The sequence below is a fragment of the Paraburkholderia hiiakae genome (genome assembly GCF_904848665.1).
GTDB classification, from domain to species: Bacteria; Pseudomonadota; Gammaproteobacteria; order Burkholderiales; family Burkholderiaceae; genus Paraburkholderia; species Paraburkholderia hiiakae.
Window position 1 is genome coordinate 57,480 of the sequence record NZ_CAJHCQ010000012.1, and the last position, 115,343, is coordinate 172,822.

Consider the following 115,343-nt stretch of genomic DNA (forward strand, 5'->3'; position numbering starts at 1 on the left):
GATCGTCGCGCCGTCTTCGATCAGCGAAGCGGCATGCTGCGCAATGCGCCGCTCGGTGTCGCCAATCTGCGTAGCCGGCGCTTCCAGCGGCGCGCGGTCGGTGTGGATCAGCGCGTCAAAATCTTCGGCTCGCAACGTACGCTCGCCATAGGTCCACGGCGCCGCCGCATTCACCTCCGCGATCACCACGCGCGCGCTGTCGATCAATGGCACGAGATACTCATGTGCAATCGAGAGGCTGTAGTGGCCCGCCTCGTCCGCGGGGGCGACTTGCAGCAGTAACACGTCGATGCGATTCGGACCGCTGGTCAGCACGCTGCGAAACTGCGAGTAGTGACACGGCAGGATATCGAGCACGCCCTCGCGTTCGAGCCGCCGGTTGGTACCCGATGCGCCATAGGCCACGAAGTCGACGCAATCGGCATACGCGGGGTCGAGCGTTTCGGACCACGAAGCGCCCACGAACACGCGAAATCGCCCGCCCATCTCCTTGCGCTGCGACATCAGCAGCGCGGTGAGCGTGCATGGCTCGGCGCCGCACTGGCCCCACGCAACCGTGTCGCCCGGGCGCACGTACTGCGCGAAATCGAGCTGCGCGGCGTCGACCTGGCGCGCTGCGCGGGGGCTGCGCCTCATCAGACGGGGTCCCAGCTAAAGACGTCGGCCGAAACGTCGAGCGTATGGAACGACTTGCGCAGTGCCGGCATGGCATGCTCGGCAATCGTTTCCGGCGTCCAGCCCTCGCCGCGATGGACAGAACGCACGGGACGGGGCTGACTCATCAGGAAGATTTCGTTGTTGCGGACGGCGAAAATCTGGCCCGTCACGTCGGCGGCCTGCTCACTTGCGAGGTAGACGGCGAGCGGCGCGATCTTCGCGGGCGTCATCTGCTTGATCTTGGCGACGCGCGCTTCCTGCTCCGGCGAATCGACCTTGATCGAGTTGATCATGCGGCTCCAGGCGAACGGCGCGATGCAGTTCGAACGGACACCGAACTTTTCCAGATCGAGCGCGATGGATTTCGAAAGGCCCGCAATGCCGAGCTTCGCCGCGCTGTAGTTGGCCTGCGCAAGATTGCCGATCAGCCCGGACGTGGATGTCATATGCACGAACGCGCCGCTGCGCTGCTCCTTGAAGTGATCGGCGGCGGCGCGCGAGACATAGTACGAGCCGTAGAGGTGAACCTTCAGCACGGCGTCCCACTCTTCTTCGCTCATCTTGTGGAAGAAGCGGTCGCGCAGGATGCCCGCGTTGTTCACCACGCAATCGATGCGGCCGAAAACATCCAGCGCGTTCTGCACGATGCGCCCGGCGCCTGCGGCGTCGGCCACGCTGTCGGTGTTCGCGGTGGCCTGCCCGTCGAAAGACTTGATCTCGTTCACCACGGCCTGCGCGGGGCCGTCGTTATGGCCCTCCCCGGTGAGCGAGGCGCCCACGTCGTTGACCACGACTTTCGCGCCGTGGCGCGCCATCATGAGCGCGATGTCGCGGCCAATGCCCCCGCCCGAACCCGTCACCACCACGACCTTACCGTCCAGCATTCGTTGTGTCGTCATCGTTTTCGCTCCTCCAGCCCGCTTTGCACCGGGCATTCATTCGATTTGAATCGTTATGCGGCAAGCTGTGCCGTTCGTGTTGCAGCTTGACGCATCGGATACGGCTACACAATTTGGATATGCCGAACGCCCGTTTCGGCCAGGATTAACCCGTACTATCGCTAATGGCGCGCATTGCGCTGCGGCGCAATAATGCTCAGAGTCTGTTCGTCCGCCACGTTTTGCGCATCCCTCAAACGAACGAGCAGACAGACGTAGGCAAGAAAACCAGCAGAAATTGGAGTCACGGCAAGTCAACCCATGCATTTCGATCTCGTCGACCTGAAGCTCTTCACCCACGTAGCCGAGGCGAGCAGCCTCACACGCGGCGCGGAACGCGCGCACCTGTCGCTGCCCGCGGCGAGCACGCGTATCAAGAATCTCGAAGAACAGGTGGGCGTGAAGCTCCTGAGCCGCACGAGCCAGGGGGTCACGCTAACGGGGCCCGGTGAGACGCTGCTCGCGCACGCGCGGCGCGTGCTCAAGCAACTCGAGCAACTCACGGGAGACCTGCAGGAGTACTCGCAGGGCGTGAAGGGTCATGTGCGCGTGTTTGCGAACACCACGGCCATGAGCGAGTTCCTGCCGGCCGTGCTGCGCACCTACCTTATCAACCATCCCGACGTGTACGTGGACATCCACGAGCGTCTTTCGCCCGACATCGTGCGCGCCGTGCAGGACGGTACGATCGATATCGGCATCGTGGCCGGCAATGTGCGCACCGAGGGCTTGCAGGTTCTGCCCTACCGGCGCGACCGGCTCGTGCTTGTCACGGCGCTCAGCCACCCGCTTTCGCAAGCGAGCGAAATGGCCTTTGCCGATACGCTCGACTACGACTTCATCGGGCCGCCGGATGAAAGCGCGATTTTCTCGTTCCTCAAGCGCGCTTCGTCGGATTTGCAGCGCACGATACGCTGGCGCATCCAGATCGGCAATTTCGAGGCCGCGTGCCGCATGATCGAGGCGAACATCGGCATTGGCGTGCTGCCCGAGGGCACGGCGCGCCGCCACGCGCAAACCATGTCGCTGAAGATCGTGCCGCTCACCGATGAATGGGCCGTGCGCAAACTGCAAATCTGCATCGCCGATCGCGACGCGCTGCCGCTTTTCGCGCGCAAGCTCGTCGATCTGCTGGTGGCGGACGGCATCGGCCGGCTCGAATAAACCCATGACGCGGCGCGCGTGCTGCGCGCCGCGCCTCACGCTTAGCGCCCGCCAGCCGCGCGAATCATGTTGCGCGCAATGACGATCTGCTGGATCTGGCTCGTGCCTTCGTAGATACGGAAAATGCGCACGTCGCGGTAGAAACGCTCGATTCCATAGTCGGACATATAGCCCGCGCCGCCGAAGATCTGCACCGCGCGGTCGGCCACACGCCCGCACATCTCGGATGCGAACAGCTTCGCACACGCGGCTTCCGTACTCACGTTCTGGCCTTCGTCGCGGCGGCGCGCCGCGTCGAGCACCATGCAGCGCGCCGCATAGAGTTCGGTCTGGCTATCCGCGAGCATGGCTTGCACGAGTTGGAACTCGGCGATCTTCTCGCCGAACTGCTCACGCTCCATCGCGTAGCGCAGCGCGTCGTCGAGCATGCGCTGCGCCACGCCCACGCAAATCGCCGCGATATGGATACGCCCCTTGTCGAGCACCTTCATCGCCGTCTTGAAGCCCACGCCTTCCTTGCCGCCGATGATGTTCTCCGCGGGCACCTTCACGTCCTCGAAGATGACGTCGCACGTATGCGCGCCGCGCTGCCCCATCTTCTTGTCACGCTTGCCGAAGCTGATGCCCGGCGTTTTCGCATCGACGATGAACGAGGTGATGCCGCCCGCGCGCGGCTCATCGGGGTTGGTGCGCGCCATCAGCGTGAACATGCCGGCCTGCGGCGCATTCGTGATGAAACGTTTGGTGCCGTTCACCACATAATGGTCGCCGCGCCGCTCGGCGCGCGTCTTGATGGAGGCGGCGTCCGAGCCCGCGCCCGGCTCCGTGAGCGCGAAGCTCGCGATGATCTCGCCGCTTGCAAGCTTCGGCAGCCACGTGGCCTTTTGTTCTTCGGTGCCGTCGATCACGATGCCCTGCGAGCCGATGCCCACCGTCGTGCCGATGATCGAGCGAAATGCGGGCGAGGTCTTGCCCAGCTCGAACATCACGAGCACCTCTTCTTCCATCGTGAGATCGAGCCCGCCGTACTGCTCCGGTATGGTCAGGCCAAAGAGGCCCATGGCCTTCATATCGTCGACGATGTCGGCCGCAATCTCATCCGTTTCGGCCACGCGCTCTTCGTTCGGCACGAGACGCTCGCGCACAAAGCGCGCGACGTTGTCGAGCAGAACGTTCATCGTTTCCTGGTCGCGAATCATGGTGTATGCCCTGCAATCGTTGATCGGGCGGCACAGCGCCGCCCGTGAGAAAGAAAAAATCGGGAATGCTCAGCGAGCGCGCACAGCGCGTTTGGCCATTTCGCGCAGCGGCTGCTTTTGCAGCTTGCCGCTCGCCGTAGTCGGGATCATGTCGATGGTCACGATTTCCGAGGGGCGCTTGTAGGCCGAGAGCCGCTCGCTCAGGTAGTGCGCGAGATCGGCTGCGTCGATCGTGGCACCCTCCTTCGCTTCCACGAAGGCCACGACTTCCTCGTTGCCTTCGGCGTCGCGCCGCCCCACTACCGCGCTTTGACGCACCGCTTCGTAGGTGTTGATGACCGACTCGACCTCGATGGGATAGACATTGAAGCCCGAGCGAATGATGAGATCCTTCGAGCGGCCCACGATGAAGAGCGCGCCGTCTGCGTCGAGCCGCCCGAGATCGCCGGTCTTGAGCCAGCCTTCTGCATCAAGCACTTCGGCGGTCAAGCCCGGCTCGCGATAGTAGCCATGCATGACGCCGGGACCTCGCACCCACAACTCACCCGCTTCGCCGCGCGGCACATCGTGGCCGTCGGGTCCGACCACGCGCAACTCGGCGCCCTCGACGATCTCGCCCGAGGACACGTCCTTGCGCGGACGGTCCATGCGCGTGATGAAGAGCGAGCCCGCGTACTCGGTCATGCCGTAGCCGTGATGCAGCGGCCTGCCGAAGAGCGTTTCGACCTGCTGCTTGAGCGTGGGATCGAGCGGACCGCCGCCCGTATAGAGGTAGCGCAGACGCGGCGCATGCACCGTGCCGCCGTGCTCACGCACATAGGCGACGATGCGCGTGAAGAGCGTCGGCACGCCCTGAAGAATGGAGATTTCGGATGCGCCGAGCGCCTTCACGACCTCTTCCGCCGAAAAGCGCGCCGCGAGATGCAGGCTCGCGCCCGCCTCGAAGGTGGCGAGCAGCAGCGTGGCGAGGCCGAAGATATGCGACATCGGCATGACCGCGTACGCGCAGTCCGCCTGCGTCATGTCGCGCGATGTGGCCGAGACGTGCGCGAAATGCAGCAAGCCGCGATGCGTGGCCATCACACCCTTGGGCTGGCCCGTCGTGCCCGACGTATAGATGAGCACCGCGACCTCGTGCGCGAGCGCTTCGGCCTCGCGGACGGCGTTGGGCTCGGGTGCGGCCATCATGAGCGGCCCGAGTCCGGCAGGTGCGATTTCGCGCGCGCGATAGCGCACGCCGTGACGCAGGGCGTCAGGCGAAGCGCCGTGCGTAAACAACATGAGACGCGGCCCGCAATGCGCGCGGATCGTCTCGACCTCGCGCTCCGAAAGCCGCGCGTTGACCACGGCCGGCCACGCGCCGATTTCCGAAAGCGCGAACAGCAGCGTCACCACGGCCGAGCAGTTTTCGGCCACGATCAGCACGCGGTCGCCCACGTCCACGCCCTGTTCGCGCAAAAACCGCTGCGCCTGCCCAACGTCGCTCCAGAGCTGCCCGAAGCTCGTCACCTTTGCTTCTTCGCGAATCGCCATGGCCTCGGGCGACACCTCCGCCCAGTGCCGCGCGATATCGCTGATCTTGCGCGCCGCTCGCCTCACCACTGTCACCTCCCGTCGTTGCTCTTTGACTGCGTACGGCGCGCCGTGGCACGCCGCATCGCGACAGGTATCAGTGTGGTTCAGGCGCGGCCTGCCAACAATTCGTTTTCGATAAAGCCGGCATTCGTCTGCCGAGAAGTCGGAGTTCACCCCGATGGCCGGGGCTTCGAGACGATTGTCGCCTCGGTCCGCGCGGGTGTTCGCCGGGCGCTTAGTCCTCGCAGGTTACGCGAGCGAGGCGCCTGCGCGCGGTAGCGGCGGCCCGATCCGCGCACAGCCCCGCGCTCGCAGTCCACGCGCCGTAGCCGCCATGCCCGTGCGGGCGCCTCGCGGGTGCCAGCGCGGCCAGACGCAGACGCTGCCGCCAATCACTCCACCTGCGCCGCCGCACGCTCGCCTCCCATCGTGCCCTTAGCGGCGCTATTCGCCCGATGAATCGCCACGATGCCCGCGAGCGAGACGCAGGCCGGCACGGCCGCCGCGAGAAAGAGCGACGAGGACGACCATTGCAGGTGCAGGAGCGCGCCGCCCAGCACCGGGCCGACGACCGAGCCGATACGGCCCACGCCGAGGCTCCAGCCAATGCCGGTCGAGCGCAGCGAGGTCGGATAGTAGGTCGCGGCGAGCGCGTTGAGCGCCGGCTGCCCGCCGATGATCGTAAAGCCCGTGACGAAGATCGCGACGAACATCGCGGCCGCGGAGAACATCACGGCCGGATTGCCGATCGCCGCCGTCGAGACGATGGCGATCAGGAACGTCGTGCCGAGTACGCGCGTAAAGCCCGCCATGTCGATGATGCGCCCGAGCAGCAGGGTGCCGATCACGCCGCCGCCCCACAGCGCGGTGCCTGCGAACACGGCGGTCTGGGTCGAATAGCCGGCGTCGCGGATCACGGTCGGCAACCAGTTCGAGAGGAAATACATGGCGAGCAGGTTCGCGAAGTTCACCACCCACAGCAGCACGGTCACCCGCGCGCGCCCTTGCCGGAACAGCTCGACGAACGGCACGCCGCGCGAGCGCGTTTCCGCGATCGTGAACTGCGCACCAGCCGGCAGTTGCAGGGCAGGCGCCACGCGCGACAGATTGCGGCGCACGCGCGCCTGGGTTTGCTCACCGCGGCCGCGAAACAGCAGGAACTGGATCGACTCCGGCAGCGCGAGCCACATCAGCACGCCGAGCACGAGCGGAATCGCACCGCCCACGAAGAACACGGCGCGCCAGCCGAACGCGGGAATCAGCGCCGCGGTGATGAGCCCGCCCACCACGCCGCCCAGCGTAAAGCCGCACGAGACGATCATCATGAGCGTGACGCGCATGCGGCGCGGGCTGTACTCGCCCGCGAGCGCCATCGCGTTCGGCATGATGCAGCCGAGGCCGAGCCCCGCGACGAAGCGCCAGGCCACCAGTTCAGAGATCGAATGCGCGAAGCCCGTGGCGACCATGCACGCGGAAAAGAACAGCGTCGCGCCGATCAGCACGGGGCGGCGGCCGATCTTGTCGGCAAGCGTGCTGAACGTGAGCGAGCCCACCAGCATGCCGAAGAGGCCCGCGCCGAACACCGGCGAGAGCGTTTCCTTCGCAATGCCCCACTCGCGGATCACCACCGGCGCCACATAACCCATTGCCTGGACATCGAAGCCGTCCATCACGAGGCATAGCGCGCACAGCGTGACCACGAGTAACTGATACGGCCCGAACCGGCTCTCGTCGATGATGCCGGTGACCTCCACCGCCTTGTTCATGTTGTGTCTCCAATCCTTGTTTTATCGTCTCGATCGCACTGCGGCGACTAGAGTTCGAGTATCAGCCGCCCGCTTTTCGCGCGCGAGCAGCAGGTCATCATGCGGGTTTGCGTCTCGCGTTCGGCGCGCGTGAGCACCACGTCGCGGTGATCGATCTCGCCCGCCAGCACGCGCACCTCGCACGAGCCGCACAAGCCTTCTTCGCAGTCGCTTTGCACGTCGATGTTCGCGCGGCGCAGCGCGTCCAGCACGGTCTGGTCCGCGCCCACGTTGAGCACCAGGCCCGAGTCTTTCAACTCGACTTCGAACGCCTGTTCCTGCGAGGGGTCGAGCTTGCCGCCGCTCGCGGCGAAATGCTCCACGCGCAACGCATCTTCGGGCCACGCTTCGCTGCAAACTTCGAGCGCTTCGAGCATGCGCGCGGGACCGCAGGCGTAAACGCGCGCGTGTTCGTCCACGTTTAGCGCGGCGAAATCGTTGCGCGTGCCTTCTTCCGATACGTGCATATGCAGACGTTCGCCGTGCAGTTGCGCGAGTTCATCGGCAAGCGCCATCGTCTTGCGCGAACGCCCGCTGTAGTGCAATTCGTAATCGATGCCCAGTTCGCGCGCGCGACGCGCCATGGCGCTCACCGGCGTGATGCCGATGCCGCCCGCAATGAAGATCGCGCGAGCGCCCTCCTCGTCGAGCCGGAAGTGATTACGGGGGCCGCGAATCTTCAGGCGCATGCCCGCGCGCAGCGTGTCGTGCATCCAGGCCGAACCGCCGCGGCTTGGCGTTTCGCGCAGCACGGCGATCTCGAACGCGCCCACGTCGGCGGGGTCCGAGCACAGCGAGTACTGGCGCGAGATGCCGGTGTCGCCGCATTCCACGTCGATATGCGCGCCCGGCGCCCAACCCGGCAGCGCGCCGCCGTCCGGCGCGACGAGTCGCAAACGGACGATGCCTTCGGCCACGGCGTCCACACGCTCGACCACCACGGGCCGCGAAAGCGCGTGCGCCGAGGGCTCGCCAATGCGCACCGGCACGTGCGCGCCGAGCAGCGCCGCATTCGTGCGCTCCGGGTTCTGCGCGGGGTCCCATTGCACCAATAGATGCTCAGGACCCCGGAACGACGTGTTGGGCACGTAGGTGAACGTCTGCTCGGCCAGGCGCATGTGCGGCAAGCGGCGCGTCAATTCTTCGAGGAAGATCTGCATCTCCATGCGCGCGAGATTCTTGCCCATGCACTGGTGCGATCCATAGCCGAACGTGACGTGATCGCTTGCGTTGTCGCGGCGAATGTCGAACAGGTCGGCGTCCGCAAAATGACGCTCGTCGTGATTCGCGGAAGACGTCACGATGAGCAGTTTCGAGCCCGCCGCAATGTCGATGCCGCCAATCTGCACGTCCTTCGTCGCGAGGCGCCGCCAGGCCGCCACCGAACCGTTATGGCGCAGGCACTCTTCCACCGCGTTCGGAATGAGGCTCGGGTCCTCGCAGATCTCGCGCCACGAATTCGGGTGCTGCAGCAGCAGCTTCATCGCGTTGGCCGTGGCGTTGGCCGTGGTCTCGTGCGCGGCCACGATGCCGGCCATCATCATCGAATGCAGATAGGAGTCCGTGACGACTTCCGGATGCGTCTTCTGCTTGCGAATGCCGTACTGCATCCAGCCCGGGCCATCCGGGTTCTGGCGCATCTTGTCGAGCACCTTGCCCGCGAACTGCCAGAAGTTGCCCACCGCGTGCGCGACTTCGACCTGCTCTTCGGGGCGCGGCCGGCCCCATGTATTGACCGTGTGCGCGATCGAGTACTTGCGCAGCAGGTCCATGTCCTCTTCAGGCACGCCCAGAAAATGCAGCGCGACGGTGAGCGGTACTTCCCAGAGCATCTCGTCGACAAGATCGGCGCGGCCTGCGTCGATGAAGCGGTCCACGTATTCGCGCGTGAGACGGCGCACCATCGGTTCGTGGTGCTTGAGATGGTCGGGCGTGAACGGCTCCATCAGCACGCGCCGGCGCGGCATGTGGGCAGGTTCGTCTTCGTTCACGAGCGTGCGGTTCATGGCGTAGCCGTACGACTCCAGTACCGCGTTCGCCTCCGGCCCCGTGGGCGTGATCTTTTCGAGCGCGATGGACGGCGAGAACGTGAGGTTGTCGCGGAAGATCGCCTTGATATCGGCGTAGCGCGTGACTACCCAGTAGCCAAGCTGCGGGCTGTAGAACACCGGCTCCTGCTCGCGCGCCCAGCGCACGTACTCGGGCGGGTCCTGCTGGTAGCCGTCGCTGAAGGGGTCGAATGCCGCGGCGTTGGCGCTGACCGGGCAGCGCGGCGCGGCGCCTCGCGCCTCGCCTGCTGCGTGGGGGAACGGGCAGCGGCCCGTTGACTGGGAAGGTGTCTCGCTCATGTGCGTCTCCTGCAACCTGCGTGCGTTACGTTTTGCGTAACTCTAGTACGCATTGCGTAATCACGAGATAGGGGTTAACGTGCAAGCGTGGCAGGCACTGTGCCGCGCCTACGCGCCCTAAAATCCCGCGTGAACCCAACCGATTCCCCCACGTCGCCGCCCAGCATGGAAAGCAGGAAAACCACTCCCCGCCGCCCCGCCGCCAAAGCCGCCGAGGCTGCCGAAGCCACGACGGCCCCTAAAGTCGCGGGCGAGACGAAAGCCGCCGCCGCGCCGCGCGAACGCCGCCAGCGCGTGCAGTCCGCGCAAACGGGCATGGCCGTGCTGAAGGGGCTAGCGCGCCTGGGCGGCCGTGCGAGCCTCTCGGGTCTCGCCGCCTGCGTGGGCGAAAGTCCCGCGAAGGTGCATCGCTATCTCGTGAGCCTGATCGAGGAAGGTCTGGTCGCGCAGGACACCGCGACCCAGCAGTATCTGCTCGGCGTCGAGGCGATGATGATTGGCGTGGCCGCCATGCGCCAGGCCGATCCGGTGCGCATTGCGGAGCCCGCGCTCGTGCGCCTGCGCGAGACGCTCGAAGTGACGTCGTTCGTCGCGGTGATGGGCAACAAGGGGCCCACGATCATCCGTTTCGAGGAGCCGGGACTGCCCGTGACGGTCAACGTGCGGGTGGGGTCGGTGATGTCGCTGCTATGGTCGTCCACTGGCCGTGTATTCCTCGGCCTGCTCGACGACACGCGCGTGCTCGCGCAAGCCGAGGAAGAACTCGCGCACGCCGACGCTTCGTTGCGCGCGCAACTGAGCGCGAGCGACCCGATCGGCACGCTGCGCCGCGACGTGCAGGCGGCGCGCTGCGCGAGCGTGCGCGATACGAATCTCAAGGGCATCAGCGCCGTTTCGGCACCGCTCTTCGATCACACCGGCAAGCTCTGCGGCGTGCTCACGGCGCTGGGCGCCACGGGCGGCTTCGACGCTACGCCCGAGGGCCCGAACGGGCGCGCCGTGCGCCGCGAGGCGCAGGCCGTGAGCGCCCTGCTCGGCTACGTGCCGCGCGGCGCCTAACGCTTCGTCAGCGTGGCCGGGGGCGGGGTGACCGGATTGGCGGGCGCCGGCAGATAGCCGTCGTTAAGCGTTTTCAGAAAGGCGATCACGTCGTCGATATCGCGTGCGTTCCATGCCGGGCGCTCGCCCGCTTTGCGCGTGAGCGGCTCGTCCACCGTATCGATGTTGGCGCGCAGTTCCGGCGGCAAGTCGTCGAACTTCACCACTTGGCCCCGCGCATCCTTCGCATACCACTTCGCCGGATTCGTGTCGCGCTCCACGTAAAAGCGCAGCGCGTCGCGCAGCGTATGGAAGCGCCCGTTGTGGAAGAACACCTGACGCGTGGCGACGTTGCGCAGCGTCGGCGTCTTGAAGAGCCCGCAGTACAGACGATTGTTCGCCACGTCCGTGCGAATCGGGCCGCACAAGCCTTCGTCGTAGTACTTCGGATCGCGGTTCGCGCGCAGTTCGGGGTTGCGCGGCACGCCGAGCGCCTCGAACTGGAAGTCGGTGAAGAGCGGATGCGCGCCGTTCGCGCCCGGCTGATCGATATGGCACGACGCACAGTTGCCGCTGTTCGGATCGTCGAACAACTTCTTGCCGCGCATTTCGTTTGCGGTGAGTTGCGCCCGGCCGTCGAGATACGCGTCGAACTTGCTCGTGTACGGACGGAAGCCCGGATCCTCGAGTTCGTAGCGCTCGACGGCGGCCATCGCCTGGCGCAGCGCCGTGTCCTTCGAGACGAAAATCGTCTCGCCGAACACCTGTTTGAAACGTGCCGCGTATGGCGCGCGCTCGAGCTTCGCGACCACTTCGCCCGCGTCGCGATTCGCCATTTCGTTCGCATTGAAAAGCGGGAACAGCGCCTGGTCGTGCAGCGAGTTGAAGCGCCCATCCCACGCGAAGCCGCCGGACGGCGGGCTATCCGCGTCCGTGAGCCGCTCGTAGATGCTCGCGGCCTGCACGTGCGTCCACACCGGCGTGCGGTTGAGCACGTAAGCGAGCGTGGGCACCGCGCGCGTGCCCTGCGAGCGCAGGTCGGGGCCGCCGAACTGAGCGGCGAGTCCGTTGGGCGGACCATAGGCATGCGCGGGACTATGGCAGCTCGCGCACGACATGCGCCCCGATGCCGAAAGCGCCGGGTCGTTGAAGATCAGCTTGCCGAGCGCCGCGACGTCGCTATAGGGAATGCTCGGGGCGCTCTGCTTTGTAGTGGCCACGGTAAGAGGCTGCGCCGCATCCGCCCCGGATACGGAAAACGCCGCCACCGCGGCAGCGGTGACGGCGAGCGCAGCGGTCACGGCGCGGCGCGCCGTGTGGCTTGCGAAAAGAACGGTCATCGGCTTAGAGATTCGTGAAGATGTCCTTGCCGAAGCTCTCGAGGCCAGACTGCCCCGCGTAGCCGAGATAGCCGAGCCCGAACATGTCCTCGATACTCTTGAGCATCGAATAGTGGTTGTACGGCACCGTCGAGACCGTGCCCGGCTTGATGAACTTCGAGATCATCACCGCGCCCGTGCGGTCGCCGCCGTAGCTTTGCTTGTTGAGCACGAGGTTGATGTTGCCCGTCAGGCCCGGCGCGTTGATGCCAAGCTTCGACAGATACGCTGCGGGCACCGTGCCCATTGCCGAGCTTTGCGGGAACGTGCCGAGGTTCGGGCCCTCCTGCTGGCCGCAGCAGGTATCGCCCGAGAATGTGAAGTCCACTTCGCTCGCGTTCGGCATCGTCACCTGCGCGTAGCTGCTTTCATCGAAGTTGATGATGAGCAGGCCGTCCTGCTGGAACGCGGGCGACGCCGTGATGATGGGCACCCACTTCTGCAGGAACGCGTCGGCCGAAACGAGGCCGCCCGTCGCGCCGTTCGCGCACGGCGAGTCGTGGCCGTCGTCGCAGGTGCTCGGCGTGATGAAGTTGAAGTTCGCGGTGGTCGACACCTTCTGCAGGTCGGTCGTGAGCTTGTCCAGGTTCACCACGTTGTTGCCGCAATCGATCGAGTCGATGATCGAATGGAAGTACATGAACGGGTTGTGGCGCGTGGCGTACGAGTCGCCGGCCGGGGTCGTCGCGTTCGGCGCTTCCTGGGTGTTCGTCAGGTCGGTGGTGCCGAGAGCCGGGTGGCCGCAGGTGGCCGATTCGCGCGCCGGGTCGTTGCCCATGTCGCCTTCATAACCCTTCCACGTGTAATGCGCCGCCGTGAGCTGGTCCGCAATCGTCTTCACGCTCGACGGATACACGCAGCCGGTGCCGATCGCCTGACCGTCCGAGGTCATGCCCGTGAGGTTGAAATCCTCATAGGTCGTGCAGTCGTTGTCGGTCTGGAGCGTGGGCGACTGGCCGCTGATCATCGAGATGTAGTTGTCGAGGCTCACGTGACCCGTGCCGTAGTACTGCTGCACGAGCGCGCCCTGCGCGGCGAGCGTCGTCGCGAGATACGGCGCCTTCGTGTTTGCGCCGAACGTCGTCGTGTAGTTCTCGTTTTCGAGCGTGATGATAAAGACGTGCTTGATTGCCTGCACGGTGCCGGCCGTCTGCGGTGCATGGGTCGACGAACCGCATGCGCTCACGAAGAGCGAAACGAACAGCGCAGCAAAGAGGGAAGCAATCGACGCGGAAAAGCGCGCGCCGATCTTGCCGGTTAAGCGAACAGCCATGGGAGGTCCTATGTGTGTCGAGTCGTTTTTGGTTTATTGCCGCTGTGGGGCTTGGGAGCGTTTGCGGCTTTCTGCACCCTGTCGATGCACAATGCCAGGGCGGCGCAAGCTTACGAATCCTTTGTGACGCTTACGTGAAAAAATGGGGGTTTTACGACCGGACGTTCGAAAATAGTTCCATGGAACCATGCTTGCGCACACAACGAACTGGTTCACGGGATGAGGCGCCGCTATCGCGAATCCCCGCCCGTCGCGGTGCAACCGGCTATCATGTGAATTCAAACGGTAGATGGAACGACTCAATCACATGGCTTCCCCACAGGAAAACGTCAGCATGGCGGTGTTCTGCGACTTCGAGAACGTCGCGCTCGGCGTGCGCGACGCGAAGATCGACCGCTTCGATATCCAGCCCGTGCTGGAGCGGCTCTTGCTCAAGGGCAGCATCGTCGTGAAAAAAGCCTATTGCGACTGGGAGCGCTACAAGGGCTTCAAGGCCGCGATGCACGAGGCGAGCTTCGAGCTGATCGAAATTCCGCACGTGCGCCAGTCTGGCAAGAACTCGGCCGATATCCGCCTCGTCGTGGACGCGCTCGATCTCTGCTATACGAAGTCGCACGTGGACACCTTCGTGATCGTGAGCGGCGACTCCGACTTTTCGCCGCTCGTCTCGAAGCTGCGCGAAAACGCCAAGAAGGTGATTGGCGTGGGCGTGAAGCACTCCACCTCCGACCTGCTCGTCGCCAATTGCGACGAGTTCATCTTCTACGACGATCTGGTGCGCGAGCTCGTGCGCGATCAGCAGGCGCAAGGCAAAGGCAAGAATAAGGAAGGCGGCGGCGCGAAACGCCAGGGCGGCGAAGAGCGTCAGCCGAAGCAAGACGGCGACGAGCGCAAGTCGAAGGCCGTTGCCCTCGCGATCGAAACGCTCGACGCGCTCGTGCTGGAGCGTGGCGAAAGCGGCAAGATCTGGGCCTCGGTGCTCAAGAGCGCCATCAAACGCCGCCGGCCCGAGTTCAACGAAACGCGCTATGGCTTTCGCGCATTCGGCAATCTGCTCGAAGAGGCGCAGTCGCGCGGCCTGCTCGAAGTGGGCCGCGACGACAAGTCGGGGACTTGGGTGTCGCGGCTGAACCCGCCGCCCCTCCCGGCTGCCGCCGCCAGCGTGCCGGTGCCGGAAAGCCCGGCGCCGCGCACCGAGGAGCCGCGCGGCAGGCGCAAAAGCCGCCGCAATGGCCGCGGCAGCGGCGCGGAGCACTCGCGCGAAGCCGCGGTCGAGCCATCGGTCGAGGCGCAAAGCGAAATTCCGTTCGAGCCTGACGAGGCGCTTGCGCACGCAGCGCATCGGCACGAGGCCGCGCCGCCCTTCTTCGCCGAGCCGTTCGACGCGAACGAGCGCGCCCACGCGCCGCAAGAGGCACACGAGACGCCCGAACCGGCTGCCGATATCGACACCGCCGCGCCCGCCCCCGCCCGCGCGCGCAAGACGGCTGCACGCAAGAGCCCCGCGCGCAAAAAGACGTCGAAGAAGGCGGCCGAAGCGGCGCCCAGCGCCGCGGACGAACCGGCGAGCGCCGCCGCTACGCCGGCCGAGCCCGCTGCCAGGAAAGCGCCCTCGCGTGCGCGCCGTACGCGCACCAAGGCTGCCGCGGAAGAAAGCTGAAAATGGCGCCGCGCGCGGCGCTCGAGATGGGCGGCGCGCGGCGCATCGATCATCCGCCGAAAGGATTCGCGGGCCGCTTGGCGCTGCCCGGCGGCGCTTCCTCGCTCGCAGGCGTGGTACTCGCGAACGGATCCTGCTTGCCCGACGGCTTCGCGTCGCCAAACGGGTTTGCGGCCGTTGCGGGCTTCGACCCGCCAAGCGGATTCTCCGCAGCTGCGCGCCTCGCTCCACCGAACGGATCGCGTGCGTCGGGCGCCTCTCCGGCATCATCCTCCACGGCTTCATCCTGTGCCTGCGTGAGGTTGTACTCGGAGCGCACCTGCTCCAGCACGCGCGCCACGCTCGCTTCGAAGCCGGCCGCGTTGTGAAAGTGCTGCATCGTCCAGTTGCAGCCGCTGCGATCGGGCTCTTGCCGTTGCGGGCGCGGCACGCCGATCTTCACGCCGTCGTCGACCACCTCCTGCAACCGGTGGATGCGCCGGTGCACTTCCTCCTGCAGCCGCGAAGCATTGAGCGTCTTGCGCAACATTGCGAATCTCCTTTCCTGTACGCGTCACGTCGCGCGAGTCTAGCGCAACGCCTCGCTCACGTCGCTACGTGGCCGGCGCATTCATGTGCGCGAGCGCGTCGCGCATCGAATCGCTCGGCACCACGAGTTGCCCCGTAAACGGCGTATCGAGATCGGCGATCACATAGACCGCCGACGAGATGGACACCGCACCCAGCACGATCAACACAATAGCGAGCGCGTTATGCGGCGCGACGAGCCCGAAGCTCAGAAAGATCAGGACCAGCCAGAGCGCGAGCATCGAGAAGAACGGCCGCGAGATCGTGCCATGCGCCTCTTCGATGAGACGCCAGCGCGTATCGGTCACGCGGTCGAACAGCTGCGAGAGCGGGCTCACGAGCGCCTGGTGGTAGGCGTCGTGTGGCGCGAGCGTTTCGATTTCGTGCCCCACCGAGTCGAGCAGCGCGCCGAGCGGCCGGCTCTCGAGTTCGTCGTTGCCGACGCCTGGATCATGCGGATAGTAGTTGCCCGGCGGCGGCTTTTCCTGCGCCCAGGTCGAGGCAATGGCGCTTGCCGTATAGGCGCGCAGCAAGGTGCGCGCCGCCGCCGCGTCGGGGCCGTACTCGCGCAAGCGCTGATCAAGCTGGATCAGGTCGGCGGCGTAGGCGCGCATGTCGCCCGTCGCCGTATCGAAGCTCGATTTCGCCGACGCGGTTAGCAGGCTCAGCACGAGCGCCGCAAACGTCACCAGCATGCCGATCACGAGTTGCACGAGCTGCACGGTTTCATGCTTGCGATGCTCCTCGGGCAAGAGCGGCCGCAGCATGACCCCCAGGCCCGTGCCGCCGAGCAGCAGCGCGAATACGAGCAGGGCCTGCTGAATTTCGGTCATGGCGACGGCCTCCGTTCTTCGGCGGCGGCGTTCTCCACCTGCGCGGCCGTATCGGTGGGCGCCGCTACGGGCGCTGCGGGTGCCGAGGACTCCGTGTGCGCTTTGGCGCCGCCAACGTTCAATGCGTCGATGCGCGTATGAATCGCCTTCGCGTCGGCCTCGCCCGGCACCAGATCCGGGTGCGCCCGCGGCACCGCGAGCTTCCACGCGGCGTCCAGTTCGCGCCGGATCGAATCGTAGATCTCTTTCGAAATGGAGCGGTCTTCGTACATGGCCTGCACGCGCTCACGCCCTTCACGCAGCGCGTAGAGCAGCAGCATGCGCCGCTCGAGCACGTCCGCCGCCTGGCCGAAACACTGGCGCACGTCCTCGAGCCCGTACTCGGCCTTGTCGATGCGAGCCTTCAATATCGTCTTGAGCAGCGCCGCGAGACGCTCGCCCAGCAGCGGCGTGAGGCTCTGATCGTTGAACACGATCAGCTGATGCAGCACTACCCGGCGACACATCAGGAGTTCGAAGCGATCGGCGAGTGCGTCGACATACGGCTGCTGCACGCGCAGCCAGCGATAGAGAAGGCGCGCGACGCGCATGCCCGGCGTATCCGCGAGGATTTTCGCCGCGGCGCGCTGATAGCCGAGGCGCCCGCGCGCGCGCGCCTCTTCGATCATGGCGTCGGTGTTGCGCATCATGGCGTCGAGATTGCCGATCGTGATGATGCCGCTGCCGTATTGCGGAATCAGGTCGCGCTCCTTCGCCGCTAGCGTAACGAGGCCGATGACGAGACGCTCTCGGTCGGAAAGCGCGGCTTCGATATCGAATACCGTCGCGCCGACATACACGCTCTGCCGGAAGGTGTGACAGGCCTCGTCGGCGATCGCATCGGGAATGTGAAAGGTGCGTGCCGCCATATGCACGCGCGCGGATACGCCGATCGACGAAAGCTGCACGGCCTTTGTCTGCAGCGCCTGCTCCTGCGGCGAAAGCAGATCGAGGTGCAGCCGGCGGATCAGCAGCTTGAGCGACGTGCCGTTCACGATCAAGCTCACGAGCACGAAGCCCGTCGCGAGAATCGCGACGAAACGGCGCGTGGAATCGGGCAGCGCCGTGTCCTGCGCGAGGCCGAGCGCAAGCACGAGCGTCACCGCGCCGCGCAACCCGCCCCAGGCAATCACTCGCTTGTAGGCGGCGCTCACGGGCTCGGTGAGCCGCAGGCGGCTCAAGAGCGGAAGCATGCCGAACACCACGACGACCCGCGCCGCGAGCGCGGCCACCACCACCACAGCCAGCGCGACGAGATCGATCCACTGCGCGTTGCGCAGCGTGGCCGGAATTTGCATGGCCGCGAGCAGAAAGATCGCCGCGCCCGCCATGGCCGCGATCTGCTCCCAGATCAGTTGCAGATGCTTCCAGTTCACCGGCGACAGGCGCGTGCTCCCCAGGCCGCTGATGACGAGCCCGGCCGCGACCACAGCCACCACGCCCGAGACGTGCAACATCTGGTCGGCGAAGAGATAGAGCGGATACGGCAGCGCGAAACTGAGCGAGATCTCGGCCTTGCCTTCGCCGCCCAGCGCCGGCAGTAGCCACGCGAATACGCGCCCGGCCAGCGCCCCGACCAGAAGGCCGCCGCCGAGCGCGACGCCGAGCGCGCGCAGCGCGGCCGTGGCCGACACATTGGCGGCATCGCCCGTGATCACGGCGATCAGCACGCCGGCAATGGCAATGGCGGCCGCGTCGTTGAGCAGGCTCTCGCCTTCCACGAGACGTACCAGCCGCTCGGGCGCGCCCACTTCGCGGAACACGGCTAGCACGGCGGAAGGGTCGGTCGTCGCGATCATCGCGCCGAGCAGGAGGCCATCGGCGAGCGGACCCAGGCCCGTGAGCCGGACCGCGCCGCCCACCACGCCGGTCGCGACGAACACGGCCACCACGGCGAGCAGCAGAATGGGCGCCGCGTCGCCGAGCATCTCGCGCACGTTCACGCTGAGCGCGGCCTGGAATAGCAGCGGCGGCAGGAAGATCCACAGGTACGCCTCGGGCGGCAGCCGCGGCGCCAGCGCCGGAATCACGAAGTTCGCGGAGAGCGCGGGCCAGGCCTCACCGCTCACGAGATAGATGCCCCCGAGCGTGAAACCCCACGCGGCAAGCAAGACCGATTCGGAAATCGACCAGCGCAGGCTCACCGCCTGGACGAGCGCGATACTCGCCAGCAGAAAGCCGCTCAGGAGAAGGACGTGGATGACCATGGCGTGCAACCGTCACGGCGCCGGCAGCCACACCACCGTCAACGACCTCACCCCTTGTGCACCCTGAATCAGCACGCCTTCGATATCGGCCGTCGCGGACGGCCCCGTAACGAGCGCCGCGTAGCGCGCGCCGCGCAAATCGTCGCGCCGGTAAGCGTCCTGCAAGCCCGCCACCAGTTGCGCGGGATCGAGCAGCACCACGAGATGCTGCACGAGATAGCCAAGCGCGTTCACCACGTACTCGCGCTCGCTCAGCCACAACGAGCCCGTTTCCGCCACGCCGAAGCGCGCGCGCACCACACCTACGTCGACGTCTTCGAGCGAGGCCGGCTTCGTGGCAGCACTGACCTCGCGCGTGCCCTGCACCTCCGGCGTGGCCGAGGCGATCCGCGCCTCGCTGCCAAAGCGGCGCAAGATCATTGCGCGCACATCGGCCGCGCTTTGCACCTGCGTCTCGCCGCCGCCCATCAGTTTGAGCGCGGCGCCAAAGCGCTCGCGCAGATCGCCGGCGGGCGCGGCGAACAGCGGCACCTCGGGCAACGGTTCGTGCGCGGGTTGCGCGGCGCGCACACGCGCGAGAAACGCCTCACGATCCGCCATCGCCGCCTCCCTTGCGGTTTTTCCGGTACCACGTATGGAACGTGGTGCGCGGCACATGCGGCAGATCGCGCTGTTTGCCCCAAATATTGAGCGGGTTGTAGAGCATGAAGTTGGGCAAGCGACGCAACGCGCCCTCGAGCGACTTCACCGTGCCGCGATAAAGCGTCGGACTGCCGAGCAATCGGCCAGCCATCTTCAGCACTTCCTGCTTCACGAACGGCACTTCGTGCTGTGCCGCGATAACCTGCCGCCACTGGTAGATCTGCTCGTGAATATTGATCTTCACAGGGCACACATTCGTGCAGCTGCCGTTGAGCGTCGAAGCGAACGGCAACGCGCTGAAGCGCTTGAGGTCGAAGGTCGGATTGATGATCGCGCCGATCGGCCCCGCATAGGTGCTGCCGTATGAAAGGCCGCCACTGCGCCGGTACACGGGACACGTATTCATGCACGCGCCACAGCGAATGCACTTGAGCGAGTACCAGAACTCGGGCATGGCGAGCCGCTCGGAACGGCCGTTGTCGACGAGCACGAAGTGCATTTCGGCACCGGGCCGAGGCGCGCGGAAATGCGAGGTGTATTGCGTGATCGGCGAGCCGAGCGCGCTGCGCGAGAGCATGCGCACGAATACGCCGAGATCGGAAACGCGCGGAATCAGCTTCTCGATGCCCATCGAGACGATATGCAGCGGCGGCACGTTGGCGGAAAGGTCAGCATTGCCCTCGTTGGTGCACACCACCACCGTACCCGTTTCGGCCACCGCGAAATTGCAGCCGGTCATGCCTGCCGTTTTCTCGCGCACGAACCACGGCCGCGTATTCATGCGCTGACTTTCCGCCAGATAGTGAATGTCGGTGTTGTGCGGGTCCGTGCCGATGGTGCGGCCGAACACTTCGGCGACGTCGTCGCGCAGCTTGTGCACGGCGGGCACGACGATATGGCTCGGCGGCTGCTTGTCGAGTTGCTGGATGCGCTCGCCAAGGTCGGTCTCCATCACCGAAATGCCGCGCGATTCCAGATACGGGCGCATTTCGCACTCGTCGGTGAGCATCGACTTGCTCTTCACGAGCGCTGTCATGCCGCGCTCGCTCAGAATGCGATGAACGATTTCGTTGTGCTCCTCGGCCGTATCTGCGAAATGGACCTGTACGCCGTTGGCCTGCGCCGTACGCGTGAAATGGTCGAGGTAGTCGGCGAGATGCGAGAGTGTATGCGCCTTGATTTGCGAGGCGAGCGTGCGCAGCATTTCCCATTCGGGAATGGCGTGAGCCTGCGCGTCGCGCTTCGAGCGCAAATCCCAAAGACGCTTGTCGTGAAAGGCCACATGCTCCGGGCGCGAAAGAAACGCGCCAGCGAGCTTCGCGTGTTCGACTCGCTTCATTCGCGCGCTCCGTTGAGTACCTGGGCAATGTGAATGAAGCGGATGTCCGCGCTCATGCGTTCGGCGCAGCCCTGCTGGTGCATGAGGCAGGACATGTCGGCGGAAACGATGTATTGCGCGCCCGCGCTCACGTGATCGACCACCTTGTCCTGGCCCATGCGCACCGACACCGCCTCTTCGGTCACGGCGAACGTGCCGCCGAAACCGCAGCATTCGTCGGGGCGCGCCGGCTTCACGAACTCGATGCCCTTCACATTTTCGAGCAGCGCGAGCGGCTTCGAGAACACCGGGCCTGCGATTTCCGAAACGGACGCTTCCTTCAAATGGCGCAGCGCGCTGCAGCTATTGTGCAAGCCCACACGCCAGGGAAATTCGGCCCAGGGAAATTCGCGCGCGCCGAGCACGTCGTGCAAGAACTCGACGAGTTCAAACGTGCTCTCGCGCACCTTGCGCACGGCGTCGGTCTGCTCGATCGCGGTGAAGTGGTCGCGCACGTGATTCACGCAGCTCGCCGAAGGCCCGACGATATAGTCGTAGCCCGAGAAGGCGCGCGCAAACACCCGCTCCGCGCCGGCTGCCTCGGCCTGCGCGCCGCTGTTGGCCATGGGTTGGCCGCAGCAGGTTTGCTCGAGCGGATAGTCGACCTCGCAGCCGAAGCGCTCTAGCAGTTCCAGTGTGGCGATTGCCACCTCGGGGTAGAACGCGTCGATGAAGCAAGGGACGAACAAGGCAACTTTCATGCGCGGGCTCACACGAAAAGCGGACCCGAACATTCTACTGCCGAACGGCGCGGGCGTCGCGCGAAGCGTGCGCGCGCCCTGGGTTGCCGCGGCGCATCATGCGCCGCAACTGCTCGTTTAAAAATTGTGGCGAATGCCCGCGATCACGGCTAGCTGCTTGTCGGTGTCCGAATTCACGAGATTCGGGATCTGCGCGAGATTCTGCGTGGCACCGCTCGCTGCATCGATCCCAAGCCCTGCCCCCGACGACTTCTGCCCGATCGCCACCGCATAAACTGCCGTGCGCTTGGACAGGCTGTAGACCGCACCCAGGTTGATCTGATGCAGCCGCGTGGACGATCCGCCGTCCGGATGCGCATCGTTGAAGATATAAGCGAAGCCGAACTGCAGCGCGGGCGAGTATTGCCACGACGTGTTCACCTCAGCGATGTCGAACGAGATGTCCGCGCCTTGTGGCCGCGCCGCGTCCGCGAAATAGAGACTCTGCGAGAGACGCGTGTGCGTATAGCTCAGCGCCACGCTGACCTTGTCGAACGCGTACGAGCCGCCCGCGCCAAAAATGCTAATGCGTTGCGCGTTTTGTAGTTCGCAGTACGATGCATTGGGATTGCTGCAGCTAAAGTCGCCGATATAGCCGCTCTCGCCGCCCAGCGCTGCCTGCAGCGGATTGCGCAACTCGAGATAACCCGCGGAAAGCGAAAGCGGCCCGTTAGCGTAATTCGCAGCCAGCGACCAGCCGCGGTTCTGCGAAAAATTCCCCGCGACGCCGCCAAAACTGAACAGGCCGCCTAGCGTGAAGCCGCCGAAGCTCGGGCTTACGTATTTGATCGAGTTATTGAAGTTGAACGCTTCGTTGAGATTGTCCACGTCCCCGAAGTGCGCGCCATATAGCGTTGCCCAGTTGTTGCTCGACACATAGGCGCCCAGGTCGTCGGAGAACGGATCGTACTGGCGGCCCAGCGTGAGCGTGCCGTAGCGGCTGTTTGCAACACCCACCCAGGCATTGCGGTTGAAAAGCGTGCCGCCCTGCAGCAGCGCGCCGTTCTGCGAAAAGAAGCTGTTTTCCAGCGTGAAGTTGACGCTCGTGCCGCCACCGATGTCTTCGCTACCCGTGAGGCCCCAGCGCGACGGCACAAGGTTGCCCCCGCCCAGTTGCCAGTTCGCGTGGCCGCTCGTGCTGCCGTCTGCGTGCGTGGTTTGCTGGTTGGTCGAATAAATGAGGCCCGCGTCCACCGTGCCGTAAAGCGTGACTGAAGATTGCGCGTGCGCGCTAATCGCGAGGGCGCAGGAAGCCAACGCCAGCGCCGTGCGCTTGACGGTATTTGCCATGTCGTTGTCTTTTCGAAGAGAGGTGGGCCGCGCCGCTGCATGCACGTGTGCGACCGGAGCGCGGCGCGCCTCGCGCGCCGCCCTTGTCAGGAACTGCTGGGAACTGCTTGAACCGAGGGCTTCACGCGCAGCGCGTCGCGGCGTGTGCCCGGTGTGGTCCTATTGACCGAATCGCACGTAGATATCCGGGCGCGAACGCTTGAGGATGAACGCAATCGCCACGCCGATTAGCGCGACCGTAAGCACGATCCAGGGGAACGCGCGCACGACGGGGCTATCGGAGCCGGCGAGCGCGTCGAGGTTGCCGATCAGCACGATGCCAATGGAGAGCAGACCGCAGCCGCCGAGCACCGGTGCGAGGAATGCGTGCCAGAGGCGCGTGTCCTTCTTCGTGGCGCGGAAGAATGCCGCCACCGAGAAACTCGTGACCGCCTGCAGCATGACGATACCGATGGTCCCGAGCGCCGAGCCCCAACTGAACACGATATTGAACGGATCGCTGCCCGCGACGACGAAAAGGCCCACCGGCACCGCAACCGAAAGCGTCTGCAGATAGCTCGCGAGATACGGCGAGCCATACTTCGGGTGCAAGCGGTCGAGCGCGGACGGAAGAATCCCTTCACCCGAGAGTGCGTGGATGTAACGCACGATCGTATTGTGGAACGACAGCAGGCTCGCGAAGATGCTGGAAAGCAGCAGGAAGCTCATCGTCGTGGTCATCGCGCCGCCCAGGTACTTCGTCGACTGGATGAACCAGAAGTCGCCCGGCTGCTTGGTCGCCACGTCCTGGACATTGCTGATGCCGTAGGCGCAAACGATAGCCCACGTGACAAACGCGAAGAACACGAGAATCAGCGTGACGGAAACATAGGTCGCGCGCGGCACGGTAACCTTCGGATCGCGGCACTCCTTGCCGTAGATCGCCGTGGCCTCGAACCCGATGAACGACGCGAGCGCAAACATCACCGCGATGCCCAGGTGACCGCTGAACACATGACGCGGCGAAAACGGTGCGAGCGTGAGGCCGTCCGGTCCGCCGTGATGAATCACGATCGCGAGGCTCAGCACCAGCAGGATGCCGAGTTCGAGACACATGAGCACGCCGAGCAGACGGCTGTTCAGGTCGATGCCGCGAATGCCGGTGAACTGCACGACGACGAGGCACGCGAACGAATACGCGTACCACGGCAGCGAACCATGCATCAATGGCCCGAGCACCACCGTGCAGAAGAAGCCGAACAGGCCGTACAGCGCGATCTGGATGCTCGTGTACGAGAGCAGCGCGACGAACGCGCCGGCCATGCCGACGGGACGGCCGAAACCCGCCGTGATGTAAGCGTAGAACGCGCCGGCGCGCACGATGTGCCGGCTCATCGAAGCGAAGCCCACGCTGAATACGAGCAGCACCAACCCCGCGATCACGAATGCTCCGGGAATGCCCGCGCCGTTGCCAAGGCTGATGGCCGGCGGCACTGCGCCCAGCATGCCGGTGAGCGGCGCCGCTGCGGAAATGACCAGAAAGACGATCTGCCAAAGCCCGAGCAGGCTGCGCTTTGAGTCCACTGCCACGTCGTCTCCAACGAGGTGAGCGGGAGAATACGGTTCGTTCATCGTTGCCTCTGCTGGTGTCGGTTCTGGGTTCGCCATACGACACGATGAAGAACCGCGTGCCTCTGGCGCTCGACGAATCGAATTTGCCGATTCGGATTGAGCGCATGGTAGGCAGCTAATAAATTCGCCGACTTGGCGCAACGCGCCAATTACTCGATAAAGTGCGCCAGGGCTGGAGCGGGTTTTCACTTAACCGCGTTGAAGCGGTCGATATTACCTTCGGCATCCTTATCAATACCGCAAGCTGGGAATTAGTACTTTATTCAGCTTACAAACTTACTGAAAGCCATCAATTCGCTTTCATGACTTAAACACTAGCGCGTTCGTTTGACGCCTGCGCGGCCCCAGTTGCGCGTCGCGCGCCATAGCACGGTGGCATCGGCATAACCCACTGCGCGAGCCACAGCCGCGTTGGTCATGCCCTCCTGCTCGCGCAGCACCGCCACGCTGCGTTCGCGCTCCTCACGAATGATCTGGCGTACGGAAGTGCCGGCATCGGCGAGATGCCGCTGCAAGGAGCGGTCCGAGAGCCCGAGGTCCTTCGCGATATCGCCGACCACGAGCTTCTCGCGCGCAAGCCGGCGCGTCACGAGATCGCGCACCTGGTCCACGAGGGTATGAGGGATCGTGTCGCGCGAAATGAGGTCCGTGGCGTGGCGCTCCATCATGCGCGCCATCTGCACGTCGGCGCTCTTGAGCGGCGTGTCGAGATCGTGCGGGTGCACGACCACGCCGTTCGCAGGCTGCTGGAAGCGCACCGGCACGCGAAAGAGGCGCATATACGGCTTGAGATCCTCGGGCGCCGCGTGCTCGAAATGAATCTCGCACGGCGTCCACGCCGCGCCCCGCACCTGGCGAATCATGTGGCACATGGCGGACACGCTGTATTCGGCGTCCTGCCGGCGCGGCCAGATCTGCGTATGGGCGATGCGGTAGCTCCACATCGGCCATGCATTGTCGGTCACGAGGTCGACGGCCGTCGCGCTTTGCCACGAGCCGAGCGTATCGGTGAACTTACGGATCGCGGCGCCGAGCGTGGGCGACGACATGAAGACGAGGCCAGCCGGCCCCAGTTCCGTGAGCTGCAATTCGGCGCCTAAACGCAGACCGAGAAAGGGTTCGTCGAGCACTTGCGCAGCGCGTTCGAATGCGCCCACGTAACGCCCCAACGCCACGATTTCATAGGGATTGGAAAGCTGCCGGCGGCTCAAGCCGAACTCGGCCAGCAATGCATCGCAGTCCGCACCAGCGGCGTCGAGCGCACGCACGATGGGACCCATCACAGCGCCACGAATCATCGGGAAACCGCTATTGACAGGCACTCTTTTCATGTCTCGCTCCATTTGGGCCTGTATGCGCCGGTGGTTTTAACCATCGATCGTCTCTGGCGCACTCTATCGCCCCTTTGGCGCGTTCTGCAAGCGCGAAAAAAATACGGCGTTTCTACGATTGACCCATCGGCATTGCGTGAGACGAATGCGAATTCCTCATACCGTTGCACGCCATGTTGCGCCCACCGTCATCCTTACGAAACGCTTATGAACACGAATCCGAACGCGCATCCGCTCGACCCGTTGAGCCTCGCCGAAATGCAGCTTGCCTGTGACATCGTGAAAGCCGCGGAGCAGCTCGATGAATACGGGCGCTTTCCCGTCACCGAACTACATGAGCCGCCCAAGGCGGAAGTGCTCGCCTACAAGCCCGGCGATTACTATTCGCGCCGCGCCTTCGTCATCGCGATCGATCGCACCCGCAGCCAGACGCTTGAATTCGTCGTGGACCTGCGCGAGAAGAAGGTGGAATTGCGCAAGGCGCTCGCATTGCAAAGCGCGCCCTATGGTCAGCCACCCGTGATGATCGAAGACTTCATGAATGCGGAGCGCATCGTGAAGGAAGACGCTGCGTGGCGCGAGGCCGTCAAGAAACGCGGCCTGAGTGACGACGAGCTCGAGCGCGTGCAAGTCGATCCGTTCTCGGCGGGCGCCTTCGACCGTCCGAACGAAAACGGCCGCCGCCTCGTGCGCTGCGTGAGCTACTACCGCGAGTCGTTGACCGACAATGGCTATGCGCACCCCATCGAAGGCGTCGTCGCGGTGGTGGACCTGCTTGCGCACAAGGTGATCGAGCTGATCGACGACGGCCGCATCATCCCCATTCCGCGCGCAAAACACAACTACGACACGCCGAGCCTGGGCGAGCCGCGCGCCACCGTCAAGCCGCTCTCGATCAGCCAGCCCGAAGGGCCGAGCTTTACGATAGACGGCTGGCAGGTTAGTTGGCAGAACTGGAAATTCCGCGTGGGCTTCACGCCGCGCGAAGGGCTCGTGCTGCACCAGATCACCTGGGACGACGGCAAGAGCGCGCCGCGCCCTATCGTCTACCGCGCGAGCGTAACCGAGATGTGCGTGCCCTACTCGGACCCCACCACCAACCACTACTGGAAAAGCGCGTTCGATGCGGGTGAATACGGGCTCGGCAAGCTCGCGAACCAGCTCGAGCTGGGCTGCGATTGCCTCGGCACGATCCGCTACTTCGACATTCCGTCCGCCGACGACTTCGGTAACGGCTTCACCATGAAGAACGCCGTGTGCCTGCACGAAGAAGATTACGGCACGCTCTGGAAGCACTATGAGTTCCGCACCGGCGTGTTCGAGATGCGCCGCTCGCGCCGTCTCGTGATCTCGTTCTTCGCAACCGTGGGCAATTACGACTACGGCTTCTACTGGTACTTCTATCAGGACGGCACGATCCAGCTCGAATGCAAGCTCACGGGCATCATCCAGACCTCGGCGGTGGCGGATGGCGACACGTACCCGTGGGGCGGCATGGTCACGGAGAACCTGGGCGGTCCAACGCATCAGCACTTCTTCAATGCGCGACTGCACATGATGGTGGACGGCGAGAAGAATTCCGTCACCGAGCATGAATTCGCGCCGCGACCTATGGGTGCGGAGAATCCGTACGGCAATGTGTTCGATACGACGAAGCGCGTGCTCAAGACCGAGCAGGAAGCGGCGCGTAACGCCAACGGTCAAACCGGGCGTTTCTGGAAAGTCGTGAACCCGAACGTGAAGAACCGTGTGGGCGCGAATCCGGGCTACAAGCTCATCGTCAACGACTCCCCACTCATGCTCGCCGATCCCAACTCGAAGGTGCGCCAGCGCGGCGGCTTCGCCACGCGCCACGTGTGGGTCACGCCGTACGACATGACGCAGCGCTACGCGAGCGGCGATTACCCGAACCAGCACGCGGGCGGCGACGGCCTGCCGTGTTATATCGAGGCGAACCGCAACGTGGAGAACGAGGACATCGTGCTGTGGCACAGCTTCGGCCACACGCACGTGTGCAAGCCCGAGGATTTCCCCGTGATGCCGGTGGAGTATGCGGGCTTCATGCTCAAGCCCAACAACTTCTTCCACGGCAATCCGGCGATGGACCTGCCGGGCGGCCGCGATCCGCACAGCGTGCGGGACGGCGGGGACGCGCCCGAAGCCAAATCGTGCTGCCACAGCAAGCAGTGAGCACGCGATGATGCCGCGCGAGCGCCGCCTGGCCGTGATGCACGTGGCACGCCTCCTGTATGTCTGGGCGGCGATCACGGGCGGCGCAAGCGCGCTTGCCGCAGGCGGCATGATCACGGCAATGCAGGCAGGCGCGCCGTTTGCCGCATTCGCCGCGAGCGCGCTTGCCTTGCTTGCGATGGCGCTGATTCCCGGCGCGCTTGCACGCTGTTTCGTCACGCGTGCCACCGTACCGGTCGCGAGCGCACTCGTCCTCACGATGGCGGCAATGGCCGAAGGCGCGCGCGCAGGCGCAGCGGGCGCAGAGACGCCGCTCATACTGGGCGGCGTCGCCCTGATCGCCGTCGCGTGCCTGCATTTGCGGCATACGCGTGAGCGCGCCGCAAGATCGACGCATAGGCACGCAGCGACACCCGCGTGGCGCAACGGCATGCTGCTCATCGCACCCGCGCTGCTTGCTGGGCTATCGAGCGGCGTACTCGCGCGCTTCCAGTTCTTCGCGCTCTGCGGAGGCACTGCGATTTCCGTGACACAGGTAGCAATATCGCTCGCCGCGGTGAGCCTCGCAGGCTGGCTCGCCGATCGCGTCGATTACCAGCGCGCGCTTCTTGTGCTCTTCGTACTGCGCGGCTCGCTGCTCGCAGCACTCACGTTCGATTCGCTCGCGCCGTGGGCGGCGGTCGCCGCGCCCGCATTCGCCGTATTCGACTATCTGACGCTGCCCACGCTCATGCGCGGCGGGCGAGCGTCTCGCGCGTCGGGCGCGGGCTGCCCCGGCCTCGCACACCATGCGGGCATGCTGGCAGGCGCGGCGCTCGCCACCACGTCATGGGGCTTTGGACAAGGTTTCTACGTGCTGTTCCTCGTTGGCGGCGCGCTCAATCTTGCATGTGCATACGCATTCGCGGCGCCACGCCGAATCCGTACGCATACGCCCTACTCCGCTTCAGCCGCACTCGCTGCGGGCAGCACAATCGACTGACACTGAAACCACCACCGAAAAACATTCGCATTACTACCGAAACCAGGAGACGGTATGGACCGCCAGGACTTCACGCACACGATCCGCACGCAGATGTTCATCGACGGACGTTTTAGCGAAAGCGGCAACGGCCGCACGTTCGCCGTATTCAATCCCGCCACCGGCGCCGAGATCGCTCAGGCGCCCGACGCCAGCGATGCCGATATCGATGCCGCCGTCACGGCCGCGCGTCGCGCTTTCGAAGCCGATACGTGGCGACGTCTGTCGCCGGCCGCGCGCGAGCGCCTGCTGCTCAAGCTCGCCGATCTCGTCGAGCAGCACGGCGACGAACTCGCGGCACTCGAAACGCTCAACCAGGGCAAGCTGCTGGGCTTCTCGAAGATGCTCGAAGTGGGCGGCAGCGTGCAATGGCTGCGCTATATGGCCGGCTGGGCGACCAAGATCGAGGGCAGCACCGTGGATCTCTCGCTCGCGTTCCCGCCCGGCGTGCGCTACAACGCCTCCACGCGGCGCGTGCCCGCTGGCGTGGTCGCCGCGATCGTGCCGTGGAATTTCCCGCTGCTGATGGCGGTCTGGAAAATCGCCCCTGCACTCGCCTGCGGCTGCACCGTCGTGCTCAAGCCCGCCGAGGAAACGCCGCTCACGGCCATACGCCTCGCCGAACTCGCGCACGAAGCCGGCTTTCCGCCGGGCGTGTTCAACGTCGTCACGGGCCAGGGCGAAACGGCGGGCGCGGCGCTGGTGCGCCACCCGCAGGTGGACAAGGTCACCTTCACCGGCTCGACCGAAGTGGGCCGCATCATTGGCAAGCAATGCGCGAGCGACCTCAAACGCGTGTCGCTGGAACTGGGCGGCAAGAGCCCCGTGATCGTGCTCGACGACTGCGATCCGCAGCGTGCTATCGAAGGCGCGTCCGCCGCGATCTTCTTCAATCACGGCCAGGTGTGCACGGCTGGCTCGCGCCTGTATCTGCCGCGCGCGCGTTACGAGCAGATCGTCGATGGCATCGCACACGTTGCGCGCGCAACGGTACTCGGCTCAGGCTTCGACGCGGCCACGCAGATGGGCCCGCTCGTTTCGGCGCGCCATCGCGCCAAGGTCGCGGGGATGATCGCGCAGGGACGCGCCGAAGGCGGCGAAATCGTGGCAGGCGGCGGCGACGGCAATCGTCCCGGCTTCTTCATCGAGCCCACCGTGATCTCGAACGCGGCCAACAAGCCGCTAACCGTCGTGCGCGAAGAGGTGTTCGGGCCGGTGCTCGTCGCCATGCCGTATGACGATGTCGAGGAAGCCATCGCCGCGGCGAATGCCTCCGAGTACGGTCTTGGCGCTAGCGTCTGGACCAACCAGCTCGACCGGGCACTGCGTGTGGTGGACGGCGTGCAGGCGGGCACGGTATGGGTGAACACGCACAACATGGTCGATCCGGCGCTGCCCTTCGGCGGCTTCAAGGCCTCGGGCATTGGCCGCGAGCATGGCCGCGCGATCATCGACGCTTATACGGAGACAAAATCCGTCTGCATCGCCTATTGAGTGCCGCAGTGCGGCATTGTTAATCGAAATGGAATGATGAAACCGGGCGGCATGCAATGATCGCCGCCGTGGTTTCGTTCATGATCGAGCCCGTTCACACCACTCACGAGCGGGACTCCGATCATGAACGCATCCACGAACTCGCGCGGCATCGCCATCGTCACGGGTGCCTCGCGCGGCATAGGCGCCGCCATTGCCGAGCGTCTTGCGCGCGACGGTTACGCCGTTGTCATCAACTACGCTTCGCGCAGCGCCGAAGCCGAGGCGCTCGTCGCCAAGATCGCAGCGGGCGGCGCACGCGCCATCGCCGTACAAGCGAACATCGCGAAGGCCGATGAAGTGCGCCGGCTCTTCGAAACCACCGCCGAAACGCTGGGCCAGCCCACGCTGCTGGTGAATAACGCGGGCATCATGAAAACGGTCACGGTTGCCGAATCGACCGACGCACTCTACGACGAAACCTTCGACATCAACGTGCGCGGCACGCTCAACACGCTGCGAGAAGCGGCGACGAAGCTCGCGGACGGCGGCCGCGTGATCAACTTCTCGACCTCCGTGCTCGCGATGAACCTGCCCGGCTACGCGCTCTATACGGCGAGCAAGGCGGCCGTGGAGACGATCACGCGCGTGTTCGCACGCGAATTGCGCGGACGCGCCATTTGCGTGAACGCGGTCGCGCCGGGGCCGGTGGCGACGGAACTGTTCGTCACCGGCAAGACCGAAGAGCAGATCCAGCACTTTGCGAACCTGCCGCCGCTGCAGCGCCTCGGGCAACCCGACGACATTGCGAGTGTCGTGTCGTTTCTCGCGGGCCCGGACGGCGGCTGGGTCAACGGCCAGGTGCTGCGCGCGAACGGCGGGATCGTCTGACACGCCGCCCGGCGTGGGTTCGCGACAGTATCCGGGCAAGATGTGGTCTGAGGGCAAAGCGCCGTGGCAAGAAACCGCTGGTCCCAGCCGGTGCTACACTCCGTGCTCGAAAACGGTAGAAAAAAGAGCCGGCGGCATGGCGCGCCGGCTCATATTGCGCCCTCAACCACTTCAGACCATGTATCTGTCCATCCTCGCCGTCGGCATTGGCGGCGCGCTCGGTTCGCTGCTGCGCTGGGTTCTCGGGCTGCGCCTGAACGCCCTCTACCCCGAGCTGCCGCTCGGCACGCTTGCGTCGAACATCATCGCGGGCTATGTGATCGGCGTCGCGGTCGCGTACTTCGGACGCATGCCGCAGCTTTCCGCCGAATGGCGCCTCTTCGTGATCACCGGCCTCATGGGCGGCCTCTCCACGTTCTCGACTTTCTCCGCCGAAGTCGTTTCGCATCTGCAGCACGGACGTTTCGGCTGGGCCGCGGGCGAGATCGCCATTCACGTATGCGCCTCGGTCATCATGACGATCCTTGGGATCGCAACGGTCTCGGCACTGATTCGCTGATCCGCAAAGAAAACGGCCGCGTTCGCCATTCGCGAATCGCGGCCGCATGGGTGATGCGACGGGAAGATCAGGCAGGACGCTGATAGCCGCCCAGCAAACCATTCCTCGAGAACACCCATTGCCACAGCTGGATGTCGCGCGCACGGAACGCCCCAGCGCACGAAAGCAGGTAGTAACGCCACATGCGATAGAACCGCTCGCCCATCTGGGCCTTGAACCGCGGCCACGCGGCCTCGAAATTCGCGTGCCACGCCATGAGCGTGCGGTCGTAGTCGGCGCCGAAGTTATGCAGGTCTTCGGTCACGAAGAGACCGCCCGATGCGTCTGCGATCTGGCCGATGGTCGGCAGCTCGCCGTTCGGGAAGATGTATTTGTCGACCCACGGGTCGGGCGTCGTGTCGCGGCGGTTCTTGCCAATGGTGTGCAGTACGAAGAGACCGTCGTCGGCAAGACAGCGCTGCGCGACTTCCATATAGGTGCGATAGTTCTTCGGACCCACGTGCTCGAACATGCCCACGCTCGCAATGCGGTCGAACTTCTCGTCGAGCAACCGGTAGTCCTGCAAACGGAATTCGACCGGCAGATCCTTGCAGCGCTCGGCGCCCAGCGCAGCCTGCTCCTTTGAGATCGTCACGCCCACGCACGACACGCCATAGTGTTCGGCCGCGAACTTCATGAGGCTGCCCCAGCCGCACCCGATGTCGAGCAGGCGCATGCCGGGCTTCATGCCGAGCTTGCGGCAGATGAGATCGAGCTTTGCCTCCTGCGCCTCGTCGAGCGTCTTCGCGCCGCCCGACCAGTAGCCGCAGGTATAGGCCATGTGCTTGCCGAGCATCGCCTCGTAGAACTCGTTGCCGATATCGTAGTGCTGCTGGCCCACCTTCCATGCCCGGCGCACGGTCTGGCGGTTCATGAGGCGCGCTTTGAGCGCGTAGAAGACGAGACGGGAGGGATCGATCTGGTCATCCAGATGCGCGCGCAACACATGTGCGAAGAATTCGTCGAGCTGCTCGCAGTCCCACTGGCCGTCCATGTAGGCCTCGCCAAGGCCCAGGTTGCCTAGCGCCAGCACGCGCTCGGGCACCTGCGGGTCGTGGATGCGCATGTCCCACGGCCGGGTGCCGTTGTACTTCACGTCTGCACGCGCCAATAGCTGGGCTGTAAACCGCCAGGCCCCCGAAACGGTGGCCTCACGAACGGAGGGAGCTGCTTCGAGATCAGTCGTTGCCATACGTGCTCCATGTCGGCTGGAGTTGGGTCCTTAGTCCCTTGCTCCGGTGCCATTCAAGAAGGTTGCTATCAAGACATTCGTCGTCGCGCGCGCCGCGAGAAACTCTATGATGCACCCACTTCAAAAAATGTGCAGGAACACGCACAGCCCATACAGGGCGGGCCATAATCGCAAACTCGACAAAACCCATCGCCGCGGCGCGAGCAAACGGCGAGCACAAACTGGAGAGACCGACCATGGCCTACGACGACAAGAACATCTTCGCGCGCATCGTGCGCGGCGAAGCACCCTGCATCAAGGTGTACGAGGACGACGCGACGCTCGCGATCATGGACGTCATGCCGCAATCCGAAGGCCACCTGCTCGTGCTGCCGAAGGAAGGCGCCGAGTTGATCTACGATCTTTCGCCGGAAGCCGGCGCCGCCGCAATGGCAACGGTGCAGAAGATGGCGGCTGCGGTGCGCAAGGTGCTTGCGCCCGAAGGCCTGCTCATCGCGCAGTTCAACGGCGCCGCCGCCGGACAGACCGTACCGCACGTGCACTTTCATTTGATTCCGCGCCGCGCGGGCGAAGAACTTCGCCCGCACGCGCGTGAAATGGCTGACATGGCTCAGCTCGAAGCGCTCGCCGTGCGCATTCGCGCCGCACTGTAAACGATGTGTATTTCTAACGTTGGCTCTTTTTAAAACTCAAATGCCGTCGAATTGAACGAATTCGTCGAGCGGTACGCGAGCCGAGCGCCATTGGTTAATGGGCGCGCGCGTGTCTTCATGACCGACCGCCATGCCGCAGAACACCATGCGTTCGCGTGGCAAGGCAAGAAACTCGCCGACGCTTTGCGCGTAGCGCGCCCAGCATTCCTGCGCGCAGCTATGCAAGCCGGCTTCGCGCAGGAGCAGCATCACCGTCTGCAGGAACATGCCGAGGTCGGCCCATTGCGGCGGCCCCATCTGACGATCCACGCTGCAAAAAAGCGCGAGCGGCGCGTCGAAAAAAGCGTAGTTGCGCGCGAACTGCCGCAGCCTGCCAGGCCGGTCCTCGCGAGCGACGTCGATGCTGCGGTAAAGATCCTCGCCCACCTGGTAACGACGCTCGCGATACGGCGAACCCAATTCGCGCGGATACACGTCGTACTCCATCTGCTCGCCCCCAGGCGCCTGCGCAACGCGATCGGCCATGATCGACTTGAGCTTCGCGAGCGATTCGCCGCCCACGACATGAACATGCCATGGCTGCAGATTGCCGCCAGAGGGCGCGCGCGCAGCGGTATCGAGCACGCGGCGAATGACGGCGGGGTCCACCGGATCGGGCAAAAACTGACGCACGGACTTGCGGCTGGTAACGGCTTCGCTGACCTTCAAGCAGATTCTCCTCGGGGGATCGACGAAGCATTATCGGCGATCCCCCGCGCGGCTGCCGACGCTCGCCGCATGGGTCCGCGCTGGCGTCAGAACTTGTGACGGATGCCCACCACGACGAGCGCCTGATTGTCGACGCCCGAACTCACGCCGAAGTCGCCGATCGATGCCTGCGCAACGGTGCTCGAGCCCTTCGCGTCGAGCGTGCGGCCGCTCGCCTTCTGATAACCGGCGAGCGCGTAGAGATCGGTGCGTTTGGAGAGCGAGTAATCGCCGCCGAGGTTCACCTGGTTGTAGTGCGCAGACGAGGGGCCGGTGAGCGACGTGTAGTTGTAGCCCGCGCCCGCGCGCAGTGCCGGTGTGATCTGATAGTTCAGGAACGCCGAGCCGCTATTGAATTTCGCGGTTTGGTGGAAGGTCGAGTACGCATCGTTTCCGTATTGCGTGTTCGAGTAGGCCAGCCCGAAACTCAAGGCTCCCACCGAATAGCAAGGCCGGTGCGGCAACGTTACGGAAAGCCTGGGAAGCGGGGAACGAACGATTTCTGCGTTGCTTAGGGGGTGTGGCGGACTTTGCAAAGCGCAGACCGTGCCAGCTTCTGCACGTGCGCTTTCCTCCTGCGCGCGGACTCTGCTATAATTCGCCTCCCGCCGGAGAGATGGATGAGCGGTTTAAGTCGCACGCCTGGAAAGCGTGTATAGGTTAATAGCCTATCCGGGGTTCGAATCCCCGTCTCTCCGCCAGAACTAAATAAAAACCCCGTACAGTCAATGACTTACGGGGTTTTCGTTTTTTCGACCCACAAAATAAACCACGTGCGCGTCGATACCTGCGCCGCTCAATCCTCTGGAGCGCGACAAAGTACCACCGACCGAACTCCGGCTCGAACAGCCCAATCCCGTCACAGATTGAGGCCGCCGCCGTGCTTGCGGCACAGCTCTGCTGGCTTCAGGCCAGCCTCGGCTTCCTTCAAGATCCCGATGACTTGTTCTTCGTTGAATCGCTTCTTCATTGCCGTTCCTCTTTCGGTCGGACTCTACACCGTCACCGTACCAAACGCGGGGCGCAGATCAAGTGCATCAAGGACAACCATCGCAACATGCAGGTGCCGCGCCGTGCGCGGACGCGCCGCCAGCGCTATTGCTCACCGTCAATAAATCGCAACTTTCAGACTGGGCCGCATTGAGGCGGGAGCGCGCCACGGTTAAAAGGCTGTAGGGCTTAGATAGCTCCGCATCGCGGCCTTCCCCACTTATGCAGTCCCGATGTACCGGGCCGCGTCTCCCACGACAATCAGCAAGGAGGCCAGCCGATGGCATACCTGCAAGAAGCGCTGCCAGATATACCGGGCCGCCAGGAGTATTACCTGAGCGTTCCCGGCGTTGATTCTGCGGCGCAACTCTCGGTGGTCTCATTCGAGGCGACCGAGGCGATGAGCCAGCCCACCGAGGTCCGCATTACGCTGACCCACCCACAGCGACTTCCCCGCACGGACTATTTGAACCTCGACGCTGTTTTCAGCATCGTGGCCGACGATGGAACCGTGCGGAAGTTTTCAGGCTATATCGAGCGTTTCTCTGTCACCCAAGGCACGAACGATGAAGTCAGGCATGAAATCGTCCTGAAGTCGCACGTCGGACGGCTGGCGGCGGTCACGCGCACGAAAATCTATCAGCATGCGAGCACGCCCGACATTCTGGCGGCGGGGCTGCGCGAACACGGGATGCGTGAGCATCAGTTTAGTTTCCGGCTGCGCCGCGCCTATCCAAAGCATGCCTTCCGCATGCAGTACGGCATGGCCGATAGTGCGTATGCCCACATGATGCAGGAGAAGTCCGGCGTCTTCTTCTTTATCCAGGAAACCGAATACGGCGATCAGGTGGTCTATGGCGATGACGTGGATCACTACCTCTACGAGCCGCGCCTGATTGTGCCGTATCGCGAAGCGGCTGGCCTGGAGGCCGGCGGCGTCGAAGCGGTCGCGTCGATCAAGACCCATGCCGTGACCGTGCGGCAGTCGTTCATTGTCGCGGATTACAGCCCGCAAAAAGCGTGGGAGCGTTTTCGGGATAGCGCAAACGTCGCACCGCAGGACCCAACCACCTACGGCACGCCGTATGTGTACGGGACTCACCACCTGGACCAGGCCGGGGCGAAATGGGAGGCGCAGCTTCGCCACGAAGCGGCGATTGCTTGGCAGATTGTCTATGAAGGCGAGAGCAATGTGCTGGCGTTGCAGCCGGGGCGCGTGTTCGAAACGGATATCGTTCTGCCCGATGCGCCGAAAGGCCAGTTGATTGTCGAGATCACGCACAGCGGCGCACGCGACAAGCCCTATACGAACCGCTACAGGGCCATTCCCGCCGACCGGCGCTTCCGTCTCAAGCTGGAACCCCAGACCTGGGCCAAAGTGACCGGCACCCTCTCGGCACGCGTCACAAGTCCGGATTCCTACACGTACTCCTACATAACCGCAGAAGGCCACTATACGGTGCGTTTCGATGCGGACTTCGAAAGGTGGTCCAACGGCGGCGAAAGCGTCCCGCTACGCCTGGCGAAACCGTTCGCTGGCAAGCTGCAAACCGGCATGCACTTTCCGGCGCTGGACGATGCCGAGGCGGTGATCCAGTGCCGCGACGGCGACCCGGACAAGCCGGAAATCACGGCCTTTCACCACCATAGCCAGGCGCGCGACCTTATCACAAACGATCGGCGCTGGCTCTCGCGCAACGTGATCCGCACGCAGAAGAACAACAAACTGCGTATGGAAGACTGGGCGGGTCAGGAAGGCATCAAACTCAGCACGGAACACTCGGGCAAGTCGCAATTGAATCTGGGTTACCTGGTTAACAACAAACTCGACTACAGAGGTGAGGGCTTTGAGCTTCGCACATCCGGTTACGGGGTTAGCCGCGCGGGTAATGGCCTGCACCTGACGACATACGACCGCCCCGACGCAACCGGCCAGCTACTGGACATGCATGAGGCAATTGCGCAACTTGAGAGCGCACTGGCGACCGCGAAGGCGCTCGCCGCATCCGCGAGCAGCGCGAAGGCCGAGCCTGCCGACACCGACGCGCAGCAACAGGTGAAGGACGATCTGGATGGCCTGAAGCAACCGGGGCTGCTGATGAGCACGCCCGCATCGGCGGCGCTTGTCGCGGGCCAGGGCATCCAGTTTGCGGCGGAGGACAGTATCAATGCCGTCGCGGGAAAAAGCACTGACTGGACCGTGCTGAAACGCTGGACCGTTGCGGCAGGCGAAAGGATATCGCTGTTCGCGCAGAAGTTCGGCATCAAGATTTTTGCGGCCAAAGGTCCGGTTGAATTCCAGGCCCAGGGCGGCCCCATGGCGTTCATCTCCGACAAGGACATGGCCATCGCCAGCACCACCGGAAAGGTCATGGTCTCGGCTGCCAAGGAAATCATCCTGGAGTGCGGCGGTGCGTTCATCCAGTTCAAGGACGGCAGTATCACGCTCGGCGGACCCGGTGACCTGTTCCTCAAGACAATCACGGTCCAGAAGAAGGGCAAGGCGCAAATGCATCTGGCGGCACCTGCGTTTTCGTCGACCATCGTGCCGTTTACATTCAGCTGCAACGCGTGGCGTCGTCCAGTTGGCGCGGACAATACTGCACCACCGCCGCCCGCTCCAGAAACCTCAGACTGCGACCACCTGGGCAATCAGGCGACTGGCAACCCCGAAGCCCCAGACCCCGTTGCCGCCCCCGCTTCCTCGTCAAAAAGATCGTCGACGCCACAACCACCGCAGCAAGGCGCTACAGGTTCCACAAATACGCCTGACGCATCATCTAGCGCGGATCAGGATTCGGCGCACGAGCCGAAAAAGCCGCGTGCGGATGATGCAAGCGTGCCGATCAAGTTGGCTCCGCCCGTTGTTTGTGACTGGCATACGCCGGCGTTCACGATGGAGTGTACGGACACAACGGAAACGGGACAGTATCACGGCGTTGATGACCACAAAAATGCATGGCCAGATGCGCAATCCCTGTCGGGTGCGCAATTTGATACTGCATTTGAATTGTCATATGACCAAGAGAAGAAAACACTCTATGCGACGGTACGCGTGCAGGTCATTCCAGTTGATCTGTTTAAATGTGATGAATCGGGAGTACTGATACCAGGAACAGACGGACAACCGCAATCGATACCATATCATCACGACATACATGCCTTCGCCGTCGCCTTTGGAACTGACAGGCCGGTAAATGGATATGTCATGAAATACAGAAATTCGACGGGGCCGAATTTTGACGCCTTCGCAAAGTCCAGTCAGATTGAGTCTGTCCTCAACGAGCATAAGAGCAAGCTAATCTTGAATGGTTGCTCCAGGGACACTGCTTGCGGATGCCGTGTGTCAGTCGTATTCAAAGTCGATCTATCAATTAGCGTCAATGCAGCGGAAACGCCAAATACAAAGAAGGCGCACAAGACAATTCATCTATTCCCCAAAACCCAGCGCGCTGATGGTGGCTCTTGGGGGGAAGGAAACATGTATCCCGAAGCGGAGCCCGATAAGAGTGCAATCTGGAAAGACATGCCATATGATACGAACGTCCTGGCGCATGAATGCGGCCATCTCTTCAACTACCCTGACGAGTATTCCGAATTCGGAGGCTGGGTTCACGAACAGTACATCAAAGATAAAAAATTAAATTTCATATTGGGTGACGCTAACGCAACCAAAGAGACGTGGCAAATTAGTTCAGCAAAAAACGTGATGGGGGGCGGCTGTAATAAGCGGATTTCAAGCGCAAAAAATTCGCCGAGCGCGACCGTCCATCCCTACTATCTGGAATATATCAGGCGACACTTCTGCGAATTGACTGGGGAGCACCAATCGCAGGCAAGCGGCGACAAAAAGCGCTGGAAGAAGTGGAGAATTGGCTACGATGGTTAAGAAAATCGGATTTATTCTCTCAAAATCAATTACTAATGCGCTTTTCATCATTTTATTTCTTGGAGTGTTCACTATGCCGAAAATAGCTAATGCAAAAATGGACGATTCCGTAGTCGAGCGATTCTCTGTTAGCATACTGGGCGATCATCAATTTGGCACAAACTCCGTCGGCGTATGGGTCGAGTCGGGGAAAATTCGTGTGAACTTGTCAAATGCGTTTGACAAGCAATTCGATGGAGCGGGTGTAATTGATGCCCAGATGTCAAACGACGATATCGGAAGGGCTTCAGATGTTTTCGGAAAATTATGTAAAGCTTCAGGTGCGTCACCGGCAAACAAATTACCCATCGACACCTTAAATATTTATTCGATCAATTGCATGCAGGACGGAAAACCCATCAGGCATCAAGGCCGTCTGTCCGACCTGCAACGTGATTTGGCACTTGAGGTTTTTGATTTTTACCAAAAATCACTAGAGAAATATATTAGAAACGGTCGCGCAATAGAAAGGATCGGCGTGACAGTTTCGGAGGTTCAACGCGAGAAAGAGGACTTTCTAGTGGGGGTAACGTTCGTCAACGGTGGACAGTACGCCATTAGCATGCGAACCCCAGATCAATGGAAGGCAATTTGGCAGGAAAAACTTGATATCGGCGGAAAGCGTATCGAAGGGACCGATGAGTGGAGAGCCAGCCTTGCGGGACTTCAGATTGCGAACAAGGCTGAACTATCGATCAAAACGGAAAATCTGACTATGGGCGAATCAGGTACCTTTGTTACGATTCCGGCCGGCGGATCAGTAACATTCAAATTTCGCGTTAGGCCGCACGGTAAAATTCCTAAAGGGACTTATAAATTTGGTGTTTTGATAGTCACCACCATGACGACGTTGGGCGATGCTCCAAATTTAAGCCGTGTTAATTTTGGGTCCAATTCGGAGAAGTCACCGAGTTTCACTTTCGACACTGACTATCCTTCGACACCCGACGAGTGGAATGACTACGAAGCGCACCAGCGGCAGAAGATGTCGTCACAACCGGTCCGCCCCGGCGAAGCGGTTGTCGAACCCGGTTACTACCGCAACGTGTCCGCCAGCGGCGAACGCGGCCAGTTCGTCGTTGGCCTGCTCAGAGGCGAGCGAACCGCGACCCTTGACCGTGCGTCTGACCGTTGGGTATGGGATGCTGACCTGGCGCTAGAGGCACGATGCAAGCCAGGTAAGCCCTGCGCCCGCGAAGGGCGTTGGGTAGCTCGAACCCTGATGATGGGCTTGGGTGACAGAGACGAAACACATCCCGAATTCGAGCGCTATATGCGTGTTGGTGAGATAGCGCCGGAGCTCAGCAGTTTGGGCGGATATGCGCCATATCACTACTGGCAGTGGCTTGGCGTGTGAGCGGCGATACGTCATGTGAGATGGCGTGTTCAGAGCAAAAACCCCCGCGTACGGCAAGGTGGCAAACGATATCGAAATCCCGGCAGCAGAAAAAGACGTCGGGCCGTGGCCCGACGCCAAATTCCCGCGTACTGCTTCGAGGACCGGCGCGGGAACGAGAGGCCTTCAGTATCTGCTCTCCCGCCCGCCTTTTAAGTGCTCGACCGCACACCGGCAATCAGGTCCCCGCCCTCACGGATGGCGGATATAGTCCACCAACGCAACCGTATACGCGTCAGGCTTACGATCGAGCAGACTCACGCCAATCGCCACAAGAAAGCCTGCTGGCACACCGAACACGCCCGAACTGATCGGCTCGATGCCAAACCATCGCGGACCCTCAAAGCCCGTGAGCTGCGTAAAGAACGGGTACGTCGAGACGATGTAATAGACACACACGGTCAGGCCAGCAATCATGCCGGCCACGGCGCCCAGACGCGTCGTGCGCTTCCAGAACACGCCGAGCACGAGCACGGGAAAGAGACTCGACGCCGCGAGCGAAAACGCCGCCCCCACCAGAAAAAGGATGTTGCCCGCGTTGAGCGACGCCACATACGAAGCGAACAGCGCCACGCCGAGCAGCAGGATCTTCGACATCGTCACGCGCCGCTGGCTCGACGCGCTCGGATCGACCATGTGGTAGTACACGTCGTGCGAAAGCACGTTCGAGATCGTGAGCAGCAGACCGTCCGCAGTCGAGAGCGCGGCCGCGAGCGCACCCGAGGCGATGAGCCCGGACATCACGTACGGCAGCCCGGCGATTTCCGGTGCGGCGAGCACGACCATGTCGGGCTGCATCTGGATGTCGCTCCAGCGCACCACGCCGTCGCCATTCACATCCGCGATGCCGATGAGATACGGCTCGACGCGCCGCCATTGCATGACCCAATGCGGCAAATCGTCGAAGCGCTGCCCCACCAGATGCGTGAGGATCTCGAACTTGATCAGCACCGCGAGCACCGGCACGGTCAGATAAAACAGCGCGACGAAGAAGAGCGTCCAGCCGACCGATCGCCGCGCCGAGGCCACCGAGGTCGTCGTGTTATAGCGCGTGAGTATGTGCGGCAGGCTCGCTGTGCCCAGTGAAAGGCACAGAAGTAGCGAAAGGAAGTTGCGTTGATGAATGCGCCGCTCGGCATCGTCGGCGGCGGGGAACGGTTCGTTCATCGGTACGGGCGGCGCGGCGCGCTCAAGCAGGTCGTCGCGCTGCCGCGTCCACACCATGCGTGCGGCGTCCACGTCTCGCGGGAAAGCGTTCAATTCACGCTGAAGTGAATCGATATCGCGCAGCGGACCGTTGTGGCGGCGCAGGTCCGCAAGCGACTCGACGAGGTGCGTCTTCTGGGCGACGTACGACTGCGGCAGCGTGTCGAGGCGCGTCTGCCACTGCGCCGCGCGCTTGCGGTATTCGTCGCGCACGGTGGCTTCGGCACTCGCGCCGCGCACGTCGTGCTCGAGCGCTTCCACGCGCTGCATCACGCTGCCGTAGTCGACTTGCGGCAGCCATCCAAGGCCGTCGCGATGCGCGATCAGCGAGACTGGAATCAGGATGGCCGCAATCAGGATGATGTATTGCGCGACCTGCGTCCACGTGACGGCGCGCATGCCGCCGAGAAACGAACACACGAGTATGCCCGCCAGCCCGCAAAAGATGCCGATGGCGAAGTCCACGCCGATGAAGCGCGTGGCGATCAGTCCCACGCCCTGGATTTGCGCGACAAGGTAGACGAACGAGCAGAGGATGGTCGCAAGCACGGCGAGCGCGCGCACGAGGTTGCTCGAAAAGCGCGTGCCGAGGAAGTCGGGAATCGTATAGCGCGCGAGCTTACGCACATACGGCGCGAGCAGGAAGGCGACGAGGCAGTAGCCACCTGTCCAGCCCATCAGATAAGCGAGTCCGTCGTAGCCGCTCGCGTAGAGCGAACCTGCAAGGCCAATGAACGACGCAGCGGAAAGCCAGTCGGCGGCCGTCGCCATGCCGTTGAAGAACGAGGGCACGCGCCGCCCGGCCACGTAGTATTCGACGAGGTCGGAAGTGCGCGAGAGCAGCCCGATCACCGCGTACACCGCGATCGGCACGAACAGGAACACGTAGCCGATCCACATGCCGGGGCCGGTGGAGAGCTCGATGCGCCACATCACGTAGACAAAGGCGAGAAAGCCGAGCGTGTACAGCGCGTAGGAGCGGATCAGCCGGTGCGCGAGCTTCATCGTTGCTGGGCCCTGCTCGCCTCGCGTATGGCGAGGTCGGCTTCGAGCGCGGCCTGCAGCACGCGGTCGGCGCGCTGCATCAGCACGATATAGATCGCGACGAGCAGCACGTAGAGCAGGATCGCGCCCTGTGCGCCAAGGTAGAACGGCAAGCTGAAGCCCGCGAAGCGCACGTCGGCGAGCGTGCGCGCAAAGAGCGGCGCGACGAACGAGACAAGAAAGCCGATCGTCATGAGCACGGCGATCAGCGCGACGTTGAAGCGCCAGTAGCGCCGATGCGCGCGAGCCATCGCCTCGCTCACCGGGGGCGGCTCAGGCAATGGATTGAGATTGTTCTGCGGTGTAGTGTGTGGCGCGGCCATGCGCCTGTGTAGCAAAAACGCGTATTGCCGGCAATCAGGGGCAATGCGGGGCAAAGCGGGGATCGATGCTGTGCGCGGCGCCAGGCAAGGCGCCGCGCGAACCTCAAGCGTTAGAGCGATTCCCCAAGCTGATCCAGAATCGCCGGGTTTTCCAGCGTGGAAACGTCCTGCGTGATCGCCTCGCCCTTCGCGAGCGAGCGCAGCAAGCGGCGCATGATCTTGCCCGAACGCGTCTTCGGCAGGTTTTCGCCGAAGCGGATGTCCTTGGGCTTGGCGATCGGTCCGATTTCCTTGCCCACCCAGGCGCGCAGATCGTTGGCGAGCTTCACGGCCTCGTCGCCCTGCGGACGCGTGGCCTTGAGCACCACGAAGGCCACCACGGCTTCGCCGGTCGTGTCGTCGGGGCGGCCCACCACGGCGGCTTCGGCCACGAGCGGGTTCGCCACCAGCGCCGACTCGATCTCCATCGTGCCGAGGCGGTGACCCGAGACGTTCAGCACGTCGTCGATCCGGCCCATGATCGTGAAGTAGCCCGTGTCCTTGTCGCGCACGCTGCCGTCGCCGGCCAGATACAGCTTGCCGCCCAGTTCCTCGGGGAAGTAGCCCGACTTGTAGCGATCCGGGTTGCCCCACACGTTGCGGATCATCGCGGGCCACGGGCGCTTGACGACGAGAATGCCGCCCTGCCCGTTCGGCACGTCCTGGCCGGTTTCGTCGACGATCGCGGCCATGATGCCCGGCAGCGGCAGCGTGCACGAGCCTGGCACGAGGGGCGTCGCGCCCGGCAGCGGCGTGATCATGTGGCCGCCCGTTTCGGTCTGCCACCACGTGTCGACGATCGGGCAGCGCTTCGCGCCCACATTTTCGTAGTACCACATCCACGCTTCGGGGTTGATCGGCTCGCCGACCGTGCCGAGAATGCGCAGCGAAGAAAGGTCATAGCTCTTCGGGTGCACCTTCGCGTCGGCTTCGGACATCTTGATGAGCGAGCGGATCGCCGTGGGCGCCGTGTAGAACACGGTGACCTTGTGCTTGGCGATCATGTCCCAGAAGCGGCCCGCGTTCGGGTAGGTGGGCACGCCTTCGAACACCACCTGGGTCGCGCCGATCGTAAGCGGACCATAAGCGATATAGCTGTGGCCCGTGATCCAGCCGATGTCGGCCGTGCACCAGAACACGTCGCTCGGCTTGTGGTCGAAGGTCCACTTCATGGTTTGCGCGGCCCACAGCAAGTAGCCGCCCGTGCTGTGCTGCACGCCCTTCGGCTTGCCCGTCGAGCCCGACGTGTAGAGGATGAAGAGCGGGTGTTCCGCGCCCACGGGCACCGGTGCGCACGTGTCGCTCTCGGCCGCCGAAAGCTCGTGCATCCACTGGTCGCGGCCTTCGTGCCATGCGACCTTGCCGCCCGTGCGCTTGTAGACGATCACGCTGTGCACCGCTTCGCAGCCGCCCATGGCGAGCGCTTCATCGGCGATGTTCTTCAGCGGCAGCGCCTTGCCGCCGCGCATCTGTTCGTCGGCGGTGATGAGCGCGACTGCGCCAACGTCGACCATGCGCTCGTTGAGCGACTTCGACGAGAAGCCGCCGAACACCACCGAGTGCGTAGCGCCGATGCGCGCGCAGGCCTGCATGGCAACCACGCCTTCGACCGACATCGGCATGTAGATGACCACGCGGTCGCCCTTCTTCACGCCGCGTTTCTTCAGCGCATTGGCGAAGCGCGAAACGCGCGCGAGCAGGTCCGTGTAGGTGACGTTCGTCACGGTGCCGTCGTCGGCTTCGAAGACGATCGCGACGCGCTCGCCATTGCCCGCTTCGACGTGGCGGTCGAGGCTGTTGTACGAGGCGTTGAGTTCGCCGTCTTCGAACCACGTGTAGAACGGCGCCTTCGATTCGTCGAGCACCTTCGTGAACGGCTTTTGCCAGCTCAGCGTTTCACGCGCGAGGCGCGCCCAGAAGCCTTCGTAATCGCGTTCGGCTTCGGCGCACAGCGCCTTGTAGGCGTCCATGCCGGACACCGTGGCGCCGGCCACCGTTTGCTCGGACGGCGCAAAGACGCGGCGTTCCTGAAGAACCGATTCAATCGCAGACATCGACAACCCCTTGGTGAAGATGAAACGTCAAACTCGCGGACGCGCACGTGCATCTTCGATGCGCGTGCGCGCCGTCTCCGTGCGCCGCCGCCCGCATACGGGCGCGGCGCTATTGGCTTGCGCTGCAAGCCACCATTGTGGCATCGCAGCATGCATGGGTGCGCGCGCTTCACAGTCCGCTTCACAGCCTGATTCGCAGCACGATCCGCAGCACGATCCGCAGCACGATCCGCAGCACGAACGTGCGACAAGACGATCTTCGCAAACCACCCATGCCGGCAAGATTAAGCGTAGCAACTTACCGGCCACTTACGCGCGCACATGCAGACATTGCAGGACGCGCGCCATGGCGCGCAAGTAAGCAGACATTTAGAATGCTAACTGAACTGCGCACCCGGATTCCAGCTTGAATCGCTATTCTCTGTTTCTCATCGCCTCGATGCTGCTCGTGGGCAGCAACGTCGGCATCGGCAAGTCGATCGTCGCCTTCATTCCCGTTCCCCTCTTCGCGCTGCTGCGCTTCGTGATCGCCCTTGCGGTGCTCGGGCCGCTCCTGCGTCGCGCCAAAATGCGGCGCGTGAAGCGCGGCGAATGGGTCAATCTGTTCCTCCAGGCGCTGTTTGGGACATTCGGGTTTACGCTGCTGATGCTCGGCGGCGTACAGCGCACGAGCGCGGTCGCGGCCGGTGTCATCACGAGCACGATTCCCGCGGTGGTCGCCCTCCTCTCGTGGCTCTTCCTGCGCGAGCGGCCCGATGCGCGCGCGCTCGCTTCCATCGCGCTCGCCATTGCGGGCATCGCGGTCATCAATCTCGCGCACGTAGGCGGCAGCGGCGAGACCGGCGCGAGCTCGTTCGTCGGCAACCTGATGGTGCTCGGCGCGGTGTGCTGCGAATCGCTCTATGTGATCCTTTCGCGCCGGCTCACCCAGACGCTCGCGCCGCTCGACATCTGCGCATACACACACCTGTTCGGCTTTCTGTTGATGCTGCCCGTGGGGCTGCCCAGCGCCCTGTCGTTCGATTTTTCGGGCGTGCCCGCGGGCATCGGGTGGCTCGCGCTCTGGTACGGGCTTTCGGCGAGCGTGTTCTCGTTCTGTCTCTGGATGATGGGTATTCGCCACGTGCCGGGCAGCATTGCAGGCGTGTTCACGGCGGTGCTGCCGGTGGCAGCGGCCGTGTACGGCATCGCGTTCCTCGGCGAGCGGCCCACGCCCGCGCATGGCATTGCGCTCGCCTGCGTGGTGGCCGGCATCGGGCTCGCGAGTCTCAAGACGAAGCGCCTGCCGCCCCTAGCCTCATGAGCACCGCGTAATCGATATGAAAGCATCGGAACGCGAGCCGCGCTGTCGGAATCCCGGCGAGCCCTTCCTGCGACGCTGTACAATAGCGCCCGCCCGGCCCCTCGCGCGCGCCTTCTGGCCCCAACCAGACGACCCCGCCCTGGCGGCCCCGCCTGATTTCGCCACCGTGATTGCCCATGTCCGCCGCACGCCCCCAGCCGCCTTCCGCCGCCGCACCGGGTAAAGCCCGTCGCCGCATGCGTCCGCTGCCCAGCATCATCTTCATGAGCCGCTGGCTGCAGGTGCCGCTCTATCTAGGTCTGATCCTCGCGCAAGCCGTGTACTGCGTGCTGTTCCTCAAGGAGGTCTGGCACCTCGTGAGCCACGCCACCACGCTCGACGAAACCAGCATCATGCTGGCCGTGCTCGGCCTGATCGACGTGGTGATGATCTCGAACCTGCTCATCATGGTGATCGTGGGCGGCTACGAGACCTTCGTCTCGCGCCTGAATCTCGAAGGCCATCCCGACGAGCCCGAGTGGCTCGACCACGTGAACGCCGGCGTGCTCAAGGTGAAGCTCGCCATGGCGCTCATCAGCATTTCGTCGATCCACCTGCTCAAGACCTTCATCAATCCCGACGCCGCTTCGGCGCATACGGTGATGTGGCAGGTGATCATCCATGTGGCGTTCCTCGCTTCCGCGCTCGTGATGGCGTGGATCGACCGCATCACCACGCATACGCACCCCGAACACTATCAGGAGCTCGCCGCGCGCCATCCGGTGCCAGGCGGGCATGCCGCTGCGCGTCAGGCAGTTCCCGAGCACGCCGAGTCAGACTAAACGGCGCACGCTGCACACACTATTCAAAACACCCGTCCCCACAGAAGCTAGCCATGACCGTCATCAAACAGGAAGACCTCATCCAGAGCATTGCGGATTCGCTGCAATACATCAGCTACTACCATCCGCAGGACTACATCGAGGCGCTCGGCCGCGCGTACGAACTCGAAGAGAGCGCGGCCGCGAAGGACGCGATCGCGCAGATCCTCACGAACAGTCGCATGTGCGCCGAAGGCCGCCGCCCGATCTGCCAGGACACGGGCATCGTCACGATCTTCGTGAAGGTCGGCATGGACGTGCGTTGGGACGGCGCCACGATGGGCGTGACCGACATGATCAACGAGGGCGTGCGCCGCGGTTATCTGAACCCGGACAACGTTCTGCGTGCCTCGATCGTGAGCCCGCCCGAGGGTGGCCGCAAGAACACGAAGGACAACACGCCGGCCGTGATCCACTACGAAATCGTGCCGGGCGACAAAGTCGATGTTCAGGTTGCGGCCAAGGGCGGCGGCTCGGAGAACAAGTCGAAGTTCGTCATGCTCAACCCATCCGACTCGATCGTCGACTGGGTGCTCAAGACCGTGCCGACGATGGGCGCGGGCTGGTGCCCGCCGGGCATGCTCGGTATCGGCATCGGCGGCACCGCTGAAAAGGCGATGCTGATGGCGAAGGAATCGTTGATGGAATCCATCGACATCCAGGACATCATCAAGCGCGGCCCGAAGGACTGGATCGAAGAGCTGCGCGTGGAACTGCACGAGAAGGTCAACGCGCTCGGCATCGGCGCGCAAGGCCTGGGCGGTCTCGCCACCGTGCTCGACGTGAAGATTCATGCGGCTCCCACGCACGCGGCTTCGAAGCCCGTCGCGATGATCCCGAACTGCGCCGCCACGCGCCATGCGCACTTCGTGCTCGACGGCTCGGGCCCGGCGAAGCTCGAAGCGCCGTCGCTCGACGCATGGCCGAAGGTCAACTGGGAACCGAACACGGAAACGAGCAAGCGCGTTGACCTCAACACGCTCACGCCGGAAGAAGTCGCTTCGTGGAAGCCGGGCCAGACGCTGCTGCTCTCGGGCAAGATGCTCACGGGCCGCGACGCCGCGCACAAGCGCATCGCCGACATGCTCGCCAAGGGCGAGAAGCTGCCGGTGGACTTCAAGAACCGTGTGATCTACTACGTCGGCCCGGTCGATCCGGTGCGCGACGAAGTGGTCGGCCCCGCAGGCCCCACCACGGCCACCCGCATGGACAAGTTCACCGACCTGATGCTCTCGCAAACGGGCCTCATCTCGATGGTCGGCAAGGCCGAGCGCGGCCCGGTCGCGATCGAGGCGATCAAGAAGCACAAGGCGGCTTACCTGATGGCGGTTGGTGGCGCGGCTTACCTCGTTTCGAAGGCGATCCGCGGCTCGAAGGTCCTCGCGTTCGAAGACCTCGGCATGGAAGCCATCTACGAGTTCGACGTGCAGGACATGCCGGTGACCGTCGCAGTCGATTCGTCGGGCACCTCGGTTCACAAGACCGGCCCCGCCGAATGGCAGGCGAAGATCGGCAAGATTCCGGTCGCCACGGTTTGATGCCAGCCTGATGTCTGTTTAAAAACCGGGGCCTCGCGCCCCGGTTTTTTTTGCGCCACACAAAGCGTACTGAGATTAATTCTCAGCACTGATTAAATCGCCGATATTTACTGCAATTCAACGTAGATTCGGCCTTGGCTTTTGTGTATTGAGCGTTTATTGTTGGAAACCAGTCACCGCCCCACAAAGAAAGGAACGACTATGCAAGGCGACAAGAAGGTCATCGAATATCTGAACGCGCAGCTCAAGAACGAGCTCACGGCTATCAATCAGTATTTTCTGCATGCCCGCATGTACAAGCACTGGGGCCTCGAGAAACTCGGCAAGCATGAATATGACGAATCGATCGGCGAAATGAAGCATGCCGACTGGCTCATCGAACGTATTTTCATGCTCGACGGTCTGCCGAATCTGCAAGACCTGCACAAGCTGCTGATTGGCGAGGAAACCAAGGAAATCATCGAGTGCGATTTGAAGCTCGAGCAGATTTCGCAGTCCACTTGCAAGGAAGCCATTGTGTATTGCGAATCGGTGCGTGATTTCATTTCGCGCGAAATCTTCGTGAAGATTCTCGACGACACGGAAGAGCACATCGACTGGCTCGAAACGCAGCTCGACCTCATCGGCAAGGTCGGCATCCAGAATTACCAGCAGTCGGCCATGGGTTCGGTAGAATCCTGACCGCACGCCTTAGCGCCTGCCGCGTATCCGTCCGCCCTGGCGGTTGCGCCCCAACCCTTTTGCGCCCATCCCCGTGAACCTACCGGCCTCTTCCAGCGCTGCGCCCATCGGCATTTTCGACTCCGGTCTCGGCGGCCTTTCGGTGTTGCGCGCGGTGCGCGCGCTGCTGCCCGCGGAACGGCTCGTGTACGTCGCCGACTCGCGCTACGCGCCGTATGGCCAGCGCGACGACGACTTCATTGCCGACCGCACGCTCGCGATCTGCGAATGGCTCGTCGCGCAGGGCGCGAAGGCGCTGGTGGTGGCTTGCAATACGGCCACGGCGCAGTCCATCGCGCTCGTGCGCGAGCGCCTGTCCATCCCGCTCATCGGGGTGGAGCCCGGGATCAAGCCGGCGGCGCTGGTTTCGAAATCGCGCGTGGCAGGCGTCCTCGCCACCCAGGTCACGCTGCGCAGCGCGCGCTTTCAGGCGCTTGTGGAGCGCCACGCGACCGACCTGCGCGTGCTGTGCCAGCCGGGCCATGGGCTTGTGGAGGCCGTGGAGCGCTGCGATATCGGTTCGGCCGAATTGCTCGCGCTGCTGCGCACGTACGTCGAGCCCATGCTCGACGCGGGCGCCGACACGCTCGTGCTCGGCTGCACGCACTACCCCTTCCTCGATACCGCGATCCGCTCGATCGTCGGCGAACGCATGACGCTCGTCGACACGAGCGTCGCCATCGCACGGCAGCTCGAACGCGTGCTCGACCAGCACGGCCTGCGTGCGAGCGGCGAGCCTGCAGGCGCGGGCGCCGACGACATTCGCTTCTGCTCGACGAGCGACGGCGCGCATTTGCACGAACTGGCCGCAGCGCTGCTCGGCCTCGACGCCAATGTCGAACGCGTGGTCATCCCCTCGCGACGCACGCGGGAACTGGAAACGAACGCGGCCTGACGCGCCGACGCCACAGTGGGCGCGATTCCGGGTTCGCGATGCGCGCTTCACCAGGTGTTCGCGTTTCAACCCCGTTTCAGCATACCTGGCTCACCACCCTCGCCCTATCTGGCTCCTGCCAGCAAGCCGCTGGCGGACTCCAGCGGCGATGCGCAATCCCATTAGGACTGGCGCCACGAGTAACCGCTAGCCGGCCCGCCAAACGCCCTGGCGAACGCCCGACGCTCCCCTGCCTTTTCCTGACGCAAAGCAAAACCCCTGCTAAGCATCCGGTTTTGTTACAAAAAAACCGTCTACCCGCTTGCCAAACCCAGCAAACATAATGATAATAATTCGCATTAACTCTCTCTATTGCGGTCCATCATGATTGTCTGCGTTTGCAAATCCGTCTCCGACCGGACGATCCGCGCCTCCATCGAGGAAGGCATGGATTCTTTCGACGAGCTGCAGTTCGAGCTCGGCGTCGCGACCTGCTGCGGCAAGTGCGAAGAATCCGTTCGTGACGTGATGGCGCAAAGCGGTGTCTGCGCGAGCCGCTGCGGGGTAACGCAACCGGCGCACCCCGCCGCGGTCCCGCATGCGGTTCCGCTCACCTTTTACGAGCGCAAGGCTGCCTGAAGCCATGGGGCGCATCCGGCCACCGATGCGCGCCCGCCCCGTCCGCCCGCTTAGCCAAAGGCGGACATCAAACCGCCGCCGACAGCAAGCCCGTCTCTCGACCAGCCAGCTACCGCTCGTGACCCTCAAAGGAGATCGTGATGGAATTGCTGATCGGATTCGTAACGACGCTGTGCATCTCGCTGTTGATCTTTCGCAAATAAAGCTGCCCGACACGACGCGCCGGTTCGCCTGCACGCCGCCGTCCGCATGGCAGCCACGCTAAACATGCAGGCTTTCCAAACCACCGCTGGCACGCTGCCGTCTTCCTCCGTTCGCGTCAATCGCCGTGTCGTCACGGCGAGCGCGATCGTGGTCGCGCTGCATGCCGCGCTCATCGGCGTCGTGCTGATGAAGCGCGAACCCGTGACGCCCATCGCACTCCAGTCGCAGACGATGACGGCCGAACTGCTCAAGCCCGAGCCGGTCGCCGCACCCGCTGCGATCCAGTCCACGCCCACGCCACCTCCACCCAAGCCGGTCCCGCACGTGACGCGCGAGAAACCGAAGGTTCAGCCCAAGCCCAAGCCAACTCCGCTGCCCGTGGCCGAAGCGCCCTCGCAGCACGCGATCGAATCGGCCGCGCCCGCCACGCCTACGCCGCCGGCTCCCACGCCGCCCGCGCCCGCACCTGCGCAGCAAGCCGCCGCGGCCACCGACGCCAAACCGACCATGGCGCTTTCCGCGCCGAAGAACGTATCGCACCTCGACTGCCGCATCGTGCAGCCCGACTATCCGACGCTCTCGCGCCGGCGCGGCGAAACGGGCACGGCCTTCGTGCACTTCGTCGTGGGCCTCACCGGCAAGATCGAGAACATCGAGCTGAAGAAGACGAGCGGTTCCACCCGCCTCGACGACGCCGCGCTCGACGCGATGCGCCAAAGCTCGTGCAAGCCGTACCTGGAAAACGGCGAAGCCGTCCGCGCGGCCTACACGCAACCATTCGAGTTCAGCCTGAACGATTGACCGGCTGAAGTCACACGCTTTCATGAATTGAATAAAGAGGACTAAGAATGCAGAACTACGGTATCGCCCACGTCTGGGCGCAAGGGGATTTCGTGACGCGCGGCATCGCGCTCGCGCTGTTGATCATGTCGGTGCTGTCGTGGTGCGTGATCGTGGTAAAGGGCTGGAACGTCGCCCGACTGAAGCGCCTCACGAAGAACGCCGAACAGCAGTTCTGGCATTCGGACGATCTCGCCGACGGCGTGAAGAAGCTCGGCAGCGGCTCGCGCGAAGACAACCCGTTCCTCGCGCTCGCGCTTTCGGGCCAGGAAGCCGCCGATCACCATCACCAGACGCAGCCGCATCTGCACGACCGCATGGATGTGTCGGACTGGGTCACGCGCTGCCTGAAGGACACCATGGACGAGTCGGTCGCGAAGATGCAAAGCGGCCTCGCCATTCTCGCCTCGATCGGCAGCACGGCGCCGTTCGTCGGCCTGTTCGGCACGGTGTGGGGCATCTATCACGCACTGCTTACGATTGGCGCGACCGGCCAAACCTCGATCGACGCCGTCGCCGGCCCCGTTGGTGAAGCGCTCATCATGACCGCGTTCGGCCTCTTCGTCGCGATTCCGGCGGTGCTTGGCTACAACGCCCTCACCCGCGCCAACAAGGCGATCGTCACGAAGCTCAACCGCTTTGCGCACGGCCTGCATGCGTTCTTCGTGACGGGCGCGCGCCTCACGTCGACGGCCCGCGGCCAGTCGAAGGACGGCAACACCGGCAACCTGCGTGTCGCCGCGCGCAGCCACTAACGAGCGGAGGCAAGCACCATGGCGATGAGCCCCTTTGCCAGCGAAGAAGACGATGGCCTGATGAACGAAATCAACATGACGCCGCTCGTCGACGTCATGTTGGTTCTCCTGATCGTTTTCATGGTGACGATTCCCGTGATTCGTCACGCCGTGAAGATCGACCTGCCGCACGCGAGCAGCCAGAAGGAAGACGCGAAGCCCGCGCAGATCAATATCTCGATCGAAGCGGACGGCACGGTGCTGTGGGACGGCACGCAGGTCGACGACGCGGCGCTGAACCAGAAGATCGCCGCTGCGGCGCAAACCACGCCGCAGCCGGAATTGCATCTGAACGCGGACCGCAAGGTGCAATACGAACGTGTTGCGCAGGTGATGTCTGCCGCGCAAAGCGGCGGCCTCACGAAGCTTGGCTTCGTCACCGATCCGGCGCATCACTGAGCGGCTCGCTGCGTGCGTCACTGCGCGCAGTACGCTTAATTCAGCGGTACAAAGTAAAAGGCCTTCATCGTCAGATGAAGGCCTTTTTTCGTGCGCACGCGGCGCATTCGGGCGGTGGCGGCGACTCCCCGACAATCGATCGGTTCACACCGGCACATGCGACTGCCGTGGGCAACACGGACTGCGCTTTCGGCCCTGAAGGCCCACTATGATAGCGGCCATCAATTCCCGCTCAAGACCGGTGCTTGGCGAGAAGGACTTCAATATATTCCTCTCGCTTCACGCCTACAAGCGTTATGCCATTGAAAGTAGCGATGGCTGGGCACGCTTGCATGCCTAAAAACAAATGGCGTTATACGTAGCGCGAAAATTCACTGCGCAGGAACCCAAGCTTCATACAAGCGCACGCGCGTGCACGTTCGCAAAGCTTCATGCTGTTTCGATCTTGCTGGCGTTCTTCGTGCGTGACAACCCACCCTGCGCGCTGGGTGCGCTGCGCCCTTCTGCGTTCGCTGCAAGCGCGGCGACGTCCTCTCTCAGCGGACACTCCTGCTGCAAGCCCTTATCGGCATCGAGCACTTCCACGAGGTAATCGACGAAGGCGCGCACGGCGGGAACCATGCCCTGGCGCGAGAGAAATACCGCATAGAGTTGCGGCACCGGCAGCGTCCAGCCCGGCATCACTGGCGAAAGCTTGCCCGAGCGCAGCGCGGCGCCATACATCATTTCCGGCATCGCGGCGATGCCGAGGCCTTGCAAGGCGGCTTCACGGATCGTCGTGAGATCCGCGGTGATGAGGCGCGGCTCGTGTTCGTGTGAGTGACGCGTGCCATCCGGTGCGATGAGCTGAAACACGTGGCGCCCATCGCCCGTTGGGGTATCGAGCGTTTCAAAGCGCGTGAGGTCGTCCGGCGTGAGCGGCGGCGCGTTCTGCGCGAGCAGACTCGGCGCGCCCACCAGCATCTGCTCGGTGCGCCACAGCGGCCGCACCACGATATTGGCGTTCTGCGGCGGCTCCGAGCGCACGCGCAGCGCGATATCCACGGAATCTTCGAACAGGTCGATCACGCGGTTCGTCACGCGCAACACCACCCGCACCTCGGGGTAGCGATGCATGAATTCCGGAATGATCTGCGAAAAGATGGTCTGCGAAAGCGTGACCGGCACGCTGACGCGCACCGTGCCGCGCGGCGACGAGCGCAGCGACTGAACGACGTTCACTGCGGCCTGCGCCTCGGCAAGCATCGCACGGCAATGCTCATAGAAAAGCTCGCCCGCTTCGGTGAGCGCGAGCTTGCGCGTGGAGCGCTGTAACAGGCGCACGCCGAGCGAGGCCTCGAGTTCGCTCACCCGCCGCGACAGACGCGACTTCGAGATGCCGAGCACGCGTTCGGCAGCGGAAAAGCCGCCGTGCTCGATCACCTGCGAGAAGTACATCAGGTCGTTGAGGTTATGCGAATCGATCTTCATGTCGTCGTTCCAGCGATGGGACAATCCATTGCGATGAGGCCGTAAAACAGGCCAAATTGGCTACCTATAATAGCGGTTTGTTTCGCATATAACGCAATTCCCACAATTCGAGGTGATATCCATGACCACGACCCGCACGATCGAACGCGTTTATCCCGCGGTTCGCACCACCGAGGGTGGTGGATTCATCGTCCATCGGCCGTTCCCGACCCGCCAGTTGATGGACTTCGATCCGTTCCTGCTGCTCGACGAAATGGGCCCAACCGACTACGCGCCCGGCGAAGCCAAGGGCGCGCCCGACCACCCGCATCGCGGCTTCGAAACCGTCACCTATATGGTCGAGGGCCGCTTCGGCCACAAGGACTCGGCGGGCCACTCGGGCACGCTGCGTCCGGGCGATGTGCAATGGATGACGGCCGGCGCGGGCGTGATTCACAGCGAAATGCCCGACCCCGAATTCACGCGCACGGGCGGCCGCATGCATGGCCTGCAGTTGTGGGTGAATCTGCCCGCGCGCGACAAGATGATGGCGCCGCGCTACCAGGAGCTGCCCACGGAGCAGATTCCGGTGGGCCGCTCGAAGGACGGCAAGGTCTCGGTGAAGGTGATTGCAGGCGAGGCGCTGGGCGCGAAGGCCGCGATCGAGACGCGCACGCCGATCCTCTACCAGCACTTCACGCTCGCGCCCGGCGCGCGCGTGGAGCAGCCGGTGCCGCGCGAGTATCGCGTGTTTGCGTACGGGCTCTCGGGCACGGGTCTGTACGGGCCCGACGGGCAGGCGATCGTTGCCCAGCAGATGGTGACCTTCGCGAGCGACGGCGACGCCGTCACGTTCGCCGCTCCGGCTGACGCGAGCGCGCCGCTCGACGTGCTGCTGATCGGCGGCGTGCCGCTGAACGAACCGGTCGTGCGCTACGGCCCGTTCGTGATGAACACGGAGCAGGAGATCCGCCAGGCCGTGCTCGATTATCAGGCCGGGCGTATGGGACGCATCGCTCATTGATGTCGAGGGCGGCCGTGGCGCGGGTTCCGAAGCATTGCCACAGGCCCGCCCGCTTTCCGTCACAATAAGGCTTCCGGGGCGCGCACCGCAGTTCGCGCGCCGGTTCCTCTTTAACCGTCCCGCCCGCGAGGAGCGCATGGCCGAACCCGCAGTCACCGCACACATTGGCTCGACGAACTATCAGGTCCAGTTCGACGACGGCACACACACCTGGATCGCCGACGAACCCGCCTCGCTCGGCGGCGGCGACCGCGGACCGTCGCCCTTCTCGCTCTTGCTCTCGAGCCTTGGCGCCTGCACTTCCATCACGCTGAAGATGTACGCACAGCGCAAGGAGTGGCCGCTTGAAGGCGTACGCGTGAAGCTCACGATGGAAACCGGCAGCGAAGGCACGAAGATCGACCGCCAGATCGTGCTCGAAGGCGCGCTCACCGAAGAGCAGCGCGAGCGCCTGCTGCAGATCGCCAACGCCTGCCCGGTCCACAAGGTCCTCACGAACACGATCACCATCCGCACGGGTCTCGTCGTCGCTTGAGCGGCGGCGCAAGGACACAGATACAGGAAGGCGCCGCCTTGAATTTTGAACACCTCATCCAGATCAACGATCCGCTGAACCCGCTCGTAGAGGCCATGACGCGCGAGCAGCTCTGGGAAGGGCTCGTGCTGCGCGCCGAGCAGCCGCAGCTCTTCGTGATCGGGCTCGACAGCTGCACGATCCTCTCGCGCACCGAGAGCACGATGGAGCGGGAGCTGCACTATGGCCACGCCACGGTGCGCGACCGCGTCACGCTCACGCCTAACGAGAGCGTGCGCTACGACATCATGGCAACGCCCGAGTACGTGGGCGGCTCGCTCACGATGACGATCGAGCAGCCCGATCCGCTGCAGCTCTTTCTGCGCTTCGAGTACCGCACGACGTTGCCGACCGCCGATACCGAGGACGATCGACAGACTTCCGAAATCGTGAAGTCGGCCTATCGCGAGTCGGATATCGACACCGTGCGGCTCATCCGCCAGTTCGTGCAGGGCAACGGCAGCGCGCCGAACGCGCTGCACTGAAATCCCTCGGCGTTTGTCGGACCGCCCCGCGCGGGACGGCAAATGCCGATTCGATTCGTCACGCAGCGCCCCGCTTCGGCTCAGGCTATCGACGCTCGATTTCGATGAATATCTCGTAGTTGAAAATGGGAACGATTATCATTTAGAATCATTCCATCGAATCGAGACAAAGACGTCACGTTCATGACCGAACTGAACCGCACCTCCCCGCTAAGCTTGCGCCGAAACGGCGGCTCGGCATTGACCGGCGCGCGGCCGAAGCCTGCCGTCGCACAGCCGAAGCCGAGCAAGGTCGCCGAAACGGCGGTCGCCACGGCGATCGACGAGCGAAAACTGGATAGCGCGGCGCTGCTGCAAGGCCGCAGCCATGTGAGCATCATGCACAACGGCGAGACGTATCAGTTGCGGGCCACCCGGCTCGGCAAGCTGATCCTGACGAAATAGGAAACCGCGAGGTTTCAACCGGGTATTGTGGGGACCGCCTCCACCGAGAGGCGTTGGGGCATTAGCCAGCAACGACGGCTTGCACGCGAGATCTAGACCCCTTCGTGCAGACATCCTTCAAGCTTCAAGCCAGCCGTCGAAGCAAGCCACGCCATTTTTTTGTTCTCATACCTGAAACGGGGCGGCGCGCGAAGCGTGAGCCGCCCGAGGCAAGAGCCGCGGCATACGTCCGCGGCTTTTGTTTTTCTGGCGCCGCCACGCGCGACGATGGATGCGCTTACTCGACCCCAAGCGCCGCTATGCCCGCGCGCGCAATCGCGGCATCCTGATCGGACTTCACGCCCGAAACGCCTACCGCGCCAATGACATCGCCGTTCACGATCACAGGTACACCGCCTTCCAGCATGCCGGTGAGCGGCGCGCTGAGAAACGCCGTGCGGCCCTGCTTGATGACGTCCTCGTAGACCTTGCTCTCGCGGCGGCCCAGCGACGCGGTGCGGGCCTTGGCCACGGCGATTTCGGCAGTGATGGGCGCGGCGCCGTCGAGCCGGCGCAGATGCAGCAGATGGCCGCCATCATCGACGAGCGCAATCGTCACGTTCCATTCATTCGCTCGGGCGTGCGCGACGGCTGCGTCGGCTACCCGGATCACGTCTTCGTCGGTCAGTACTGCTCGCGTTCGCATGCGTCTCTCCGAAAAGTCAAAAGCCGGGTTTGGCATGTCCCGCGCAGAGCGCAGGCCAACCCGGATTTTTGAGAGTAACACCCAGACTTGTGCCGCGACACGCTGACGCCGCGTATGCCGGCTATATCAGCGGCAGACGAAGAAACGTCGGAAGTAGTGTCGACGCATGCTCAGCGCACCCAGCCCCAGAACATGAGCCACCACGCGCTGTCCACCACGGCGAGCGCGAGCGTGAAGCCCGCTAGCGCGAGCACGCGCTGCCAGAACCGCGAGCTGTAGCGGCCCGTCACGCGCCACGCGAGCCAGGCGCTCCAGAGATTCGTGATGACGAGAATCGCAATGCGCACCTCGGCGGCCCAGTCGAGCGGCAAGTGCTCCGCGCGCAAGAGCGAGAGCGTCGTGGCGGAGAGGCCGAGGAACACGCCCGCGCCCGCCAGCGGAATCAGCGACTGCGCGAAGTGATGCAGGCGCCGCATCTCGAAACGCCCGAGCACGGCCGTCGAGCCCGCGAGGATCGCGAAGAGCGCGGTGCCATAAACGAGCGCCGTTGCAACGATATAGCCGACGATCATCGCGCCGTCGAGCCACGAGAACACGTCGTTCTGCGCCGGGTAATGCGTGAGCAGGAACCACGGTGCGTTGGTGTCGAGCGGCCAGGTGATGTCGCGGTCGATGAGCCAGCCCGCGAGCCACTGCTTGATGCCGATGAACCACGGCGAGCCCGTCCAGTGGAATGCGCCGATCGCCACGCCGAGCAGGCCGTAGAGGATCAGCGCGGTGTCCCACGGGTTCGCCTGGCTATCGCCAAGCTCGACCACTTCCTCTGCGGGCGAGCGCCACGCGAGCGCAATGGCGTCGCGATGGCCGCTGCAGCGTCCGCACATGTGGCACTCCGCGGCGCCCTTCATGTTGCGCAACGGCACGAGCGGCGCGCAGTTCACGGGAATCACGCGATGGCCGCCGTGCTCGCCGTGCGTGTAGGAGTTGCGCCAGGCGTCTTCGTCGACCTTGTAGCGAAACGGCGCGAGACGCGCCAGAAGCGCAAAAACCCCGTTCACAGGGCAGAGATACTTGCACCAGACGCGCTTCTCGCGTCCGTACAGAAAACCGATCACCATCGCGCCGAGCGTCGAGCCGCCCAGCACCAGCAGCACCGCTTTGGGGTACTGGTAGACACTCACCATCTGACCGTAGATCGTGGTGAGGCCGAAGGCCACGAAAGGCCAGCCGCCCCAGCGCATCCAGTGCGGAATCGCGCGGCCACGTCCGAACTTGCTGGCGAACTCGGTGAGCGCCCCTTCGGGGCAGAGCACGCCGCACCACACGCGGCCGAGCATCACCATCGAGAGCAGCACGAACGGCCACCAGATGCCCCAGAACACAAACTGCGCCGCGAGCGTGAGGTTGTTCCACAGGTGCGCCGTGTCGCCGGGCAGCGGCATCGCCGCCGGCACGAGAATCAGGAACGCATAGACGGCGACGACGAACCACTGCACGGCACGGATCGCCGCGCCGTGCCGTTGCATCCACTGGCCCGCCTGAGCGAGCTTGCCAGGACGCCCGGTTGCCTGCGGCGGGCGAGCGGATGCACAACTCATGCTGCCTTCCTGTTCGCAACCGCGCCCGCGCGGCCGGTGGCGCGCCGCACGAGGAACCACGCCACGAGCCAGTACGCGGCATAGGCGATCAGGTTCATGAGCGCCGGATGGGCGCGGTATCCCGTGAGTGTCGCGACGAGCGAGCCGAAGGTGCTCGAGTCGTCGAGGATCGCCGAGGAGTTCCACATCTGGTCGATGATCGTCGGCAGGATTTCCTTGTCGATCAGCTTATCCACGCCGGTCTGGAACAGGCCCGCGCCGAGGAACAGCAGCATGATCTCGGTGATGCGGAAGAAGTGCCGCCACGAGAAGATCTTGCCGCCCAGCTGAAGGAGATAGAACGTGAGGAACGCCAGCGCGAGGCCGATCAGCACCGCGAGATACTGGCTCGCGTCCACATGACCCGACTGGCCGAAGCCAAGGCCGTAGAGAAAGATCACCGTCTCGCTGCCTTCACGCGCGATGGCGAGCGCGACGAGAATCGTCACGCCCCACCAGTTCGCGTCGCGCGTGCTCTTTTCCAGCGACTCTTCCATCTCGCGCTTGAGCGTGCGGCCGTGCCGCTTCATCCACAGCACCATCTGCACGATCAGCACGCACGCCACCAGCACCATGCCGGTCTGGAAGTAGTCCTGCGCGTCGCCCGAAAGCACTTCGGTGAAGCCGACCAGCGCCGCGCCGAGGCCGATCGCGGCAAGAATGCCGAGCGCCACGCCGCCCCACAGGTACGGCACGCCGCGCCGCGCATCCGCGTCGCCGTTTTTCAGCCACGCATAAAGAATCCCGACGACGAGCAGCGCCTCGACGCTCTCCCGCCATACGATGAACATCACCTGACCCATTCAACACCTCCTGCTACCGGCGATACCCGCCAGCGGCCTTACTTCGCGACGATGACTTCGCTACGCTCATTTGGCGACGATCATTTGGCAACGATCACGCCCTGCGCCTGCTGATGGAAATCGTCGAAGAACTTGTACTCGCCCGCATCGAGCGGCGCGATCACGACGAACGAGTCCGCGCCCGGTGCCAGCACCTTTTCCTTGCGCAACTGAACGCTCTCGAACTCAGCCGCGCCCTTGCCCGTATTGCGCACCTCGATCTTGATGCGTTTGCCCGCCGGCACTTCGATGCGCGCGGGGTTGAGCTTGCCATCGTTCATTTCGAGCTTGAACGTCGGCAGATCTTCGGCGTGCGCCATCGTGGCCACGCCCGCCAGCGACACCGCAAAAGACGCGCTGAGCGCGAGCGCCGCAAACTTCCGCTTTACAGTCATTGGTTTTACCTGCTCCTTGCTGCCATTCATGCGGCGGCGCTGCACACGATGCGCCCCGCCGCTCGAACTGCCGGGTGACGGCTTAATAGCCGCCCTTCTTGCCGATGCCCGCGAACGGGAAATCGTATTCCAGCGTGATCGGCTTGAACCACGGGCCCACGCCCGTTTCCTTGTCGACGTGACGGCCGAACGCCATGTGGCCCGTTTGCATCGGCGCTTCGACGATCAGCTTGAGGTGGTACTTGCCGGGACCGGCGAGCTTCACGTTGTCGCCATAGTGCGGGCCGTCGTTCGCGACCATCGGCATCAGGTCGCCCTTTTGCACGTAGCTCGAACCCGGCTTGGTGAGTTCGTAGTGAACCTGCAGATACGGCATCCAGTCGCCTTCAGCGAAGCCGGTCGGGTTGTTCTTGACCGCGTGGATGTCCGATTCGAGGTGAATGTCGGAATCCGAGGCCTTGCGCATCATGCCTTCCGGCTCCATCGTGATCGGCTGCAGATAGACCGCGCCGATTTCCATGCCGCCCTGGATTGCTTGCTTGCCGATCGGGTATTCAGCCGCGTTGGCCGCAAAGGCCGCCGTGGCGGCCGCGATGACGGCAGTGCCGCGCAAGAGAGAGTGAATCCGCATCGAAACTCCTGGTTTTTATATGAGGGTTACGTCCGACATACGTTCGCTGCGCACCTGTAATAATGCTAATGCGAACAATTCTCAATAATGGGGGGGAGTTTAACACCGATGCAGATGAGGGACAAATTCGGCGCCCCGGAAAACCCAACCGCGACAGGGTTTTAGCAGCGTTTCATTAACACACGCTTACGGTGCCTGCCGGCCCGGTTTCAGGGCCGGAAATTCACGAAAGGCATTCGAATGGTATAGGCAGGATATAGCGGGTGCGGCGCGTAGCCGCCCCACCCGCCTCGAGGCTCGGCGCTCAGATCGGATGGTCGCCCACGTTTGCCCCGAACACGCGCTGGCGCAGCAGCGCGAGCTGATCGCGCGCCTGCGCGGCCTTCTCGAATTCGAGGTTCTTCGCGTAGTCCATCATCTGCTTTTCGAGCTTTTTGATTTCCTTCGCGATCTGTTTCTCGGACATGTCCTCGAACTTCGCGCGCTCCTGCTGCTCGCGCAGCTCGGCGCGGGCATCATCGACGTTATAGACGCCGTCGATGATGTCCTTGATGCGCTTGACGACCCCGCGCGGCACGATGCCGTGCTCCTCGTTGAAGGTGATCTGCTTGGCGCGGCGGCGCTCGGTTTCGTCGATGGCTCGACGCATCGAGTCGGTGATGCGGTCGCCGTAGAGAATCGCCTTGCCGTTCACGTTACGCGCGGCGCGCCCGATCGTCTGGATGAGCGAGCGCTCGGCGCGCAGGAAGCCTTCCTTGTCGGCGTCGAGAATCGCCACGAGCGAAACCTCGGGGATGTCCAGGCCCTCGCGCAGCAGGTTGATGCCCACGAGCACGTCGAAGGTGCCCAGACGCAGGTCGCGAATGATCTCCACGCGCTCGACCGTGTCGATGTCGCTATGCAGATAGCGCACCTTCACGCCGTGGTCGGCCAGGAACTCGGTGAGTTGCTCAGCCATGCGCTTGGTGAGCGTGGTGACGAGCACGCGCTCGCCCACGGCCACGCGTTCGTTGATCTCGCCGAGCACGTCGTCGACCTGCGTCGATGCGGGTCGCACCTCGATCGTCGGGTCGACGAGGCCCGTGGGGCGCACGACCTGCTCCGCGATCTGGCCCGTCACCCTCTTTTCGTAGTCGGCGGGCGTGGCCGAGACGAACACCGCCTGGCGCATCTTGCGCTCGAACTCGTTGAACTTGAGCGGCCGGTTGTCCAGCGCCGAAGGCAGCCGGAAGCCGTAATCGACGAGATTTTCCTTGCGCGCGCGGTCGCCGTTGTACATCCCGTTGAACTGGCCGATCAGCACGTGCGACTCGTCGAGGAACATCATGGCGTCGGTCGGCAGGTAATCGACGAGCGTCGGCGGCGGCTCGCCGGGCAGCGCGCCCGAAAAGTGCCGCGAGTAGTTCTCGATACCCTTGCAGAAGCCCAGCTCCTGAAGCATTTCCAGATCGAAGCGCGTGCGCTGCTCAAGACGCTGCGCCTCCACGAGCTTGCCTTCCGTATGGAAGAACTCGAGACGCTCGCGCAATTCGGACTTGATGGTTTCGACGGCGCGCAACACGGTTTCGCGCGGCGTGACGTAGTGCGACGACGGATAGACCGTGAAGCGCGGAATCTTCTGGCGCACGCGGCCCGTGAGCGGATCGAAGAGCTGCAGCGTTTCCACTTCGTCGTCGAACAGTTCCACGCGCACGGCCATTTCAGCGTGTTCGGCCGGGAAGATGTCGATGGTGTCGCCGCGCACGCGGAACGTGCCACGCTGGAAATCCTGCTCGTTGCGCGTGTATTGCATGGCGATCAGGCGCGCGATGACGTCGCGCTGGCCCAGGCGATCGCCGTGGCGCAGCGTGAGAATCATCTGGTGGTACTCGGACGGATTGCCGATACCGTAGATCGCCGAAACCGTCGCAACGATCACCACGTCGCGCCGCTCCATCAGGCTCTTGGTGGCCGAAAGCCGCATTTGCTCGATGTGCTCGTTGATCGACGAATCCTTCTCGATGAAGAGATCGCGCTGGGGCACATAGGCTTCCGGCTGGTAGTAGTCGTAATACGAGACGAAGTACTCGACGGCATTGCGCGGAAAGAACTCGCGGAACTCGGCGTAGAGCTGCGCGGCGAGCGTCTTGTTCGGCGCGAACACGATGGCGGGGCGGCCCAGGCGCGCGATGGTGTTCGCCATCGTGTAAGTCTTGCCCGAGCCCGTCACGCCAAGGAGCGTCTGGAACGAGAGGCCGTCCTCCACGCCTTCCACGAGCGTTTCGATGGCCGTCGGCTGGTCGCCGGCCGGCAGGTACGGCTGGTAGAGCTGGAACGGCGAGCCTTCGTACTGGACGAATTTCGACTCGTCGAGCGCGGGCGCGTCGGCGACGGTGTGGTCGGGCATGGGGGCATCCTGTGCGCGGAGCAAACAACTATTCTAGCGTCTCGCCGGATCTTGCCGATGGGCGAGCCTGGGGCGAGACGAGGTGGGCTGAACCATACATGGGGCGTACCGGCGGCACTGCAAGGGCCGTGCGTCGCAGCAGCGGCCACACCTAAGCGAGCGCACGCCAGAAGTCGCCCAATCGTGCCGGAAATAGCCCTGAAAGCGGCACGGAGAATGGCAAATCCGCGGAAATCCGGCTTGAGGATTCGTTACAATAGCGAGTTCCGTGGCCGGTGCAGCACGTGGCCCAACCGATCTTCCTTCACTTTTGCCGAACGATCATGTCCCTCTTTTCCGCTGTCGAACTCGCCCCCCGCGACCCGATCCTGGGTCTGAACGAAGCCTATAACGCCGATGCGCGCGCGACCAAGGTGAACCTCGGCGTGGGCGTGTACACCAACGAAGAAGGCAAGATTCCGCTGCTGCGCGCGGTGCGCGAAGCAGAAAAGGCTCGCGTGGAAGCCGGTCTGCCGCGTGGCTATCTGCCGATCGAAGGTCTCGGCGCGTACGACGCCGCCGTGCAAAAACTGCTGCTCGGCGACGACTCGCCGCTGATCGCCGCGGGCCGCGTCGTCACGGCGCAGGCACTGGGCGGCACGGGGGCGCTCAAGATCGGCGCCGACTTCCTCAAGCGCGTGAACCCGAGCGCCAAGGTCGCGATCAGCGACCCTAGCTGGGAAAACCACCGCGCCCTGTTCGAAAGCGCAGGTTTCGAAGTCGTCGCCTATCCGTACTACGACGCGCAAACCAACGGCGTGAACTTCGAAGGCATGCTCTCCGCACTGAACGGCTACGCCGCCGGCACCGTCATCGTGCTGCACGCATGCTGCCACAACCCGACCGGCGTGGACCTCACGGTCGACCAGTGGAAACAGATCATCGAAGTCGTGAAGGCGCGCAACCTCGTACCGTTCCTCGACATCGCGTATCAGGGCTTCGGCGACGGCATCGCGGAAGACGGCGAAGTCGTGCGCCTCTTCGCCGCTTCGGAACTCAACGTGTTCGTTTCGTCGTCGTTCTCGAAGTCGTTCTCGCTGTACGGCGAGCGTGTGGGCGCGCTGTCGATCCTCACGAGCAGCAAGGAAGAATCGTCGCGCGTGCTCTCGCAACTCAAGCGCGTGATCCGCACGAACTACTCGAACCCGCCGACGCACGGCGGCTCGGTGGTCGCAGCCGTGCTCGGCTCGGCCGACCTGCGCGCCATGTGGGAAGCGGAACTCGGCGAAATGCGCAACCGCATCCGCGCGATGCGTACGGGCCTCGTCGAGCGCCTTACGGCCGCCGGCGTGGACCGCGACTTCAACTTCATCAACGTGCAGCGCGGCATGTTCTCGTACTCGGGCCTGACGGCTGCGCAAGTCGACCGCCTGCGCGAAGAGTTCGGCATCTACGCCGTGAGCACGGGCCGCATCTGCGTGGCCGCGCTGAACACGCGCAACCTCGACGTCGTGGCGAGCGCTGTCGCACAAGTGCTGAAGTAAATTCGTTCGTCAGCACATTGCGCCGCTGCAACGCGGCGCGCTGACGCGACAAAAAAGGCGTCCGTTCGAAAGAACGGACGCCTTTTTCTTTGGCGAACGCAGCGGAAAACTCAGGCGGCGTGGCCCCGCATGTCGCGATGGATATCGTGCGTGACGAAACCCGAGTCGTTATCGGGCTTGTCGAGCCAGCCCGGCTGCGCGAGCGAAGCGCGGATATCCTGCAAGCCGCTTGCCCAATGCTCGTGCATGGTCGAGAGGCCGAACTGGTAGTCCTTGAAATGCCCCTCGTATTCCTTCTGCCGGTAGATGAGGTGGATCACGTTGTACTTCTTCGAGCACGAAAGCTCGTCCGCCAGCGCGACCCACGGATCATTGCGATGCTCGGGCGCGACGCGATCGAGCACCTCGCGCAGCACATGCCGATAACGCTGCGAGCGCTGCAGGATGTCGGTGACGAGACGCGTGCGGCTCGAATACTGAATGTCCTTCACGCGGCCCTGCACGTCGATGAGGTTGTCGGGCACCGGCCCGCGCGCGCTCCAGAGATCGACCTGGAACGCGAGCGTGTCGCGCCGCGGCGTGGTCTGGATCACCTCGTAGAGCGGCGTGTTCGACATCAGGCCGCCGTCCCAGTAGTACTCGCCGTCGATCTCCACCGCCGCGAAGCCGGGCGGCAGCGCGCCCGAGGCGATGAAATGCTCGGGGCGCAGCTTCGTGGTCTTGTTGTCGAAATAGACGAAGTTGCCGCTGCCCACGTTAACCGCGCCCACTGACACGCGCGTTTCGCCCGAGTTGATGCGCTCGAAGTCGCACAAGCGTTCCAGCGTCGCCTTGAGCGGCTTCGTGTCGTAGTAGCTGGCCGTTTCGGGCGAGCCTGATCCATTGGGCAGCGGCGGCGGAAAGCGCGGCACGAAAAAGCCCTTCTGCCCTTCCACGATCGCGCCTGCCGCCTGCATGGCCGTGAACGTCTTACGCACGGCGGCATTCGAATTGAAGAGCGCATGCTCGACGAAGGGTGGCAACGGGAAACTGTAGGCCGGCTGGCAGATCGTCTGCCAGAACTCGCGCAGACGCGCCACGCGATGCTCAGGCGCATTGCCCGCGATGATGGCGGTATTGAGCGCGCCGATTGAAATGCCCGCGATCCAGTTGGGCGCAATGCCGGCCTCGACGAGCCCTTCGTACACGCCCGCCTGATACGCGCCGAGGGCGCCGCCCCCCTGCAGCGTGAGCGCGATGGTTTCCCACTCTTTCGCCTGCGCGCCGCACTGCGAAACGTGCGGCTGCGGCGCATTACCGATATGCGCGCCGGTATGCGCGCCGACCTCGTCGTCGACCGCGCTCGACTGGACCTGCCCCTTCTTGCGTTGCGCCATTGCTGCGCCTCCTGCGCTCGATGTCTGCGTTATTGCATGAACCAGCCGTGGCTCACCACGAAGGACTGGCCCGTGAACGCAGCGCTCGGGAACGCCGAGAGGAACAGCACGGTTTGCGCGACGTCCTCGACGGTCGTGAAAATGCCGTCCACCGTACCGCCGAGCATCACGCGCTTGACCACTTCTTCCTCGCTGATGCCGAGTTCCTTCGCCTGCTCGGGAATCTGCTTTTCCACGAGCGGCGTGCGCACGAAGCCCGGACACACCACGTGCGAGCGCACATTGTGCTTGCCGCCTTCCTTGGCGAGCACACGCGCGAGGCCGAGCAGCGCGTGCTTGGCCGCGACATAGGCCGACTTCAGCGGCGACGCTTCGTGCGAATGCACCGAACCCATGTAGATCACCACGCCGCCGCGGTCATCCTTGTACATGTGCTTGAGCACCGCCTTGGTGGTGAGGAATGCGCCGTCCACGTGGATGGCCTGCATCTTCTTCCAGTCGGAAAACGCGTAGTTCTCGATCGGGTTCACGATCTGGATGCCGGCGTTCGAGATGAGGATATCCACCGGACCGAGTTCGGCCGCGACGCGGTCGATACCCTGATTCACGGCGTCTTCATTGGTGACGTCCATGGCGACGCCGATGGCCTTGCCGCCTGCGCCCTTGATCTCTTCGGCCACGGCGTCCGCGCCGCTCTGGTTCAGGTCGGCGATGGCGACTGCGGCGCCTGCCTGCGCGAGCGTGAGCGCGATCTGCTTGCCAATGCCGCTGGCCGCGCCGGTAACGACTGCGACCTTGCCATCGAGTTTCGAGTTCAGTGAGAGAGACGACATCGGGCACCTCCAGGTGAGTGAACGGGACAGGATGAAACCTCGGAGCGCGCGCCGTCAAACCTGACGAATGGCTTATGCCATCCGGCCGGATGTTGCGTCGCGGCCAACCGGGCTATTGTGCATGAACACGCGTGGTCGAAGCATCGAGCAAGACAGGCAAAAGAGTTTTTCGCCGCACCGCAAGGCGCAGCGCGGGAAGCCAGCCAACGCAAGCCCGTTCAGCAACAATGGCCAAGTCGTGCTAGCTTTATCGGCTCACAAGGAGGCGTTAATGAACTATCGGCGACTGGGCCGCTCAGGCCTGCAGGTAAGCGAACTGTCCATCGGCTCGTGGGTTACCTATGGCAACCAGGTCGACGCAAAGCTCGCACGCGAATCGCTCGCGGCGGCGCGCGACGCGGGCATCAACTTCTTCGACAATGCCGAGGCCTACGCCGGCGGCAAGTCGGAAGAGCTCATGGGCCACGCCCTCAAGGAGCTCGCGTGGCCGCGCGTGAGCTACGTGGTGTCGACCAAGTTCTACTGGGGTTTGAACGAAGCGCCCAACCAGTACCACACGCTCAACCGCAAGTACCTCATGGACGCCATCGACGGCTCGCTCAAGCGGCTGCAGCTCGATTACGTCGATCTCGTGTTCTGCCACCGCCCCGACCCGAACACGCCGGTCGAGGAAACCGTCTGGGCGATGAGCGACATGATCACGCGCGGCAAGGCGCTTTACTGGGGCACCTCGGAGTGGAGCGCCGACGAAATCCGCGCCGCGTGGGAAATCGCGGAGCGCCATCACCTGCACAAACCGGTCATGGAGCAGCCGCAATACAACCTGTTCCACCGCACGCGCGTCGAAGACGAATACCGCAGGCTCTACGAGGACATTGGCCTCGGCCTCACCACCTGGAGCCCGCTCGCCTCGGGCCTGCTCACCGGCAAGTACCGCGGCGGCGTGCCGTCGGGTAGCCGTGCGGAACTCCAGGGCTACGACTGGCTGCGCAAGAACGTCACGGACCCTGACAAGAACGAGATCGTCGGCAAGCTCGCCGAGTTCGCGAAACAACTCGACTGTTCGGTTGGGCAACTGGCGCTCGCGTGGATCCTGAAGAATCCGCGCGTAAGCACGGTCATCACCGGGGCCTCGCGTATCGAGCAGATCGGTGAAAACATGAAGGCGCGCGACGTGGCGCAAAAGATCACGCCGGACATCAAGGCGCAGATCGAGGCGATCGTAGGCGACGCTTACGACTGACGCCTCGCGTATGCCCGGAACGCGCGTCACGCTCACCAGCGTCGGACGGGCTCACGTGAGCCCATCCGGGCGTCGACCGTATCTGCAGGTGACTCATTGCGGTGGCGTACAATACGCGGCCTCGCTGCGCGCGCCGCTACTTCGGTAGCGGCGCAGCAATCGCGCCGCCGCCGTCTTCCCCGTTCTCACCGGACCTCGTGTCCCGTCCATCATGCTGAGCTACCGTCACGCCTTCCACGCCGGCAATCATGCCGATGTCCTGAAACACGCCGTCGTCGTGCAATTGCTGCATTACCTTGGCAAGAAGGACAAGGCGTACTGGTACATCGATACCCACGCGGGCGCCGGCGCCTATGCATTACGCGAAGGCTACGCCACGAAGAACGCCGAGTTCGACACGGGCATCGGCAAGCTGTGGGGCCGCAACGACCTGCCTGCGGCGCTCTCAGACTACGTGGACGAAGTGGCGGCGCTGAATCCCGACGGCGAATTGCGCTTCTACCCGGGCTCGCCCTATCTCGCGTGGCGTCTCATGCGCGAGCAGGACCGCATGCGGCTCTTCGAATTGCACAGCACGGAAATCGACGTGCTGCGCCACCGCTTCCACGACGCGGGGCGCCGCGTGATGATCTACGCAGGCGACGGCTTCGACGGCATCAAGGCGCTCCTGCCCCCGCCGCCGCGCCGTGCGCTCGTGCTGATCGATCCGTCTTTCGAGGACAAGCGCGACTACGCGCGCACGCTCGCGTGCGTGGAGGAAAGCCTCACGCGCTTCGCGAATGGCACTTATGCGGTCTGGTATCCGCAGGTCACGCGTCCCGAGTCGCAGCGCTTCCCGGAGCAACTCAAGCGCCTGCAGAACAAGAACTGGCTGCACCTCTCACTTTCGGTGAGCCATCCGCCCGAAGACGGCTTCGGCCTTTACGGCAGCGGCATGTTCATCCTCAACCCGCCCTACACGCTCGAAGCGACGATGAAAGAGGCGCTGCCCTGGCTTGTGAAAACGCTCGGCCAGGACGCTGGTGCACAGTTCAAGATCGAATCGCGCGGCGACTGAACCGCGGATTCGCTCACGCGAGCCGCGTCACTGCCCAGACGGTAACGGCTGGGGAAGCGGCGGCGTTGGGCGATGAGGGGGGCGTGGCGGGCGCGGCGGCGGATTCGGCCGCCCGCCGCCCTGCTGCACTTCCACGTACGGCGCGACGACATACGGCTGCGACGAATCCGGCACGAGACCCGCCGGCTGCGCCGCCTGCACCATCGGCTCGCGCGAGAGCGGCGCGTTTTGCAGAACCACGCCCGGTTGACCGTCGCTAATCCCTCTTTGCGTATCCAGAATCAGCGGCTGCCCCGCATGCACGCTGGCGCTAACGCACGCCATGACGATGGCGATCAGGCCCGCACGCGCAACAGAAAAACGATGCAACGCGCGGCGCGGCGACACCAACGTGCGGTGGAAAATGCGGTCTTGCACCATGAATGGCCCCCGAAGTGAAAGCGACACCATTGCTATGACGGCTTGTCGCAAAAAGACTTTACCTTACCGTCGTGGCAGGGCTCAGACTCTGTTCCATCGGCGGTGCAGAAATGACAAAGCCCCGCCAATGCGGGGCTTGAGACTCTGCTGATCTCACCGGATCGCAACCCGGTCAGAATTCGCTTATAGCGTCGGCTTACAGCGAGCTGTAGCCAGTCGACTCGATCGAACGAATGCGCTGCTCGAGCTGGACGATATCGGCCGACGATGCGAGATACGCTTCGCGGCGGCGACGTTCAGCAGTTTCAAACCAGTTGCTCAGCTTTTCAAGAAGGAATGCAAACATGATGATGTGCTCCAAGGATTCGATTCGGCGATCCCCGGTGAATTTGCATCAGGGATAACCCTCATAAGGGATAACCCGCATTATAGCGGTTGCACCGAACTTTGCTAGTGAATTGCCCGAATACCGTGCATTCCATTTTGGAATAACAGTAAGGTGTGAATCAGCATCATCATGTTTTATCGACACATTTTCCGGTAACTTCGCAGACACTTGGCGGCAATCATACGAAAAAGCACCAACGTGGTGCGCGCAGCCAATCAGGTTGCGTCAATTTGCCCTGTGCGGTTGCACCTGCCTTCAGTGCGCGTGGCCGGGCTCGTGGCAGTCCGGCGTGGTCGTGGCGGCAAGCCGTTCGATGATCGGGCAGTCGGGCCGGTCGTTGCCCTGGCAGTGCGAGGCCAAATGAGCGAGCGTGTCGCGCATCTGGGACAGTTCGGCGATGCGCTGGTCGAGTTCGGCGACATGTTCGAGCGCGATCGACTTGACCTCGGCACTCGCACGCGAGCGGTCGTGCCAGAGCGCCAGCAGGCGCCGGATGTCGTCCACCAGAAAGCCGAGCCGGCGCGCCTGCCGGATGAAGCGCAGCGAATGCACCTCCTGCGCGCCATAGACCCGGTAGCCGGACTCCGTGCGCCCTTTGGGCGCCAGCAGCCCGACACTTTCGTAGTAGCGAATCATTTTTGCCGTGACGCCCGATTCGCGCGCCGCTTCGCCGATGTTCACGCCGTTCTCCTGCTGTTTGATCAATGGCTTCATCGTACACCTTCCCATGATGGGAAGGTCCAGCGCGACCACCGGCCCAGGCTGGCATAATCCGCCGGCGGCCTCATATCGAGTAGTAGCAAGCCTCAATCTCTGAAAAAGGAACACACGATGATCCAGTTCAACGTCGAAGGCATGAGCTGCCAGCACTGCGTAGGCGCCGTCACGCGCGCGATCCACGAGCACGACGCGCAAGCCAGGGTCGAGATCGATCTGGCCGCCGGCCGCGTGAAGGTCGAATCGAGCCAGAGCGCCGAAGTCCTGAAGTCGGCGATCGACGAAGCCGGCTACACCGTGGTCGGCACGGCCAGCGTCTGACAGGCCGCGCCATGTTCAAGGTTGCCGTGATCGGCGCGTCCGGCCTGCTAGGTCGCGCCATAGTCCGCGAACTCGCAGCAGTTACCCCCTGGCAGGTCGTGCCGACCGCGTTCCGCCACGGCGGCCCGCAGCAAACCGTGCTCGACGTGCGCGACGCGCAAGCCGTGAACGCGTTCGTCGAGCACGAGGCGCCCGACGCGATCGTGCTGGCCGCCGCCGAGCGCCGCCCCGACGTGTGCGAGCACGATCCGGCGGCAGCGCGCGCGCTCAATGTCGATGCGGTGCGCAGCGTCGCCGCGGCGGCGCGGCGGCGCGGCGCGTGGGTGCTCTCGATTTCCACCGATTACGTGTTCGACGGCACGCAGCCGCCCTACCGCATCGACGACACGCCGAATCCGCTCAACGCCTATGGTCACAGCAAGCTCGAAGGCGAGCAGGCCCTGCTCGAAACCAGCGACAACACTCTCGTGCTGCGCCTGCCCTTGCTGTACGGACCGATCGTCGGCTGGCACGAATCCGCGGTCACGAGCCTCGTGCCGGCCATCCTCGCTGCGGGAGAGCCCGGGGCACAGGCGGCGCCGATGGACGCGTGGGCTACGCGCTACCCCACTTTCACGCCCGATGTGGCGTTCGTGATCCGTGAGCTGCTGCTGCGCTGCGCGGACGGCGCTCCCGTGCGCGGCGTCGCGCAATGGTCCGGCGACGAGCCGATGACGAAGTACGACATCGCCCAGCGGATCGCGCACGCACTTGGCATAGAGGCGCGTCTGCTCGCACAGCCGACGCCCACCGACGCCACGCCGCGCCCACGCAACTGCCATCTCGATTCGAGCCGTCTCGAAACGCTGGGCATGGGCCGCCGCACGCCGTTCGACGCGGCGATTCGCGCCGTGCTCGACGCTTTCATGAGCGACGGCGAGCAGCGAAACACGTAGCGCGCGAGCCAGCCGCTCTCCAGCGAATATTCAATGAAAATTCCGGCTCTCTGTTGCGAGCCGCCCGAGCAGCCGGCTGTGGTCCTCCAGCCGGTGCGCCACGAGGTGCACCACCTCGCCTTCACGCTGCACCACGCCCGCCACCGCCAGCAGCGAAGACCCTAGCAGCTCCTTGCGCTGCGACTCGACGAGCGCCGCGTGCACGATCACGTTGACGCTGCCGGTCTCGTCTTCCAGAGAAACGAAGATCGTGCCGTTCGCCGTGCCCGGCCGCTGCCGCACCGTGACGATTCCGCACACGCGCGCGAGCATGCCGTGCCGGCAATGCGCCAGTTGCTCCGCCGTGCGAAAACGCTGCTTTGTGAGGCCGTGGCGCAGCAGTTCGAGCGGATGGCGATTGAGCGTGAGGCGCAGGCTCGCGTAATCGGCGACGATTTCCGCGCCCTCGGAAGCACGTGGCAACGCGAGCGGCGTCTCGGCGATAGGCGCATCGCGCAACAGCGCAGGCACCGCGTGCTGCGCCGTCACGGCCCACCACGCCTCGCGCCGGTGGCCCGCAATGCTCGCGAGCGCGTTCGACGCCGCCAGGGCCTCCAGCTCGCGCCGCGTGAGCGCCGCGCGGCGGGCGAGATCATCGACATCGGCGAACGGTGCGCGCTCGCGCGCCTCCATCACACGCCGCGCGGCATCTTCGGAAAAGCCCTTGATGAGACTGAAGCCGAGGCGCACGGCTGGCCCGCCACGTCCATAGCGCCGCGGCGCGAGCGCAATACGTGAGCGCACGATGCGCTTCAGGCCGTCCATGAACCTGTGCCGCCGGCCGCCGCGCTTGAGCGTGCCGCGGCGCAGCAACGCGACCGCGGCCAGCCGCGCGCGATACCGCAGCACCTCGGCATTGCCCACGCGCAGCGCCTCGGCATCAAGCCGCTCGCCGGGTGCGCCACGCCGCTCCAGCACCGACTCCCAGTCGCTCAGCGCGATATCGGGCGCACGCACCTGCACGCCGTGACGCTTCGCATCCTGCACGAGCTGCGAAGGCGAATAGAAACCGAGCGGCTGACTGTTCAGCAGTCCTGCCAGAAATGCCGCGGGCTCGTAACGCTTGAGCCACGAACTCGTGTAGACGAGCAGCGCGAAACTCGCCGCATGGCTTTCCGGAAAGCCGTAGTCGCCGAAACCCTCGATCTGCTTGCAGATGCGCTCGGCGAATTCCGGCGAGTAGCCTTTCTTGAGCATGCGCTGCGTGAGATCCGCCTGATACGGACGCAGATCGCCGTCGCGCCGCCATGCGGCCATCGCGCGGCGCAGCTTGTCGGCCTCCTCGCCGGTGTAGTCGGCGGCGACCATCGCGAGATGCATCACCTGCTCCTGGAAGATCGGCACGCCGAGCGTGCGCTCGAGCACCGGGCGCAATTCTTCCTTCGCGTACTCCACCGCTTCGTCGCCGTGCCGGCGTTTCAGGTACGGATGCACCATGTCGCCCTGGATCGGCCCGGGCCGCACGATCGCCACCTGAATCACGAGGTCGTAATACGTGCGCGGCCGCAAACGCGGCAACATGCTCTGCTGCGCGCGCGACTCGATCTGGAACACACCGACCGTATCGGCCTTGGCGCACATGCGATACACCGCCGGGTCCTCGACTGGAATGTCCTGCACGCGCATCTCCGGCAGAGCGCGCCTTAGCGCCACGAATTCGAGCGAGCGCCGGATCGCCGAGAGCATGCCGAGCGCGAGTACGTCCACTTTCAGCAGCCGCAGCGCGTCGATATCGTCCTTGTCCCACTCGATCACGTAGCGGTCCTTCATCGCCGCGTTTTCGATCGGCACGAGCCGCGAGAGCTTGTCGCGCGCGATCACGAAACCGCCCACGTGCTGCGAGAGATGGCGCGGAAAACCGCGCAGCTCGCGCGTGAGACGAATGAGTTGCTGCGTGACGTGCGAGTCCGGTGAAAAGCCCGCCTCCTCCAGATGGCGCGCGATCGAATCGGGGCCGTCCCACCACTGATGCGCGCCCGAGAGCTTTTCGACGAGCGCATTGTCGAGGCCGAGCGCCTTGCCCACGTCGCGCAACGCGCTGCGCGAGCGATAGGTGATGAGGGTCGCGGCCAGGGCGGCGCGGCGCGTGCCGTACTTGCGGTAGATGTACTGAATGACCTCTTCGCGACGCTGATGCTCGAAGTCGACGTCGATGTCGGGCGGCTCGTTGCGCGCGCGAGAAAGAAAGCGCGCCACGAGCATGTTCATGCGCACGGGGTCGATCTCCGTGATCTTCAGGCAATAGCAGACCACCGAGTTCGCCGCCGAGCCGCGCCCCTGGCACAGGATCTTCTGATCGCGCGCGAAGCGGACGATGTCGTGCACCGTGAGGAAGTACTTCTCGTACTTCAGCTCATCGATGAGTTCGAGTTCCTGTTCGATCTGATCGCGGCGCTTGTCGTTCAGGCCGTCGGGCCAGCGCTCCAGTGCGCCCTTCATCACGAGCTTGCGCAGCCATGTCTGCGGCGTCTCGCCGGGCGGCACCAGCTCCTCGGGATATTCGTAGGCCAGCTCGCCGAGCGAGAACGTGCAGCGGCGCGCGACGTCGAGCGTCGCGTCGAGCGCCTCGCGCGGATAAATCGCGCCAAGCCGCACGCGCGAGCGCAGATGCCGCTCCGCATTCGCTTCCAGCGCGCGCCCGCACGAAGCGAGCGGCTTGCCGATGCGGATCGCGCTCAACGTGTCCTGCAAGGGCTTGCGCGAACGAGCGTGCATCAGCACGCCGCCCGCCGCGACGAGCGGCAAGCCGCTCTCCTGCGAGACGTGGCGCAGCACTTCGATCTGCGTGTCGTCGCCGCCGGTTTGCCAGAGTTCGAGCGCGAGCCACGCGCGTTCGGCCGCGAAGCCCGCGAGCCAGTGCGCGGCGCGCAGCGTTTGCGCGAGCGTGGCCGTGCGCTGCGGCACGAGCATCAGCACGCAGTCGCGCAAGTGCTTCAGATGCTCGAAGTCCGGCTCCGGCCCGGTGAAATCGGCGGGATGCACGCGATAGCTGCCCTTCGTCGCACGCGAGCGCGCGAGCGTGATCAACTCGCATAGATTGCCGTAGCCTTCGCGATTCGTTGCAAGTGCAACGATCGTGCAGAACGGCGCGCCATGTTCATCGACGAGATTCAGCTCGCTGCCGATCAGCAAATGCAGCGACGGTTCGAACGGGCTCAAGGCCGCGGCGGCTGAGTTGCCGCCGCGTTCGTGTGCCTCGCGCACGGCTTCGTCATGCGCTTTTTTGCGCGCCTCGTCGTATTCGTTGAGCGCGCTGTAGGCGCGCACGACGCCCGCGAACGAGCATTCATCGGTGATCGCGAGCGCACGGTAGCCGTGGCGGATCGCCTGCTCGACCATCTCACCCGGGCGCGACGCGCCGTGCAGGAAGGTGAAATTGGTGAGGCAGTGCAGTTCCGCGTAGTCAGGCAATTGCGCAGGCAACTGCGCTGGCAATTGCGCTGGCAACTGTGGAGGCAACGACGCGCCCGTCCCGCTGGTCGACATGATTCCTGAAACCCGAATGAACGACGAATCAGCGCTAGCCGAAAAGCCCTTGCAAATACCACTGGCCGCCAATGCGCTCGCGATACAGCCAGAACATGCGGCCCTGGTCGTCGGCGGCGACGTAGTAGTCGCGCCCGACGCCCTCGCCGTCCCACCAGCCGGACTCGATGCGCTCGGTGCGCGTGAGCGTCTTCAGCGGCCGTCGATAAACCGGGCGATCGCCGCGCATTGCGAGCTTGAGCGGCTTTTCGAGCAGCCACGCCGGACGCGGCTGCGTCGGCAGCGGCACCTCGGGCAGATCGAAAGCGCTTTGCACGGGCGCGCTCGCGAGCGCTTCCTGCTGCGGCTTGCCTGCCTTGCGCGGCTTGCGTGCACGCTTCGCGCCGCTCTCGCGGTAAGGCCGCGCCGACATCGCAAGCTCGGGCCGATGATCGTCCTCGACGAAAAGCTGCAGCACGTTCTGCTCGCCAAGCCGCGCACCGATGCGCTCGAAGAGCTGCCCGAGCGACGCCTCGGCGGCCTCGGCCATCGGAAAGAGCGTGTCGGTGGGCGCCGCGTATTCGCTCACCTGTGAGGCGACGAGCGCCAAGCCGATCACGGGCGCGGCAAGCTCGGTCTGATTCAGGCGCTCGCGCAGCAGCCACAGCAGATGCTCGGCGTCGCGCGAAGGCGACGCCCAGGCGAGCGCGAGCGTCGAGGTGCGCGGCGCATGCCGCGAAGCCAGTTCGTGCTCCAGACGCAATTCGAAGCCGCTCAACGCCGCGTGCTGCGCGGCGAGCCAGCCGGCCAGCTGCATCACGAGCCGGCGCGCGGCAAAGAGCAGCGCCTCGGCGCTCTCCACGCGCGCCTGCAATTCGAGCGCCGCGTGAAACGACGGCGGCGCGGCGAACCAGGCGCGCGGATCGGGCGCCTCGCCGCGCGCCTGCGCGAGCCAGCCGAGCACGCCGTCACCGAAGCGCCGCACGATGCCCTCGCGCGGCAGCCGCCGCAGATCGCCAAGACTCGCGCAGCCGATCTGCGTGAGCGCATGGTCGTGCTGCGCGGCGAACGGCGCGAGCGTGACCGGCAGTGAATCGAGCACGCGCGCGAGCGTCGTTTCCTTGAGCACGTGCCAGCGGCGCGACGAACGCGTGACGCGCGCCTGCACGAGCGTCCACGCGCCCCACGCCGTGGGCGCGCAAGCGACGCGCGCGGCGTGCCCGCAGCCCGCCACCGTCGCCGCAACCTTCCCGAGCAGCGCGCGCACGCCACCGAAAAGACGCAAGCTCGAGCCGACTTCGAGCAACAGCGTATGCGACTGCGCGAACGACACCTTGGGCGTATAGGCGAGCAACGCGAGCGCGAGCGCCTCGAACGCGCGGGTCTCGCGCGCCGGATCGGCTTCGAGCAGCACGAGCCCCGGCGCGAGTGCCAACGCATGCGAGCGCGTGTTGCCGGGCTCGACGCCTGAGCGCAGCGCGTCGAGATCGGCGATCAGGATGCGCGTGTGGTCGGCGAGCGCGTAGCAGCGCGGCGCGCTGGCGGCATCAGTGGCAGCATCAGCATCGACACTTTCAGGCAGGCGCGATGTTGACGGCACCGGCGGCATCAGAGGTCTGACGGCCTCCAGCGGCAACAACGGCAAGGTGACGGCGATCCACAGCATGATTGATCCCGGGCCACGGCATGACGACGGAGGCTGCATCCGGCTGGGGCAGCACCGCGTCCTGCAGCGGCAATGTAATGACGAGTGGCTGGGCGGGCGGCGGCCCGCGGCGCTTGAAGATATCGACGGAAAGCGCAGCGAGCTGCATCCATTGCCGCCGGTTCAGGTTCGCGTCGTCGGGCGGCGGCACCGGCGAGCAGGTCATACGCAGCGGTGCCGGCGACGACTGGTTGCGCGCGGCGAGCGGCCGCACGAGAAACGCGAGCGCCTGCGAATCCTGAGCGGCGACCTGCAGACGGCGCACAGCGTCGGCGCGCGCCTTCGTCTGCCAGAGCAGCACGGCGCCCATGCCTTCCTGCTTGAGCGCCTGCTCGGCCACCCAGGCGGCCTCGTCTTCGGCCGCGCGCACCCAGATCACGCGCTCGAGCGCGAGCCCCCACGCCTTGAGCGCGCAGGCGTACGGGCGCCACGGCGGCGCGACGAGCAGCACGTGACGGCCCGCCTGCGCGGTGAGCGCGCGCAGCGCCGGCGCGACGAGCCGCATCTCGCCCACGCCGCCCTGCTCGACCAGCAGCTCGGTCAGGCTGCCCGCGGGCCAGCCGGCGCCGGGGAGCTGGGCGTCGAGCGTGGCATGGCCGCTCGGCACCGAGCGCTCGCTGGTGTGCGCGAGCTGATCGCCTTGCCACACGCGGCTTTGCAGCCGGGGGGGCAAGTGCGCGGCAAGTTGCGCGGCGGTCTGCGCAGTGATCTGGACTGCTGCTGCCATGGTTCGTGGCCTGGTTGATGGGAACGCTCCGCCCTGCCCAGCAAGAAATGGGGCATCGGCCAGAAGGAGGTTGGCTCGCCTCCACCTGTATATTTATACAGTATTTTATGGGATTAGAGGAAGCAGGAAATGGGGGAAGGGTCACTTTGCGATCCATTTCAAAATACGCAAAATGCCGATCCACGCTCTTGTGCAATGGAGCGCACGAGCGACAGCCGGACCGCTCCCGGACGTTGTGCTTACGCCCGGGGCAAACGCTGCTTAATACTCATCGACAGCCCGACGCGGGTGACCTGCGATAGAGGGCGCAGGTTGACATCAGGATCGCGCAGACAGGCGAGTAGCGCGCACGCCGAAGGGCGCTGAGGAAAGCACTGAGGGAAGCACGGACGCATCCCGCCCGTCGCTTCCCGCCGATCAGGAGGCCTGCGCCGATGTCAGGCTGAGTGCCACGGCTTGCGCCACTTCGATGCCGTCGATGGCCGCCGAGTAGATGCCGCCGGCATACCCGGCGCCTTCGCCGGCCGGATACAGGCCTTCGACGTTCACGCTTTGACAATCGTCTTTGCGACGAATCCGCAGTGGCGACGAAGTGCGCGTCTCGACGCCCGTGAGCACCGCATCGTGCATCGCAAAGCCTGCGATCTTCTTGTCGAGCTGGGGAAGGGCTTCACGGATGGCTTCGATCACATAGTCGGGCAGCGCGGTGCTGAGATCGGTCGGGTGCACGCCCGGCTTGTAAGACGGCACCACGGAGCCCAGCGACGTCGACGGCCGGCCGGCGATAAAGTCGCCGACCAGTTGACCCGGCGCCTGGTAATTGCCGCCGCCGAGTTCGAACGCCCGCTCTTCCCACTTGCGCTGGAACGCGATGCCCGCGAGCGGTCCGCCCGGATAGTCCTCCGGCGTGATGCCGACGACGATGCCCGCATTCGCGTTGCGCTCGGCCCGCGAATACTGGCTCATGCCGTTCGTGACCACGCGGCCGGGTTCGGAGGTCGCCGCGACCACCGTGCCGCCGGGGCACATGCAAAAGCTGTAGACGGCCCGTCCGTTGTTGGCGTGATGGACCACCTTGTAGTCGGCCGCCCCGAGTTCCTTGTGGCCCGCAAACTTGCCGAAGCGGCTGCGATCGATCACCCCCTGCGGATGCTCGATGCGAAAACCCAGCGAAAACGGTTTGGCTTCCATGAACACGCCGCGATCGTGCAGCATCTGGAACGTGTCGCGCGCGCTGTGGCCGACGGCCAGCACGACGTGGTCGCACGGCAGCGTCTCGCCGTTCGAGAGCTTGAGCGCGCGCACCTTGCCCTGCTCGATTTCAATGTCTTCGACGCGCGTTTCGAAGCGCACTTCGCCGCCCAGTTCGTGGATGGTGGCGCGCATCTTTTCCACCATGCTGACGAGACGGAACGTGCCAATGTGCGGGCGGCTCAGATACAGGATGTCTTCCGGCGCACCCGCCTTGACGAACTCCTCGAGCACCTTGCGGCCGTAGTGGTTCGGATCCTTGATCTGGCTGTACAGCTTGCCGTCGGAAAACGTCCCGGCCCCGCCTTCGCCGAACTGCACGTTGGATTCAGGGTTGAGCACGGACTTGCGCCACAGGCCGAAGGTGTCCTTGGTGCGCTCGCGCACGGCCTTGCCGCGTTCGAGGATGATGGGACGAAAGCCCATCTGCGCGAGGATCAGTCCTGCGAACAGCCCGCACGGCCCCATGCCGATGACCACCGGACGGGGACGCGTCGAATGCTCCGGCGCCTTCGCCACAAAGCGATAGGTCATGTCCGGCGTCACCCCGCAATGCGGCTTGCCGGCGATCCGCTTGAGCACCTTCGCTTCGTCCTTGACTTCGACGTCGACGATATAGGTCAGCTTGATATCCGAGCGCTTGCGTGCATCGTGCGCACGGCGAAAGACGGTGTAACGGAGGAGCGCGTCTGCCGCTACGCCGAGTTCCGCGAGGCGTCCCCGAATCGCGGCTTCAAGATCGCTTTCGGCGTGGTCGAGAGGGAGTTTGACTTCGGATAGACGTAACATGGCTGCCAGGGTGCGATCGCCACGGGAATTGTGGCCGATCCGTATTTTATAAGCTCGGCGGCTTTTCAAACGGAACGCAGCCGTACGACGAAACGCGAGCGCAAGCGTGAGAAAAAGAAAAAGGGGCTACAGGCCAATGGCGTGTAACCCCTCGGTATTACTGGTCGGAGCGATAGGATTCGAACCTACGACCCTCTGATCCCAAATCAGATGCGCTACCAGGCTGCGCTACGCTCCGACGAATCAGAGATTGTATCGGTACTACCCCCACTCCGTCAAATCCCCGCAACGCATAAAGACGAAAAACGATCCGCATCACGCGCTTGCCGCTCACCAGCGGGGCGCGCACCATGAGAGCACACGCCGCACGTGCCCCCAATCCGCCAAAAAAGGAGACGCCATGCACCTCATCCTCTGGCGCCACGCCGAAGCCGAAGACATCGCCGCCAGCGACCTCGCCCGCCAGCTCACCACACGCGGGCGCAAGCAGGCACAGAACGTCGCGCGCTGGCTGCGCGCGCGCCTGCCCGACGACGCCCTCATCCTCGCGAGCCCCGCCGCGCGTACCATCCAGACCGCAGAGGCGCTCACCGATCAATATCGCGTCGTGCGCGAACTCGCGCCCGATGCGAGCGTCGAGCAGGTGCTCGCCGCCGTGGGCTGGCCTGAGGGCCTCTCGTCCACGGTCGTGGTAATTGGCCATCAGCCCACGCTCGGCGAGGTCGCGGCGCGGCTGCTCTCGGGCGGCACCGATTCGCGCAGCTGGGCCGTGAAGAAAGCCGGTGTGCTCTGGCTCGCCAGCCGCGATCGCAACGGCGGCGGCGAGGCCGTCCTGCATGCGGCTATCACGCCCGATCTCGTGTAGTCCTCCCACCGGCCCCCCGCCTGCCCCACCGGGCCGCCCGTACGCGGCCCCTAAAGCGGTTCAAACGCGCAGTTCAAACGCGCCCGCCGCCCCTGGCCTTTCGGCCATCTCGTCCGTCTGCCTTACACCACGTCATCGAATCGTCATTGCGTTTTCATGGAAACGTAACCGCGTATTACTAAATTGCCGGAAAAGTTCTCTTACTTCCGACCAGGACGCCCCATGCGAGATCTGCCGACGCCCTCCCTGCCGTTTGCCTCGACGCTGTTCGAGTCGAACCGGCGCTTGCCGCGCGCCGAAGAAACGGTCACCGCGCAACATCGGCTGCAAGTGGCCTGGGCTCGCACCGACGAGGAACTGCGCGAGGCCCAGCGTCTGCGCTACCGCGTGTTCGCCGAAGAGATGGGCGCACGCCTGAGCGGTCCCGCCGGACTCGACGTCGACGCCTTCGACGCCTACTGCGACCACCTGCTCGTGCGCGACCTCGACACGCTCAAGGTCGTCGGCACCTACCGCGTGCTGCCGCCGCACCAGGCGGCGCGCATCGGCCGCCTCTATGCCGAAAGCGAATTCGACGTCTCGCGTCTCGCGCATCTGCGCCCGAAAATGGTCGAAGTGGGCCGCTCGTGCGTGCACCCCGACTACCGCAGCGGCTCGGTCATCATGTCGCTGTGGGGCGGCCTGGGCGGCTATATGCAACACAACGGCTACGAGACGATGCTCGGCTGCGCGAGCGTCGCCATGGCAGACGGCGGCCATTACGCGGCGAACCTGTACTGCGCGCTCGGCGCGAACGCGCTAACCGCGCCCGAATATCGCGCGTTCCCGCACACGCCGCTGCCCGTCGAGGAACTGCGCACCGGCACGGCCGCCGTGCCGCCACCGCTCATCAAGGGCTATCTGCGCCTCGGCGCGAAGATCTGCGGTGCGCCCGCCTGGGACCCCGACTTCAACACCGCCGACTTCCTCACGCTCTTCCGGCTTTCGGAGATCAACGAGCGTTACGCGCGCCACTTCCTCGGCGAAGCCGTCGCGCGCTAAGTCCTCATCCGCCCTTCAGTGGGCACATTTGGTGGGCAAAATCAGCGGACGAAAAAAAGCCCGGCTCTCAAATGAGCCGGGCTTTTTCATTAGCGAGGCGCGTCGCGCGCGGCGCTCACTCCTCCGTATAGACCACACGATACGGAATGCCGATCTTGCCCCATTCCGCCGCTTCCTGAACGAGGTTGTAATCGGTGAGCGGATTGTTCTGGACCCACGCATTGGGCAGCAGCACTTCATAGCCGTTGCCCTCTTCCTCCACCGTGATATGCGGCAGACCGACGTCGGCGCGGCGGCGCGTCAGCAGTGCGGCGAGACGCAGGCAGAACAGCAGCGGCCACTCCACATCGCGCGTTTGCGAGAGCTTGCCAAGCTTGCCCACGTGGCCGAGCACGAGCGCGGCGAGGCGCGCCTGGTCGGTGCGCGAGAAGCCGGGCATGTCCGCGTTGCTGGCGATGTAGGCCGAGTGCTTGTGATATGCGCTGTGTGAAATGGAAAGCCCGATTTCGTGCAGCGACGCCGCCCACGTGAGGAACATGCGGTTTTCTTCGCGGCGCTCCTCGTCGGGCTCCTCGAACTGGTCGTAGAACTTCACGGCCAGCTCGCCGATGCGCCCCGCCTGCGCGCGATCCACGCCATAGCGGCGCATGAAGCCCTCTACCGTGACCGTACGCATGTCCTCGTGCTGCGAACGGCCTAGCAGGTCATAGAGGACCCCCAGGCGCAGCGCGCCATCCGTGGTATCGACGTAGTCGATGCCAAGCTCCTCGAACACCGCGATCATGATCGAGAGACCGCCTGCGAGCACGGGAATGCGGTCGGGCTTGAGCGCGACGAGCTTGAGCCGGTTCACGTTCTCGGCCTTGATGAGCGCGCGCTTCAGGCGTTCGAGCCCGCCGCGCGAAATGCCGTGCGTGATGCCGGGATCGTTGAAGCCGTTTGCCTCGACGAGTTCCGCGAGCGCGCGCGCCGTACCCGACGAGCCGATCGCCTGGTCCCAGCCGGTCTTGCGGTAGTCGGCGGAAATGATCTGGATTTCGCGCGTGGCCGCGAGTTCGGCCTGGCGCATGGTGTACTCGTCGACGTTGCCCGAGGGGAAGAACTGGCGGCTATGGCTCACGCAGCCGATATAGAGGCTTTCCATGCGGATCGGCGTGTAGTGCGCGCCGATGATGAACTCGGTCGAGCCACCGCCGATGTCCACCACGAAGCGCTTGCCCGCGCTCGCAGGTACCGAGTGCGCGGCGCCTGCATAGATGAGGCGCGCTTCTTCGCGGCCCGCGATCACTTCGATCGGGAAGCCGAGCGCGGCTTCCGCCTCGGCGAGGAACTCGCCCGCGTTCTTGGCCACGCGCAGGGTATTGGTCGCCACCGCGCGCACCTGGTCGGGATGGAAGTCGCGCAGCCGCTCGCCGAAGCGCTTGAGCGCGTCCCAGCCACGCACCTGCGAGGCGCGGTCGAGCAGTTTGTCCTTCGAAAGGCCGGCCGCGAGCCGCACGGGTTCGCGCAATGCATCCACCGGGTAGATCTGGCTGCCGGCGTCGGTTTCCTCGACGCGGCCTACGATCAGGCGAAAGCTATTCGAACCGAGATCGACGGCGGCAAGCAGTTGGGGATTGGTGACCATCGAGGGGGCAGGCTCCATGCGTGCATACGTAGACGACCGCGCAGCCATGCGGGCTTGCTGCGCCGCCGCCGCGCTGTCCAAATGCGTCATTTTAAGCGTAGCCGACTTCACCATGTCGCTCCTCGCATTGGTCATGACCATGGGTACTTCTACCCAGCGTGCATGTTCGCAACGCGACTTGTCGATTTCGTGAAAATGCGGCGTAAAATTTATGACACACCGAATGTCACAATAAAGTCATATTACTGTGAGAATTTCCGAGCGTCCGTTCGAATCACTCCCTGACATTCCGTTTTCACTGCCGATGTCCATCCGCTACCCCCTACTCAATCGCGAACTGGGCATTCTGGGATTCAATGAGCGCGTGCTCGCACAGGCGTCCGATCCCGCTGTTCCTTTGCTGGAGCGCTTGCGCTTCATCTGCATCACCAGTAGCAACCTCGACGAATTCTTCGAAGTCCGCATGGCCGGGCTTCAGGAGCAGATGCGCGACAACCCGGGCGTACTCTCGCCCGACGGCATGTCGCTGCAGCACGTGTATGACCTCGTGGTCGAACGCGCGCAGCGTCTCGTGCATCGCCAGTACCGCATGCTGCACGACACCGTGCTGCCCGCGCTCGAACAGGAAGGCATCTATTTCCACGGCACCGACGCCTGGAACGAAGCGCAAACCGCCTGGGCGCGCAAATACTTCTTCGACGAACTGCTGCCCGTTCTCACGCCTATCGGGCTCGACCCCGCGCACCCGTTCCCGCGCGTGCTCAACAAGAGCCTGAACTTCGTGGTCGAACTCGAAGGCAAGGACGCCTTCGGGCGCCAGGCCGTCATGGGCATCGTGCAGGCGCCGCGCGCGCTGCCGCGCCTCGTGCGCATGCCGCAGGAGCTTTCCGGCTTCCAGCACGGCTTCGTGCTGCTCGGCTCGCTGCTACAGCGCTTCGTAGGCGAGCTGTTCCCGAGCCTCGTCGTGCGCAGCTGCAACCAGTTCCGCATCACGCGCAACAGTGAACTCTTCGTCGACGAAGACGAAATCACCAACCTGCGCGTGGCGCTGCAGGGCGAATTGCCCGCGCGGCATCTGGGCAATGCGGTGCGGCTCGAAGTGTCGGCGGAAACGCCTCCGCATCTCGTGAAGCGCCTGCTCGACGAAAGCGGCCTCAACGAAAAAGACTGCTATTTCGTCGATGGCCCGGTGAATCTCGTGCGCCTCATGCAGTTGCCCGAGATGGTCGATCGCCCCGACCTTAAGTTCGTGCCGCACGTGCCCGCCATTCCGCGGCGCATTGCCGCGAACAGCAACATGTTCGACGTGATCGATCAGGGCGACGTGCTCCTGCATCATCCGTACGAGAGCTTCCAGCCCGTGCTGGAACTGCTGCTGCAGGCCGCGAACGATCCGAACGTGGTCGCGATCAAGCAGACGATCTACCGCACCGGCACCGACTCGCCGCTCATGGACGCGCTCATGCAGGCCGCGCGCAACGGCAAGGAAGTGACGGTGGTCGTGGAGCTGCTCGCGCGCTTCGACGAAGAGACCAACATCAACTGGGCCGCGCAGCTCGAAGCCGTGGGCGCGCACGTGGTGTACGGCGTGGTGGGACACAAGTGCCACGCCAAGATGATGCTGATCGTGCGGCGCGTGCCCGTGAACGGCCGCATGGTGCTGCGCCGCTACGTGCACCTCGGCACCGGCAACTACCATCCGCGCACGGCGCGCCTCTACTCCGACTTCGGCCTCATGACCTCGGAGCCGAAGATGTGCGAGGACGTGCACCACGTCTTCCAGCAGCTCACGGGCATCGGCGGCGAGTTGCAGCTGCATGATCTGTGGCAGTCGCCGTTCACGCTGCATCCGAAGATGATCGAGGCGATTCGCAACGAAGCCGAAGCCGCGCGCGCGGGCAAGAAGGCGCGCATCGTCGCGAAGATGAACGCGCTGCTCGAGCCAACCGTCATCGACGAGTTGTACGAAGCATCGCAGGCTGGTGTGAAGATCGATCTCATCATCCGTGGCGTGTGCTCGTTGCAGCCGGGCGTGCCGGGGCTCTCCGAAAACATCACGGTACGCTCGATCGTCGGGCGCTTCCTCGAGCACCATCGCATTTACTACTTCTATGCGGGCGGTAAGGAAAACGTCTATTTGTCGAGCGCGGACTGGATGGATCGCAACCTGTTCCGCCGCGTCGAAGTGGCGTTCCCGATCCAAGACCGCAGGCTCAAGCGTCGCGTGATCGCCGAAGGGCTTTCCACCTTCCTCGGCGACAACCAATCGGCGTGGCTCATGCAAAGCGACGGCCACTATCGCCGCCGCCGGGCAGGACGGGCCGTGCGCAATGCGCAGTTGAGCTTGCTGGCGAAGTTCTGTCCGTGATGCGCTAACGCGCCGATCACGCTGCACGCAAAAAAGCCGCTTCGAATGAAGCGGCTTTTTCAATTGCGGCTGCAGGTTCTCACACCGGCGCCGGCTGCCTTCTGGTCGTGCGCGCGCTCGGGAAACGCACCGTGAATGTGCTGCCCCGCCCTTCCTCGCTCTTCACTTCGAGCGCCGCGTCGTGGCGCTGCAGCACGTGCTTGACGATCGCAAGGCCGAGCCCCGTGCCGCCCGTGTCGCGCGAGCGGCTGCGATCCACGCGATAGAAGCGCTCGGTCAGGCGCGGAATATCGGCGGCCGGAATGCCAAGGCCGCTGTCGGTGACGGAAAACACCGCGCTGCCGCGTTCCGCGCGCCAGGACAGATGCACCGTGCCGCCGTCCGGCGTGTAGCGCACCGCGTTGGTCGCCAGATTGCCGAGCGCGCTCATGATCTCGGTTTCGGAACCGGTGACGCTCAGGCCATCGTCGAAATCGGCCGTGATGCGGTGATGGCCGCCCGAAAGGCTTTCGGCGTCCTCGCGCACGTGCCCGAGCACCGCGCGCATATCGACCATATGGTCGCCGGGCTGACGCCCCTCGCCTTCGAGTTTCGCGAGCACGAGCAGATCGGTAACGATGTGGCGCATGCGCGAGGCCTGTTGCTCCATCAGCTCCAGGTAGCGATTGCGCTCGGCTTCGCCAAGCGGCAGCTCGCGCATCGTCTCGAGAAAGCCCGAGAGCACCGTGATCGGCGTTTTCAGCTCGTGCGAGACGTTGGCCACGAAGTCGCGCCGCATGGCGTCGGTGCGCTCGAGTTCGGTGATGTCCTGCGAAAGAACAAGCTTACGGCTCTCGCCGTACGGAAACACCTGCACCGAGATCACGTTCTGGCGCTTGGCGCCCATGCCGCGCATGATCAGCATGTCCTTGTAGTCGTGCGAATTAAGGTAGCGCACGAAGTCGGGCTGACGCACGAGATGCGTGATGTGCTGGCGCAGGTCGCGCCTCGCGTCGAGGCCGAAGTGAATTTCGGAGATCGCGTTGCACCACTCGATCTGGTCGTGGTCGTCGAGCATGGCGACGCCGTTGGGCGAGGCCTGGATCGCCTGGATGAACCGCGAGTGCTGCTGCTCCACCTGGCGCACCTGAGCGTGCCAGCGCTTCGCGAGCTTGTGCAGACGGTAGTAGATTTCGCCCCAGATACCGGGGGCGCTGGGCACTTCGCCGTAGACAGGGGCGTCGAGCAGGCGCCAAAGACGCTGCTTGTGGAACGTGCCGAAGAGCATTTGCGCGAGCAGCGCAAGCACGGCGATGCCCAGCGCGATCTTGACGCCAAAAATCGCGCCAATACCCGCGCAAATGAGCGCGAGCAATACGATCGATACGAGGGAGCGCGCCCAGATGATGTTCATGTTCCTGCGATCGAAGAAAAATACGGTCGGATGCGGGCACGCGACATCTTGTTGCCACCGCTCGATTACCGGCGGCAGTCAAGCGGTCGCGCCGCCCGGTGACTCACCCTGCGGCGCGGCCATGGCTCCAGCTTAGGCGCTCTTGGCGAGACGGTAACCGCTGCCGCGCACCGTTTCGATCATAGCATCGCACCCTGCCGGCTTGAGCGCGGCACGCAGACGCTTGATATGCACGTCCACGGTGCGCTCTTCCACGAACACGTGATCGCCCCACACCTGGTCGAGCAGTTGCGTGCGGCTGTGCACGCGCTCGGGATGCGTCATGAAGAAGTGCAGCAGGCGGAACTCGGTCGGGCCGAGGTCGAGCTTGATTTCCGAGCCTTCGGCCGCGGCCGCCACGCGGTGCGTGGCCGGATCGAGCTTCAGACCGTTGATCGCCACCACGTCTTCCGTGAGCTGCGGCGCGCGGCGACGCAGCACCGCCTTGATGCGCGCCATCAGCTCCTTGGGCGAGAACGGCTTCGTCACGTAGTCGTCAGCGCCGATTTCGAGGCCGAGCACCTTGTCCTGCTCGTCGCCACGCGCGGTCAGCATGATGATCGGAATATGCTTCGTGCGCTCGTTGTTGCGCAGATCGCGCGCGAAGTTCACACCCGACTTGCCCGGCAACATCCAGTCGAGCAGGATGAGATCGGGCAGCACGTCGCTGATCAGGTTCTGCGCCTGTTCCGCGTTGTAGGCCCGGATCGGGCAGTGGCCTGCGTGCTGCAGGTTCACCGAGATCAGCTCGGAAATGGCGGGCTCATCTTCGATGACGAGAATGCTGCTAGGCATCGGCACCTCTTGACCTTGTTACCTGTGGAGTGATTAGCTGAGTGCTTCGCGTTCGAGCGCGTCGCGCGACTTGTGCCGCACGTCGGTGCCCTTCACGATGTAAATGATGAATTCCGCGATGTTCTTCGCGTGGTCGCCAATCCGCTCGATCGCCTTGGCGATGAACAGATAGTCGAGGCCCACGGAGATCGTGCGCGGATCTTCCATCATGTAGCTCACGAGCTTGCGCACGAACGCGCGGAATTCCTCGTCGATCGCCTTGTCGTCGCGCACGATCTGCGCGGCGGCCACGGTGTCGAGGCGCGCGAACGCGTCGAGCGCGCGGCGCAGGATCGACACGGCCATCTCACCCGAGACCTTGATCTCGGCGATGTTGACGGTGCGCGAGGCCCCGTCTTCCATCAGGCGCTTCGTGCGCTTGGCGATCTTCTCGGCTTCGTCGCCGGCGCGCTCGAGGTTCGTGATGGTCTTCGAAATGGCGAGTACGAGGCGCAGATCGCGTGCGGCCGGCTGACGGCGCGCGATGATGTTGCTGCACTCCTCGTCGATCTCGACTTCCATCGTGTTGAGGCGCTCTTCAGCGGCGATCACGCGCGCGGCAGCTTCGCCGTCGAAATCGTTGAGCGCCTGCATTGCCGTGATGATCTGCGATTCGACGAGGCCGCCCATTTCGAGCACCTTCGACGAAATGAGGTTCAAATCGGCGTCGAACTGGCTGGACAAGTGTTTGTCGGACATGATTTGCTCCCTGCAACGATCAGCCGAAGCGGCCAGTGATGTAGTCTTCCGTTTCCTTGCGGACCGGCTTGATGAAGATCTTTTCGGTGTCGCCGAACTCGATCAGCTCACCAAGGTACATATACGCAGTGTAGTCCGAGCAACGCGCGGCCTGCTGCATGTTATGGGTGACGATCACCACCGTGTAGTCGCTCTTGAGTTCCGCGATCAGCTCTTCGATACGGCCCGTCGAAATCGGATCGAGCGCCGAGCACGGCTCGTCGAGCAGCAGCACTTCGGGGCGGATCGCAATGCCGCGCGCGATACACAGGCGCTGCTGCTGGCCGCCCGAGAGGCCGTAGCCGCTCTGGCCGAGCTTGTCCTTCACTTCGTTCCAGAGCGCGGCCTTGGTGAGCGCCCACTCCACGCGGTCGTCCATTTCGGGACGCGAGAGCTTCTCGAACATCTTCACGCCGAATGCGATGTTGTCGTAAATCGACATCGGGAACGGGGTCGGCTTCTGGAACACCATGCCGATGCGCGCGCGCAGCAGCGAAATGTCACGCTTGGTCGCGAGCAGGTTCTCGCCGTCCATCACGATCTCGCCTTCGGCACGCTGCTCCGGATAGAGCGCGAACATCTTGTTGAAGGTGCGCAGGAGCGTGGACTTGCCGCAGCCCGACGGACCGATGAACGCCGTCACCTTGCCTTCGGGAATCTGCAGGTTGATGTTCTTGAGCGCGTGGTACTTGCCGTAGAAGAAGTTCAGATCCTTCACTTCGATCTTCGGCTTGCCCAGCGCCGGCAGGCGTGCGTTCTGGGCGGGATCCGCAGGTTCAAACCCAGCGGAGGGCGCATTGCCGTGCGCAGCGGTGTTGAGGTGACTCTCAGCCATGTTCATCGGGAACTCCGCCCTTACTTGTTCGAAAAGACCGTGCGCGCGAGGATATTCAGACCCAGCACGCCCAGCGTGATCAGGAAAACGCCGGCCCACGCAAGCGACTGCCACTGCGCAAACGGGCTCATCGCGAACTTGAAGATCGTGACCGGCAGGTTCGCGATCGGTTGATTCATGTCGGCGCTGAAGAACTGGTTCGACAGCGCGGTGAAGAGCAGCGGCGCGGTTTCGCCAGCGATACGGGCGATGGCGAGCAGCACGCCCGTCACGATGCCCGCAATCGACGCCTTGAGCGTGATGGAGAGCACCATCTTCCACTTCGGCGTGCCGAGTGCGAAAGCCGCTTCGCGCAGCGCGTTCGGCACGAGCTTGAGCATGTTCTCGGTCGTGCGAATCACGATCGGCACCTGCAGCAAGGCGAGCGCAATCGCGCCGGCCCAGCCACTGAAGTGCCCCATCTTCGCGACCACGAGCGCGTAGACGAACAGGCCCACGACGATCGAAGGCGCCGACAGCAAAATGTCGTTGATGAAGCGCGTGACGCTCGCGAGCCAGCCCTTCTGGCCGTATTCCGCGAGGTAGATGCCCGCAAGAATGCCGATCGGCGTGCCGACGAACGTTGCGATCACAACGAGCAGCAGGCTGCCGACGATGGCGTTGAGGAGACCACCGCCATCGGTGTTCGGCGGCGGTGTGGACTGCGTGAACAGGTCGACCGAAAGACCGCCGATGCCAAGCGAAATCGTCGTGTAGAGAATCCACACGAGCCAAAGGATGCCGAACGCCATGGCGGCGAGCGAGAGCGTGAGCGCGATCGCGTTGGTCACGCGGCGGCGACGCTGCAGCTTGTCGCGCATGCGATCCAGTTCGGGGCCGTAAGTCGCACCCGGAATTTTCATCATCGGTTCGCTCATCGCGCACCCTCCGATTTTTCAAGGCGCAGCAACATGAGCTTCGAGATCGAAAGCACGATGAACGTAATCACGAAGAGGATCAGGCCGAGTTCCATCAGCGCGGCCGTATGCAGGCCCGGGCTCGCTTCCGCGAACTCGTTGGCGAGCGCCGACGTGATGCTGTTGCCCGGCGAAAAGAGCGACACGTTGTCGAGCAGGTTCGTATTGCCGATCACGAACGTGACGGCCATCGTCTCGCCAAGCGCGCGGCCAAGGCCGAGCATCACGCCGCCGATCACGCCGGTCTTGGTGAACGGCAGCACGATCTTCCACATCACTTCCCAGGTCGTGCAGCCGATACCGTAGGCCGACTCCTTGAGCAGCACGGGCGTGACTTCGAACACGTCGCGCATGACCGAGGCGATGTACGGAATGATCATGATCGCGAGAATCACGCCGGCGCACAGAATGCCAATGCCGATGGGCGCGCCCTGAAACAGCGCGCCGACGATCGGCATGCCGCCCAGCAGCGAACCGAGCGGCTTTTCGAACCACTGCGCGAAGATCGGCGCGAACACGAGCAGACCCCACATACCGTAGACGATCGACGGAATCGCGGCGAGCAGTTCGATGGCGATGCCGAGCGGCCGGCGCAGCCACGCGGGCGAAAGTTCGGTGAGGAAAAGCGCGATGCCGAAGCTCACGGGCACGGCGATGATGAGCGCGATGAGCGAGGTGGCGATCGTGCCGTAGATGGGCACGAGCGCGCCGAACTGCTCGCTGGGTGGATCCCAGTCGGCAGTCCAGAGGAATGCGAAGCCGAATTTCTGGATCGTCGGCAACGAGGCGACGATCAGCGACACGATGATGCCGCCGAGCAGCAACAGCGTGACGATGGCGGCGAGGCGCGCGAGGCCGCCAAAAATGATGTCCCCTGCCGGGCTGGGCGCTTTTTGCTGCGCAGCGTTGCCGGGCGGGTTCGACACGAGCGGGACGTCGGACATGATGACCTGGGTTCCAGTTGCCGCGAGCGCGGGGCTCACGACGTTGACGCAGCCGTGGGACTGCAGATCGCCCGACTTCCGGCCGTCAATACTGACGACCAGGCCGGAGGGCGGGCGGCACATCATGGACAGCGCGGAATCAGGCAAGCCACAAGCGAACAGGCCGCGCGCGTCACGCGGCGGCCTTTTTTACGCTTACCTGACGCCTTGCTTACTCAGCGACCGGCTTGCCGCTCGCGTCCTTTACCTTCTCCTTCCACTGCGACTTGATTTCGCTCACGACCGACGGCGGCAGCGAGATGTAGTCGAGGCTGTCAGCAGCCGGCGTGCCATTCTTGAAGGCCCAGTCGAAGAACTTGAGCGTTTCCTTGCCCTGGTCCGGCTTGTCCTGCGCGGTGTGAAGCAGCACGAAGGTCGCGCCGACGACCGGCCATGCGTCCTTGCCCGGCTCGTTCGTGAGGATCTGGTAGAACGACTTCTTCCAGTCCGCGCCAGCGGCGGCTGCCTTGAACGTGTCGGTATCCGGCTGAACAACAGCGCCCGACTCGTTCTTCATGGCAGTGTAGACCATGTGATTTTGCTTGGCGTACGCCCACTCGACGTAGCCGATCGCGCCCGGCAGACGCTGCACGAAGGCCGCGACGCCGTCGTTGCCCTTGCCGCCCGTACCCGTCGGCCATGCCACGGTCGTGCCTTCGCCGACCTTGCTCTTCCAGTCGGGGTTGACCTTCGAGAGGTAGTTCGTCCAGATGAAGCTGGTGCCCGAACCATCGGCGCGGCGGACCACGGCGATGTCGAGGTCAGGCAGCTTGACCTTCGGGTTCAGCGCGACGATGGCCGGATCATTCCACTTCTTGATCTTGCCGAGGTAGATGTCGCCGAGCACCGGGCCCGACAGCGTGAGTTCGCCGGCCTTGACGCCCGGCACGTTGATCGCCGGCACGACGCCGCCGACCACCGTCGGGAACTGGAACAGGCCTTCCTTGGCCAGATCTTCGTCCTTCAGCGGAGCGTCCGAGCCCGCGAAGTCAACGGTCTTGGCCTGAATCTGCTTGATGCCGCCCGACGAGCCAATGCCCTGGTAATTCACCTTGCCGCCGCCCGACTTTTGATAGGCATCCGCCCATTTCGTATAGATCGGTGCTGCGAAGGTGCTACCCGCGCCAGTGATGTCAGCAGCCTGCGCTGCGATCGCGAAGAGCGCGCCAGCAACGCCAGCGAGCGCGGTTTGCATCAATTTCATGAGACCTCCAGTGTGTGAGCGGATGAACGACACCGCGAAGCTTAGGGGGTCTCTGTGACAGTACTGTGACGATTCATGAAGCGAACGTGACAGTACGATTACTGGCTGAAAGGCGCGCGGATATGCGTATTGGGCGATTTGCGAGGCGCGATCGCGACATGCCCAGCAAGGGCGGCGGTGGCTGGAAAGCCCGCCAGACGGGCGCTCGGATGATGCCCCGGAGTCCGGTAAAAAAATTCGAGGAATTCCTCGAAAGTGGTTTGCAAACCGTTACGTGAATGTTTTAAATATTTGCCCGATTCTGTTTCGAAGCCGAAATAATCGCAGAAAAAGATGCGCATAAAACGATGAACACGGCGACACGTTGTTCCCTCGTGCTCATCGTTTTGGCGCTGGCGCAATTCAGCGGCCGGCGATCACGCGATCGAACGCTTGACCACGTTGGCGATCGCCTCGGCGTAATGCACCGTGTCGCGCTCCTCGCGGGCCTCGACCATGACGCGTAGCACCGGCTCTGTGCCCGACGCGCGGATCAGCACACGCCCTTTGCCCTTCAATTCCGCCTCGGCGGAAGCGATCGACTGCTGGATCTCGGCGTTGCCTTTCCAGTCGGCGCCTTGCGCGATGTGCACGTTGATGAGCTTCTGCGGAAACAGCTTCACGCCGTCGAGCAGTTGCGCGATCGTCTTGCCGCTGCGTTTCATCGCCGCGAGCACGAGCAGCGCCGAAACGATGCCGTCACCGGTCGTGTGCCGGTCGAGCGAAAGAATGTGACCCGAGCCTTCGGCGCCGAGCTGCCAGCCGCGCTCGCGCAGTTGCTCCAGGACGTAGCGGTCACCCACGTTCGCGCGCACCAGCTGCACGCCAAGACCTTCGAGCGCCTGCTCGATCGCGAGATTGGTCATAAGCGTGCCCACCGCGCCTTCCACCTTGCCATCGGTCGCGATGCGGTCCTTTACGAGCACGTAGAGCAGTTCGTCGCCGTTGTAAAGGCGGCCTTGTGCGTCCACCACCTGGAGACGATCGGCGTCGCCGTCCAGCGCGATGCCGAGGTCGGCGTGATTCGCGCGCACGGCGCGCACAAGCGCGTCGGGCGCGGTCGCGCCCACGCCGTCGTTGATGTTGAAGCCGTTCGGCGACACGCCGATCGGAATCACGTCCGCGCCCAGTTCGTGGAACACGTGCGGCGCGATGTCATAACCCGCACCGTTGGCGCAGTCGATCACGAGCTTCAAGCCGCGCAGGTTGAACGCCTGCGGGAACGTGCCCTTGCAGAACTCGATGTAGCGTCCGCCCGCATCGTGCAGGCGGCGTGCGCGGCCTAGCTGCTCGGACGGCGCGCAGTCGAGCGGCTGCTCGAGCTGTTCCTCGATTTGCGTCTCCACTTCGTCGGGGAGCTTGTTGCCGTCCGCGGAGAAAAACTTGATGCCGTTGTCGTAGTAAGGATTATGCGACGCACTGATCACGACGCCCGCGGCGAGCCGCAGCGCGCGCGTGAGATAGGCGATGCCGGGCGTCGTCATCGGGCCAGCCAGCATCACGTCGATGCCGGCAGCCGAAAGCCCCGCTTCCAGGGAAGCTTCGAGCATATAGCCCGAGATACGCGTGTCCTTGCCGATCAGCACGGACGGACGCGGCCCGGATCCCGTCGCCGAACCCGCGAGCACCTTGCCTGCCGCGTAGCCTAGCCGAAGCACGAAATCGGGCGTGATCGGCGCCTCGCCGACCTTGCCACGCACCCCATCAGTTCCGAAATAACGACGTCCCATCTTTCTATCCCTCGGTTTGGTCCTGCTTTGTCCTGTATTTTCGCCACCCGTGCGTCTGCGCTTCTCGCGTTGGAAAGCGCTCGCCAGGCGATCGCTTAGCCTCGCGCGGACTGTGCGACGCCTGCCATCGCGTCGCGCGTCGCCGCCCAGACCTTGAGTGCGTCCACGGTGGGCGCGACGTCATGCACGCGAATGATCGCCGCCCCGCGCTCTGCCGCGCACACCGCCGCTGCCAGGCTCGCCGCCACGCGTTCGGGCGCGGGCCGCTTCACGAGCGCGCCGAGCATCGACTTGCGCGACATGCCAGCGAGGATCGGATACGGCGCGACGCCGGTCGCAACCTCGGGCGTCGTTTCAGACAGGTGCGCGAGCAGCGCGTAATTGTGCTCCACCGTCTTGCCGAAGCCGAAGCCCGGATCCACGCTGATGCGCGCCTTCGCGACGCCCGCCGCTTCCAGTTCGGCACAACGCTGGGCGAGAAACTCGCGCACATCGCGCACGACGTCCACGTAGTCGGGCTCACCCACCTGCATGGTCTGCGGCTCGCCGAGCATGTGCATCACACACAGCCCGCAGTCGCTGCCGCGCACGGCGTCGATCGCACCAGGCATCCGGAAACCCCAGATGTCATTGATCAGGTCGGCGCCTGCCGCGAGCGCCGCGCGCATGACTTCGGGCTTGTACGTGTCAATCGAAAGCGGCACGTTCGCGCCCTTGAGCTTTTCCACAAGTGGAATCACGCGCTCGAGTTCTTCGTCGAGCGGCACGGGCGGCGCGCCCGGCCGAGTCGATTCACCGCCAATGTCGATGATATCGACGCCGTCGAGCATCATCTGCTCCGCGCGGCGCAACGCGTCGCCAAAAGCGATATAGCGGCCGCCGTCGGAAAACGAGTCGGGCGTGGTGTTGAGGATGCCCATGACGAGCGGACGCTCGAAAGTCAGCGTGAAGCGGCCGCACGCGAGCGGTTCAGGTAGGAGACTACCCTGCGAGGAGATGTTGGGCACGTCAAGAAACGTCAGATGTGTAACGAGATGCGGCGGCACACAGGCGCGCCAGAAATGCAAAACGGGCCGATGTGAGCATCACACCGGCCCGCAACTTTACTCGATAAGGATCACGCCGGTGCAGTGGCGCTGCCGGGCTTGACCTCGGTACCCGTGCTGCCGCCCGAGGACGCGTCGCCCGTAGACGGCGTGCTCTTCGGCGAACGCGGCGGACGGCCGGCCATGATGTCGTTGATCTGATCGGCGTCGATCGTTTCCCACTCCATGAGTGCCGCGGTCATGGCTTCGACCTTGTCGCGGTTCTCGTCGAGCAGGCGCTTCGCGAGGTTGTACTGCTCGTCGAGCACGCGGCGGATCTCCGCGTCGACCTTCTGCTGCGTCGCTTCCGAAATCGTACGCGTGAAGCCCTTGCCGAACGGGCTGCCGTCGCTGTCGTCGTCGGCGTAGACCATCGGTCCGAGCGCGTCGGTCATGCCGAAACGCGTGACCATGGCGCGGGCCGTTTGCGTCGCCTTGTTGAAGTCGTCCGAGGCGCCCGTGCTGATCAGGTTCATGAACAGCTCTTCCGCCACGCGGCCGCCGAACAGGATGGCCAGACGATCCAGCAGATAGTCCTTCGAATACGTTTCGTTGTCGTGCTCGGGCAACTGCCACGTCACGCCCAGCGCACGGCCGCGCGGAATGATCGTGACCTTGTGCACCGGGTCCGCCTTCGGCAGCAGCTTCGCGACGACCGCGTGGCCCGACTCGTGGTACGCCGTGGCGCGCTTCGCTTCTTCGCGGATCACGGCCGACTTGCGCTCCGGACCCATGAAGATCTTGTCCTTCGCGTCTTCGAAATCCTGCATTTCAACGATGCGCTTGCCGCGGCGTGCCGCGAAGAGCGCTGCTTCGTTCACGAGGTTCGCGAGGTCGGCGCCCGAAAAGCCCGGCGTGCCACGCGCGATAACGGCTGCATCCACGTCGTTGGCGATCGGCACCTTGCGCAGGTGCACCTTCATGATCTGCTCGCGGCCGCGAATATCCGGCAAACCCACATACACCTGGCGGTCGAAACGGCCCGGACGCAGCAGCGCCTTGTCGAGCACGTCAGACCGGTTGGTCGCCGCGATCACGATGACGCCCGAGTTCGCCTCGAAGCCGTCCATCTCGACCAGCATCTGGTTCAGCGTCTGCTCGCGTTCGTCGTTGCCACCGCCCATGCCGGCGCCACGATGGCGGCCGACCGCGTCGATTTCGTCGATGAACACGATACACGGCGCGTGCTTCTTCGCCTGCTCGAACATGTCGCGCACACGGGCGGCGCCCACGCCGACGAACATTTCCACGAAGTCCGAACCCGAGATGCTGAAGAACGGCACCTTCGCTTCGCCGGCAATGGCGCGCGCAAGCAGCGTCTTACCCGTCCCCGGAGGGCCGACGAGCAGCACGCCGCGCGGAATGCGTCCACCCAGCTTCTGGAATTTTTGCGGATCGCGCAGGAAGTCGACGAGCTCGGACACTTCTTCCTTCGCCTCGTCGCAGCCCGCGACGTCGGAGAAGTTGACTGCGTTGTTGTTCTCGTCGATCAAGCGGGCGCGCGATTTACCAAAGGAGAACGCCCCGCCTTTGCCACCCCCTTGCATCTGTCTCATCATGTAGAACCAGAACACGATGATGAGGATGGTAGGCCCGAGGTAGTACAGCGCGGAAACGAGCGCGTTCGGCTCTTCGTCTGCCTTGCCGCTCACCTGCACACCATATTTCATCAGGTCGCCGACCATCCAGATGTCACCCGGGGAAACGATCTGGTATTTCTGGCCATCCGCCGGAGTGACCGTGAGGTTCCGCCCCTGCACCACGACAGTCTTGACCTTGCCGTTCTTCGCGTCGTCCATGAACTGCGAATAGGAAACGCCTTCCTGGACACGGGGCTTGTCGAACTGCTTGAACACCGTAAACAGCACCAGTGCGATTACCAGCCACACTGCTGCCTTCGAAAACATGTTGTTGTTCAAAGCACCACTCCTTCACTCATAGATGGGCGCCTACATTTGCCTTGCGACACCACCAAAGCATTCTAATCCAGTACACCGACCCCTGCCATAACGTTTCGCTACAGCAGGAATAGCCCGAGCGCCTTGTCCTGTCCGCCTCTTGCACCCATTTCGCGGCCAGTTCGCGCCTTTTGCACGGCAATCATGCCCCGTTTAACCGGGACGCTTCAGATGTTTACCCAATATAAACGTTTCGGACGATTTATCGCGCGAAGCCTTCGGTTTGCGCGCCGCCACGACCTTGAACTGCTGCTTGAACTTCTCGACGATCTGGCTGTAACCGCTGCCGTGGAAACATTTGACTAAAAGGGCGCCATCGGGTTTCAGATGATTCTGCGAAAACTCGAGCGCGAGATCGCACACGTGTTCGATACGCGCCGCGTCAGCCGACGCGACCCCCGAAAGATTGGGCGCCATGTCCGAAATTACAAGATCGACTGGGCGCCCACCCACCAATTCTTCCAGTTGCGCGAGCACGTCGTCCTCGCGGAAGTCGCCCTGCAGGAACTGCACGTCGGAGATGGGTTCCATGGGCAGGAGGTCGACCGCGATGATCGTGCCGTCGATACCGCCTGGCCGTTCGTCGTCGCGCTTCGTGCCTTGCGCAAGCTTGTTGCGCGCGTACTGGCTCCAGCTGCCGGGCGCGGCGCCCAGGTCCACGATCACCATGCCAGGGCGGATCAGCTTGTCCTGCTCGTCGATTTCCTTGAGCTTGTACGCGGCCCGAGCGCGATAGCCCTCCCGCTGCGCCATTTTCACGTACGGGTCGTTGATATGGTCGTGCAGCCACGACTGATTGAAGCGATTTTTTGCCATTAAAGATGAACTCTTGCTGCGTGATTCCGCGCTTTTAGCGGATAATACGCGTTTTATTCGTGCGGCCGTCGCGGCCCGCTTGGCCGGATGTTCTTTTCTCCGCCGGCGTTTTTGCCCGCGCCCTGCCGTTCCCCACGGTTTTCCGTTGTTCCGACGCGCTTTGCCCGCTGGCGGCCCGCTACTCGCGGATCGCACTCACGTCTGCCCAGGTTGTGAATTCATGCCTGTCGACTCGCGCGGCGCCGTCATTTTAGTCGAGTCTGCCACATCCCATGCCCGCCCTCACTCTTTCCGCCGAACAGCGCTCCGAGCTGCGCTCCCAGGCTCACGCGCTCAAACCGGTCGTACTCATCGGCGCCGAGGGACTGACCGACGCCGTGCTCAAGGAAATCAAGGTTCACCTCGCCGCGCACCAACTCATCAAGGTGCGCGTGTTCGGTGACGAGCGCGAAGAGCGTCTCGCGGTCTACGAAGAGATCTGCGACCGCCTGAGCGCCGCCCCGATCCAGCACATCGGCAAGCTGCTCGTCATCTACAAGCCTGAGGAAGCCAAGGCGAACGCCACGACCGCGCGCGCCGGCGCCCGCGGCACTGTGTCGCGCCCGTCGGCCGACGTACCGAGCGTTCGAGAAGCGGGCAAGCGTGGCGCCGCTCCGCGCACCGTCAAGGTCGTCAAGGCCAGCGACAACCCCATGCGCAAGCCGAAGTCGCAAAAAGTGACGGTCAAGGGTAACGAACGCGTCACGCAAGGCGGCAACATCAAGCGCGCCAAGAAGCGCCAAACCAGCTCCAAGCGCCCCCACCAGGGTTCGAAGTAAAAAAGCGCGGCCTTCGAGCCGCGCTTTTTTGTCTGCGCCAGCGGCTGGGGCGCTCACTTACTACGCGGTGGCTCCGAGACGCTGCGGCAGCGTGCCACGCGCCGAAGGCAGCAGCCAGACGAGCCACGCACCCAGCAGGCTCTGCACGAGGTAGAACAGGCTCGACACGCCGTGCAGCAAGCCAAAGCGGCTCGCATACGGCGAACTGGCCACATCCATGCCCGCGCTCATGGCCTGAACGCGCAACGCGTTCATGAACGGCTGCAGCGCGAAATAGCCGATCAGCACACATAGCAGCATGGCAGCCAGAATCCACCGCAACCGGCGATAGCCCGGCGCGCCGCGGCGCGCGAGCACGTTTGACAGCCCGAGCAGCAGCACGCCACACACCACGCCGATCATGCCTTCAAGACGAAAGAGCTGCGCGGCAAGCCCGCCGGCCACCACCCTTTCGAGGGACGCGAACAAAACGGGCGCGACCGCATAGCCGATGGTCAGCTGGCTACCGACCCACAACATGGCCAACAGCCCGAAGATCCGGTGTGGAACGAGCGAAACGGGAGCGGCGTAACCCGCCTGACTTGCGGTACTCACGTCGATGTGCCCTCAGACGTAGCGAACCTCGATGACCTCGTACTCGCGCACGCCGCTCGGGGCCTGCACTGCGGCGACGTCGCCTTCGGACTTGCCGATCAGCGCGCGCGCGATGGGCGAACTGACCGAGATCAGGCCGTGCTCGAGGTCGGCTTCGTCGTCACCGACGATCTGGTAGGTCACCGTCTTGCCCGAATCGAGGTCTTCGAGATCCACGGTCGAGCCGAACACCACGCGGCCGTCCGCTTCGAGCGTAGCCGGGTCGATGATCTGCGCAGCCGCCAGCTTCGACTCGATCTCGGCAATGCGGCCTTCAATGAAGCCCTGCTTTTCCTTTGCGGCGTCGTATTCCGCGTTTTCCGACAAATCGCCTTGCGCGCGCGCTTCCGCGATCGAATTGATGACCGCCGGACGCTCGACGGATTTCAGGCGCTGCAGCTCTCCGCGAAGTTGGTCTGCGCCGCGCTTGGTCAAGGGAATCGTGCTCATAAACAACTCGTATGGCCGGTTAGGCCCTCAATGAGGCCGCGGCACGCGCGCTGCTCGCGCACGTTGCGGCCATAAAAAAAATTCCGCGGTTAAGTGCATCCTGCGAGGGCGGCCGCGCGGTCCGGCGCAGCCTGAAAACCCTGTTAGGACGCCGCTTAACCGCGGCACATTCAGCTTTTTTAGCCTGCCTCGTTGAGTGTTAGACAGACAATTGAAGCCTTAGTTTAGGCGAGCATGGAGGCCTTGTAAATCATAGACTTCCAGGTTCTTCAGGTAGCGCAGCCCCTCGACGGCCGCGCGTGCGCCCGACATCGTCGTGTAATAGGTGACCTTGTTGGCCTGCGCGCTCATGCGAATCGAACGCGAATCGGCGATCGCCGAGCGGGTTTCGTCGACGGTCGTGAAGACGAGCGAAATCTCGCCGTTCTTGATCATGTCGACGATGTGCGGACGGCCGTCCTTCACCTTGTTCACAACCTTCACCGGCACGCCGGCCGCCTCGATCGCGGCAGCCGTGCCACGCGTGGCGACGAGTCCGTAGCCAAGGTCGTGCAGCATGCGCGCGACTTCCACGGCCTTGGGTTTGTCAGCGTCCATCACGGTGATGAAGACGGTACCCGACTCCGGCAGGCGCGAGCCCGCTGCGAGTTGCGACTTGAAGAGCGCCTCGCCGAAAGTCTTGCCCACGCCCATCACTTCGCCCGTGGAACGCATTTCCGGTCCGAGCACCGGGTCGACGGTCGGGAACTTGACGAACGGGAACACCGCTTCCTTCACGCTGAAGTACGGCGGCACAACTTCCTTCGTCACGCCCTGATCCACCAGCTTCTGTCCGACCATCGCACGCGCCGCGATCTTCGCGAGCGGCAGGCTGGTCGCCTTCGAGACATACGGCACCGTACGCGAGGCGCGCGGATTCACTTCCAGCACGTAGATGATGTCCTTCTTCGAACCGTCATCCTGCGGGACTTGCTGGATCGCGAACTGCACGTTCATCAGGCCGATCACGTTCAGCGCCTTGGCCATCGCGGCGGTTTGACGCTTGAGCTCGTCAACCGTTTCCTGCGACAGCGAATACGGCGGCAGCGAGCAAGCCGAATCGCCCGAATGCACGCCAGCCTGTTCGATGTGCTCCATCACACCGCCGATGAACACGTCGGTACCATCGGAGATGCAGTCCACGTCGCATTCGATCGCGTCGTTCAGGAAGCGGTCGAGCAGCACCGGCGAATCGTTCGACACCTTCACGGCCTCGCGCATATAGCGCTCGAGGTCGCGCGGCTCGTGGACGATTTCCATCGCGCGGCCGCCCAGCACGTACGACGGACGCACGACGAGCGGGTAACCGATTTCGTCGGCGAGCTTGAGCGCTTCGTCTTCGGCGCGCGCGGTGCGGTTCGGCGGCTGACGCAGGTTCAGGTCCTGCAGCAGCTTCTGGAAACGCTCGCGGTCTTCGGCTGCGTCGATCATGTCAGGCGACGTGCCGACGATGGGCACGCCGTTCGCCTCGAGATCGAGCGCGAGCTTCAGCGGCGTCTGCCCGCCGTACTGCACGATCACGCCAACCGGCTTTTCGAGGTCCACGACTTCGAGCACGTCTTCGAGCGTGAGCGGCTCGAAGTACAGGCGGTCGGACGTGTCGTAGTCGGTCGACACCGTTTCCGGGTTGCAGTTGACCATGATCGTTTCGTAGCCGTCTTCGCGCATGGCGAGCGCGGCGTGCACGCAGCAGTAGTCGAACTCGATACCCTGACCGATCCGGTTCGGGCCGCCGCCCAGCACCATGATCTTCTTGTTGTTTGTCGGGTTGGCCTCGCACTCTTCCTCGTAGGTCGAGTACATGTAGGCGGTCTTGGTGGCGAACTCGGCCGCGCAGGTGTCCACGCGCTTGTACACCGGGCGCACGTTCAGCTCGATACGGCGGCGGCGCACGTCGGTCGCGTTGCTGCCGAGCAGCTTCGCGAGACGACGATCCGAGAAACCGCTTTGCTTGAGGTAACGCAGCTCGTCCTTCGTGAGGCTCGCGAGCGTGCGGCCACGGGCGGCCTCTTCCTTCTTGACGATCTCTTCGATCTGCGCGAGGAACCAAGGGTCGATCGCGGTTTCTTCGAAGATCTCTTCGCGCGTCATGCCCACGCGGAACGCGTCGCCCACGAACCAGATGCGGTCCGGGCCAGCTTCGCCGATCTCGCGGATGATCTCGTCGCGGCTCGTGGTCTTTTCGTCCAGACCGTCGACGCCGACTTCAAGACCGCGCAGCGCCTTCTGGAACGACTCCTGGAACGTGCGGCCGATGGCCATCACTTCGCCCACCGACTTCATCTGCGTGGTGAGGCGCGGGTCGGCTTCGCGGAACTTCTCGAACGCGAAACGCGGAATCTTCGTCACGACGTAGTCGATGGTCGGCTCAAACGATGCCGGCGTCTGACCGCCCGTGATTTCGTTCTTCAACTCATCGAGCGTGTAGCCCACTGCCAGCTTCGCCGCGACCTTGGCGATCGGGAAACCCGTAGCCTTCGAGGCGAGCGCCGACGAACGCGAGACGCGCGGGTTCATTTCGATCACGATCATGCGGCCCGTGCGCGGGTCGATCGAGAACTGGACGTTCGAGCCGCCCGTGTCCACGCCAATCTCGCGCAGCACAGCCAGCGAGGCGTCGCGCAGGATCTGATATTCCTTGTCCGTGAGCGTCTGCGCCGGCGCGACCGTGATCGAGTCGCCGGTGTGGATGCCCATCGGGTCGAGGTTTTCGATCGAGCAGACGATGATGCAGTTGTCCGCCTTGTCGCGGACCACTTCCATCTCGTATTCCTTCCAGCCGAGCAGCGATTCTTCGATCAGCAGTTCGCGCGTAGGCGACAGATCGAGACCGCGCTTGCAGATCTCTTCGAATTCTTCGCGGTTGTACGCGATGCCGCCGCCCGAGCCGCCGAGCGTGAACGACGGACGGATCACGACCGGGTAGCCGCCACTGCCGGTGGCTTCGGCGATTTCGCCTTGCACCTTGAGCGCCTCTTCCATCGAGTGCGCGACGCCCGACTTCGCCGAACCCAGACCGATCTTGGTCATCGCGTCCTTGAACTTCTGGCGGTCTTCGGCCTTGTCGATGGCTTCCGGCGAAGCGCCGATCAACTCGACGTTGTACTTCTTCAGCACGCCATGGTGATGCAGGTCGAGCGCGCAGTTCAGCGCGGTCTGGCCGCCCATCGTCGGCAGGATCGCGTCGGGGCGCTCCTTCTCGATGATGCGCTCCACCACTTCCCACGTGATCGGCTCGATGTAGGTGACGTCGGCCGTGTTCGGGTCGGTCATGATCGTCGCCGGATTGCTGTTGACGAGGATGACCTTGTAGCCTTCTTCACGCAGCGCCTTGCATGCCTGCGCGCCCGAATAGTCGAACTCGCACGCCTGGCCGATGATGATCGGACCCGCGCCGATGATGAGAATGCTCTTGATGTCTGTCCGCTTGGGCATAACGCTCTCGCTAAATATTCCTGTGTCTTTTGCGTCTGGCGGCTGACTTCTTGCCGCCCGGGTGCGCGCGTGGGCCGTGTCTGCAAACTACGTCAAACCGGCTCGCTGCGCACCCTGCTCTGCTCTTTCGCTTCAACTCTGCGCGGCGCTTACGCCTTTGCCTTGTCCATCAGCGCCGTGAAGCGGTCGAACAGATAGCCGATGTCCTGCGGGCCCGGCGATGCTTCCGGGTGCCCCTGGAAGCAGAACGCGGGCTTGTCGGTCAACTCAAACCCTTGCAGCGTGCCGTCGAACAGCGACACGTGCGTGACGCGCGCGTTCGCGGGCAGCGTGGCGGCGTCCACCGCGAAGCCGTGGTTCTGCGACGTGATGACAACGCGGCCGTCGGCAAGATCCTTGACCGGGTGGTTCGCGCCGTGGTGGCCCGTCTTCATCTTCAGAGTCTTCGCGCCCACGGCGAGACCCATGATCTGGTGACCGAGGCAGATGCCGAACGTCGGGATGCCGCGCTCGATGAAGGCTTGCGTCGCCTTGATCGCGTAGTCGCAGGGTTCCGGATCGCCGGGGCCGTTCGAGAGGAACACGCCGTCCGGGTTCAGTGCGAATGCGTCTTCAGCTGTTGATTGCGCCGGCAGCACCGTGACGTCGCAGCCGCGTTCGGCCAGCATGCGCAGGATGTTCTGCTTCACACCGTAGTCGAACGCCACGACCTTGTACTTAGGCGCCGACTGCGTGCGGTACCCTTCGCCCAGGCGCCATTCCGTGGTGTTCCACTGATACGGCTTTTCGGTCGACACGACCTTGGCGAGGTCCATGCCCGCGAGGCCCGGAAACGAGCGCGCGAGTTCGATGGCCTTCGCTTCGTCGTCGGAACCAGCGAGGATCGCGCCGTTCTGCGCGCCCTTGTCGCGCAGGATACGCGTGAGCTTGCGCGTATCGATGCCGGCGATGGCGACCACGCCTTCGTCCTTCAGATACTGACCGAGCGTGCGCTCCATGCGGAAATTCGAGGCGAGCGCGGGCAGGTCGCGGATGATCAGACCGGCGGCATGGACTTTCGTGGCTTCGACGTCTTCGGCATTGACGCCGACGTTGCCGATATGCGGATACGTGAGGGTGACGATCTGGCGAGCGTAGCTCGGGTCGGTCAGGATTTCCTGATAACCGGTGATGGCCGTGTTGAACACGACTTCACCGATTGTATGACCCGGCGCGCCGATCGAGTAACCACGAAAGACCGTGCCGTCGGCGAGCGCGAGCAGAGCGGGAGAGAATGACGGCAACACGGGAGACTCCTTGGGGGAGCACCCTGTGCCGACCTGTTATCCGACGTTGCGATCTTGCGACCTGAGAGCGGCTGCGGCGTCGGCATCCTTTTCCGTGAAGGTCAGGATGCGCGCGCGGCGCACTCGCTACGCGACGTCTTCGTGCGGTCGGCCGTTGTGGCGCCGGGCCACGAGCGCGCGTTTGCGACGCAGGATCGGGCGGCAGCCGGCCAGTTGACGATGAAGCGCGGGCGGCGGATGAACGGATGGGAAGAGGTAGGCGCTAGGGTGCGGGTTGATAAGCTCAAACCTTGAAATTATAGCGCGAAAGTCACCTTTCCTTCAAATTCCAGGATGACGCTGGCGACGGGGAGCGTGCTCGCAGCCCGGTGCGCGGCCCTTTCAACTATAGCGGGCGCGGGCGTGGCGGCAAGCGCCGCCCGCTCGAAATCGCGTCGCCAGTTTTTGGCACCTACCAACGAAAACGCCGCCACCTGGCGGGGTGACGGCGTCAAACACAACAAAAACGGAAAAGTGATCGGAGCGAAATACCATGCGCTGCCCCCGCAACGCATGTTTGAGCACCCTTCGCCAGCCGCTATTTTGTCTGGTGCTTCTGCGCGTGGGTTTCGGCCTTCGGGCGGCTTGCCGCACCCTTCGACGCCTTGCTGGGCGCAGCGCTGACCGTCCTGGCCTTGACCGGTTCGGAAACCTTCACGACCTCGGTGTGCGCGCGACCGTGCTTCTTATCGTATCGCGACTTCGACCCGGTGTCTGCAACGCGGGTGCCAATTCGCTGCACGCCACCGCCAGAAACGTTCGTTGCCAGACGTTCTGGCCCCGGTTCGCTCGGCATTGCCTTGTTGACCGGCACGTGCAACACCAGCACCTGGCCCGGCGCGACGTAGTCGCGATGAGTCTTGTTCCACGCCTTCAACTGACCGAGCGAGACGCCATAGCGGCTCGCCACCGTTTCCATCGACTGCTTGCGGCGCACGCGGATCAGCATCTTGCGCGTGTCGGGCACATCCGGCTCCATGGCCAGCACGGCGCTTTCCGCCACGTCGGCGCTGATGTCCTCGTCGTCGCCATCGTCGGTGCGTGGCACCACGAGCGTCGAGCCCGCCTTCAGGCGCATGCCTGCAGGAATCTTGTTCACCGACATCAGCGTGTCGGCGTCCACGCCGATCTTCTGCGCGATCGCGGCCGGTGTGGTGCGCGAGTCTGTCGTGTAGACGGTCCAGGAGGAAAGCTGGCCGGAATACGCCTTCAAATTGCGCTCAAATGCGCTCGCGTTGTCGAACGGCAGCAGGATCTGCGGGTCGGTCGCGCCGAGAATCACAGGCTTCTTGAACGACGGATTGAGCGAGCGGAACTCGTCGGTCGTCATGTTCGCGAGCTTGGCGGCGACGTCCACGTCGATGTCGTGCGAGGTCGTGACCGTGACGAAATACGGGTGGTTCGGAATGGACGGCAGCGTAAGCCCGTACTGCTGCGGGTTCATCACGATGTTCTTGACCGCCTGCAGCTTCGGCACGTAGTTACGCGTTTCGTTGGGCATGCGCAGGCTTTGGTAGTCGGTGGGCAAACCCGCCGCCTCGTTGCGCGCGATCGCACGCTGCACGTTCCCCTCGCCCCAGTTGTAAGCGGCAAGCGCGAGATACCAGTCGCCGAACATGTCGTGCAGGCGCGAGAGGTAGTCGAGCGCGGCGCTGGTCGAGGCCAGCACGTCGCGGCGCTCGTCCTGCCACATGTTCTGCTTGAGGTTATAGGTGCGGCCCGTGCCCGGCACGAATTGCCACATGCCGGCAGCCTTCGCGACCGACAGCGCCTGCGGGTTATACGCGGATTCGATGAACGGCAGCAGCGCGAGCTCGGTGGGCATGTGGCGCGCCTCGAGCTCTTCGACGATGTGATAGAGGTACTTCTGCGAACGCTCGGTCATGCGCGCCACGTAGTCGGGCCGCTGGGCGTACCAGTTGGCGTTCATGTCGACGAGGTCGCTCTGCAGGTCGGGCATCTGGAAGCCGCGACGAATGCGCGCCCAGAGGTCGGCGTCGGGACTCGTGAGCTGATCGACGGAGCCTTGATCGACGTTAATGGTTTCCTTCGCAGCGGAGGTCTTACGAATGAGGTCGGCGTTGGCCTGGGCGTTGGCTGGTGCTAGAGAACTCGCAGACGGTCCCCCACTCGCACAGGCGGCGAGCATGAGGACCAGCAGCGCACTGATTATGAATCGCATGAAAATCTACATCCGCATGGCTGGAATTTGCAGCCGATAGTACGGAACGTGTCGGTTTCCGTCAATCGGAATTATTGGAAAAAAATCCATGAAATCCGCAGCTTGGGCGTGATTCCATACGATTGGGTTGAGCATGCCCCCTGACCGCGGTGGGTCAGCGGAACCGATTCTTCCATTCACGCATCATCGCGAAAGCAGCCAGCCGGTCCGGCACCGATTCGTGCAACGCCTCGGTGAGCGCGGCTTGCACCGCCGCATCGCTCGCGCGCAGGAACGGATTGACGGCGCGCTCGTGCGCGATCGTCGTAGGCAGCGTCGGCACGCCGCGCTCGCGCAGCGCCGCCGCCTCGCGGCTCCATTCACGCAGATCGGCGTTTTCGGGATCGCAGGCGAGCGCGAACCGAATGTTCGACAACGTATATTCGTGTGCGCAGTGCACGTGAGTATTGCCGGGCAGCGCCGCGAGCGCGTCGAGCGAGTCGAGCATCTGCGCGGGCGTACCCTCGAAGAGGCGGCCGCAGCCGCAGGCAAAGAGCGTGTCGCCGCAGAACACGTGCGGCGTGCCGTTGGCATCTGACGCCTGGAAATAGGCGATGTGGCCGCGCGTGTGGCCTGGCACGTCGATCACCGTAAAGTCGAGCGCGGGGGCTTCCAGATGGACGGCGTCTCCACCCTTCACGCGTGTGACGAGCGGGTCGAGCGGGCCAAGCGCCTCGCCCGCTGGGCCGTACACGGGCAAATGAGCAGGCACGCGGGCGTCGGAGAGCAGGTCCGCCACACCGCCGACGTGGTCGTTGTGGTGATGGGTGAGTAAAATAGCGGCGAGCCGCCAGCCGCGTTTCGCGAGGTACGCGCGAACCGGCGCGGCGTCGCCCGGATCGACGGCAACGGCATTCTGGCCGTCCGAGACGACCCAGATGTAATTGTCTTCAAAAGCCGGAACCGGTACGTACTCGTAGGCGCACGCATCGCTCGGACGCGCGTACTCAAGCGGACTCTTCATGGGGCGACGTATTCTTCGACATGTCTGACCGATTGATTATAGACTGGCCCGCCTGGACCGCCTCGCCCGCTGGCAGGTATGTGCTCGGCTGGGAGCAGGAGCAACTCGACCGCGTGGTATCGAACGTATTCGGCTACCATGCGCTGCAGCTCGGCTTGCCGCAACTCGACGCCCTGCGCGAGAACCGCATGTCGTGCCGCGGCCTCGTGCTCGACGCCGCCAGTGCGGCAAGCGCCCCCTACTCCGCACCCGGTGCATCGGCGCATCCGCATCCGAACGGGGGGCAGACGATGCCCGGCGCGGGCGGCGCAACGCAAGACCGCAGCCCGGCTGCGGGCGAAACTTCGTTGCTACACGCGCCCGCCGGCCGCAGCACTGTATGGTGCGACTATCTCGATCTGCCGTTCGAGGCGCAGAGCGTCGACCTCATCGTGATGCCGCACACGCTCGAATTCACGAGCGACCCGCACCGCCTGCTGCGCGAAGCCGAACGCGTGCTGATGCCCGAAGGGCAATTGCTGATCGTCGGTTTCAACTCGCTTTCGCTGTGGGGCGCGCGCCAGTCGGTCGGCAAGCTGACCGGCCATCCGTTCCTGCCCGCGCGCCAGGACCTGATCGCCTTCACACGCCTGAAAGACTGGATCAAGCTGCTTGGCTTCGAGCTTGAACGCGGGCGCTTCGGCTGCTATCGTCCGCCGCTCGCGACGGATCAGTGGCTCGGCCGCTACGGCTTCATGGAAGCCGCGGGCGACCGCTGGTGGCCGATTTTCGGCGCTATCTATATGGTGACGGCGATCAAGCGCGTGCGCGGCATGCGCCTCGTCGGGCCACGGAAGGTCAAGAAGCCGGTGCTGGCCGCGAGCCTTAAGCCTGCGGCCACCACCCCTTCCCCAACACGCAACAAGGACACATGAGCACACCCGACTTCGTCGAAATCTTCACCGACGGCGCCTGCAAGGGCAACCCGGGCCCCGGTGGCTGGGGCGCACTGCTGCGCTTCGGCGCGCAGGAAAAGGAACTGTTCGGCGGCGAGGCCGGCACGACCAACAACCGTATGGAGTTGATGGGCGTGATCGCAGCACTCGAAGCGCTCAAGCGTCCGTGCAAGGTGATCGTGCACACCGACTCGCAGTATGTGCAGAAGGGCATCAGCGAGTGGATTCACGGCTGGAAGAAGAAGAACTGGATGACGGCCGCCAAAACGCCGGTCAAGAACGACGACCTTTGGAAACGCCTGGACTCGCTCGTCGGCCAGCACGAGATCGAGTGGCGCTGGGTGAAGGGTCACGCCGGCCACCCGGAGAACGAGCGCGCCGACGCGCTCGCGAACCGCGGCGTCGCCACGCTCGCCGGACACTGAGACCGCTTTCTGAGACCGCCTCGCGCGGCTGACCCACGCTTTCACGCTTTACAAGACATGCGCCAGATCATTCTCGATACCGAAACCACCGGCCTGAACGCCCGCACGGGCGACCGCATCATCGAAATCGGCTGCGTCGAGCTGGTGAACCGCCGGCTCACCGGCAACAACCTGCACTTCTATGTGAACCCGGAGCGTGACAGCGACCCGGGCGCACTCGCCGTGCACGGTCTCACGACCGAATTCCTCTCCGACAAGCCAAAGTTTGCCGAAGTCGCGGACGAGATCCTCGACTTCATTCGCGACGCGGACATCATCATCCACAACGCGCCGTTCGACATCGGCTTTCTCGACGCCGAGCTCGCGCAGCTCGGCAAGCCGGGGTTCAAGGAGCATTGCGGCGAGGTGATCGACACGCTTGTGCAGGCCAAGCAGATTTTCCCCGGCAAGCGCAATTCGCTCGACGCCCTGTGCGATCGCTTCGGCATCAGCAACGCGCACCGTACGCTGCACGGCGCGCTGCTCGACTCGGAACTGCTCGCCGAGGTCTATCTCGCGATGACGCGTGGCCAGGAAAGCCTCGTCATCGACATGCTGGGCGAGCATGCCGCGCCCGGTGCGGCCGCTGCGCCGCGCGTGCAGCTCGAGTCGATCGATCTGCCGGTGATCATGGCGAGCGACGAAGAAGTCGCCGAACACAACGGCGTCCTCGATGGTCTCGACAAGGCAATCAAAGGGACGTCGGTTTGGCGCACCGAACCCGCCCCCGCCGAAGCAAATTTGGCCGATGCGCAAAATGCTTAAAAAAGGGCTTTACAAGATCGGAAACGCCCTGCATAATCTCAATCTCTTCGGGTGGTTAGCTCAGCGGTAGAGCACTGCCTTCACACGGCAGGGGTCACTGGTTCGATCCCAGTACTACCCACCAGAATTCCTGGTGTTGGTAACGACAAACACCGAAGAATAAAAGGCCTCGTTGCGAAAGCAACGAGGCCTTTTGCTTTGGGCTTCCGCTTTGCGCGAGACAAAACGACATTGAACACTCCACTCGCGCGCCCCACTGAGGAATTCCCTGCCCTACCCGGTTGGGGGGGTCACCCAGGGTGGCCTGACTCCTAAGGTAACGCCAGACACAGGCAACGCCGAAGCGCGAATCAGATTCGGAAAGCGCGCGCGGACAAGGAGACATCATGAAAGCAATGGGCGTCACGGCTCCCCCCTCCCATCCCGAATTCGCGGCATCCCCGTACTGAACCAACCCACAGCACCGGCCGCTGCGCGTACAAGCCTTCGCCAGTCCGGTCGCGCCCTGGCGTTGCCCCTATCAGCCGGCGCCAGCCGATACAACGAGATTGCCCATGCTCAGCTCAACTTCCTGGCAGCCAAAGTCCGCCTGGACCAACACGGCCCTCCTCACCGGACTCTCCACGATCAACTTTCTCGACAAGATCGTCCTGGGCATGGTCGCCGTGCCGCTCATGACCGAGATGCATCTCTCGCCGGCGCAATTCGGCTTTGTCGCCGGCAGCTTTTTCTGGCTCTTCTCAACTTCGACCGTGCTCGTCGGTTTCCTCTCGAATCGTGTCCCGACGCGCTGGATCCTGCTCGCCATGGGCGCAAGCTGGGCGCTGTTGCAGATACCCCAGGCGTTCACCACGAGCGCGTTCGCGCTGCTGCTCTGTCGCGTGATTCTCGGCGCGGCGGAGGGCCCCTCGTTTCCGGTCTCCGTCCACTCGCTCTTCAAGTGGTTCCCGGACCACAAACGCAGTCTCCCCGTGGCCGTCATCAATCAGGGCGCGGTCGGCGGCATGGTGCTCGCCGGGCTCGTGATTCCCGCGATCACGCAGCGCTGGGGCTGGCGCACGAACTTCTTCGTGCTAGCCGTGGTGGGCGCGCTCTGGTGCGCGCTGTGGCTGGCCTTTGGCCGCGAAGGCACGCTCGACGTCGTGCGGCGCAAGCAGCGCGAACCGGCCGCTGCCAGCACCGTGGCCGCGCCGCTGCCCTATCGCAGAATCCTCACGGACGCGTCCGTTCTCTCGGTCTTTCTGCTCGGCTTCGTGGCCTACTGGCTGCTTGGCCAGACCATCACGTGGTTGCCCACCTATCTCGAGAAGGGACTCGGTTTCGGCAGCATCGCGTCGGGACGCCTCTTCGCACTCGTCATCGCACTCGCGGCGCCAGTCAATATCGGCCTGAGCGCGCTTTCGCAACGCATGCTCCGGCACGGCGCGACCTCGCGCGAAGCCCGCGTACGGCTCATGTGCGCTGTCATGATCGCGGGCGCACTCCTCTTCTTCGCTTTAGCGACGATCGACCTGACGCCCATGCAAAAGGTGCTCTGCTATGCCGTTGCCGCCGCGCTGCCTACTTTCTGCTTGACGCTCGCCCCCACCATGCTCGCCGAAATGGTGCCGCTCGCCCAGCGCGGCTCGGTCATCGCGATCAATACCGCGGTGGCGAGCCTCGGCGCGGCGATCGGGCCAGCTCTCGTCGGCCGGCTCGTCCAGTCGTATGCCGCGACGGGCGCGCACGCCTACGAAGTCGCCATCGCAGTGACGGCGACGCTGCTGGTCGCCGCCGCGCTCGTGGCGCTGCGCTGGCTGCACCCCGAACGTTCGCTGCGCGCAGCTGGCAAGGACACGGCGCCACTCACGGCCTGAAAGAATACGTCACGCGTTAAGTTCGAACCGTAATGCGTGAGCCGCTAACGGCCGCGCACGACGACTGCAGATACCTATCGTCAATGGAGAATCACATGCAAGCAACCGTTAGCGAACCTAACGAGTTTCAGGCCAGCGCAGCCGACACCGAAAGCTGGCCTTTCACGCTCATGCGGCATACACCGACCATCGGCGCCGAGATCGGCGGCATCGACTTGCGCGAGCCACTCGGCGACGCCACCTGCAGGGCCCTGCGCCGCGCGCTGCTCAAGTACAAGGTGCTGTTCTTCCGCGACCAGGACATCACGCCCGCGCAGCACGTGGCCATCGCGCGCCGCTTTGGCGAACTGGAAGTCCACCCCACGTTTCCGCATCACCCGGATCACCCCGAACTCGTCATTCTTGGGCGCAACGATTCGAAGCGCGGGCGCGAGAATCTCTACCACTCCGACGTGTCATGGCGCGAAATACCTTCGATGGGGTCGATGCTGCGCTGTGTGGCGTGCCCCGAGGTGGGCGGCGACACCATGTGGATCAACATGGTCGCAGCCTACGAGGGCCTGCCAGAAGACGTCAAGACACGCATTGCGAATCTCACGGCCGTCCACGATTTCCTGCCGTTGTTCGGGATTGTCATTCCAGAAGATCAGCATGCCGAAATGAGAAAGCGCTTTCCGCCTGCCACGCATCCCGTGGTGCGCACGCACCCGGAAACGGGTGAAAAGATTCTCTATGTCAACGAGGCGTTCACCACACATCTGGCGAACCACGGTCACAAAACCGCGGACCAGTACCGCGTGGGCTTCGACTTCAAGCTCGCCGAAATGGAACTGCTGCAGTTGCTGTTCCGGCAGGCCCAGGTGCCCGAGTATCAGGTGCGGCTCAAGTGGCGCCCGAACACGATCGCCTTCTGGGACAACCGGTCGTGCCAGCACTACGCCATTCAGGACTACTACCCCGCCGTGCGGCACATGATGCGCGCGACCATCATCGGCGATCGGCCGGCTTGAGCTCGTACTCACGCGACCTGGGAAATGCATCATGAAAACATTGAACCGCTTCTATATCGACGGACAGTGGGTCGAGCCGGCGCAGCAAGGCGCGCGCGCTCGCTCATTCGATATCGTCGATCCCGCCAGCGAAGAGCGCATCGGCACGCTCGCCATGGGCAATGACGAGGACGCCGACCGCGCTATCGCCGCCGCGCGCGCCGCCTTTCCCGCGTGGTCGGAGACGAGCCGCGAAACGCGGATCGCCCTGCTCGAGCGCATCGCCGCAATCTATCAGCGTCGCCTGCCCGAAATCGCCGAAGCCGTGCGCCAGGAAATCGGCGCACCGGTCTCGCTGTGCAATGCGTTGCAGGCACCGATTGGCCTCGCGCACCTGCACGCAACCATCGATGTCCTGCGCGACTTCCCGTTCGAAACGACGAACGGCAAGAGCTATGTGCGGCGCGAGGCGATCGGCGTCGCCGCCCTCATCACACCATGGAACTGGCCGCTGAACCAGATCACGGCCAAGGTCGCCCCCGCGCTCGCCGCGGGCTGCACGGTCGTGCTCAAGCCTTCGGAAATCGCGCCGCTCGATGCGATGATCTTCGCCGAGATTCTCCACGAGGCCGGTGCGCCCGCGGGCGTCTTCAACATGGTGTTCGGCGAGGGCCGCACCGTGGGCGCGCGGCTCGCCTCGCATCCGCAGGTGGACATGGTTTCCATCACGGGTTCGACGCGCGCGGGCGTGGAAGTGGCGATCGGCGCCGCGCCCACGGTCAAGCGCGTCACGCAGGAGCTAGGCGGCAAGTCCGCCCTGCTCGTCCTCGACGACGCCGATCTGGCGTCCGCCGTGGCGAGCGGCGTCGCGCAGTGCATGGTGAATTCCGGTCAGACCTGCATCGCGCCCACCCGCATGCTGGTGCCGCGCGCACGCTACGACGAAGCGGTCACCATCGCGGCGGCGGCCGCGAATGCGTTGACGGTCGGCGATCCGGCTGACCCGG

General features: G+C 64.0%; 94 protein-coding genes, 3 tRNA genes and 4 pseudogenes (2 of these 101 cut by a window edge). 41 read left to right on the forward strand and 60 right to left on the reverse strand.

Translation table 11 applies throughout. The annotated features are described in order from the left end of the window. Together JMY28_RS22255 and JMY28_RS22260 are read right to left on the reverse strand one after the other, a co-directional pair. A protein-coding gene (locus JMY28_RS22255; RefSeq protein WP_201698082.1) for an acetyl-CoA hydrolase/transferase family protein crosses the window boundary here: on the reverse strand, nt 1-636 show its 5' end (the start). Its footprint begins 657 nt before the window's first position; the window shows 636 of its 1,293 coding nt (coding positions 1-636); its start codon is at nt 634-636; its stop codon lies off the left edge, out of view. Further along, nucleotides 636-1,541: an SDR family NAD(P)-dependent oxidoreductase gene (locus JMY28_RS22260; RefSeq protein ID WP_201698242.1), complete on the reverse strand. Its 906-nt coding sequence runs from the start codon at nt 1,539-1,541 to the stop codon at nt 636-638. The genes JMY28_RS22255 and JMY28_RS22260 overlap by 1 nt, the downstream gene beginning before the upstream one ends. 315 nt (nt 1,542-1,856) lie before the next feature. Here JMY28_RS22260 and JMY28_RS22265 point away from each other — a divergent pair, with 315 nt between their 5' ends. Continuing rightward, nucleotides 1,857-2,759: a LysR family transcriptional regulator gene (locus tag JMY28_RS22265; RefSeq protein ID WP_201698083.1), complete on the forward strand. Its 903-nt coding sequence runs from the start codon at nt 1,857-1,859 to the stop codon at nt 2,757-2,759. Nucleotides 2,760-2,800: 41 nt separating this feature from the next. Here JMY28_RS22265 and JMY28_RS22270 read toward each other — a convergent pair whose 3' ends face one another. The 4 genes from JMY28_RS22270 to JMY28_RS22285 form a co-directional block, all read right to left on the reverse strand. Beyond that, entirely contained in the window at nt 2,801-3,958 is a 1,158-nt protein-coding gene (locus JMY28_RS22270) for an acyl-CoA dehydrogenase family protein (RefSeq protein ID WP_201698084.1), read from the reverse strand. Between the two features lie 69 nt (nt 3,959-4,027). Continuing rightward, on the reverse strand, nt 4,028-5,566 hold the full coding sequence (locus tag JMY28_RS22275) for a class I adenylate-forming enzyme family protein (RefSeq protein ID WP_236596989.1): 1,539 nt from the start codon (nt 5,564-5,566) through the stop codon (nt 4,028-4,030). Between the two features lie 359 nt (nt 5,567-5,925). Next, complete coding sequence (locus JMY28_RS22280; protein WP_201698085.1) at nt 5,926-7,299, reverse strand: MFS transporter; 1,374 nt, start codon at nt 7,297-7,299, stop codon at nt 5,926-5,928. A gap of 47 nt (nt 7,300-7,346) precedes the next feature. Next, a complete protein-coding gene (locus JMY28_RS22285; protein ID WP_201698086.1) occupies nt 7,347-9,686 on the reverse strand; it encodes a cytochrome P450/oxidoreductase in 2,340 nt (779 codons plus the stop codon). A gap of 165 nt (nt 9,687-9,851) precedes the next feature. Here JMY28_RS22285 and JMY28_RS22290 point away from each other — a divergent pair, with 165 nt between their 5' ends. After that, the gene (locus JMY28_RS22290) at nt 9,852-10,745 is read left to right on the forward strand and encodes an IclR family transcriptional regulator (protein WP_201698087.1); all 894 of its coding nucleotides are present in this window, start codon (nt 9,852-9,854) and stop codon (nt 10,743-10,745) included. Here the strand turns inward: JMY28_RS22290 and JMY28_RS22295 are convergent. Beyond that, entirely contained in the window at nt 10,742-12,064 is a 1,323-nt protein-coding gene (locus JMY28_RS22295) for a cytochrome-c peroxidase (RefSeq protein WP_201698088.1), read from the reverse strand. The genes JMY28_RS22290 and JMY28_RS22295 overlap by 4 nt on opposite strands. A gap of 4 nt (nt 12,065-12,068) precedes the next feature. Further along, on the reverse strand, nt 12,069-13,376 hold the full coding sequence (locus JMY28_RS22300; protein WP_201698089.1) for an alkaline phosphatase family protein: 1,308 nt from the start codon (nt 13,374-13,376) through the stop codon (nt 12,069-12,071). Nucleotides 13,377-13,683: 307 nt separating this feature from the next. Between JMY28_RS22300 and JMY28_RS22305 the strand changes: the two genes are divergently transcribed. Then, nucleotides 13,684-15,036: an NYN domain-containing protein gene (locus JMY28_RS22305; RefSeq protein ID WP_201698090.1), complete on the forward strand. Its 1,353-nt coding sequence runs from the start codon at nt 13,684-13,686 to the stop codon at nt 15,034-15,036. Nucleotides 15,037-15,331: 295 nt separating this feature from the next. Here JMY28_RS22305 and JMY28_RS22310 read toward each other — a convergent pair. From JMY28_RS22310 to JMY28_RS22350, 9 genes and pseudogenes are all read right to left on the reverse strand, one after another. Next, a pseudogene (locus JMY28_RS22310) lies at nt 15,332-15,565 on the reverse strand (hypothetical protein); the annotation flags it as partial. A 64-nt stretch (nt 15,566-15,629) separates the two neighbouring features. Further along, nucleotides 15,630-16,436 carry a bestrophin-like domain gene (locus tag JMY28_RS22315; RefSeq protein ID WP_201698091.1) on the reverse strand — a complete coding sequence of 269 codons (807 nt, stop codon included), beginning with the start codon at nt 16,434-16,436 and terminating at the stop codon, nt 15,630-15,632. After that, nucleotides 16,433-18,682, reverse strand: a complete 2,250-nt coding sequence (locus JMY28_RS22320) for a cation:proton antiporter (RefSeq protein WP_201698092.1) — start codon at nt 18,680-18,682, stop codon at nt 16,433-16,435. Before JMY28_RS22320 ends, JMY28_RS22315 begins: the two co-directional genes overlap by 4 nt. A gap of 12 nt (nt 18,683-18,694) precedes the next feature. Beyond that, nucleotides 18,695-19,282: a LutC/YkgG family protein gene (locus JMY28_RS22325; RefSeq protein WP_201698093.1), complete on the reverse strand. Its 588-nt coding sequence runs from the start codon at nt 19,280-19,282 to the stop codon at nt 18,695-18,697. Next, entirely contained in the window at nt 19,269-20,663 is a 1,395-nt protein-coding gene (locus JMY28_RS22330) for a lactate utilization protein B (protein WP_201698094.1), read from the reverse strand. Before JMY28_RS22330 ends, JMY28_RS22325 begins: the two co-directional genes overlap by 14 nt. Continuing rightward, complete coding sequence (locus JMY28_RS22335) at nt 20,660-21,403, reverse strand: (Fe-S)-binding protein (protein ID WP_201698095.1); 744 nt, start codon at nt 21,401-21,403, stop codon at nt 20,660-20,662. The genes JMY28_RS22330 and JMY28_RS22335 overlap by 4 nt, the downstream gene beginning before the upstream one ends. A 117-nt stretch (nt 21,404-21,520) precedes the next feature. Further along, nucleotides 21,521-22,732: a porin gene (locus tag JMY28_RS22340; protein ID WP_201698096.1), complete on the reverse strand. Its 1,212-nt coding sequence runs from the start codon at nt 22,730-22,732 to the stop codon at nt 21,521-21,523. A gap of 159 nt (nt 22,733-22,891) precedes the next feature. Continuing rightward, nucleotides 22,892-24,343, reverse strand: a complete 1,452-nt coding sequence (locus tag JMY28_RS22345) for an APC family permease (protein WP_201698097.1) — start codon at nt 24,341-24,343, stop codon at nt 22,892-22,894. A gap of 314 nt (nt 24,344-24,657) precedes the next feature. Beyond that, the gene (locus tag JMY28_RS22350; protein WP_201698098.1) at nt 24,658-25,674 is read right to left on the reverse strand and encodes an AraC family transcriptional regulator; all 1,017 of its coding nucleotides are present in this window, start codon (nt 25,672-25,674) and stop codon (nt 24,658-24,660) included. Nucleotides 25,675-25,881: 207 nt separating this feature from the next. Here JMY28_RS22350 and JMY28_RS22355 point away from each other — a divergent pair, with 207 nt between their 5' ends. The 5 genes from JMY28_RS22355 (at nt 25,882) to crcB (ending at nt 31,808) form a co-directional block, all read left to right on the forward strand. Continuing rightward, the gene (locus JMY28_RS22355; RefSeq protein WP_201698099.1) at nt 25,882-27,864 is read left to right on the forward strand and encodes a primary-amine oxidase; all 1,983 of its coding nucleotides are present in this window, start codon (nt 25,882-25,884) and stop codon (nt 27,862-27,864) included. A gap of 7 nt (nt 27,865-27,871) precedes the next feature. Beyond that, nucleotides 27,872-28,846 carry a hypothetical protein gene (locus JMY28_RS22360; protein ID WP_201698100.1) on the forward strand — a complete coding sequence of 325 codons (975 nt, stop codon included), beginning with the start codon at nt 27,872-27,874 and terminating at the stop codon, nt 28,844-28,846. A gap of 54 nt (nt 28,847-28,900) precedes the next feature. Then, on the forward strand, nt 28,901-30,379 hold the full coding sequence (gene styD / locus JMY28_RS22365; RefSeq protein ID WP_201698101.1) for a phenylacetaldehyde dehydrogenase StyD: 1,479 nt from the start codon (nt 28,901-28,903) through the stop codon (nt 30,377-30,379). Between the two features lie 123 nt (nt 30,380-30,502). Next, complete coding sequence (locus tag JMY28_RS22370; RefSeq protein WP_201698102.1) at nt 30,503-31,249, forward strand: SDR family oxidoreductase; 747 nt, start codon at nt 30,503-30,505, stop codon at nt 31,247-31,249. 178 nt (nt 31,250-31,427) lie between these two features. Further along, nucleotides 31,428-31,808, forward strand: a complete 381-nt coding sequence (gene crcB, locus JMY28_RS22375; RefSeq protein WP_158758125.1) for a fluoride efflux transporter CrcB — start codon at nt 31,428-31,430, stop codon at nt 31,806-31,808. A gap of 67 nt (nt 31,809-31,875) precedes the next feature. On the opposite strand, the gene cfa is transcribed toward crcB, so the two are convergent. Further along, nucleotides 31,876-33,039, reverse strand: coding sequence for a cyclopropane fatty acyl phospholipid synthase (gene cfa, locus JMY28_RS22380; protein ID WP_201698103.1), 1,164 nt, complete (start codon nt 33,037-33,039; stop codon nt 31,876-31,878). 236 nt (nt 33,040-33,275) lie between these two features. Between cfa and JMY28_RS22385 the strand changes: the two genes are divergently transcribed. Then, the gene (locus tag JMY28_RS22385) at nt 33,276-33,692 is read left to right on the forward strand and encodes an HIT family protein (protein WP_201698104.1); all 417 of its coding nucleotides are present in this window, start codon (nt 33,276-33,278) and stop codon (nt 33,690-33,692) included. A gap of 36 nt (nt 33,693-33,728) precedes the next feature. On the opposite strand, the gene JMY28_RS22390 is transcribed toward JMY28_RS22385, so the two are convergent. Together JMY28_RS22390 and JMY28_RS22395 are read right to left on the reverse strand one after the other, a co-directional pair. After that, the gene (locus JMY28_RS22390) at nt 33,729-34,400 is read right to left on the reverse strand and encodes a nitroreductase (RefSeq protein ID WP_201698105.1); all 672 of its coding nucleotides are present in this window, start codon (nt 34,398-34,400) and stop codon (nt 33,729-33,731) included. 86 nt (nt 34,401-34,486) lie between these two features. Beyond that, nucleotides 34,487-34,885, reverse strand: a pseudogene (locus JMY28_RS22395) (porin); the annotation flags it as partial. 164 nt (nt 34,886-35,049) lie between these two features. Here JMY28_RS22395 and JMY28_RS22400 point away from each other — a divergent pair. Beyond that, nucleotides 35,050-35,140, forward strand: a tRNA-Ser gene (locus tag JMY28_RS22400). Between the two features lie 176 nt (nt 35,141-35,316). Here the strand turns inward: JMY28_RS22400 and JMY28_RS38990 are convergent. Continuing rightward, nucleotides 35,317-35,409 (reverse strand): annotated as a pseudogene (locus tag JMY28_RS38990) (transposase); the annotation flags it as partial. A 300-nt stretch (nt 35,410-35,709) separates the two neighbouring features. Between JMY28_RS38990 and JMY28_RS38995 the strand changes: the two are divergent. Together JMY28_RS38995 and JMY28_RS22410 are read left to right on the forward strand one after the other, a co-directional pair. Next, nucleotides 35,710-37,947: pseudogene (locus JMY28_RS38995) on the forward strand (type VI secretion system Vgr family protein); the annotation flags it as partial. Nucleotides 37,948-39,310: 1,363 nt separating this feature from the next. Next, nucleotides 39,311-40,714, forward strand: a complete 1,404-nt coding sequence (locus JMY28_RS22410; RefSeq protein ID WP_201698108.1) for a hypothetical protein — start codon at nt 39,311-39,313, stop codon at nt 40,712-40,714. Nucleotides 40,715-40,945: 231 nt separating this feature from the next. Here JMY28_RS22410 and JMY28_RS22415 read toward each other — a convergent pair whose 3' ends face one another. The 3 genes from JMY28_RS22415 to acs all read right to left on the reverse strand — a co-directional run bounded on the left by JMY28_RS22415 (nt 40,946) and on the right by acs (nt 45,419). After that, nucleotides 40,946-42,964 carry a sodium:solute symporter family protein gene (locus tag JMY28_RS22415; RefSeq protein ID WP_201698109.1) on the reverse strand — a complete coding sequence of 673 codons (2,019 nt, stop codon included), beginning with the start codon at nt 42,962-42,964 and terminating at the stop codon, nt 40,946-40,948. Next, nucleotides 42,961-43,326 carry a DUF4212 domain-containing protein gene (locus tag JMY28_RS22420; protein WP_201698110.1) on the reverse strand — a complete coding sequence of 122 codons (366 nt, stop codon included), beginning with the start codon at nt 43,324-43,326 and terminating at the stop codon, nt 42,961-42,963. Before JMY28_RS22420 ends, JMY28_RS22415 begins: the two co-directional genes overlap by 4 nt. 110 nt (nt 43,327-43,436) lie before the next feature. Continuing rightward, on the reverse strand, nt 43,437-45,419 hold the full coding sequence (acs, locus tag JMY28_RS22425; protein ID WP_201698111.1) for an acetate--CoA ligase: 1,983 nt from the start codon (nt 45,417-45,419) through the stop codon (nt 43,437-43,439). 406 nt (nt 45,420-45,825) lie between these two features. Here acs and JMY28_RS22430 point away from each other — a divergent pair, with 406 nt between their 5' ends. From JMY28_RS22430 to JMY28_RS22470, 9 genes are all read left to right on the forward strand, one after another. Further along, nucleotides 45,826-46,722, forward strand: coding sequence for a DMT family transporter (locus JMY28_RS22430; RefSeq protein ID WP_201698112.1), 897 nt, complete (start codon nt 45,826-45,828; stop codon nt 46,720-46,722). 176 nt (nt 46,723-46,898) lie between these two features. Further along, entirely contained in the window at nt 46,899-47,543 is a 645-nt protein-coding gene (locus JMY28_RS22435) for a TIGR00645 family protein (protein WP_201698113.1), read from the forward strand. A 53-nt stretch (nt 47,544-47,596) separates the two neighbouring features. Beyond that, nucleotides 47,597-49,120, forward strand: coding sequence for a fumarate hydratase (locus JMY28_RS22440; RefSeq protein ID WP_201698114.1), 1,524 nt, complete (start codon nt 47,597-47,599; stop codon nt 49,118-49,120). A 201-nt stretch (nt 49,121-49,321) separates the two neighbouring features. Continuing rightward, entirely contained in the window at nt 49,322-49,801 is a 480-nt protein-coding gene (gene bfr, locus JMY28_RS22445) for a bacterioferritin (RefSeq protein ID WP_158758137.1), read from the forward strand. Nucleotides 49,802-49,874: 73 nt separating this feature from the next. After that, a complete protein-coding gene (murI, locus tag JMY28_RS22450) occupies nt 49,875-50,735 on the forward strand; it encodes a glutamate racemase (RefSeq protein ID WP_236596990.1) in 861 nt (286 codons plus the stop codon). Nucleotides 50,736-51,098: 363 nt separating this feature from the next. After that, nucleotides 51,099-51,353, forward strand: coding sequence for a (2Fe-2S)-binding protein (locus JMY28_RS22455; protein WP_201698116.1), 255 nt, complete (start codon nt 51,099-51,101; stop codon nt 51,351-51,353). A 267-nt stretch (nt 51,354-51,620) separates the two neighbouring features. Next, the gene (locus tag JMY28_RS22460; RefSeq protein ID WP_201698244.1) at nt 51,621-52,358 is read left to right on the forward strand and encodes an energy transducer TonB; all 738 of its coding nucleotides are present in this window, start codon (nt 51,621-51,623) and stop codon (nt 52,356-52,358) included. Between the two features lie 47 nt (nt 52,359-52,405). Beyond that, a complete protein-coding gene (locus tag JMY28_RS22465) occupies nt 52,406-53,152 on the forward strand; it encodes a MotA/TolQ/ExbB proton channel family protein (RefSeq protein WP_201698117.1) in 747 nt (248 codons plus the stop codon). Between the two features lie 18 nt (nt 53,153-53,170). After that, nucleotides 53,171-53,590 (forward strand): ExbD/TolR family protein, encoded by a 420-nt coding sequence (locus JMY28_RS22470; protein WP_201698118.1) that lies wholly within the window; start codon nt 53,171-53,173, stop codon nt 53,588-53,590. Between the two features lie 429 nt (nt 53,591-54,019). Here the strand turns inward: JMY28_RS22470 and JMY28_RS22475 are convergent, their stop codons facing one another. Continuing rightward, nucleotides 54,020-55,060: a LysR family transcriptional regulator gene (locus JMY28_RS22475; RefSeq protein ID WP_201698119.1), complete on the reverse strand. Its 1,041-nt coding sequence runs from the start codon at nt 55,058-55,060 to the stop codon at nt 54,020-54,022. A gap of 121 nt (nt 55,061-55,181) precedes the next feature. Here JMY28_RS22475 and JMY28_RS22480 point away from each other — a divergent pair, with 121 nt between their 5' ends. The 4 genes from JMY28_RS22480 to hemP all read left to right on the forward strand — a co-directional run bounded on the left by JMY28_RS22480 (nt 55,182) and on the right by hemP (nt 57,566). Continuing rightward, nucleotides 55,182-56,063 (forward strand): pirin family protein, encoded by an 882-nt coding sequence (locus JMY28_RS22480; RefSeq protein ID WP_201698120.1) that lies wholly within the window; start codon nt 55,182-55,184, stop codon nt 56,061-56,063. Between the two features lie 136 nt (nt 56,064-56,199). Further along, on the forward strand, nt 56,200-56,598 hold the full coding sequence (locus JMY28_RS22485; RefSeq protein ID WP_133183539.1) for an OsmC family protein: 399 nt from the start codon (nt 56,200-56,202) through the stop codon (nt 56,596-56,598). Nucleotides 56,599-56,636: 38 nt separating this feature from the next. After that, complete coding sequence (locus JMY28_RS22490) at nt 56,637-57,122, forward strand: SRPBCC family protein (RefSeq protein ID WP_201698121.1); 486 nt, start codon at nt 56,637-56,639, stop codon at nt 57,120-57,122. 183 nt (nt 57,123-57,305) lie between these two features. Beyond that, on the forward strand, nt 57,306-57,566 hold the full coding sequence (hemP, locus tag JMY28_RS22495) for a hemin uptake protein HemP (protein ID WP_201698122.1): 261 nt from the start codon (nt 57,306-57,308) through the stop codon (nt 57,564-57,566). A gap of 277 nt (nt 57,567-57,843) precedes the next feature. On the opposite strand, the gene JMY28_RS22500 is transcribed toward hemP, so the two are convergent. The 6 genes from JMY28_RS22500 to uvrB all read right to left on the reverse strand — a co-directional run bounded on the left by JMY28_RS22500 (nt 57,844) and on the right by uvrB (nt 64,142). After that, complete coding sequence (locus tag JMY28_RS22500; protein ID WP_201698123.1) at nt 57,844-58,251, reverse strand: heme-binding protein; 408 nt, start codon at nt 58,249-58,251, stop codon at nt 57,844-57,846. Nucleotides 58,252-58,421: 170 nt separating this feature from the next. After that, nucleotides 58,422-59,849, reverse strand: a complete 1,428-nt coding sequence (locus JMY28_RS22505; protein ID WP_201698124.1) for a 4Fe-4S binding protein — start codon at nt 59,847-59,849, stop codon at nt 58,422-58,424. After that, the gene (locus tag JMY28_RS22510) at nt 59,846-60,691 is read right to left on the reverse strand and encodes an FTR1 family iron permease (protein ID WP_201698125.1); all 846 of its coding nucleotides are present in this window, start codon (nt 60,689-60,691) and stop codon (nt 59,846-59,848) included. The genes JMY28_RS22505 and JMY28_RS22510 overlap by 4 nt, the downstream gene beginning before the upstream one ends. Before the next feature lie 80 nt (nt 60,692-60,771). Continuing rightward, on the reverse strand, nt 60,772-61,125 hold the full coding sequence (locus JMY28_RS22515) for a cupredoxin domain-containing protein (protein ID WP_201698126.1): 354 nt from the start codon (nt 61,123-61,125) through the stop codon (nt 60,772-60,774). An 82-nt stretch (nt 61,126-61,207) separates the two neighbouring features. Next, nucleotides 61,208-61,756: an iron transporter gene (locus tag JMY28_RS22520; RefSeq protein WP_201698127.1), complete on the reverse strand. Its 549-nt coding sequence runs from the start codon at nt 61,754-61,756 to the stop codon at nt 61,208-61,210. 304 nt (nt 61,757-62,060) lie between these two features. Beyond that, nucleotides 62,061-64,142, reverse strand: a complete 2,082-nt coding sequence (gene uvrB / locus JMY28_RS22525; protein ID WP_201698128.1) for an excinuclease ABC subunit UvrB — start codon at nt 64,140-64,142, stop codon at nt 62,061-62,063. Nucleotides 64,143-64,465: 323 nt separating this feature from the next. On the opposite strand from uvrB, the gene JMY28_RS22530 reads away from it, so the two are divergent. Next, entirely contained in the window at nt 64,466-65,665 is a 1,200-nt protein-coding gene (locus tag JMY28_RS22530; protein WP_201698129.1) for an amino acid aminotransferase, read from the forward strand. Between the two features lie 110 nt (nt 65,666-65,775). Here JMY28_RS22530 and JMY28_RS22535 read toward each other — a convergent pair whose 3' ends face one another. Together JMY28_RS22535 and JMY28_RS22540 are read right to left on the reverse strand one after the other, a co-directional pair. Continuing rightward, the gene (locus JMY28_RS22535) at nt 65,776-67,041 is read right to left on the reverse strand and encodes a DUF3734 domain-containing protein (protein WP_201698130.1); all 1,266 of its coding nucleotides are present in this window, start codon (nt 67,039-67,041) and stop codon (nt 65,776-65,778) included. Nucleotides 67,042-67,070: 29 nt separating this feature from the next. Next, a complete protein-coding gene (locus tag JMY28_RS22540) occupies nt 67,071-67,874 on the reverse strand; it encodes a 3-hydroxybutyrate dehydrogenase (RefSeq protein WP_201698131.1) in 804 nt (267 codons plus the stop codon). Nucleotides 67,875-68,145: 271 nt separating this feature from the next. Here JMY28_RS22540 and JMY28_RS22545 point away from each other — a divergent pair, with 271 nt between their 5' ends. Beyond that, nucleotides 68,146-69,117 (forward strand): potassium channel beta subunit family protein, encoded by a 972-nt coding sequence (locus JMY28_RS22545; protein WP_201698132.1) that lies wholly within the window; start codon nt 68,146-68,148, stop codon nt 69,115-69,117. Between the two features lie 211 nt (nt 69,118-69,328). Then, entirely contained in the window at nt 69,329-70,174 is an 846-nt protein-coding gene (locus JMY28_RS22550; protein ID WP_201698133.1) for a 23S rRNA (adenine(2030)-N(6))-methyltransferase RlmJ, read from the forward strand. 27 nt (nt 70,175-70,201) lie between these two features. On the opposite strand, the gene JMY28_RS22555 is transcribed toward JMY28_RS22550, so the two are convergent. From JMY28_RS22555 to cueR, 3 genes are all read right to left on the reverse strand, one after another. Then, nucleotides 70,202-70,594, reverse strand: coding sequence for a hypothetical protein (locus JMY28_RS22555; RefSeq protein ID WP_201698134.1), 393 nt, complete (start codon nt 70,592-70,594; stop codon nt 70,202-70,204). A gap of 196 nt (nt 70,595-70,790) precedes the next feature. Then, entirely contained in the window at nt 70,791-70,940 is a 150-nt protein-coding gene (locus tag JMY28_RS22560; protein WP_201698135.1) for a DUF3563 family protein, read from the reverse strand. Nucleotides 70,941-71,237: 297 nt separating this feature from the next. Next, nucleotides 71,238-71,663: a Cu(I)-responsive transcriptional regulator gene (cueR, locus tag JMY28_RS22565; RefSeq protein ID WP_201698245.1), complete on the reverse strand. Its 426-nt coding sequence runs from the start codon at nt 71,661-71,663 to the stop codon at nt 71,238-71,240. Between the two features lie 150 nt (nt 71,664-71,813). Between cueR and JMY28_RS22570 the strand changes: the two genes are divergently transcribed. Together JMY28_RS22570 and JMY28_RS22575 are read left to right on the forward strand one after the other, a co-directional pair. Continuing rightward, nucleotides 71,814-72,020 (forward strand): heavy-metal-associated domain-containing protein, encoded by a 207-nt coding sequence (locus tag JMY28_RS22570; RefSeq protein ID WP_201698136.1) that lies wholly within the window; start codon nt 71,814-71,816, stop codon nt 72,018-72,020. 11 nt (nt 72,021-72,031) lie between these two features. Continuing rightward, the gene (locus tag JMY28_RS22575; protein WP_201698137.1) at nt 72,032-72,955 is read left to right on the forward strand and encodes a dTDP-4-dehydrorhamnose reductase family protein; all 924 of its coding nucleotides are present in this window, start codon (nt 72,032-72,034) and stop codon (nt 72,953-72,955) included. 30 nt (nt 72,956-72,985) lie between these two features. Here the strand turns inward: JMY28_RS22575 and JMY28_RS22580 are convergent, their stop codons facing one another. The 5 genes from JMY28_RS22580 to JMY28_RS22600 form a co-directional block, all read right to left on the reverse strand. Further along, a complete protein-coding gene (locus JMY28_RS22580) occupies nt 72,986-76,480 on the reverse strand; it encodes an error-prone DNA polymerase (RefSeq protein WP_201698138.1) in 3,495 nt (1,164 codons plus the stop codon). 34 nt (nt 76,481-76,514) lie between these two features. Beyond that, on the reverse strand, nt 76,515-78,125 hold the full coding sequence (locus JMY28_RS22585; protein ID WP_201698139.1) for a Y-family DNA polymerase: 1,611 nt from the start codon (nt 78,123-78,125) through the stop codon (nt 76,515-76,517). Beyond that, nucleotides 78,034-78,891: a translesion DNA synthesis-associated protein ImuA gene (gene imuA / locus JMY28_RS22590; protein ID WP_201698140.1), complete on the reverse strand. Its 858-nt coding sequence runs from the start codon at nt 78,889-78,891 to the stop codon at nt 78,034-78,036. Before imuA ends, JMY28_RS22585 begins: the two co-directional genes overlap by 92 nt. 417 nt (nt 78,892-79,308) lie before the next feature. Further along, complete coding sequence (locus tag JMY28_RS22595) at nt 79,309-80,931, reverse strand: NAD(P)/FAD-dependent oxidoreductase (protein WP_201698141.1); 1,623 nt, start codon at nt 80,929-80,931, stop codon at nt 79,309-79,311. A gap of 161 nt (nt 80,932-81,092) precedes the next feature. Beyond that, nucleotides 81,093-81,169, reverse strand: a tRNA-Pro gene (locus tag JMY28_RS22600). Nucleotides 81,170-81,331: 162 nt separating this feature from the next. Between JMY28_RS22600 and sixA the strand changes: the two genes are divergently transcribed. Further along, nucleotides 81,332-81,796, forward strand: a complete 465-nt coding sequence (gene sixA / locus JMY28_RS22605; protein ID WP_201698142.1) for a phosphohistidine phosphatase SixA — start codon at nt 81,332-81,334, stop codon at nt 81,794-81,796. Nucleotides 81,797-82,018: 222 nt separating this feature from the next. Beyond that, entirely contained in the window at nt 82,019-82,837 is an 819-nt protein-coding gene (locus JMY28_RS22610) for a GNAT family N-acetyltransferase (protein WP_201698143.1), read from the forward strand. Nucleotides 82,838-82,952: 115 nt separating this feature from the next. Here the strand turns inward: JMY28_RS22610 and ppx are convergent, their stop codons facing one another. Continuing rightward, a complete protein-coding gene (gene ppx / locus JMY28_RS22615; RefSeq protein ID WP_407945527.1) occupies nt 82,953-84,554 on the reverse strand; it encodes an exopolyphosphatase in 1,602 nt (533 codons plus the stop codon). Nucleotides 84,555-84,768: 214 nt separating this feature from the next. On the opposite strand from ppx, the gene ppk1 reads away from it, so the two are divergent. Then, entirely contained in the window at nt 84,769-86,832 is a 2,064-nt protein-coding gene (gene ppk1, locus JMY28_RS22620) for a polyphosphate kinase 1 (protein WP_201698144.1), read from the forward strand. 79 nt (nt 86,833-86,911) lie between these two features. Here ppk1 and phoR read toward each other — a convergent pair whose 3' ends face one another. The 12 genes from phoR to JMY28_RS22680 all read right to left on the reverse strand — a co-directional run bounded on the left by phoR (nt 86,912) and on the right by JMY28_RS22680 (nt 99,442). After that, nucleotides 86,912-88,225 carry a phosphate regulon sensor histidine kinase PhoR gene (gene phoR, locus JMY28_RS22625; protein WP_201698145.1) on the reverse strand — a complete coding sequence of 438 codons (1,314 nt, stop codon included), beginning with the start codon at nt 88,223-88,225 and terminating at the stop codon, nt 86,912-86,914. Between the two features lie 132 nt (nt 88,226-88,357). Further along, nucleotides 88,358-89,059: a phosphate regulon transcriptional regulator PhoB gene (gene phoB, locus JMY28_RS22630; RefSeq protein WP_042261377.1), complete on the reverse strand. Its 702-nt coding sequence runs from the start codon at nt 89,057-89,059 to the stop codon at nt 88,358-88,360. Between the two features lie 33 nt (nt 89,060-89,092). Then, nucleotides 89,093-89,797 carry a phosphate signaling complex protein PhoU gene (phoU, locus tag JMY28_RS22635; RefSeq protein WP_201698146.1) on the reverse strand — a complete coding sequence of 235 codons (705 nt, stop codon included), beginning with the start codon at nt 89,795-89,797 and terminating at the stop codon, nt 89,093-89,095. Nucleotides 89,798-89,816: 19 nt separating this feature from the next. Then, nucleotides 89,817-90,671 carry a phosphate ABC transporter ATP-binding protein PstB gene (gene pstB, locus JMY28_RS22640; RefSeq protein WP_407671808.1) on the reverse strand — a complete coding sequence of 285 codons (855 nt, stop codon included), beginning with the start codon at nt 90,669-90,671 and terminating at the stop codon, nt 89,817-89,819. A gap of 20 nt (nt 90,672-90,691) precedes the next feature. Next, on the reverse strand, nt 90,692-91,573 hold the full coding sequence (gene pstA, locus JMY28_RS22645) for a phosphate ABC transporter permease PstA (protein ID WP_407945528.1): 882 nt from the start codon (nt 91,571-91,573) through the stop codon (nt 90,692-90,694). 11 nt (nt 91,574-91,584) lie between these two features. Continuing rightward, on the reverse strand, nt 91,585-92,571 hold the full coding sequence (pstC, locus tag JMY28_RS22650) for a phosphate ABC transporter permease PstC (RefSeq protein WP_201698148.1): 987 nt from the start codon (nt 92,569-92,571) through the stop codon (nt 91,585-91,587). A 211-nt stretch (nt 92,572-92,782) separates the two neighbouring features. Further along, nucleotides 92,783-93,814, reverse strand: a complete 1,032-nt coding sequence (pstS, locus tag JMY28_RS22655) for a phosphate ABC transporter substrate-binding protein PstS (protein ID WP_201698149.1) — start codon at nt 93,812-93,814, stop codon at nt 92,783-92,785. A 98-nt stretch (nt 93,815-93,912) separates the two neighbouring features. Continuing rightward, on the reverse strand, nt 93,913-94,155 hold the full coding sequence (locus tag JMY28_RS22660; RefSeq protein ID WP_201698150.1) for a hypothetical protein: 243 nt from the start codon (nt 94,153-94,155) through the stop codon (nt 93,913-93,915). A gap of 75 nt (nt 94,156-94,230) precedes the next feature. Beyond that, nucleotides 94,231-95,583, reverse strand: coding sequence for a phosphoglucosamine mutase (gene glmM / locus JMY28_RS22665; RefSeq protein ID WP_201698151.1), 1,353 nt, complete (start codon nt 95,581-95,583; stop codon nt 94,231-94,233). A gap of 95 nt (nt 95,584-95,678) precedes the next feature. Next, nucleotides 95,679-96,503 carry a dihydropteroate synthase gene (gene folP, locus JMY28_RS22670; RefSeq protein ID WP_201698247.1) on the reverse strand — a complete coding sequence of 275 codons (825 nt, stop codon included), beginning with the start codon at nt 96,501-96,503 and terminating at the stop codon, nt 95,679-95,681. A 197-nt stretch (nt 96,504-96,700) separates the two neighbouring features. Continuing rightward, nucleotides 96,701-98,587 carry an ATP-dependent zinc metalloprotease FtsH gene (gene ftsH / locus JMY28_RS22675; RefSeq protein WP_201698152.1) on the reverse strand — a complete coding sequence of 629 codons (1,887 nt, stop codon included), beginning with the start codon at nt 98,585-98,587 and terminating at the stop codon, nt 96,701-96,703. 192 nt (nt 98,588-98,779) lie between these two features. After that, nucleotides 98,780-99,442, reverse strand: a complete 663-nt coding sequence (locus JMY28_RS22680; RefSeq protein WP_201698153.1) for an RlmE family RNA methyltransferase — start codon at nt 99,440-99,442, stop codon at nt 98,780-98,782. A gap of 272 nt (nt 99,443-99,714) precedes the next feature. Between JMY28_RS22680 and JMY28_RS22685 the strand changes: the two genes are divergently transcribed. After that, the gene (locus JMY28_RS22685; protein WP_201698154.1) at nt 99,715-100,260 is read left to right on the forward strand and encodes a YhbY family RNA-binding protein; all 546 of its coding nucleotides are present in this window, start codon (nt 99,715-99,717) and stop codon (nt 100,258-100,260) included. A gap of 60 nt (nt 100,261-100,320) precedes the next feature. Here the strand turns inward: JMY28_RS22685 and JMY28_RS22690 are convergent, their stop codons facing one another. The 6 genes from JMY28_RS22690 to gloB form a co-directional block, all read right to left on the reverse strand. Beyond that, nucleotides 100,321-100,779 carry a DUF4149 domain-containing protein gene (locus JMY28_RS22690; RefSeq protein ID WP_201698248.1) on the reverse strand — a complete coding sequence of 153 codons (459 nt, stop codon included), beginning with the start codon at nt 100,777-100,779 and terminating at the stop codon, nt 100,321-100,323. Nucleotides 100,780-100,866: 87 nt separating this feature from the next. Further along, nucleotides 100,867-101,343 (reverse strand): transcription elongation factor GreA, encoded by a 477-nt coding sequence (gene greA / locus JMY28_RS22695; RefSeq protein ID WP_201698155.1) that lies wholly within the window; start codon nt 101,341-101,343, stop codon nt 100,867-100,869. 219 nt (nt 101,344-101,562) lie between these two features. After that, nucleotides 101,563-104,817 (reverse strand): carbamoyl-phosphate synthase large subunit, encoded by a 3,255-nt coding sequence (carB, locus tag JMY28_RS22700; RefSeq protein WP_201698156.1) that lies wholly within the window; start codon nt 104,815-104,817, stop codon nt 101,563-101,565. 149 nt (nt 104,818-104,966) lie between these two features. Continuing rightward, nucleotides 104,967-106,103, reverse strand: a complete 1,137-nt coding sequence (gene carA, locus JMY28_RS22705; protein WP_201698157.1) for a glutamine-hydrolyzing carbamoyl-phosphate synthase small subunit — start codon at nt 106,101-106,103, stop codon at nt 104,967-104,969. Between the two features lie 577 nt (nt 106,104-106,680). Then, nucleotides 106,681-108,324, reverse strand: a complete 1,644-nt coding sequence (locus JMY28_RS22710) for a transglycosylase SLT domain-containing protein (protein ID WP_201698158.1) — start codon at nt 108,322-108,324, stop codon at nt 106,681-106,683. A gap of 154 nt (nt 108,325-108,478) precedes the next feature. Then, entirely contained in the window at nt 108,479-109,327 is an 849-nt protein-coding gene (gene gloB, locus JMY28_RS22715; protein WP_201698159.1) for a hydroxyacylglutathione hydrolase, read from the reverse strand. 20 nt (nt 109,328-109,347) lie between these two features. Between gloB and JMY28_RS22720 the strand changes: the two genes are divergently transcribed. The 7 genes from JMY28_RS22720 to JMY28_RS22750 all read left to right on the forward strand — a co-directional run. Beyond that, on the forward strand, nt 109,348-110,241 hold the full coding sequence (locus tag JMY28_RS22720) for a class I SAM-dependent methyltransferase (RefSeq protein WP_201698160.1): 894 nt from the start codon (nt 109,348-109,350) through the stop codon (nt 110,239-110,241). Continuing rightward, complete coding sequence (rnhA, locus tag JMY28_RS22725; RefSeq protein ID WP_201698161.1) at nt 110,238-110,687, forward strand: ribonuclease HI; 450 nt, start codon at nt 110,238-110,240, stop codon at nt 110,685-110,687. Before JMY28_RS22720 ends, rnhA begins: the two co-directional genes overlap by 4 nt. 57 nt (nt 110,688-110,744) lie before the next feature. Continuing rightward, nucleotides 110,745-111,491, forward strand: coding sequence for a DNA polymerase III subunit epsilon (gene dnaQ, locus JMY28_RS22730; protein ID WP_201698162.1), 747 nt, complete (start codon nt 110,745-110,747; stop codon nt 111,489-111,491). Between the two features lie 49 nt (nt 111,492-111,540). After that, a tRNA-Val gene (locus tag JMY28_RS22735) sits at nt 111,541-111,615 on the forward strand. A gap of 430 nt (nt 111,616-112,045) precedes the next feature. Further along, entirely contained in the window at nt 112,046-113,347 is a 1,302-nt protein-coding gene (locus tag JMY28_RS22740; protein ID WP_201698163.1) for an MFS transporter, read from the forward strand. Nucleotides 113,348-113,442: 95 nt separating this feature from the next. Further along, nucleotides 113,443-114,357 carry a TauD/TfdA dioxygenase family protein gene (locus tag JMY28_RS22745; RefSeq protein WP_201698164.1) on the forward strand — a complete coding sequence of 305 codons (915 nt, stop codon included), beginning with the start codon at nt 113,443-113,445 and terminating at the stop codon, nt 114,355-114,357. A gap of 31 nt (nt 114,358-114,388) precedes the next feature. Further along, on the forward strand, nt 114,389-115,343 hold the 5' portion of the coding sequence (locus tag JMY28_RS22750; RefSeq protein WP_201698165.1) for an aldehyde dehydrogenase family protein. The gene runs 476 nt beyond the window's last position; 955 of the gene's 1,431 nt are visible here — the first part of the coding sequence; its start codon is at nt 114,389-114,391; the stop codon falls past the right edge of the window.

What these genes read in the sequence shown, in the direction of transcription:
- JMY28_RS22260 (WP_201698242.1), bottom strand. Translation starts at nt 1,541, where the DNA reads ATGCTGGACGGTAAGGTCGTGGTGGTGACGGGTTCGGGCGGGGGCATT.
- folP (WP_201698247.1), bottom strand. Translation starts at nt 96,503, where the DNA reads ATGGGCATCCTCAACACCACGCCCGACTCGTTTTCCGACGGCGGCCGC.
- JMY28_RS22685 (WP_201698154.1), top strand. Translation starts at nt 99,715, where the DNA reads ATGCCCGCCCTCACTCTTTCCGCCGAACAGCGCTCCGAGCTGCGCTCC.
- JMY28_RS22460 (WP_201698244.1), top strand. Translation starts at nt 51,621, where the DNA reads ATGCAGGCTTTCCAAACCACCGCTGGCACGCTGCCGTCTTCCTCCGTT.
- JMY28_RS22535 (WP_201698130.1), bottom strand. Translation starts at nt 67,041, where the DNA reads ATGGCGCAACGCAAGAAGGGGCAGGTCCAGTCGAGCGCGGTCGACGAC.
- JMY28_RS22660 (WP_201698150.1), bottom strand. Translation starts at nt 94,155, where the DNA reads ATGCGCATCTTTTTCTGCGATTATTTCGGCTTCGAAACAGAATCGGGC.
- JMY28_RS22285 (WP_201698086.1), bottom strand. Translation starts at nt 9,686, where the DNA reads ATGAGCGAGACACCTTCCCAGTCAACGGGCCGCTGCCCGTTCCCCCAC.
- JMY28_RS22370 (WP_201698102.1), top strand. Translation starts at nt 30,503, where the DNA reads ATGAACGCATCCACGAACTCGCGCGGCATCGCCATCGTCACGGGTGCC.
- JMY28_RS22555 (WP_201698134.1), bottom strand. Translation starts at nt 70,594, where the DNA reads ATGGTGCAAGACCGCATTTTCCACCGCACGTTGGTGTCGCCGCGCCGC.
- pstC (WP_201698148.1), bottom strand. Translation starts at nt 92,571, where the DNA reads ATGTCCGACGTCCCGCTCGTGTCGAACCCGCCCGGCAACGCTGCGCAG.
- greA (WP_201698155.1), bottom strand. Translation starts at nt 101,343, where the DNA reads ATGAGCACGATTCCCTTGACCAAGCGCGGCGCAGACCAACTTCGCGGA.
- JMY28_RS22500 (WP_201698123.1), bottom strand. Translation starts at nt 58,251, where the DNA reads ATGCGAACGCGAGCAGTACTGACCGACGAAGACGTGATCCGGGTAGCC.
- JMY28_RS22690 (WP_201698248.1), bottom strand. Translation starts at nt 100,779, where the DNA reads ATGTTGTGGGTCGGTAGCCAGCTGACCATCGGCTATGCGGTCGCGCCC.
- sixA (WP_201698142.1), top strand. Translation starts at nt 81,332, where the DNA reads ATGCACCTCATCCTCTGGCGCCACGCCGAAGCCGAAGACATCGCCGCC.
- phoR (WP_201698145.1), bottom strand. Translation starts at nt 88,225, where the DNA reads ATGAACATCATCTGGGCGCGCTCCCTCGTATCGATCGTATTGCTCGCG.
- phoU (WP_201698146.1), bottom strand. Translation starts at nt 89,797, where the DNA reads ATGTCCGACAAACACTTGTCCAGCCAGTTCGACGCCGATTTGAACCTC.
- JMY28_RS22545 (WP_201698132.1), top strand. Translation starts at nt 68,146, where the DNA reads ATGAACTATCGGCGACTGGGCCGCTCAGGCCTGCAGGTAAGCGAACTG.
- JMY28_RS22520 (WP_201698127.1), bottom strand. Translation starts at nt 61,756, where the DNA reads ATGCGGATTCACTCTCTCTTGCGCGGCACTGCCGTCATCGCGGCCGCC.
- ppk1 (WP_201698144.1), top strand. Translation starts at nt 84,769, where the DNA reads ATGTCCATCCGCTACCCCCTACTCAATCGCGAACTGGGCATTCTGGGA.
- JMY28_RS22385 (WP_201698104.1), top strand. Translation starts at nt 33,276, where the DNA reads ATGGCCTACGACGACAAGAACATCTTCGCGCGCATCGTGCGCGGCGAA.
- JMY28_RS22360 (WP_201698100.1), top strand. Translation starts at nt 27,872, where the DNA reads ATGATGCCGCGCGAGCGCCGCCTGGCCGTGATGCACGTGGCACGCCTC.
- JMY28_RS22485 (WP_133183539.1), top strand. Translation starts at nt 56,200, where the DNA reads ATGGCCGAACCCGCAGTCACCGCACACATTGGCTCGACGAACTATCAG.
- JMY28_RS22530 (WP_201698129.1), top strand. Translation starts at nt 64,466, where the DNA reads ATGTCCCTCTTTTCCGCTGTCGAACTCGCCCCCCGCGACCCGATCCTG.
- JMY28_RS22710 (WP_201698158.1), bottom strand. Translation starts at nt 108,324, where the DNA reads ATGCGATTCATAATCAGTGCGCTGCTGGTCCTCATGCTCGCCGCCTGT.
- pstS (WP_201698149.1), bottom strand. Translation starts at nt 93,814, where the DNA reads ATGAAATTGATGCAAACCGCGCTCGCTGGCGTTGCTGGCGCGCTCTTC.
- JMY28_RS22570 (WP_201698136.1), top strand. Translation starts at nt 71,814, where the DNA reads ATGATCCAGTTCAACGTCGAAGGCATGAGCTGCCAGCACTGCGTAGGC.
- glmM (WP_201698151.1), bottom strand. Translation starts at nt 95,583, where the DNA reads ATGGGACGTCGTTATTTCGGAACTGATGGGGTGCGTGGCAAGGTCGGC.
- JMY28_RS22610 (WP_201698143.1), top strand. Translation starts at nt 82,019, where the DNA reads ATGCGAGATCTGCCGACGCCCTCCCTGCCGTTTGCCTCGACGCTGTTC.
- pstB (WP_407671808.1), bottom strand. Translation starts at nt 90,671, where the DNA reads ATGGCTGAGAGTCACCTCAACACCGCTGCGCACGGCAATGCGCCCTCC.
- JMY28_RS22475 (WP_201698119.1), bottom strand. Translation starts at nt 55,060, where the DNA reads ATGAAGATCGATTCGCATAACCTCAACGACCTGATGTACTTCTCGCAG.
- JMY28_RS22470 (WP_201698118.1), top strand. Translation starts at nt 53,171, where the DNA reads ATGGCGATGAGCCCCTTTGCCAGCGAAGAAGACGATGGCCTGATGAAC.
- JMY28_RS22585 (WP_201698139.1), bottom strand. Translation starts at nt 78,125, where the DNA reads ATGCTGTGGATCGCCGTCACCTTGCCGTTGTTGCCGCTGGAGGCCGTC.
- JMY28_RS22575 (WP_201698137.1), top strand. Translation starts at nt 72,032, where the DNA reads ATGTTCAAGGTTGCCGTGATCGGCGCGTCCGGCCTGCTAGGTCGCGCC.
- JMY28_RS22680 (WP_201698153.1), bottom strand. Translation starts at nt 99,442, where the DNA reads ATGGCAAAAAATCGCTTCAATCAGTCGTGGCTGCACGACCATATCAAC.
- JMY28_RS22540 (WP_201698131.1), bottom strand. Translation starts at nt 67,874, where the DNA reads ATGTCGTCTCTCTCACTGAACTCGAAACTCGATGGCAAGGTCGCAGTC.
- hemP (WP_201698122.1), top strand. Translation starts at nt 57,306, where the DNA reads ATGACCGAACTGAACCGCACCTCCCCGCTAAGCTTGCGCCGAAACGGC.
- phoB (WP_042261377.1), bottom strand. Translation starts at nt 89,059, where the DNA reads ATGCCTAGCAGCATTCTCGTCATCGAAGATGAGCCCGCCATTTCCGAG.
- JMY28_RS22740 (WP_201698163.1), top strand. Translation starts at nt 112,046, where the DNA reads ATGCTCAGCTCAACTTCCTGGCAGCCAAAGTCCGCCTGGACCAACACG.
- JMY28_RS22410 (WP_201698108.1), top strand. Translation starts at nt 39,311, where the DNA reads ATGGTTAAGAAAATCGGATTTATTCTCTCAAAATCAATTACTAATGCG.
- JMY28_RS22480 (WP_201698120.1), top strand. Translation starts at nt 55,182, where the DNA reads ATGACCACGACCCGCACGATCGAACGCGTTTATCCCGCGGTTCGCACC.
- JMY28_RS22280 (WP_201698085.1), bottom strand. Translation starts at nt 7,299, where the DNA reads ATGAACAAGGCGGTGGAGGTCACCGGCATCATCGACGAGAGCCGGTTC.
- JMY28_RS22420 (WP_201698110.1), bottom strand. Translation starts at nt 43,326, where the DNA reads ATGGCCGCGCCACACACTACACCGCAGAACAATCTCAATCCATTGCCT.
- gloB (WP_201698159.1), bottom strand. Translation starts at nt 109,327, where the DNA reads ATGAAGAGTCCGCTTGAGTACGCGCGTCCGAGCGATGCGTGCGCCTAC.
- JMY28_RS22505 (WP_201698124.1), bottom strand. Translation starts at nt 59,849, where the DNA reads ATGAGTTGTGCATCCGCTCGCCCGCCGCAGGCAACCGGGCGTCCTGGC.
- JMY28_RS22455 (WP_201698116.1), top strand. Translation starts at nt 51,099, where the DNA reads ATGATTGTCTGCGTTTGCAAATCCGTCTCCGACCGGACGATCCGCGCC.
- imuA (WP_201698140.1), bottom strand. Translation starts at nt 78,891, where the DNA reads ATGGCAGCAGCAGTCCAGATCACTGCGCAGACCGCCGCGCAACTTGCC.
- JMY28_RS22325 (WP_201698093.1), bottom strand. Translation starts at nt 19,282, where the DNA reads ATGGCGGATCGTGAGGCGTTTCTCGCGCGTGTGCGCGCCGCGCAACCC.
- JMY28_RS22320 (WP_201698092.1), bottom strand. Translation starts at nt 18,682, where the DNA reads ATGGTCATCCACGTCCTTCTCCTGAGCGGCTTTCTGCTGGCGAGTATC.
- dnaQ (WP_201698162.1), top strand. Translation starts at nt 110,745, where the DNA reads ATGCGCCAGATCATTCTCGATACCGAAACCACCGGCCTGAACGCCCGC.
- JMY28_RS22330 (WP_201698094.1), bottom strand. Translation starts at nt 20,663, where the DNA reads ATGAAGCGAGTCGAACACGCGAAGCTCGCTGGCGCGTTTCTTTCGCGC.
- JMY28_RS22560 (WP_201698135.1), bottom strand. Translation starts at nt 70,940, where the DNA reads ATGTTTGCATTCCTTCTTGAAAAGCTGAGCAACTGGTTTGAAACTGCT.
- JMY28_RS22595 (WP_201698141.1), bottom strand. Translation starts at nt 80,931, where the DNA reads ATGTTACGTCTATCCGAAGTCAAACTCCCTCTCGACCACGCCGAAAGC.
- JMY28_RS22510 (WP_201698125.1), bottom strand. Translation starts at nt 60,691, where the DNA reads ATGGGTCAGGTGATGTTCATCGTATGGCGGGAGAGCGTCGAGGCGCTG.
- JMY28_RS22440 (WP_201698114.1), top strand. Translation starts at nt 47,597, where the DNA reads ATGACCGTCATCAAACAGGAAGACCTCATCCAGAGCATTGCGGATTCG.
- JMY28_RS22580 (WP_201698138.1), bottom strand. Translation starts at nt 76,480, where the DNA reads ATGTCGACCAGCGGGACGGGCGCGTCGTTGCCTCCACAGTTGCCAGCG.
- acs (WP_201698111.1), bottom strand. Translation starts at nt 45,419, where the DNA reads ATGTCTGCGATTGAATCGGTTCTTCAGGAACGCCGCGTCTTTGCGCCG.
- JMY28_RS22335 (WP_201698095.1), bottom strand. Translation starts at nt 21,403, where the DNA reads ATGAAAGTTGCCTTGTTCGTCCCTTGCTTCATCGACGCGTTCTACCCC.
- rnhA (WP_201698161.1), top strand. Translation starts at nt 110,238, where the DNA reads ATGAGCACACCCGACTTCGTCGAAATCTTCACCGACGGCGCCTGCAAG.
- styD (WP_201698101.1), top strand. Translation starts at nt 28,901, where the DNA reads ATGGACCGCCAGGACTTCACGCACACGATCCGCACGCAGATGTTCATC.
- uvrB (WP_201698128.1), bottom strand. Translation starts at nt 64,142, where the DNA reads ATGCCCGACCACACCGTCGCCGACGCGCCCGCGCTCGACGAGTCGAAA.
- JMY28_RS22300 (WP_201698089.1), bottom strand. Translation starts at nt 13,376, where the DNA reads ATGGCTGTTCGCTTAACCGGCAAGATCGGCGCGCGCTTTTCCGCGTCG.
- crcB (WP_158758125.1), top strand. Translation starts at nt 31,428, where the DNA reads ATGTATCTGTCCATCCTCGCCGTCGGCATTGGCGGCGCGCTCGGTTCG.
- JMY28_RS22415 (WP_201698109.1), bottom strand. Translation starts at nt 42,964, where the DNA reads ATGAAGCTCGCGCACCGGCTGATCCGCTCCTACGCGCTGTACACGCTC.
- JMY28_RS22270 (WP_201698084.1), bottom strand. Translation starts at nt 3,958, where the DNA reads ATGATTCGCGACCAGGAAACGATGAACGTTCTGCTCGACAACGTCGCG.
- bfr (WP_158758137.1), top strand. Translation starts at nt 49,322, where the DNA reads ATGCAAGGCGACAAGAAGGTCATCGAATATCTGAACGCGCAGCTCAAG.
- JMY28_RS22745 (WP_201698164.1), top strand. Translation starts at nt 113,443, where the DNA reads ATGCAAGCAACCGTTAGCGAACCTAACGAGTTTCAGGCCAGCGCAGCC.
- JMY28_RS22315 (WP_201698091.1), bottom strand. Translation starts at nt 16,436, where the DNA reads ATGACCGAAATTCAGCAGGCCCTGCTCGTATTCGCGCTGCTGCTCGGC.
- JMY28_RS22295 (WP_201698088.1), bottom strand. Translation starts at nt 12,064, where the DNA reads ATGACCGTTCTTTTCGCAAGCCACACGGCGCGCCGCGCCGTGACCGCT.
- cfa (WP_201698103.1), bottom strand. Translation starts at nt 33,039, where the DNA reads ATGGCAACGACTGATCTCGAAGCAGCTCCCTCCGTTCGTGAGGCCACC.
- JMY28_RS22290 (WP_201698087.1), top strand. Translation starts at nt 9,852, where the DNA reads ATGGAAAGCAGGAAAACCACTCCCCGCCGCCCCGCCGCCAAAGCCGCC.
- ppx (WP_407945527.1), bottom strand. Translation starts at nt 84,554, where the DNA reads ATGACGCATTTGGACAGCGCGGCGGCGGCGCAGCAAGCCCGCATGGCT.
- carB (WP_201698156.1), bottom strand. Translation starts at nt 104,817, where the DNA reads ATGCCCAAGCGGACAGACATCAAGAGCATTCTCATCATCGGCGCGGGT.
- JMY28_RS22350 (WP_201698098.1), bottom strand. Translation starts at nt 25,674, where the DNA reads ATGAAAAGAGTGCCTGTCAATAGCGGTTTCCCGATGATTCGTGGCGCT.
- JMY28_RS22465 (WP_201698117.1), top strand. Translation starts at nt 52,406, where the DNA reads ATGCAGAACTACGGTATCGCCCACGTCTGGGCGCAAGGGGATTTCGTG.
- JMY28_RS22265 (WP_201698083.1), top strand. Translation starts at nt 1,857, where the DNA reads ATGCATTTCGATCTCGTCGACCTGAAGCTCTTCACCCACGTAGCCGAG.
- JMY28_RS22550 (WP_201698133.1), top strand. Translation starts at nt 69,329, where the DNA reads ATGCTGAGCTACCGTCACGCCTTCCACGCCGGCAATCATGCCGATGTC.
- JMY28_RS22720 (WP_201698160.1), top strand. Translation starts at nt 109,348, where the DNA reads ATGTCTGACCGATTGATTATAGACTGGCCCGCCTGGACCGCCTCGCCC.
- JMY28_RS22305 (WP_201698090.1), top strand. Translation starts at nt 13,684, where the DNA reads ATGGCTTCCCCACAGGAAAACGTCAGCATGGCGGTGTTCTGCGACTTC.
- JMY28_RS22515 (WP_201698126.1), bottom strand. Translation starts at nt 61,125, where the DNA reads ATGACTGTAAAGCGGAAGTTTGCGGCGCTCGCGCTCAGCGCGTCTTTT.
- JMY28_RS22345 (WP_201698097.1), bottom strand. Translation starts at nt 24,343, where the DNA reads ATGAACGAACCGTATTCTCCCGCTCACCTCGTTGGAGACGACGTGGCA.
- pstA (WP_407945528.1), bottom strand. Translation starts at nt 91,573, where the DNA reads ATGAAAATTCCGGGTGCGACTTACGGCCCCGAACTGGATCGCATGCGC.
- JMY28_RS22355 (WP_201698099.1), top strand. Translation starts at nt 25,882, where the DNA reads ATGAACACGAATCCGAACGCGCATCCGCTCGACCCGTTGAGCCTCGCC.
- JMY28_RS22340 (WP_201698096.1), bottom strand. Translation starts at nt 22,732, where the DNA reads ATGGCAAATACCGTCAAGCGCACGGCGCTGGCGTTGGCTTCCTGCGCC.
- JMY28_RS22435 (WP_201698113.1), top strand. Translation starts at nt 46,899, where the DNA reads ATGTCCGCCGCACGCCCCCAGCCGCCTTCCGCCGCCGCACCGGGTAAA.